This window comes from Paenibacillus tritici (assembly GCF_018207515.1).
Lineage (GTDB): Bacteria > Bacillota > Bacilli > Paenibacillales > Paenibacillaceae > Paenibacillus_AQ > Paenibacillus_AQ tritici.
Genome location: NZ_CP073365.1, coordinates 5,357,584 through 5,472,926 on the forward strand (window position 1 = coordinate 5,357,584; position 115,343 = coordinate 5,472,926).

The 115,343-nt window shown below is 52.5% G+C and carries 77 protein-coding genes, 1 pseudogene and 1 riboswitch (2 of these 79 only partly in view); of the genes and pseudogenes, 20 read left to right on the top strand and 58 right to left on the bottom strand.

Annotated elements, in window-relative coordinates:
- The 3 genes from KDC22_RS23095 to KDC22_RS23105 form a co-directional block, all read left to right on the top strand.
- Positions 1–1,698, top strand: partial view of a collagen-like protein gene (locus KDC22_RS23095; protein WP_211720463.1) — the 3' portion only. 453 nt of this gene lie to the left of the window's left edge; only the last 1,698 of its 2,151 coding nucleotides appear in the window; its start codon lies beyond the left edge, outside the window; the stop codon is at positions 1,696–1,698.
- A 134-nt stretch (positions 1,699–1,832) separates the two neighbouring features.
- Positions 1,833–3,974, top strand: coding sequence for a collagen-like protein (locus tag KDC22_RS33545; RefSeq protein ID WP_281424933.1), 2,142 nt, complete (start codon positions 1,833–1,835; stop codon positions 3,972–3,974).
- 112 nt (positions 3,975–4,086) lie between these two features.
- Complete coding sequence (locus KDC22_RS23105; protein ID WP_246552895.1) at positions 4,087–6,225, top strand: collagen-like triple helix repeat-containing protein; 2,139 nt, start codon at positions 4,087–4,089, stop codon at positions 6,223–6,225.
- A 64-nt stretch (positions 6,226–6,289) separates the two neighbouring features.
- Here the strand turns inward: KDC22_RS23105 and KDC22_RS23110 are convergent, their stop codons facing one another.
- Positions 6,290–6,718, bottom strand: a complete 429-nt coding sequence (locus tag KDC22_RS23110; protein WP_211720464.1) for a MerR family transcriptional regulator — start codon at positions 6,716–6,718, stop codon at positions 6,290–6,292.
- 521 nt (positions 6,719–7,239) lie between these two features.
- Here KDC22_RS23110 and KDC22_RS23115 point away from each other — a divergent pair.
- Positions 7,240–10,365: a hybrid sensor histidine kinase/response regulator gene (locus KDC22_RS23115; RefSeq protein WP_211720465.1), complete on the top strand. Its 3,126-nt coding sequence runs from the start codon at positions 7,240–7,242 to the stop codon at positions 10,363–10,365.
- Positions 10,366–10,408: 43 nt separating this feature from the next.
- Positions 10,409–11,542 (top strand): response regulator, encoded by a 1,134-nt coding sequence (locus KDC22_RS23120; RefSeq protein ID WP_211720466.1) that lies wholly within the window; start codon positions 10,409–10,411, stop codon positions 11,540–11,542.
- A 564-nt stretch (positions 11,543–12,106) separates the two neighbouring features.
- Here KDC22_RS23120 and KDC22_RS23125 read toward each other — a convergent pair.
- Positions 12,107–13,285, bottom strand: a complete 1,179-nt coding sequence (locus KDC22_RS23125; RefSeq protein WP_211720467.1) for a hypothetical protein — start codon at positions 13,283–13,285, stop codon at positions 12,107–12,109.
- Positions 13,286–14,163: 878 nt separating this feature from the next.
- Between KDC22_RS23125 and KDC22_RS23130 the strand changes: the two genes are divergently transcribed.
- From KDC22_RS23130 to KDC22_RS23155, 6 genes are all read left to right on the top strand, one after another.
- Positions 14,164–14,664 (top strand): cupin domain-containing protein, encoded by a 501-nt coding sequence (locus KDC22_RS23130; protein ID WP_211720468.1) that lies wholly within the window; start codon positions 14,164–14,166, stop codon positions 14,662–14,664.
- A 282-nt stretch (positions 14,665–14,946) separates the two neighbouring features.
- On the top strand, positions 14,947–15,702 hold the full coding sequence (locus KDC22_RS23135; RefSeq protein WP_211720469.1) for a LytR/AlgR family response regulator transcription factor: 756 nt from the start codon (positions 14,947–14,949) through the stop codon (positions 15,700–15,702).
- Positions 15,689–16,993: an ATP-binding protein gene (locus KDC22_RS23140; RefSeq protein WP_211720470.1), complete on the top strand. Its 1,305-nt coding sequence runs from the start codon at positions 15,689–15,691 to the stop codon at positions 16,991–16,993. The genes KDC22_RS23135 and KDC22_RS23140 overlap by 14 nt, the downstream gene beginning before the upstream one ends.
- Positions 16,994–17,321: 328 nt before the next feature.
- Positions 17,322–19,361: a serine hydrolase domain-containing protein gene (locus tag KDC22_RS23145; RefSeq protein ID WP_211720471.1), complete on the top strand. Its 2,040-nt coding sequence runs from the start codon at positions 17,322–17,324 to the stop codon at positions 19,359–19,361.
- Between the two features lie 82 nt (positions 19,362–19,443).
- Positions 19,444–19,558: riboswitch (SAM riboswitch) on the top strand.
- 73 nt (positions 19,559–19,631) lie between these two features.
- Positions 19,632–20,225 (top strand): DedA family protein, encoded by a 594-nt coding sequence (locus KDC22_RS23150; protein WP_173127767.1) that lies wholly within the window; start codon positions 19,632–19,634, stop codon positions 20,223–20,225.
- Between the two features lie 37 nt (positions 20,226–20,262).
- Positions 20,263–21,075, top strand: a complete 813-nt coding sequence (locus KDC22_RS23155) for an undecaprenyl-diphosphate phosphatase (RefSeq protein WP_211720472.1) — start codon at positions 20,263–20,265, stop codon at positions 21,073–21,075.
- 386 nt (positions 21,076–21,461) lie between these two features.
- On the opposite strand, the gene hflC is transcribed toward KDC22_RS23155, so the two are convergent.
- The 3 genes from hflC to KDC22_RS23170 form a co-directional block, all read right to left on the bottom strand.
- Complete coding sequence (hflC, locus tag KDC22_RS23160) at positions 21,462–22,328, bottom strand: protease modulator HflC (protein ID WP_246552899.1); 867 nt, start codon at positions 22,326–22,328, stop codon at positions 21,462–21,464.
- On the bottom strand, positions 22,325–23,371 hold the full coding sequence (gene hflK, locus KDC22_RS23165; protein WP_211724156.1) for an FtsH protease activity modulator HflK: 1,047 nt from the start codon (positions 23,369–23,371) through the stop codon (positions 22,325–22,327). The genes hflC and hflK overlap by 4 nt, the downstream gene beginning before the upstream one ends.
- 534 nt (positions 23,372–23,905) lie before the next feature.
- On the bottom strand, positions 23,906–24,361 hold the full coding sequence (locus tag KDC22_RS23170; RefSeq protein ID WP_211720473.1) for a MerR family transcriptional regulator: 456 nt from the start codon (positions 24,359–24,361) through the stop codon (positions 23,906–23,908).
- 174 nt (positions 24,362–24,535) lie between these two features.
- On the opposite strand from KDC22_RS23170, the gene KDC22_RS23175 reads away from it, so the two are divergent.
- Positions 24,536–25,387 carry an aldo/keto reductase gene (locus KDC22_RS23175; RefSeq protein ID WP_173127776.1) on the top strand — a complete coding sequence of 284 codons (852 nt, stop codon included), beginning with the start codon at positions 24,536–24,538 and terminating at the stop codon, positions 25,385–25,387.
- A gap of 136 nt (positions 25,388–25,523) precedes the next feature.
- On the opposite strand, the gene KDC22_RS23180 is transcribed toward KDC22_RS23175, so the two are convergent.
- From KDC22_RS23180 to KDC22_RS23225, 10 genes are all read right to left on the bottom strand, one after another.
- Positions 25,524–28,277, bottom strand: a complete 2,754-nt coding sequence (locus KDC22_RS23180; protein ID WP_246553771.1) for a polysaccharide lyase family 8 super-sandwich domain-containing protein — start codon at positions 28,275–28,277, stop codon at positions 25,524–25,526.
- A gap of 933 nt (positions 28,278–29,210) precedes the next feature.
- Positions 29,211–30,377, bottom strand: coding sequence for a leucine-rich repeat domain-containing protein (locus KDC22_RS23185; RefSeq protein ID WP_216857129.1), 1,167 nt, complete (start codon positions 30,375–30,377; stop codon positions 29,211–29,213).
- A gap of 84 nt (positions 30,378–30,461) precedes the next feature.
- A complete protein-coding gene (locus KDC22_RS23190) occupies positions 30,462–32,732 on the bottom strand; it encodes a polysaccharide lyase 8 family protein (protein WP_211720475.1) in 2,271 nt (756 codons plus the stop codon).
- Between the two features lie 27 nt (positions 32,733–32,759).
- Positions 32,760–34,931 carry a GH92 family glycosyl hydrolase gene (locus KDC22_RS23195; protein WP_211720476.1) on the bottom strand — a complete coding sequence of 724 codons (2,172 nt, stop codon included), beginning with the start codon at positions 34,929–34,931 and terminating at the stop codon, positions 32,760–32,762.
- A 33-nt stretch (positions 34,932–34,964) separates the two neighbouring features.
- Positions 34,965–36,068 carry a glycoside hydrolase family 88 protein gene (locus tag KDC22_RS23200; RefSeq protein ID WP_211720477.1) on the bottom strand — a complete coding sequence of 368 codons (1,104 nt, stop codon included), beginning with the start codon at positions 36,066–36,068 and terminating at the stop codon, positions 34,965–34,967.
- An 87-nt stretch (positions 36,069–36,155) separates the two neighbouring features.
- Complete coding sequence (locus tag KDC22_RS23205; RefSeq protein WP_211720478.1) at positions 36,156–37,745, bottom strand: ABC transporter substrate-binding protein; 1,590 nt, start codon at positions 37,743–37,745, stop codon at positions 36,156–36,158.
- Positions 37,746–37,818: 73 nt separating this feature from the next.
- Complete coding sequence (locus tag KDC22_RS23210; RefSeq protein ID WP_211720479.1) at positions 37,819–38,730, bottom strand: carbohydrate ABC transporter permease; 912 nt, start codon at positions 38,728–38,730, stop codon at positions 37,819–37,821.
- Between the two features lie 16 nt (positions 38,731–38,746).
- Complete coding sequence (locus KDC22_RS23215; RefSeq protein ID WP_211720480.1) at positions 38,747–39,682, bottom strand: ABC transporter permease; 936 nt, start codon at positions 39,680–39,682, stop codon at positions 38,747–38,749.
- A gap of 88 nt (positions 39,683–39,770) precedes the next feature.
- Complete coding sequence (locus tag KDC22_RS23220; protein ID WP_211720481.1) at positions 39,771–41,480, bottom strand: sensor histidine kinase; 1,710 nt, start codon at positions 41,478–41,480, stop codon at positions 39,771–39,773.
- A 52-nt stretch (positions 41,481–41,532) separates the two neighbouring features.
- Positions 41,533–42,903 (bottom strand): response regulator transcription factor, encoded by a 1,371-nt coding sequence (locus KDC22_RS23225; RefSeq protein WP_211720482.1) that lies wholly within the window; start codon positions 42,901–42,903, stop codon positions 41,533–41,535.
- A 320-nt stretch (positions 42,904–43,223) separates the two neighbouring features.
- On the opposite strand from KDC22_RS23225, the gene KDC22_RS23230 reads away from it, so the two are divergent.
- Both KDC22_RS23230 and KDC22_RS23235 read left to right on the top strand, forming a co-directional pair.
- Positions 43,224–46,943 carry a glycoside hydrolase family 9 protein gene (locus KDC22_RS23230; RefSeq protein WP_211720483.1) on the top strand — a complete coding sequence of 1,240 codons (3,720 nt, stop codon included), beginning with the start codon at positions 43,224–43,226 and terminating at the stop codon, positions 46,941–46,943.
- Positions 46,944–47,312: 369 nt separating this feature from the next.
- A complete protein-coding gene (locus KDC22_RS23235) occupies positions 47,313–48,188 on the top strand; it encodes an ankyrin repeat domain-containing protein (protein ID WP_246552902.1) in 876 nt (291 codons plus the stop codon).
- Between the two features lie 1,229 nt (positions 48,189–49,417).
- Here the strand turns inward: KDC22_RS23235 and KDC22_RS23240 are convergent.
- From KDC22_RS23240 to KDC22_RS23260, 5 genes are all read right to left on the bottom strand, one after another.
- Positions 49,418–51,535, bottom strand: coding sequence for a serine hydrolase domain-containing protein (locus KDC22_RS23240; protein WP_246552905.1), 2,118 nt, complete (start codon positions 51,533–51,535; stop codon positions 49,418–49,420).
- Positions 51,536–51,605: 70 nt separating this feature from the next.
- Entirely contained in the window at positions 51,606–52,988 is a 1,383-nt protein-coding gene (locus KDC22_RS23245) for a sigma-54 interaction domain-containing protein (RefSeq protein ID WP_173127810.1), read from the bottom strand.
- A gap of 93 nt (positions 52,989–53,081) precedes the next feature.
- On the bottom strand, positions 53,082–54,035 hold the full coding sequence (locus KDC22_RS23250) for a DUF561 domain-containing protein (protein WP_211720484.1): 954 nt from the start codon (positions 54,033–54,035) through the stop codon (positions 53,082–53,084).
- A gap of 149 nt (positions 54,036–54,184) precedes the next feature.
- Positions 54,185–55,420, bottom strand: coding sequence for an L-lactate MFS transporter (locus KDC22_RS23255; protein ID WP_211720485.1), 1,236 nt, complete (start codon positions 55,418–55,420; stop codon positions 54,185–54,187).
- A 46-nt stretch (positions 55,421–55,466) separates the two neighbouring features.
- Positions 55,467–57,050: an acyl CoA:acetate/3-ketoacid CoA transferase gene (locus KDC22_RS23260; protein WP_173127819.1), complete on the bottom strand. Its 1,584-nt coding sequence runs from the start codon at positions 57,048–57,050 to the stop codon at positions 55,467–55,469.
- A gap of 538 nt (positions 57,051–57,588) precedes the next feature.
- Between KDC22_RS23260 and KDC22_RS23265 the strand changes: the two genes are divergently transcribed.
- A complete protein-coding gene (locus KDC22_RS23265; protein ID WP_425516965.1) occupies positions 57,589–59,211 on the top strand; it encodes a xylulokinase in 1,623 nt (540 codons plus the stop codon).
- A 270-nt stretch (positions 59,212–59,481) separates the two neighbouring features.
- On the opposite strand, the gene KDC22_RS23270 is transcribed toward KDC22_RS23265, so the two are convergent.
- From KDC22_RS23270 to KDC22_RS23340, 15 genes are all read right to left on the bottom strand, one after another.
- Positions 59,482–60,288 (bottom strand): Nif3-like dinuclear metal center hexameric protein, encoded by an 807-nt coding sequence (locus tag KDC22_RS23270; RefSeq protein WP_211720486.1) that lies wholly within the window; start codon positions 60,286–60,288, stop codon positions 59,482–59,484.
- Between the two features lie 45 nt (positions 60,289–60,333).
- Positions 60,334–61,227, bottom strand: a complete 894-nt coding sequence (locus KDC22_RS23275; protein ID WP_211720487.1) for a carbohydrate ABC transporter permease — start codon at positions 61,225–61,227, stop codon at positions 60,334–60,336.
- A 12-nt stretch (positions 61,228–61,239) separates the two neighbouring features.
- Positions 61,240–62,163 (bottom strand): ABC transporter permease, encoded by a 924-nt coding sequence (locus tag KDC22_RS23280; RefSeq protein WP_209994627.1) that lies wholly within the window; start codon positions 62,161–62,163, stop codon positions 61,240–61,242.
- A gap of 73 nt (positions 62,164–62,236) precedes the next feature.
- On the bottom strand, positions 62,237–63,778 hold the full coding sequence (locus tag KDC22_RS23285; RefSeq protein WP_211720488.1) for an ABC transporter substrate-binding protein: 1,542 nt from the start codon (positions 63,776–63,778) through the stop codon (positions 62,237–62,239).
- A 386-nt stretch (positions 63,779–64,164) separates the two neighbouring features.
- On the bottom strand, positions 64,165–65,760 hold the full coding sequence (locus tag KDC22_RS23290; RefSeq protein ID WP_211720489.1) for a helix-turn-helix domain-containing protein: 1,596 nt from the start codon (positions 65,758–65,760) through the stop codon (positions 64,165–64,167).
- 2 nt (positions 65,761–65,762) lie between these two features.
- On the bottom strand, positions 65,763–67,475 hold the full coding sequence (locus KDC22_RS23295; protein WP_211720490.1) for a sensor histidine kinase: 1,713 nt from the start codon (positions 67,473–67,475) through the stop codon (positions 65,763–65,765).
- 94 nt (positions 67,476–67,569) lie between these two features.
- On the bottom strand, positions 67,570–68,361 hold the full coding sequence (locus KDC22_RS23300) for an alpha/beta hydrolase (RefSeq protein WP_211720491.1): 792 nt from the start codon (positions 68,359–68,361) through the stop codon (positions 67,570–67,572).
- Positions 68,362–68,388: 27 nt separating this feature from the next.
- Positions 68,389–69,855: a sucrose phosphorylase gene (gene gtfA / locus KDC22_RS23305; protein ID WP_211720492.1), complete on the bottom strand. Its 1,467-nt coding sequence runs from the start codon at positions 69,853–69,855 to the stop codon at positions 68,389–68,391.
- 10 nt (positions 69,856–69,865) lie between these two features.
- On the bottom strand, positions 69,866–70,822 hold the full coding sequence (locus tag KDC22_RS23310; protein ID WP_211720493.1) for a carbohydrate kinase family protein: 957 nt from the start codon (positions 70,820–70,822) through the stop codon (positions 69,866–69,868).
- 178 nt (positions 70,823–71,000) lie between these two features.
- Positions 71,001–71,939 carry an alpha/beta hydrolase gene (locus tag KDC22_RS23315; protein ID WP_211720494.1) on the bottom strand — a complete coding sequence of 313 codons (939 nt, stop codon included), beginning with the start codon at positions 71,937–71,939 and terminating at the stop codon, positions 71,001–71,003.
- Between the two features lie 53 nt (positions 71,940–71,992).
- Positions 71,993–72,967, bottom strand: coding sequence for a LacI family DNA-binding transcriptional regulator (locus tag KDC22_RS23320; RefSeq protein WP_211720495.1), 975 nt, complete (start codon positions 72,965–72,967; stop codon positions 71,993–71,995).
- A 142-nt stretch (positions 72,968–73,109) separates the two neighbouring features.
- Positions 73,110–74,099, bottom strand: coding sequence for a LacI family DNA-binding transcriptional regulator (locus KDC22_RS23325; RefSeq protein ID WP_211720496.1), 990 nt, complete (start codon positions 74,097–74,099; stop codon positions 73,110–73,112).
- 283 nt (positions 74,100–74,382) lie between these two features.
- Positions 74,383–75,210 (bottom strand): carbohydrate ABC transporter permease, encoded by an 828-nt coding sequence (locus KDC22_RS23330; RefSeq protein ID WP_211720497.1) that lies wholly within the window; start codon positions 75,208–75,210, stop codon positions 74,383–74,385.
- Positions 75,210–76,091, bottom strand: a complete 882-nt coding sequence (locus tag KDC22_RS23335) for a carbohydrate ABC transporter permease (RefSeq protein ID WP_042238420.1) — start codon at positions 76,089–76,091, stop codon at positions 75,210–75,212. Before KDC22_RS23335 ends, KDC22_RS23330 begins: the two co-directional genes overlap by 1 nt.
- 85 nt (positions 76,092–76,176) lie before the next feature.
- A complete protein-coding gene (locus KDC22_RS23340; protein WP_211720498.1) occupies positions 76,177–77,511 on the bottom strand; it encodes an ABC transporter substrate-binding protein in 1,335 nt (444 codons plus the stop codon).
- 861 nt (positions 77,512–78,372) lie between these two features.
- On the opposite strand from KDC22_RS23340, the gene KDC22_RS23345 reads away from it, so the two are divergent.
- On the top strand, positions 78,373–78,948 hold the full coding sequence (locus KDC22_RS23345) for a hypothetical protein (RefSeq protein ID WP_211720499.1): 576 nt from the start codon (positions 78,373–78,375) through the stop codon (positions 78,946–78,948).
- A gap of 547 nt (positions 78,949–79,495) precedes the next feature.
- Here KDC22_RS23345 and KDC22_RS23350 read toward each other — a convergent pair.
- The 13 genes from KDC22_RS23350 to KDC22_RS23410 form a co-directional block, all read right to left on the bottom strand.
- Positions 79,496–81,124 (bottom strand): response regulator, encoded by a 1,629-nt coding sequence (locus tag KDC22_RS23350; RefSeq protein ID WP_211720500.1) that lies wholly within the window; start codon positions 81,122–81,124, stop codon positions 79,496–79,498.
- A complete protein-coding gene (locus tag KDC22_RS23355) occupies positions 81,078–82,790 on the bottom strand; it encodes a sensor histidine kinase (RefSeq protein WP_173127870.1) in 1,713 nt (570 codons plus the stop codon). Before KDC22_RS23355 ends, KDC22_RS23350 begins: the two co-directional genes overlap by 47 nt.
- A gap of 56 nt (positions 82,791–82,846) precedes the next feature.
- The gene (locus tag KDC22_RS23360; protein WP_211720501.1) at positions 82,847–84,553 is read right to left on the bottom strand and encodes an extracellular solute-binding protein; all 1,707 of its coding nucleotides are present in this window, start codon (positions 84,551–84,553) and stop codon (positions 82,847–82,849) included.
- A gap of 94 nt (positions 84,554–84,647) precedes the next feature.
- The gene (locus KDC22_RS23365) at positions 84,648–85,526 is read right to left on the bottom strand and encodes a carbohydrate ABC transporter permease (protein WP_173127876.1); all 879 of its coding nucleotides are present in this window, start codon (positions 85,524–85,526) and stop codon (positions 84,648–84,650) included.
- An 18-nt stretch (positions 85,527–85,544) separates the two neighbouring features.
- The gene (locus KDC22_RS23370) at positions 85,545–86,513 is read right to left on the bottom strand and encodes an ABC transporter permease (protein WP_173127879.1); all 969 of its coding nucleotides are present in this window, start codon (positions 86,511–86,513) and stop codon (positions 85,545–85,547) included.
- A gap of 1,170 nt (positions 86,514–87,683) precedes the next feature.
- The gene (locus tag KDC22_RS23375) at positions 87,684–92,012 is read right to left on the bottom strand and encodes an endo-1,4-beta-xylanase (RefSeq protein ID WP_211720502.1); all 4,329 of its coding nucleotides are present in this window, start codon (positions 92,010–92,012) and stop codon (positions 87,684–87,686) included.
- 527 nt (positions 92,013–92,539) lie between these two features.
- Complete coding sequence (locus KDC22_RS23380) at positions 92,540–94,912, bottom strand: glycoside hydrolase family 95 protein (RefSeq protein ID WP_211720503.1); 2,373 nt, start codon at positions 94,910–94,912, stop codon at positions 92,540–92,542.
- Between the two features lie 49 nt (positions 94,913–94,961).
- The gene (locus KDC22_RS23385; protein WP_211720504.1) at positions 94,962–95,945 is read right to left on the bottom strand and encodes an ROK family protein; all 984 of its coding nucleotides are present in this window, start codon (positions 95,943–95,945) and stop codon (positions 94,962–94,964) included.
- Between the two features lie 26 nt (positions 95,946–95,971).
- Positions 95,972–97,165, bottom strand: coding sequence for an ROK family transcriptional regulator (locus tag KDC22_RS23390; RefSeq protein ID WP_211720505.1), 1,194 nt, complete (start codon positions 97,163–97,165; stop codon positions 95,972–95,974).
- Positions 97,166–97,694: 529 nt separating this feature from the next.
- On the bottom strand, positions 97,695–98,306 hold the full coding sequence (locus KDC22_RS23395; protein ID WP_211720506.1) for a GNAT family N-acetyltransferase: 612 nt from the start codon (positions 98,304–98,306) through the stop codon (positions 97,695–97,697).
- Between the two features lie 23 nt (positions 98,307–98,329).
- A complete protein-coding gene (locus KDC22_RS23400) occupies positions 98,330–98,902 on the bottom strand; it encodes a TetR/AcrR family transcriptional regulator (RefSeq protein ID WP_211720507.1) in 573 nt (190 codons plus the stop codon).
- A gap of 282 nt (positions 98,903–99,184) precedes the next feature.
- The gene (locus KDC22_RS23405; protein ID WP_211720508.1) at positions 99,185–101,128 is read right to left on the bottom strand and encodes an alpha-L-arabinofuranosidase C-terminal domain-containing protein; all 1,944 of its coding nucleotides are present in this window, start codon (positions 101,126–101,128) and stop codon (positions 99,185–99,187) included.
- A 48-nt stretch (positions 101,129–101,176) separates the two neighbouring features.
- Positions 101,177–102,190 carry a glycoside hydrolase family 5 protein gene (locus KDC22_RS23410; protein ID WP_211720509.1) on the bottom strand — a complete coding sequence of 338 codons (1,014 nt, stop codon included), beginning with the start codon at positions 102,188–102,190 and terminating at the stop codon, positions 101,177–101,179.
- 187 nt (positions 102,191–102,377) lie between these two features.
- On the opposite strand from KDC22_RS23410, the gene KDC22_RS23415 reads away from it, so the two are divergent.
- Entirely contained in the window at positions 102,378–103,175 is a 798-nt protein-coding gene (locus KDC22_RS23415; protein WP_211720510.1) for a helix-turn-helix transcriptional regulator, read from the top strand.
- Positions 103,176–103,192: 17 nt separating this feature from the next.
- On the opposite strand, the gene KDC22_RS33550 is transcribed toward KDC22_RS23415, so the two are convergent.
- The 6 genes from KDC22_RS33550 to KDC22_RS23440 form a co-directional block, all read right to left on the bottom strand.
- On the bottom strand, positions 103,193–103,567 hold the full coding sequence (locus tag KDC22_RS33550) for a VOC family protein (RefSeq protein WP_246553773.1): 375 nt from the start codon (positions 103,565–103,567) through the stop codon (positions 103,193–103,195).
- A 5-nt stretch (positions 103,568–103,572) separates the two neighbouring features.
- On the bottom strand, positions 103,573–104,022 hold the full coding sequence (locus KDC22_RS23420; protein ID WP_211720511.1) for a macro domain-containing protein: 450 nt from the start codon (positions 104,020–104,022) through the stop codon (positions 103,573–103,575).
- Between the two features lie 42 nt (positions 104,023–104,064).
- Entirely contained in the window at positions 104,065–104,712 is a 648-nt protein-coding gene (locus KDC22_RS23425) for a hypothetical protein (RefSeq protein WP_211720512.1), read from the bottom strand.
- 48 nt (positions 104,713–104,760) lie between these two features.
- Positions 104,761–106,452 (bottom strand): ABC transporter ATP-binding protein, encoded by a 1,692-nt coding sequence (locus KDC22_RS23430; RefSeq protein WP_211720513.1) that lies wholly within the window; start codon positions 106,450–106,452, stop codon positions 104,761–104,763.
- A gap of 70 nt (positions 106,453–106,522) precedes the next feature.
- Positions 106,523–108,334 (bottom strand): ABC transporter ATP-binding protein, encoded by a 1,812-nt coding sequence (locus KDC22_RS23435; protein WP_211720514.1) that lies wholly within the window; start codon positions 108,332–108,334, stop codon positions 106,523–106,525.
- 169 nt (positions 108,335–108,503) lie between these two features.
- The gene (locus KDC22_RS23440; protein ID WP_211720515.1) at positions 108,504–109,187 is read right to left on the bottom strand and encodes a CPBP family intramembrane glutamic endopeptidase; all 684 of its coding nucleotides are present in this window, start codon (positions 109,185–109,187) and stop codon (positions 108,504–108,506) included.
- 207 nt (positions 109,188–109,394) lie between these two features.
- Between KDC22_RS23440 and KDC22_RS23445 the strand changes: the two genes are divergently transcribed.
- Positions 109,395–110,129: a response regulator transcription factor gene (locus tag KDC22_RS23445; protein WP_211720516.1), complete on the top strand. Its 735-nt coding sequence runs from the start codon at positions 109,395–109,397 to the stop codon at positions 110,127–110,129.
- Positions 110,126–111,865, top strand: a complete 1,740-nt coding sequence (locus KDC22_RS23450) for a sensor histidine kinase (protein WP_211720517.1) — start codon at positions 110,126–110,128, stop codon at positions 111,863–111,865. Before KDC22_RS23445 ends, KDC22_RS23450 begins: the two co-directional genes overlap by 4 nt.
- 45 nt (positions 111,866–111,910) lie before the next feature.
- Here KDC22_RS23450 and KDC22_RS23455 read toward each other — a convergent pair whose 3' ends face one another.
- Both KDC22_RS23455 and KDC22_RS23460 read right to left on the bottom strand, forming a co-directional pair.
- Positions 111,911–112,294, bottom strand: a complete 384-nt coding sequence (locus KDC22_RS23455; RefSeq protein WP_211720518.1) for a hypothetical protein — start codon at positions 112,292–112,294, stop codon at positions 111,911–111,913.
- 99 nt (positions 112,295–112,393) lie between these two features.
- On the bottom strand, positions 112,394–112,627 hold the full coding sequence (locus KDC22_RS23460) for a helix-turn-helix domain-containing protein (RefSeq protein WP_211720519.1): 234 nt from the start codon (positions 112,625–112,627) through the stop codon (positions 112,394–112,396).
- Positions 112,628–112,813: 186 nt separating this feature from the next.
- Here KDC22_RS23460 and KDC22_RS23465 point away from each other — a divergent pair, with 186 nt between their 5' ends.
- On the top strand, positions 112,814–113,128 hold the full coding sequence (locus KDC22_RS23465) for a DUF6809 family protein (protein WP_211720520.1): 315 nt from the start codon (positions 112,814–112,816) through the stop codon (positions 113,126–113,128).
- 361 nt (positions 113,129–113,489) lie between these two features.
- Here KDC22_RS23465 and KDC22_RS23470 read toward each other — a convergent pair.
- A pseudogene (locus KDC22_RS23470) lies at positions 113,490–114,671 on the bottom strand (transposase).
- A 407-nt stretch (positions 114,672–115,078) separates the two neighbouring features.
- Positions 115,079–115,343, bottom strand: partial view of a hypothetical protein gene (locus KDC22_RS23475; protein WP_211720521.1) — the 3' portion only. It continues 581 nt past the right edge of the window; the window shows 265 of its 846 coding nt (coding positions 582–846); its start codon lies beyond the right edge, outside the window — the gene reads right to left on this strand; the stop codon is at positions 115,079–115,081.

Genomic DNA, 115,343 nt, shown 5'->3' on the forward strand with positions numbered 1-115,343 from the left:
GCCGCCGGAGTCTATAGCTCTACGAATGAGAATGGTTCCCCGCCCCCAGACAGTCCGCCTTCCGTTCATCCCTCGGTCTGGACTCTATATGTCTCCCGGGTTGGAGCCTATGTCCAGCAGATTTATATCTCGAATCCTTCCCTCTTCTACCGCAGCAGCCCGAACAGCGGAGCCGCTTGGACTCCCTGGATAGACATTGAACAACGCGGTGAAACCGGACCCACCGGGCCGACAGGAGCAGGTGTGACGGGGCCGGATGGGGCTACCGGACAGTCAGGTGCTCCTGGAACCCCCGGTATAACAGGTCCCAGCGGCCCCACCGGTTCTAGGGGCATGACGGGAGTGCTTGGCCCCACCGGTCTAGACGGAATCACTGGAGGCAGAGGGATCGCAGGACCGGTTGGCGTCACCGGACCCCGGGGAGCCACCGGATCAATTGGGCTTCAAGGCATTACGGGATCAAGGGGGTTCCGGGGCGGTAACGGAGACAAGGGAGCCATAGGAATGCAAGGAGGGGCCGGGCCGATCGGACACACCGGTGTGAAGGGTTCCAGCGGACCAACAGGACCCGCAGGCAACAGGGGAAGCACCGGGCCCAGAGGATTGACAGGGAATCCAGGCAGATCAGGAACAACAGGGCCAACTGGAATACAAGGCATTACCGGTCCGGGGGCGCGCGGCGCCACCGGACTCGCAGGCATTCAGGGCACTACAGGCCCCACCGGTGTTCCGGGAGCAACAGGGGCTACAGGCCATGCCGGTGTAACTGGGCTGGATGGCCATCGGGGCGCTACCGGACCACAAGGAGACAAAGGTATTACCGGCCCAACAGGAATGGGCAGGAGAGGAATTACAGGATCAGAAGGGCCAACCGGGAATCGGGGAATCCCGGGAAGACAAGGTGTTACGGGGATTAGGGGCCTAAGAGGATTACGCGGGCTTCAAGGCAGCCGGGGAAATACGGGGATGGGTGGGATACAAGGCCCTAGCGGACCAAGGAAGCCCGGAGTTCGCGGACCATCAGGTCTGAGAGGAGCCAGCGGCGCAGCCGGACCGGCAGGAGTTCGGGGGACTATCGGGCCAGGGCTTAGGGGTAGTACGGGTCCAACTGGGATGCGTGGAACTACCGGGTCGGCAGGCCTAACCGGTGTGCGGGGACTCGCTGGACAGACGGGTCCGACGGGGGCTCGGGGAGCCGCCGGGTTAGCCGGACACCGAGGCTCCACCGGCGCTACAGGACCCCATCTCCTATTTGTCAACAATGCATTGTTCCAGCCAGGTGCAGAGATACCGAGAAATACAACAACTATAATTACATTTACTGAAATATTCAGCGACGGCAGCATTTACCTTGATAATACCCAACAGAAGATCGTTCTGGAGCCGGACAGCGTCTACTACATCTCTATATCCTTTCTGATTAATATCTTCTCTCCAGGGGACAATTTCGACATCCGGCTGCTGGAAATTATTACTTTCCTAAATGATACTCAGACCTATGTGTCGCTTGTTGACTCTGCATTATTCGGTCCCGGCAATGCGCCTGCGAACTATACGGCTCTGGCTGGCGGATTAATCCTGACCGGTGCAGACCCCGTTCAAACGATGCAAGTGCAAATCTCGATTTCGCTGGACGGTCAGGCGACTCCTGCATTCACTACTGACCTGTCGGGATTAACCATTTATCAAATCGAATGAGTTCCTAAAACCCAAATATCTCCATAAAAATCAAGCCCTATTTTTATGGGTGTTTCATATAGGCACTTATCCATACCGGATAAGAACGTGCAGGAATACGTTATAACATCCCACCCAATAAGGAGGTTTTTATTTTGTCTACACCTAATATCCCCAATATTTCCCCGACGATTACATTAACACGGGATGATGTGGTGAACCTCTTGTTCTCTTCCATTGCCATGGAAGAGCTGGGTTTAGCACATATTATTAACGCGGAAGGAGAGAAAATTCAGTTCGCCCTCGGTACGCTGCCGGGAATAACCGGACCAGGCGCAACACTGCAACAGATTCTGGATGTAAACAGCAGTACACAAGGTATGCTGGAGACCATCTTCCGGCAGGAAATGATGCTCGACTCGAAGCTGAAGACGGCTGCCGGTGTCCCAACCCTGCTGGGACCCACCGGGCCCACCGGACCCACTGGTGCTGCCGGTGCCGTAACCACAGTCAACGGCCAGGCTGGCACTGTCGTATTGGACGCTGAAGACGTAGGTGCATTTCCCGAGAACGTGGAGCCTTCTGGTTCTAATCTCAACACCTTCATAGAAGCCGGTGTCTATAGCTCCAACAATCCTGCTGGCCCGGCGCCTCTGAACGGACCTCCCGGCGTCACCCATCCCGCGGTCTGGACCTTGTATGTCTCGCAGGTTGGAACTTATGTGCAACAGATCTATATCTCGAATCCTGTCCTCTTCTACCGCAGCAGTCAGAATAGCGGGGCCACCTGGACCCCGTGGATAGAAATTGGACAACGGGGAGCAACAGGGTCCATAGGCCCCACAGGAGCAGGCCCTACCGGACCTACAGGCATCACTGGACCAACAGGTGCTACCGGACCGAGAGGTCTTACCGGAGCTACCGGGATTACGGGTGCTACCGGGTTTACGGGTGCTACCGGGGTAACAGGAGCTACGGGTGCTACGGGTGCTACGGGCGCTACGGGCATTACCGGCGCTACCGGCGCTACCGGAGCCACCGGCGCTACCGGCGCTACCGGCACGACCGGCGCTACCGGCGCTACCGGAGCCACCGGCGTGACTGGCGTTACCGGCGCTACTGGCGCTACCGGCGTTACCGGCGCTACCGGCGCTACCGGCGCTACCGGTGCTACTGGAACCACCGGTGTTACCGGAGCCACCGGCACTACCGGCGCTACCGGGGCCACCGGCGCTACCGGCTCTACGGGAGCCACTGGCGCTACCGGCGCTACCGGTGCTACCGGCGTTACCGGCGCTACTGGCGCTACTGGCGTTACCGGCGCTACTGGCGCTACCGGCGTTACCGGCGCTACCGGCGCTACCGGCGCTACCGGTGCTACTGGAACCACCGGGGTTACCGGAGCCACCGGGGTTACCGGAGTCACCGGCGCTACCGGCGCTACTGGCGCTACTGGGGCTACCGGCATTACTGGCGTTACCGGCGCTACCGGTGCTACCGGCATTACCGGCGCTACTGGTGTTACCGGAGCAACCGGTGCTACCGGCATTACTGGCGTTACCGGCGTTACCGGGGCCACCGGCGCTACCGGTGCTACTGGTGCTACTGGCGCTACTGGCGCTACTGGCGCTACCGGCGTTACCGGCGTTACCGGCGTTACCGGCGTTACCGGCGTTACCGGCATTACTGGCGTTACCGGAGCCACTGGCGCTACCGGAGCCACTGGTGCTACTGGCGCCACTGGCGCTACCGGAGCCACCGGAGCCACCGGAGCCACTGGCGCTACCGGGGCCACTGGCGTCACCGGCGCTACCGGCGCTACCGGCGCTACCGGCGCTACCGGGCCTACGGGCGCTACCGGCGTGAACTACAATGCCATGTTCGCACCAACAGGAACTTTAAGTACTACACCAATTACGGTAGTACTGGATCAGCAATTTAATAACAGTGACGGAACAATTACAGTCTCCGGTGGAAATAGCCTTGGTCTACAGCCTAACACCACTTATTACCTGTCCTTTTCATTGAGATTTAGGATAGTTCCAGGTACTGCAGTTGTATCTCAAGGGGTAGTACAGTCCTTCCTGAACACCAACCCTCTTCATATCACCAATGTTGGAAGCAAAGGTGCTGGTAGCGGAACTGCATCAGCCATGACACTGGAATCAAGCGGTATATTCCGGACGGGTACCACCGGACCACAGGCCCTCACTCTGCAGGCAAGCATTACTTTTACCGGAACAGCCGCTACGATTTATCAACCGTGGTCCAATGTGAGCATCTTCCAGATAGAGTAAGCTTCTCAGGCTAGGGATTCCCCTCTTTCGCAAGCTTTTTCTACCGCAGAGAGGGGAGCTTTGTTTAAAGAAACGATGTGAAATCTAATGCACTAGTGAAGGAGGGTTTTCATTGTCTACACCAAATATCCCCAATATTACACCGTCCATTTCATTAACACGGGATGATGTCGTTAATCTGATCTTCTCTTCCATCGCGATGGAAGAGCTGGGTTTGGCACACATTCTTAACGCAGAAGGCGAGAAAATTCAGTATGCCTTGGGCACCCTGCCGGGACTAAGCGGTCCCCCCGCGACACTGGCACAGGTTCTGCAGGTCAACAATAATGTACAATCCATGCTGGACACGATCTTCAAGCAGGAAATGATCCTGGATTCTAAACTTAAGACCGCCGCGAATCTGCCCGTTGTCATCGGACCAAGCGGTCCTTCAGGCCCTACGGGGGCTCCCGGTGGCGCGGTTACCGTCAACGGCCAGGCCGGGGTGGTTATCCTCGATGCTGCAGACGTAGGCGCAGTGCCGCTTAACGAGGAGCCTTCCAATTCGACACTGGGTTCCTTCAATCAACCAGGCGTCTACAGCTCTGATGATCCCAATGGCCAGCCCCCTCCAGACAGTCCGCCGGTCGTTCATCCAGCGGTCTGGACCTTGTATGTCTCTCGGGTAGGGGCATACGTCCAGCAGCTCTATATCTCGAACCCTGCCCTGTATTACCGTAGCAGTCAGAACGGAGGGGGCACCTGGACAGCATGGGAGGAGATCGGGCAGACCGGGGCTACAGGACCTACCGGCCCGACTGGGTTCGGTCCGACTGGAGTTGACGGAAGCATTGGATCAACAGGCATCACTGGAATCACCGGGGCCACGGGGATCAGAGGGGCCACGGGCACTGAAGTGACTGGAATCACCGGAGCCACGGGAATCACTGGCGTTACGGGAGCCACAGGTGCTACGGGGGCTACGGGGGTTACGGGGGTTACCGGCGCTACCGGCGCTACTGGCGCTACCGGATCCACCGGAGCCACTGGCGCGACTGGCGCCACGGGTACTACAGGGGCTACCGGCGTTACTGGCGCTACCGGCGTTACCGGCGCTACCGGCGCTACCGGGGCCACGGGCGCTACCGGCTCTACCGGCGCTACCGGCTCTACCGGCGCGACTGGCGCTACTGGCGCTACTGGCGCTACTGGCGCTACTGGCGCTACCGGCGCTACCGGCGCTACCGGCTCTACCGGCGTTACCGGCAGTACTGGATTTATCGTTCATGGGGTCACTGGGGCTACTGGGGCCACGGGGGCTACTGGCACTACTGGCACTACCGGTGCTACCGGAGCCACTGGCGCTACTGGCGCGACTGGGATCACGGGCGCGACGGGTGTTACTGGCGCTACTGGGGCCACCGGAGCCACGGGAGCTACTGGCGCTACTGGTGCGACTGGTGCGACTGGCGCTACTGGCGCTACTGGTGCAACTGGTGCGACTGGCGTTGGTATAATAGGTGCGACAGGTGCTACCGGAGCCACGGGTGCTACTGGCGCTACTGGTGCTACCGGCATTACCGGGGTTACCGGGGTTACCGGAGCTACAGGTGCGACTGGCATTGGCTTAACGGGCGCTACTGGCGCTACTGGTGCGACTGGCGTTACCGGCGCTACCGGCGCTACTGGCGCTACTGGCGCTACTGGTGCTACCGGCGCGACTGGCGCGACCGGCGCGACTGGTGCTACCGGCGCTACCGGGGCCACTGGCGTTACCGGGGCCACTGGCGCTACCGGCTCTACCGGCTCTATGGGTATAATTCCAATTATCAGGTATGCCATGTTCCAACCCACCGCTCAAAACTTGACTACATCACTTGCAGCGATAACATTTACGTTATTGAATAGTGACGGCGGCGGAAGTATAGCGCTTGCTGCCAATAACCAAACTATTAATTTGACCGTGGGTCGCATCTATCATGTTTCCTATACTATGCGCGTAACGGTGCCCGCGAATCGAGATGTAACAGGCTCTGAAGTTTTTGTATATCTCAATACTACTAGCAACAATGCACGTATAACCTATTTTGGCTCTGAAACAGGCTCCACAACCAGTTCGTGGGATTATACACTTCAATCCTCCGGTTTGGTCAGCGCGACTACCGGGTCAAATGCTCTTAATTTCCAGATAAACGCTACATTAACCGGAACAGGAGCTGCTGCCGCCTTAGATATAAACCTGTCCAACGTAAGCATATACGAAGTAGGATAGTCCCCGCATCAATACAGCGACCCCCTCCCGGCAGAACAGCAATTTCTGCCGGGAGGGGGTGCTGTTATTTATGTCCCAGCTCATCCAGATGTCCGGCCAGCCGGTACAATTCATCTGCGATCAGCAGGATGGAAGACACAATACGCCGCTGTTGCTCCCTGCTCTTCAGCTCTTCTGAATCTGCTGAACTGCCTGGCTTGTCCATATGGGGTCCTGACATTTCTCTTGGAGTGCTGTACATAGGGAAGCCTTCTTCAACCAGAATGCGTACAATGGTACCCAGATGATACCGGTCCTGCCGGAGTTCGCTCACACGCGTCAGAACTTTGAGAGATTCATATTCAAAGAATTTGCTGTCCCCCCTCTGAACCACAGGGATGAAATGTGTGAAGTATTCGAGCCAGCGCTTGATGGTAGTAGGGGGTAGCTTCAATAACTCGATCACTTCCAATTGAGTATACAGTTTTTTGGTCACCATCATACTACCTCCCATAGTCTTTCAATGTTATACATTAGATATATTCATCCTCCTATCAATAAATGAGTAAAATTACCTATTTATTCAATATACGATCTAACCCTATCGTCGGGGCCGTTTCAAAAGGCTCCGGGCAGAGAAAGCAGTCCCTGCTTGAACCTCTCCACGTTGCTAGCCGGACACCACAGCCCACTGAGATTTATTGGAATTTAAATTCCAATTTTGTTCAGTTCTTGTCTATGAGGTCTCTCTATAATGGGCTTGACTTGAAACGAAACCATCATGGAGGGATACACAATGGGGAGACTCAGGGCGATTAATGAAAGAAAATGCACGATCGAAAACTGCGATAGAAGGCATTATGCGAAAGGGTTGTGCAAGCAGCACTACTGGCCGGCCTGGAAAGCAGGACAAAAGACCGAATCTGACACGAATCCAAGTTCACATGACCATTCGCAGCAATCTCTCCAGATTGTTCAAGAATTTATTTAATGGCGTAGAAGGTTAAGCCTTTCCTTTGTCGAACTCATTACACTATGATGAATACAAATTCCAGATATTACTTCAAACATTCGATTTTAATCATGTTATATATGTCTTTGCTCCTGGGAATGCACACGGGTTGGCAGCAGATTTTTGCTGCTCCGCAGCAGCCAGAGGCGTCCGGAGGCGAGCTTGATTTGCGCGGCTGGAATCTCAAGAACGCCCACTCGCTGGTTCTCGACGGTGAATGGGCCTTTTATCCGAACCGATTGGTCACAGAGAGCGATATCCGCTCGGGGATTGCCGGAGCTCCGCTCATGATTAACGTTCCCGGTAACTGGAAGTCCTCCCTGTCCGGTTCTTCCCTCGGCTTCGGAACCTATGCTCTGCGTGTTCTCGTGGATCACCCCCTGGATGAACCCTATTCCTTCTGGGCACAGCAGATCCAGGCCTCTTCCCGGATCGAAGTCAACGGCCAGATGTTCCCGTCAATGGGACAGCCTGCTGCGCACAAGGAGTTATACCGGCCGATGGCTATATCCTATAATGTTGACTACCCCCTGCCTGCGGGTAAGCAGGAGATGCTTGTCCTGATCCAGGCAGCCAATTACGAGCATGGGGAGAAGGGCGGAATCTCTTACTCCATCCGCTTCGGCGCCCAGTCCTCCATTCAGAAGGAGCGCTGGTATTCCACGGCTTTTCAGCTAACCACTATCATCATCCTTCTGCTCCACGCCCTGTATGTCTGCATTCTGTATGTGCTTGCCAAGAAACAGCGGACCTTGCTGCTGTTTGCTCTTATGCTGATTACGACAGCTCTCTCCATTGCGGCGGACAACGATGTCCTGCTGCTAATTGTGCTGCCGCTGAACTATACGTGGATGTTCAAGATCAGGCTACTGTCTTATGTGTGGATGGTCTTTTTCATGCTGCTGCTGACCTACAAGTTCTACAGCGCTCAACCCGTAGGCCGGACCTTCAAGATCTACAGCTTCCTCCTTGTTCTGTACACTCTCTGCATAGGTGTGCTGCCGATTCACATCGTATTGTCCCATGCCACTATTTATTTCAGCCTTTTGTATATGATTCCCCCCTGCTGGATGTTTGTAATATTCGGAATAATGGTATATAAACGGAAAAGGGACGTCAGCTTTCTTACCTTCATTGCTTCCTGTATTGTGTCAGGGGTCATATGGGGGAACACGCTGAACGGTGACCGGCAGAACCTACCGTTCTACTCTATTGACATTCTGGCTGCTATTGTCGGGTTCTCCGCCTACGGCCTGAAGCAATATATCCGGCGCTCCGATGAGAACAGAGTGCTCTATGAACAGCTGCTGCACACGGACAAGCAGAAGGAGCGGTTCCTGATCAGCACCTCCCATGAGCTGCGGACGCCGCTGCATGGAATGATCAGCATTGCTGAGACCGAGTACGACAAGAGGCGGGCAGCCTACCCGGAGGAAGAATCGGGCGATCTGGAGCTGCTTGTCCGCATCGGACGCCAAATGTCACAGCTGCTGGATGATCTTATGGATCTGACCCTGCTGCGGGAGAACCGGATGATTCTTCACCCAGTGCCGTTATCAATCTCTACGATTGCGGCAGGAGTTGCGGACATGCTCCGTTATTTAACGGAAGGCCGAAACCTTACACTTCATGTAAGCGCATCCGAAGCGCTTCCGCCTGTATGGGCCGATGAGAAACGGCTTATACAGATTCTGTTCAACCTGATCCATAATGCTGTGAAATTCACAGCATCCGGCAGTATACGCATATCTGCAGAGGAAACGGACGGCCAGCTGCTGATCAGCGTTGCCGATACCGGTGAAGGGATCGGTGAAGAAGAACTCAGCCGTATCTTCCAACCCTATGAACAAGCTGGCGGGCAGGACAGGGGCGGCCTGGGTCTGGGCCTGAGCATTACCCGGCACCTCGTGGAGCTGCACGGGGGCAGGCTTACGGTGGAGTCCAGGCCGGGAGAAGGCTCCATCTTCCACTTCAACCTGCCGCTGGCAGACAGGGCTTTCTTCACGGACGGAAGATCCGGCGAGAACGAAGCAGAGGAATGGCCGGACATTACGCTGAACGCCCAGTCACCCTATTTCCAAGGCAGAGGCGAAGACCCGCTCCCTGCCGCTGCTCCTCTGTTCGCAGCGGCTAAGGAGGAGCAGGATGAAGCTGTACTCCACATCTTAGTGGTTGACGATGATCCGGTGAATCTTCGGGTGCTCTCCACCATTTTGCATGAGGATATGTACCGGCTGACGCCGGTGCTGAGCGGTGAAGAGGCACTGAAACGCCTGAGAGAGGAATCCTGGGACCTGTTAATTACGGATGTGATGATGCCGCAGATGTCCGGGTATGAGCTAACCCAGAGAGTCAGGGAGCGCTATTCGGCATCCGAATTGCCAGTGCTGCTGCTGACGGCGCGTTCGCGGCGTGAGGAGATCTATTATGGGTTCCAGCTGGGGGCCAATGATTATGTGACCAAGCCGGTCGATAGCCTGGAATTGAAGTACCGGGTTACGGGGCTGGCGAGGATGAAGCAGAGCATCCAGCACAACCTGCGGCTGGAGATCGCCTACCTCCAGGCGCAGATCCGTCCTCACTTCCTGTTCAATGCGCTGAATTCGATCTCAACGCTCAGTCAGATTGATATCGTCCAGATGCAGGAGCTGATTGATGCCTTCTCCTCCTTCCTGCGCGCCAGCTTCGATCTGATGAATACCGGGAAGCTGGTTCACTTGCATCAGGAGCTGTCGCTGGTCGAAGCCTATTTGTATATCGAGCAGGTCCGGTTCGGGGAACGGCTGGAGGTCGTGTGGGAACGGAATTACAGCGGGTTGCTGCTAGTCCCCCCGCTGATCCTGCAGCCGCTGGTGGAGAATGCCGTCCGTCACGGGCTGCTTAGTCTTATCGAGGGAGGCACCCTCATAATCCGCATTGAAGAGCAGGAGGATCATATCCGCTTCGAGATCCAGGACAACGGCAAAGGCATGGATCAGACTGTCATCGAACGCTTGCTGAAGAAGAACAAAGACACGGACTCCGGGATCGGTATTTGGAATACCAACCGGCGGCTGATCGAACGTTACGGGCAGGGCTTGTCTATCCAGAGCCGTCCCGGCCATGGAACCACCGTCTCCTTTATTGTTCCCGTCCGGTGGATGGAGTGAACCCTTCCTCCACCGGCTATATCCTGTATGAGGAGGTGAGCCAATGCTTCGGGTAGTGCTGATTGATGATGAACGACTTGCTCTGATCCAGTTGGAATCAACACTCAGGGCGCTGGGATCGGCCATTGTAACGGCAACCTATACCAATCCGCTGCTGGCTCTGAACGAAGCATCCGGCTGGGATGCAGATATTATTTTCCTGGATATTGATATGCCCGGAATGAACGGCATGGAGGCTGCGAAAAGGCTGGAACAGATCTGCCCCGGTTCTGCCCTTGTCTTCGTAACCGCCCATAACAGCTTCGCGCTGGAGGCGTTCGAGGCCAGTGCCCAGGATTACCTGCTCAAGCCGGTCCCCAGGGAACGGCTCAGCAGAACCATCCAGAGAATCAGGAACCGCAAAACCGCCATGCACCAAGAAGTCAAAAAAGATTCGCTGCTGATCCGCGGCTTCAATTCCATCCAGTTCGAGCGGGATGGGGTACCGGTCAGGGATTTCCGCTGGCGGACCTCCAAGTCTCAGGAATTATTCGCTTACCTGCTCTATTACCACGACCGGATCGTCGTCAAGGACAAGCTGGTAGAGCTGCTGTGGCCCGAAATCTCGCTCAAGCGGGCGTCCACCCATCTGTATACGGCGATCTATCAGCTCCGGCAATCGCTGAAGCGGGCGGATATCGGCCTCGTCATCAGCAATGCAAGTGTGGGTGAAGGTTATATGCTGGAGAGCGGGGACGCGCAGATTGATTTTGTCCTCTGGGAAGAAGGCATTGTCTCGCTGGACCCGGTCGGTGATCATAACGCCTCGGTGCATGAAGAGCTGCTGAAGCTCTATACCGGCGATTTCCTGGGCGATTACGATTACCTCTGGGCCGAGAGTGATCGCCAGCGGCTGAGGAACCTCTCCCTGCAGCATGCCACAGAGCTGGCCGATTATTATACTGCCAAGGAGAATATCACCAAGGCCGTCAACACCTATCAGCGGATTGTGGAGCTTCATCCCTATCATGAGCCGGGCTACCTGGCGCTGATGGAATTCTACAACCGGCTGGGGGAGCTCAGCTTCGTCCAGGAACAATATGAGAAGCTCCGCAGACTTCTGTGGCGGGACCTGCGGCTCACCCCGTCCGCCAAGGTGGAGCGCTGGTATGGGAACTGGAAGCGGCTATACACCTGACATTGTGGAACTCCCCGGGTGGGCAGCCGACGTTATCATGTGATGGTTGCCGACTTAAGAATCCTGCCCATAATACAACATTCCCCTGTTTATTTCGGCTCAATTTCTAGATTGTTGCACAAAAGGATGTATTCCTCTTCCTCCAAGTGAGTGAGCGGGATGATTGCTGCAATTTGTGCAACAAGCCTTTTGAACACTGGTTATTCTGGGATTCAAGTTGCAAAAAGTACAATATTTCCACGGATGCAGAGTGTATTTAACCAATCAGAAACGGCTGCGCTGTCCTTCTAAAGGACGGCATAAACGAAACAATACAAAACGGTATGCCTCTCCCCCAACTTGCGGGTTAACGGCATACCGTCTCTTGTTGCTCCCGTATCTCCATCCTAACGGCAGGACCTGCACATGGCGCTGTCCCTTCCTTTCAGTGACAAGCTACGGGGATTGTGAGTCCGCTGACACACCGGTGTACACCGTTTTTGTGCAATAGCTACCCATGCCAGACGAAGCGTCACACTTTTGTAGTACCCATTCCTGTAAACTATAAACGCTCTGCGCCAGGCATCAGCGGCTCATGTAAGCTACGTCGTAATCAGGGAAATCCTCCATCCATTTGGTAATGGTCGCGGGCAGCATGTTGGTACCCGGTACGTTCGTGTAGAACTTGACATAAGGATCACCGCTGCCTTCCACTTCATCGCCTTCCTCCGAGTCAAGTACGGCTGCCCAGTAGCGGCCCTGCTTATCATGCATGATGATGGCTTCGCTCAGGGTATACAACCCCCGCACGCCGCCCTGTACCACTCTCGCATTCAGACCATCCGAGTCCTTCGCCTCATCCAGCTGCTGCATACTGTACAGGAACAGATCGTAGTCCTCCCCTACCACCTTACGGAAGGCCTTGTCCTCCGCAGCCGTCTTGAATACGCCCGTATCCTTCAGGGTGTAGACCACCTCATCGGCAGGCTCTCTGGTGTACTCTCCGGTGTAGGTTACGTCTGCTCCGGCAGAATACACCGGCGAAGGACTGGTTACGTACAGCCTGCCGTTAAGCAGATAGAAAAAGACTACCGAGCCGTCCTCTTCCTTATATACGGCCATCCGTTTGCGGACCACCGCCGATTCGTCATACAGCTGGCCGGAATGACCGCCATCGAAGGCATCCAGGGAGAAGACCAGCTTATCGCTCTTCACATTGCTGAATTCAACATACGCGCCATAGAAAGGTGATTTGCTCGCCATGTACCATTCCCCGCTCCAATCGGCCGCCTTGGGCACCTTGAGACTGGCTGCCGCTGTACTCGTCAGCGCCTCTACTGGCAGCTGCCGGGTACCGTCCGGGTTGCTCCATACCCCGGCGAATCCGGTGCCGGGAATCCACCAGCCCTGGAAATGGCCGGTCTCCTTGCCTTTGGCATCGTATTCATACATATGGGCGATTTTGCCGTTGACATTGCCGGTGAGCCGGATCGTTTGTTTGTATTTGTCATAATAATAACTGCCGGTCAGCTTGCCGCCGCTCTCCACCTTAATGGACATATGGATCGGCAGATTGCCATTGATGGCTCCCGTCAGCGGCACCAGGCCGTTCGTAGCAGGCCTTGGAGTTGCCGATGCCGCTCCCACCTGAACCGGCGCAGCCTTCTGTTGCACGGCAGATGCCTCCGCCGCAGGCAGCGCAATAAGTGCTGGCAGCAGCAGGGCAGCCGCCAGCAGTGCACCTATTTTACCTTTGAATTTCACAATGAACCCTCCCTTTCACAACCATCTACAACAGGAATATTATTATATTACACTGTATGCCGTAAATTACCCGAATATTGTCTGGTTGAGCCGCTGGTTGGGGTAAATAATATCAAGTAAATACTATATTTAAGACGCACTTAAGATTTGAACTTGAAGCTTCATCGTCACTGCGGTGAACATTTGGACTTCCGGCCGCTGTTGTCACCAGATTTCCTGATTCAAACCGCTGTTCGCGGGTGAAATCCGGTGACTGCTGATGCTTCCGAAGCGAGCTTTCCTGCGGAAAGCTTTCAGGCGGTCGCTTCCGCTCCTACAGTTCCAAATTCCCCCTCCGCTCCTTTTGCTTTTTGTTAATTTCTTTAGTGCCTCTTATATAGAATGAACTTGAAAGTCTAACTATTCTTCATGCGCCTACTTCTGGCGGTAGTCGGCATAATGAGGTGCATTAATGCTCCTTATTAGATCAATTAGCACGCGGCTGGTGAATTCAGGTGCACTATTGCTCCTCATTGGCTCATTTAGCCTGCTTCCGGTGAATTCAGGTGTACTAATGCTCCTCATTGGCTCACTTGGCCCGCGCCCAGTGAATTCAGGTGCACTAATGCTCCTCATTGGCTCATTTAGCACGCGGCTGGTGAATTCAGGTGCACTAATGCTCCTTATTGGCTCACTTGGTCTGCGTCCACTGAATTCAGGTGCACTATTGCACCCCATTGGCTCATTTAGCTCGCGCCTCGTGAATTCAGGTGCACTAATGCTCCTTATTACTCTACTTCAGCCACACTTGATAGTATCAGAGGAGTTGACTCTTTGTTCCTCACTATGTGTAATTTCTTTAGCGCTGTACCATTCCCACACAATGGAGATGATGAGTTATGCCAGACGAATCTATAGTTACCTTCCGCTTCCAGGCGGACAAGCTACTGCCGAATAATCCTGAGCTTCCGGCAGTGCTGTATAAGGGTGCTCTTCAGGATCAGCCGGACACGGCGGAACAGGTCTTCAATAACAATGGCTGGAAGAACAGCTGGGTGAACGGTGTCTTCAGCTACCACCACTATCACAGCAACGTGCATGAGGTGCTCGGTGTAATGTCGGGCAGCGCTCGCTTGCAGCTTGGCGGCGATGCCGGAAGCACCGTCCAGGTTATGGCCGGGGATGTGCTGGTGCTGCCTGCCGGCACGGCGCACAAGCGGCTCTCGGCTACGGAGGACTTCCGTGTCGCCGGCGCTTATCCCGGCGGAGCGGACTACAACACCCGCCGGGCCACTCCCGCGGACTTCGCCGCGGCCCTGCCAGAGATCCGCGAGGTCCCGCATCCGGACAGTGATCCAGTCTACGGCAAGGAAGGGCCGCTGCTCCGGCTGTGGACATAGCATCAGGTAGCCGGACGGGAATCTCCTACTCCGGCCGCTCACCTGTACATTCCTGGAGTCCACCCGTTCCCGGCCGCCCACCTGTGCATTCCTGGAGGCGACCGTTCCTTGCCGCTCACCTGTGCATTCCTGGAGTCCACCCGTTCCTTGCCGTCCACCTATGCATTCCAGGGATTTCATTTTGCATTTGACCCCATCAAGGGCTTGCCCTCATCAAGAATGAGATATACTATTCTGTAATACGATTTCACTTCACTTACGCCGTAATGGAGGAGGGCATTCATGTATAGAGTAGCGGTATGCGATGATGAGGAGCAGCACAGAGAGCTGGTTAAGAGGACACTGATAGCCTTATCCATCAAGACTAATATAGAATTCGAGCTAGAGTTATATCACTCAGGGGAGCAGCTGACCGCTCACTATGAACAGGATGGAGCGCCCTTCCATATTCTGATTCTGGATGTGGAGATGGGCGGGATGAACGGGATTATGGCGGCGCGGAGAATACGGGAGCTGAAGCATTTTGACGAACAGATTATCTTCCTGACCAGCTACCCGGAGTATATGGTGGAGAGCTTCGATGTCATCACGTTCCAGTACCTCATTAAGCCGATGGCCCCTGACCTCCTGGAAGAGAAGATCACCAAGCTGCTCCATTACTTCCAGGCCCAAGAGAAGAAGTTCATGGTCATCAAGTCCGGTTATGAGGAGGTAGTCTTGAGATATGATGATATCATTGCGATTGAGGCGGCCAAGAGCCTGACGGTCAAAAGCAAGCTCCATGTAATCACCGCCACACAGGTCTATGACAGCAAAGGCCTGATCGCCGATTATGCCGCAGCGTTAAAAGACAGCAATTTCCTGCACATCCACCGTTCGATTATTATCAACCTGCTGCATGTGAAGAAATTCTCCGGCGGTTCGGTGCTCATGTCGGGCGGGATGGAGTTCCCGATCGGCCGCTCCAAGATCAAAGAGGTCAAAGATTTCTATACCAAATTCATGATTATGAAGGGTCATTCGTATGATTCCATATAACCTGCCTATTATCCTCTGTGTGCTGCTGGTGATGGGCTTCCAGACTAATTTTTACTTCGGCTCCGTATTCGGCAAGTCCGCCCAGAAGCCCAACCGGACCGTGTATTTCATCCTTTATGGATTGCTGTGTTTTGTCTATCTGGTCTTTGAAATGTCCTCCGTATTCTCATCGGCTGTCGCCCTGCTGATGATATTCGCTATGGCCGGGTCCTATCAGGTGGAGATTAAGACCAAGGTGATTTTCTCCATCCTGTATGCGGTGCTGATGACGCTGGTCAGCTTCATCTCGCTGTTTATTTTCTCGGCGATTGATTCGGTGGACTATACCAGCCTGGAGTCGGGTAACGGGTTCGACCGGCCGGGCTTCATGAAGGGAATCATCCTTAGCTGCATTATTATGTTCGCGGTGATTCAGGTCATCCGGCTCATCTCCAAACGCAGAAGCTTCGCTCTGCCTTACCCTTACTATATCTTTTTCCTGATCGTGCCTTTCATCAGTATCTATCAGATCAATGTGCTCACTACAGTCAGCAGCAACAAAGATATCTATTATTTCATGGCGATTCTCGGCTTTCTGTTCCTGAATGTGATGGTCGTCTATATCTTTGATACGATTATTGATAAATTTCAATTCATGCATGAGAATGCCCAATTGCAGCACCAGATGAATTATCAGGATGCGAACTATGAGAAGACGGTGCACAGCTTCAAGTCCATTAAGCGGATTATCCACGACACCCACCAGCAGTTCCTGTACATTGAAGAGTGTATCCGGCGCAATGATTCAGCGGCAGCCCTGGAGCATATCAAAGTGACGCTCAATAAAGTCGAGGATGCCTATCAGCGGGTGAACACAGGCCATCTCGTCATTGATGCGCTGGTCACGAATACCCTGAATATCGCACAGGCCAACGGCATCCGAGTCGATACCCGGCTTCGTCTCCATTCACAGGCGGTTCATATTGACCGTTATGACTTATGTGTGGTGCTTGGCAATATGCTGGACAACGCTATTGAAGCTTCGAAAAAGGTCAAGGTAGCCGAGGACCGGTATATCCTGATCCAGATTCATTCGAGTGAATCCGCGCTGTTCATCCGCATCCTCAACCGGATCGCCCAAGAGACCGCCTCGCTGCACAGCGAGAAGCCGGACCCGGAATATCACGGCATCGGCCTGACCAATATTTCCAGAATATGCGATAAATATGGCGGGAATATGACGATAGAATCGGGGCATAAGGAATTTAATAATATGGTGGTTCTCCCCTTCTCGCCCGAATCTTCTATATGAGTCGCACTAAAAATTTGAACTTCAAGCTTCGTTGGCACTGCGGTGAAATTTGGACTTCCGGCCGCTGTTGTCAACAGATTTCCTGAATTATTCCGCTATATGCGGTTGAAATCCGTTGACAAAGGCGGTCGCTACCGCTCCTACAGTTCCAAATTCCCCCTCCGCTTCTTTCGCTTTTCGTTATCTTCTTTAATACTACTCATTCGTAAGCTTCTACGTTTAGGGATCGTTATCAGCGTTTCAGGGGCATTCGGGCCTATCCCCTCCCTCCAGCCTGTATGATACATTCAGGAAGTATACCGATGAGGAACAAGAGGAGGCAATCCGAATGAACAAATTAACTTCAGTAGTACTCGCCGCAATGCTGGTGATCCCCGCAGCCCAGGCTTCGGCGGCGCAGGAGAAGCAGAATCCCGTGCAGGCCAAGGCCCGCGAGCTGGCGTCGAAGATCGTAGCCGATTATGGGGTAAGCGGCATGCAGTATGCCATTATGGATAAGGGCAACATCACATTGTCAGGAGGCGCCGGGTTCTACGATACGGTGACTAAGGCACCGATCACGAAAGACACGATGTTTGGCATTGGCTCGGTCAGCAAAATGTATGTGTCTGCGGCAACGATGATTTTGGCGGAGGATAAGGTCATTGATATTGATAAACCGCTCATAACATATCTGCCGCAGTTCAAAATGGCCGATGAGCGCTACAAGGAGATTACGCCGCGCATGTTAATGAATCATTCCTCGGGCCTCTACGGCAGCCACTATGGAAACAGCATCTTGCTGGATGACAACGATACACAGAATCATGATGAGATGTTATCCCGGATGGCGTCCGAACGGCTGAAGTCTGATCCGGGCGAATATTCCGTCTATTGCAACGATGGCTTTCAGCTGCTGGAGCTGATGATTGAGCAGGTGAGCGGGATCAGCTATTCCGAATTCCTGGACCGGCACTTCAGCAGCCCGATGAAGGTAAGTTCAACGAAGACCCCGCTTGACAGCTTCGACAGACAGCAACTGGCCAAGACTTATTTCCCGAGCCTTAAGCCGGCCTTGCCTGCCGAGAACGCCAACATCCTTGGAGCCGGTGGCCTCTATTCTACTGCCGAGGATCTAACGAAGTTCGCAGAAGTGCTGAACGGCAACTACCCGGATATCTTGTCGAAAGCCTCCGCCGAAGCAATGCGGCAGCCGGAATATAAGAACGGAATCTGGGTGCCCGAAGAGCGTAACAGCTTCAACTACGGGCTCGGCTGGGATGCGGTGGATCTGGCTCCCTTTGGCGATTACGGCATCAAGGCCTTAACCAAAGGCGGGGATACGATCATGTATCACGCAGCACTCACCACTCTGCCCGAATCGGATATTTCAATCGCGGTGCTCTCCTCCGGCGGAAGCTCGGTCTATAACACCGTATTTGCCTCACAGGTGCTGCTGGAGTACCTCAAGGACACCGGGAAGATTCAGAAGATTCAGCCGGACCAGACCTTCACCCCTCCGGTAAAAGCAGCTATGCCTGCTGAGATGCAGTCCTATTCGGGATTGTACGGAACCGTGGGAGCGACACTCCCCATTACGGTTAAGGGTGGAGAGCTCACACTGCCGGTTCTTGCCGGACTGATCCCTGCTCAGAAATATGTATACACAGGCAAAGGACAATTCAAGAACAGCGATGGCAGTGCAGCCGTAAGCTTCGAAAAGCAGAAGAACGGCATCACCTATCTGAAGCTGGACGCCCATTTGAATATTCCCGGAATAGGCCAGATGCCGATGGTTACCTATGAATACCAGAAGCTGGAGGCCAATCCCCTGAATGCCTCTACGAAGCAGGCCTGGGAGAAGAGAAACGGGAAGCATTACTACGCCGTGGATGAAAAAATCAGCTCATTATTCTATCTGTCCCCCTCCATCTTGACGAAGACTATCGCGGTAGAGCAAGGGTACGCCACCGGAACGAAGATTGTGGACGGGAACACCGCCGTTAATGCCGCTGAAATCCCGGTGATGAACGGCAGAGATGCCTTTGATCTGAACTTCTCCACCAAGAACGGCCAGGAATATCTGACCATTGACGGAAATGACTATATCAGTGAAGATGCAGTGAAGCCTCTCTACGGAGGCCGTGCTTCCATCAGTACAGTACCTGCGAGCGGTCAGGCGGTATGGATGAAGCTGGATAAAAAGTCCGCCGGGCGAACAATGACTGTTACGGCACCGTCAACCGGCGGCTATGCTGTCTATGATGCCGATGGAGTGATCGTCAGCCACTCCATGGTGGGTAAAGACCCTTCCGTTGTATTACCGCAGGGCGGAATGGCGGTATTCGGCGGGAAGGCCGGAGATGTGTTCAAGATTCATCTTCAATAAATCTCTCGAACCGTCTCTCCAAATCTCGCAAACTTGCTTTAACGTGTTCGAGTATGTTTTAATGTAATCTAACTGAATAATACTCTTATCCAGAGTTCGGTGGAGGGCCTGGCCCGATGAAACCGCTGCAGCCGGTATACGCAAGTATGTACGGTGCGGCAACTAGAGGTATCCAAGATACCTTGCAAAGATGAGAGGGAGCTGACAGTTTATATGAACTGCCCCCTTTAATTAGGGGGCTTTTTTTATGCAGAGAGAGGAGAGAAACCTATGACACAATGGATTACAGAATTCATCCTTTTTTTCAAAGATTTGTCGTATGCCGGTATCGTCCTCGCCCTGTCGTTTGAATTCGTCCCTGCCGAGCTCGTTCTTCCGCTTGCCGGGTATTGGGTGTACCTGGGGGACATGAAGCTTATTCTTACGATCCTTGCCGGTACGCTCGGAGGTACCTTTGGTCCGCTCACGTTATATGCCCTGGGCCGGTATGGCGGCAGGCCTGCGATTGATAAGTACGGGAAGTACTTTTTCATCCGTCCGCATCATTTGGAGGCTTCCGACCGTTTTTTTGAGAAATACGGCAACGGTGTGGCTTTTTACGGGCGCTTCATCCCTGGAGTGAGAACCCTGATCTCTATCCCTTGCGGAATTGCCAAAATGAATGTGTTCGCCTTCAGTCTCTACACCTTCCTGGCCATGCTTCCGATTACCTCAATCTATGTCTATCTGGGCTTCAAATTAGGGGCGCAATGGGAGCATGTGGACCAGATTCTCAAGCCTTATATTATTCCGGCGGGTACGCTGTTCCTTGTAGGCTTCGGGCTGTATGTCCTATCCAAACGGATGAGAAGAAGACAAGCTTAATCCAATTGCAGTTGCAGTTCAGATTCAGGAGGAAATTATGGAAACTTGGTTTACTTGGCTAAAATATTTGCTGCTGGGGATCGTACAGGGAGTGACGGAACCTATTCCCGTCTCTTCCAGCGGGCATCTGATCATCGTACAACGTCTGCTCGGGATGGAGCAGAATGGGCTATCCTTTGAAATATTAACGAATACGGCCTCTTTAATCGCTATCTGTTTTATTTTTCGTAAGGATATCCTAGATTTGATTACAGGTGCCTTCCGTTACCTGCGCACGCGCAATTCGAAGTACCGGGCGGAGTTCATGTTCTGCCTCTACATCATCATCGGGACGATTCCCGCAGCCGTTGCTGCCGTCTTCTTCAAAGATACGATCGAACGTATCTTCACTTCCGTACATACCGTTGGCATCAGTCTACTCGTTACCGGAGTGGCCCTCTGGCTGATCCGCAATCTTCGCGGGCAGAAAAGAGACGGCAATCTTACCGTGCGGGATGCCATCATTGTCGGACTGGCTCAGGCGGTAGCCCTGATTCCGGGCATCAGCCGTTCCGGTTCTACCGTAATTGCCTCCATTGCGGTTGGGATGAAGCAGGAGACGGCCTTGAAGTTCTCCTTCATGCTGTACATTCCCATCAGTATTGGCGGGCTGATTATGGGCGCGTCCGACATCGCACATGATCCTAACCGCTCCGCGCTGGCGGTTCCCTACCTGATCGCCTTCCTCACCACACTTGTCGCAACCTACTATGCCATGAGATGGTTCATCGGCATTATGGCCAAGGGCAATCTGATTTACTTTTCCTATTATTGCTTCGTGGTAGGAACGTTACTGCTGATCTTGCTGTAAGTAGCCTAAGGGATCTTGTGGGGCGGGGAGCTTGGGGGAACTGAGGAACTTTGGGAACGCCATTGAGAGTAACTTCTCCTGCTGCGCCAAGCAAGTGGACAAACGTATCTTAATTCCTCGATTTATGCGGGATGAACGACAGCAAGTGGATAAACAGCATCTAAATTTGCTGGTTTTGGCTATAGTTGGTGAATTGGGCGGATTTAAGTGTTGTTTTTCCAACTGTTGTTCCAGCATCCCCCATTCGATCATCAGTAAGTGTAGAAAATCCAACTGTTTTCGGTCCTCTTCATACGTAACTATCCCTAGCTATGTGCTCAACAAAAACACCCCTTAGAAATGTTTCCTTTTCTAAGGGGTGTTGTCATCATAAGTAGCTGATCAGCCTATTGTCCCATCAATATCTTGGCATACGGCGAATCAATCGGCATCATGATCACCGGCTCATTCTTCAGCGTGGTCACGTAACTCTCCAGCGTACGATAGAAGCTGTAGAACTCAGGAGATTTTCCATAGGCCTGGTTATAGATCTTGGCAGCTTGCCCTTCGCCTTCGGCAATGATCTTCTTGGAGTCGGCTTCAGCCTGGGCCATCAGCTCTCTGGAGGTACGGTCAGCCTTGGACGTTATTTTCTTGGATTCCTCGTCCCCCTCAGACAGATAACGCGCGGCAATGGATTGACGGTCCGAGATCATGCGGTTATACACACTTTGCTTATTCTCTTCCGGCAGGTCGGTACGCTTGATCCGTACGTCGATCACTTCGATCCCGTAATTATCACGGGTTAAGGCCGCTACTACGTCTTTGGTGATCTCATCGTTAATATTGCCCCGTCCGGTGTCCTCACTAATAATATTCTCATAATTGACCTCCGAGAGCTTGCGGCGTACCGAGTTATATACCGCTTCATCAATACGCTGCACCCCGCCGCTTACCGATTGTACAGTTCTCAGGAACTGTGAGGCGTTGGTAATTCTCCAGACGGTATAATTATCAACGACAATCGGCTTCTGGTCCTTGGTCAGAATGCTGGTTGGCGAGCTCTCGTACGTCATCTGGTATTTGGGAAGCTCCGAGACATTCTCGATAAAAGGAAGCTTGAACTTTAGCCCCGGCTCATCAACGGTACGCATGGCTTCACCGAAACGCAGGACTACCTTGTATTCCCCTTCCTTCACGATATACATAGATCCGGCTAGCAGAATAATCAGAACTACAGCAGATATCATTGCGATAATAGGGTTCTTCTTCACTGGGCATCTCCTCCTTGCGGCGCTGCTGGAGCAGGCGGATTCACTGTGGCCGGGGCAGTCTTGCTGTCCGTCGTACTGCGCATAAGCTCATTCAGCGGCAGATAGTTCACAGTATCGCTATTCGAGTTGGTGATGAAAATCTTAGCGCTAGGCAGAATCGTCTCCAGCGTCTCCAGAATCAGCCGGCTTTCGGTTACGCTCTTATTGTTGCTGTATTCGGCATAAATGGCATTGAACTGGGCGACATCACCCTGCGCGTTCAGGATACGCGACTTCTTCTCGCCTTCGGCCCGCTCCAGCAGCGCCTGGGCTTCACCGCGCGCCTTAGGAATGATATCGTTCTCATACTTCTTGGCGTTGTTGATCTTCGTGTTCTTCTCTTCACGGGCGTTGGTTACCTCGCGGAATGCTTCCTCTACCTGGCCGCTCGGCGGCTCAATATCCTGGAATTTGATATCAATGATCTGAATGCCGGTGTTGTATTTCTTCTGCAGATCCACCAGCAGCACCCGCACCTTATCCTGAATCACTGTCTTCCCGTCCGTAATCGCATAATCCAGCTTCTCCGAACCAATCACTGCGCGGATCGACGAGCTGGCCGAGTTACGCAGGAATTTGTCCGGGTCATCAATGTTATACAGATAATCATGGATATTGCTAATCTTCCACTGGACTACAGCATCGGCAGAGACAATATTCTCATCACCCGTAATCATCATGGCTTCATCATCAACGGCTACTGCTCCTTCACCCTCCTGGCGGTACCCGATATGTATCCGCTGAGTCAGCTCCGCAGGCACTGTAATCACTTCCTGAATAGGATAAGGCCATTTGAAATGCAGCCCCGCCGAGGACTCGTTCGTATACTTGCCGAAGGTCAGAATAGCTGCACGTTCCTGCTCCTGCACGGTATAAAAGGAAGTGGAGCCTACATAAATCAATACAGCCGCTGCGGCTACCCCCACCCAAATCTTCTTGTACATTCCCGGCTTCAGCTTCGGCAGCCTGAGTCCCGGCATCTGATTATCGCCGTTCTGGTTCATGAAATTCAAGATGCATCGCTCCTTTTGGCGTGTTTTAGTCTTAATAAAGGTATATATACGTGAATAAAACAAATAAGTCGCAACTTTTACGACTTTGTTCAAGCTTGCTGAATTTTACTGCGTTTCTCTCTGGCTATTGCCTTGCCGCTATTTCACAGGATGGAGCTTCAAGTTCAAACCTTAAGTGGGTTTTACCCAAATGTTAATTCAAACAACGGGCCACGGCACGGGTGGAGGCTGAACCTCCATACACAGCAGTTGGAAAAATGTATCTTAATTCGTCGCTTTCTGAGGAATGTGCCTGAACAAGTGGATAAACAGCATCTACTGGGGTCCGTTTTGGCTACTTTGGGTGAAAGGGCAACATTTAAGTGTTGTTTATCCATCTGCTGTTCTGGCAGCGATCGTTCGTCCATCAGCAAGTGTAGAGAATCCAACTACTTCCGATTCCATTCACCACAAAACCCCGGGAAAGCGTAAGCTCGCGCGCTCTCCGGGGTTTTTGTTGTGAGCTAAATCTCATGAACTTCAGTTCTAAGACAGCTGCGGCTCTCTCTTCCTGCGTGCAGGTACCTGGCCCCCGTCCTCCAGCACCTTTCCCCAGTTGGCGGGATTGGTCAGGTCGGGGATACGCTGCTCCAGAATGGCCTGATATTGCAGCGCTTTTTGTTCCAGATGGGCAACGCGCTGCTTGGCTTCTTCGAGCTGAATGAGCGCTGCTTCCTTATATTCCATCATCAGCGCACAGCGCTGGGCAACGGTCGAATCGCCCTCCAGGCAGAGATCGACATAGGTTTTGATGCTTTCAATCGGCATCCCTGTCTGCTTAAGACACTTGATGCCATACAGCCAGTTGATCGAGTCGGCGTCGAACAGCCGGATATTATTTTTATTGCGCTGAACGGTCGGCACCAGGCCCTTATCTGTATAATAACGCACCGCATGTTCGGTGAGCCCTGTCATTTCGGCAGCTTCCTTAACAGTATGCATAATAACCCTCCTCGATAAAAAAAATACTACCCCCGCTTGACTTCGTGTTACACGAAGACGGTAGGCTTATTGTATAGCAAATCGGCCGCAACTGGAATCCCCGCTGCGATGCCTGCTGCCGGGGATGCGCTGCCGATTGCCATTATTAAGAGATGAACCACAGGAGGAATGATCATGCAGACTGTAACCTTGAACAATGGAGTGACCATGCCGATTCTCGGCTTCGGGGTCTACCAGATTTCGGATAGCGGGGAATGCGAGAACGCAGTGTACGAAGCCATAACCGCCGGGTACCGCTTAATTGATACGGCTGCCGGTTATCTGAATGAAGAGGCTGTCGGACGCGCGATCAAGCGCAGCGGTGTCCCGCGCGAAGAGCTGTTCATCACGACCAAGCTGTGGATTCAGGATGCCGGGTATGAGAGTGCCAAGCTGGCTTTTGCCAAATCGTTGAAGAAGCTGCAACTGGACTACCTGGATCTGTACTTGATTCATCAGCCGTTCGGGGATTATTACGGGGCATGGCGTGCGATGGAAGAGTTGTACCGCGAAGGCTCCATCAGAGCCATCGGGGTCAGCAACTTCCTCCCTGACCGTCTGATGGACCTTATCGTGCACAATGACATTGTGCCCGCCGTCAATCAGGTCGAGACGCATCCGTTCCACCAGCAGATTGATAACGCCGCTTTTATGAAGGAACAGGGTGTGCAGATTCAGTCGTGGGGACCGTTCGCCGAAGGACGCAACAACCTGTTCAGCAATGAAATGCTGTCCGCAATTGCGGTCAAACACAACAAATCTGTCGCCCAGGTTGTGCTGCGCTGGCTGGTTCAGCGCGATATTGTTGTGATTCCGAAGTCGGTGCGTAAAGAGCGGATCGTGGAGAACTTCGATATTTTTGATTTTGAGCTGAGTCCGGCGGACCTCGATCAGATTACTGCGCTGGATACCGGCGAGAGCCTCTTCTTCTCCCACCAGGACCCGGAAATCGCCAAGCGGCTGGGCAACTGGAAGGTTGATCTGTAAGCTCGACTCTTGACAAGGCTAATCCCTCAGCAGCACAGGCCCATGCACAAGTTGCATGGGCCTGTCTCTTTTTCAAATATACAGGTTATCCTCTTCAGCTCCTTGCCCTTCTCCTAACCTGCGCCCTAAGCTCACCTTACGGATTACGTACAAATTTGACTGCATCGGCGGCTACATACCCGCTTGTTCCGTTGTTACGAATAGTCACGCTACCCAAGGAACCGGCTGTGAAGGGATATGTGCCGATGAAATTCCATACCCCGCCGTTTGAGGTCTGGTCTATACTGTGCGTAGCCGTCCCTGCGGAATGAACGATGTCTAAGGGAATCGCAGTGGAGCGGTTGATATGCTGCGGCCACATCATATAGACGCTGTAGGTAGCTGTGACGGGTAAGTCTGGCGTGAAGGTCACACTTTTACTGCCTTTGCCGCTGTTGTCATCATGCAGATAGTTGGCGCCGTACCGGTCAGTCTGCACCGCAGCAGTCTTCCAGCCTCCAGTCTTCAGCACTCCTGTAGTGTCATTATTGTCTACAATAACCTCTTCACCAGGAAGGGTCGGCGGTGTGCCGTTGCCCAGATCAAAAGAAGCCTTGAACGTCTTGCCCTTGGCTGCGCTGACATTCACTGTTAATTTAATGGTCGGGCTGAGCTGCGTTACAGTAACCCCGGAATCTGCTGTGTACCCGCTTGCCGAACGGTCCAGCTCCACCTCAATGACGCCGGTGCCCGCTTGGGTCGGATCGCTGACGGACAGCTCCAATGTATCCCCGGCTTCCCGGGTCATCACCGCCGCTTTTTTGTTGACAGTGATCAGATCGGCGGAGCTTGCCCCATCCTCCCAGAAATTCGCTCCGGTGATGCCGAGCTTTGTTTCTTTTACCGCTTGGACACTGGATGAATTCGCAAGCACTTGAATGTCTGGAGTAGCAGCATAGTTGGCCACTTGGGCAGAGGATTTACCCGGAAGCAGCACATATTGATATTCCCCGCCCCCCGGATTAACCCCGTGCTCCAGCCATAAGGTCATATAATTGCGGGTGACCGGCGTGGAAGGTGTGACCGGACGGGGGTTGATCTGCTTCCAGTTGCCAGTTCTGGCTTCTCTCTTAGCAGCAAGCGATACCGTCTGCGGAAAATAATATCCAGTATCCGCACCGGCGGTGCTTCCCGACAAATGAGCCCACTCCACCTGATCCAGGGTCGATGCCCCGCCCAAAATGGCAGGCTCCACTTCACCGTTCACAGTTAGCGTATTGCTGCCCGCCGTGTTCAGCTTCCGGTTCTCAACGATCGTCTCCACAGCAATATTATCCGTGCTGCTGATGCCCGCACCGAGCGCAACCACTTCGTCATCGAACATAAACCAAGATTTCTTGGCTCCAAGCGTACGGCCCGCGTACTGCAAATCCATACCCGAGCTTCCATATAGATTCTGGATATCGGTGCCGCCGGTCCACGGCTTGGTGCTGGTGTGGCTGCTTGAAGCGGTCTGCGACAGCACCGTTGTTCCCGGCAGACGGTAACTATCGACAGTTGGCCAGTAATCCTCACTGTATTGTTCAAGGTCACTGTTATATAAGCTGGTCATACCCGCCGAGGTATACCAGGCTTTGGCGTTCTCGCTGTTGATCGCTTCGTAGCTGCTGATGCGGCTGGAATACATTGCAAGCCCGAAGCTATAGCCCGGCCGGTGCTGAACGGCCCGATCCATCGCCGAGAACTGCTTATAACCTATAAGCTCTGCCGCCGGTTCAATCAACGGGTCCCCGGTTATCGTCTTGGCCTGAGCGATAGCGGGTACGGGGGCATCAGCATAGAAGGATTTGAATGTATCCGATAGAATCCAGCCTTTAAGCATCTTCTCAAAATCGGCTGATGGAGCGGGCGGCGCAATTGCAGACAGCAGCAGAATCCCTTGCATCACCCGATGCCCTGCTTCATGGTCCTGACTGTAATGCCTGGAGATTTCCCGGCCCCGGACCATATCCATGATCGCCCCCTTGTACATCACCGGCTGATAGGAGTTATACACCCATTCCCACACATTGGACTGCTTGGGATCAGCGACCTGCCAGGAAGAGCCGTGAAGAATCACCATCAGATCACTTACAGCCAGCAGCAGATCAATTCCATAACCTCCGGTATAGGGGATATTATTATGCTGAATGAATGAACCATCCCGGTAGAAGCCGTCTCCGCTAAGCGTATAATTGAAAATAGAGGACAGGCCATCGCGCGCCGCGGCGATTTTGGCCCCGTCTTTGACGAGAATTCCCCGCTCGCCTACAACTATCGCTTTCCAGGCACGGTTGGCTCCAGTCAAGGTAACTGCGGGCGAGAAGCGTTCCACCGCTGTCATATAATTAGTGACTTGAGCCGGGCTCAAAACGTCATACATCAGCACCGCCGTATCATTAAGCTGCATGGGAATGCCGATTTGCCAATCCCACCAGTTACTCGTTCCGCTGGCCGTCGGCGTTACCGCCTCGTGATATCGGGTGGTGTACATATAATCGAGTGCAGCCACGATATCGCTCCCGAGCTGACTATCCCCATGCAGCGCCGTGCCGGCCGTGGCATACGCGAGCGCCATCGTCTTCAGCCGTTCATAGGTTACCCGGATCTGAATCGAGTTCCCGATGCCCGGGTTATCGCTCCACAGATAGGTACGGCTGGGCGAGGTATTCATCGTCTGCCAGTAACCGTCCGCTTCGTTCGCCAGCTTGGTGAGGGCTACGGCAATATCAGCATCCGCTGTATTCAGGGAGGGACCTCCTGTAAGCATCACCTTCCGGTTCTCCCGCATCCCGTCGAATTCATCCGCCGCACGGGCACGTTCCGTTACTCCCCCCAATCCGCTGATCGACAGCAGCAGCACTAACGCCACCAAGCCGCTTTTTATGAGTAACCTTCTCGTTAACGTTCCTCTCATTCCCCACCTTCTCATCCATATTCCCCCTTTTCATTGGATTAAACATTTTCACGGCTTCCCTTCACACAAACATGCTTTGCCTGCTCATAGTTCGGCTTTACTCACACAAACATGCTTCAGCATTCCTCACACAAACTTGCTTTCTGCACCCTTGCTTCAGTATTCCCCACTCATAAAGATACTCGTTGTAAAGCGCTTACATTTAATAGTATAGATAGGGTCTGGTAGTAAAAGAAACTGCCTGCATTCGAGAAAAGGTATGAGATTTCGAGTGTTACGGTGAAGATGTGCCTTATTTACGCCTGCTGCCCACTTTCTGCGGATTGAGGTGCACATTTACTCCTCATTCACGCCCACCGCCCACTTTCTGCGGATTGGAGTGCACTTTTACACCTCACTCCCGCCTGCCGCCCACTTTTGACAGATTGAGGTGCACTTTTGCTCCTCACTCACGCCTGCCGTCCACTTTTGACGGAACGAGGTGCACTTTTGCTCCTCATTCACGCCTGCTGCCCACTTTCGGTCTACTCAAAGGGATTTGTACCTCTCCTTTCCTCCTCTAGCCCACTTCCAGCCCATTCAAAGGGATTAATCCCTCTTCTTTCCTCCTCTAGCCCACTTCCAGCCCATTCAAAGGGATTTATACCTTTCATTTCCTCCTCTAGCCCACTTCCAGCTTAATCAAAGGGATATATCCCTCTCATTTCCTCATCGAACCTACTTCCAGCTTAATCAGAGGGATTTATACCTCTCATTTCCTCATCGAACCTACTTCCAGCAAATTCAGAGGGATTAATCCCTCTGAATCTTCCAGAAAAAAGCCGCAAACCCTTGCAGTGCTCGGCGTGCGGCGTTCAGCTTGCGACTTACCACCCACAGCTCACCAGCTCAGTACACTTCATAACTAAGCTGATCCGCCAGCTCATCCTCATGGTCAAACACTGCATAGATGCAGAGCTGACCAGCCGGTGTATCCCCGGCATCGTAGCCGATACGGAAGGAGTGGTCTTCGGCAAACGTCAAGTCGGCCAGCGCCAGTTCATTCACATCTTCATCAGGATGAGCGTCCGCAATTAGCTGCAATACCCGGTCAAGCCGCCCCTCCAGCTCTCCCCATACCTTCTGAATCCGGGAAGTCAATCCGCTCATGGCTGCCTTGGTGGGAACTTCCGCTGTAACGGTAAGCCCGCTCCCTTTGATGTGTAGCTCCGCCTTATAACAGGTGAAGGTATTATCATATTGAAAAATCCCTACTCCCTCTACCCTATGATCCGGCTGAGTGATGAGGTTATTGGCAACATCCAATTGTACAAGCTGCGAATGCAGGCTCGTATCGAGTACGGTAAGCTTGTTCTGAGAACAATAGATTTCGGTCAACTGGCTATTGTGACTGAGGTCCAGACTCGTAATATGATTATTGAAGCATCGCAGACTCGTAAGAGACGGATTGCCACTGGTGTCGAGACCCGTTAAGTGATTATGATTACAGCGGACTTCCGTCAGCTCTCTACAGCTTGCTATATCCAGGTCAATTAGATAATTGCTGCCGCAATCGAGCCGCTCCAGTGCCGTATTGTCTTGAAGCCGCAATCCATGCAGCGAGTTATAACTGCAATTCAGTACCTTGAGCCGGGGATTGCTGCTTAACTCCAGTTTGGACAACATATTCTCATGACACTCCAGCTTCTCTAGCGCAAGATTCTGGCTGAGGTCCAGCTTACGGATATGGTTCCTGCTACAGTCCAGTTCCTTCAACAGCCGATTCGGCTGAGTATTCAGCTCAATCAGCCGGTTACTCCGGCAGTTCACAGTAACCAGTTCCTCATTCTGGCTAAGGTTAAGCACGGTTAACTCATTATACGAACAATCCAGCTCCTGAAGCGCCGTAAAGTGTTCGGTCCCCTGTAGACTTGAGAACTTGCAGCCCTCAAGCTTCAGCGTAGCCACAGTGTCAAGATCGCTCCTGAAGATGGATTCACGGCCACCGCAGAAGTGGTCCCTTACGAACTGCCGGAAACGTTCATCTACGATATCATCGGTAATTGAAATCTGCATGGTACTCCCCCTCTAAAATCATTGGGATTATTCTACCATACTCCGCAGAGTCATTCACTTGAAGTGCATTTTCATAGATTCGCCTCAGGTCCCAAGCTCCACATGGAACGAGGCGCCCCCGGCACCGTCAGGGTCGAACACCAGTCTAACCTTTCCGGGGGTTCCGGTGTCTCCAGCTTCACTCAGGTCAACCGTGATCCGCTCAGACCTGCGGATCACCCTGGTAACAGGCCGATCGAGTTCAAGCTCCACTTCGATGGGACGGCGCTGCAGTTGAGTCGGATCGGCTATAGCCAGACTCCAGCCTGCCGGACTCTTTTGCAGAACAATAGAGGCCTCACTGCTGCAAGCAATCCCCCCGCTCCTATACCAGCCCGGCTGCCAGAAATGCACAGCTAACAGCCCTGCTTCCGAATCTTCCACCGCGTGCACCCGGTCATTCAATTCCACAATCCGTATACTTGAAGTCCCGGCGAACCCGGCCGTTGCTTCTTCACTCCAGCCGGGCAGCAGCACATAGGCATAGGTATCCCCCTGCGGTGCTGCTCCATGATCGAACCAGAGCGTCTGATAGGATCGCTCGATTTCCGCAGAGGGACCGGCATCGTTGATGGCCTTCCAGCTCCCTTGCCGGGCCTCGCGTAAGGCATGGACGCAGCAGCGTTCAGGCAAATAAATCCCCACCTCCGCGCCCCCGGTACTCCCCGTCATATGAATCCACTTAGGATAAATCGTATCTGCGAGACCCGGCGTCCGGCAAATCTCTGTTCCGTCTGCGGAAATCTTATGGTCACCGAACGGAGTCACTCTCCGGTTGTCTATAATCGTCTCCACTCTGGCGGAATTCCGGCTCCGAATGCCCGAACCTAAGGCCACGATGCGGTTCCCGCATAACAACCAGCTTTTGAGCGCAGTCAGTCCATCCGCTTCGTTAACGACATCCTGAAGCTCCATCGCAATGGCGCCGTATTGCTTATGAAGCACAGCCCCGCCAACGTAGGCCTTAGTGCTTAAGCGGCCTTGCCCGGCTCCATCCTCCTGCAATGTTTTCGTTACCGTGGTTCCAGGCAGGCGGTAAGGATCAACGGTCGGCCAGTAGGCATCGGCATATTGCCCCAAGTCACTATTGTACAGATGGCTCATGCCATACGCTGTATACCAGCCCTTTAGATGCTCCCTGTTGATAGATTCATAGGTGAAGATCCGGCTGGAGAACATACTGATCGAGTAGGCAAAACCCGGACCTTGCAGCACCGCCCGGTCCATATGGGCAAACAGCTTGCAGAAGCTCTCTTCCCGGTTAGGCGGCACAAGTTCATCTTCCAGCAGCGCACCAGCCCCAGCAGCGGCATCCGGCGGCGCTTCGGCGATATAGGGTTTGTAGGTGTCGGCAACAATCCATGCTTTCACTCTGGAGAGCAGCCGTGCCTGATCCGCCACATCCAGCATACGCGAGAAGCGCAAACAGGAGGTAATCACGGAATGTCCGCTCTCATGATTCTGCGAATCCTCCCGCGAGATCTCCCTGCCGCTGGCCATATCCAGCATGGACCCCCTGAACATAAGCGGGACAAAAGAATCCTCAATCCACCGGGCTGTCAAATCCCGGGCTTCACCCGGCAATTCCCAGGAGGTATCGTGCAGCCACACCATCAGGCGGACCACATCATGTAGCAGCGAGACCCCATATCCGCCAGTATAGGCATATCTGTCATGCTGAATGAAGGAGCCGTCCTCGTAAAAGCCATCCCCTTCACTGACATTCCTGAATAGCGGAAGCAGTGCATTCCGGGCGGCGGACAGCTTCTGCCCGTCGCCCCGGATAACGGCATCCAGGGCAGCCGCCGTAGATTTCCAGACCAGATTCGCTCCCGTTGCAGGCAGAGCCTTCGCTGCGAACCACTGGGCATGAAAGGCCGGATCACCCACATATTTGTCTACGGGGAGGAGCAGATGCTCTATAAGCTCTGTATCCAGCAGTTCCTCCATGAGCAGCAGAGTCTCCAGCAGCGCAATCGGCACGCCAATCTCCCAATACCACCAGTTGCCATAAGGAGAGCCGGTTTCGTTGTATCTCTGCGCATACAGCCATTCCAATCCATAGCCAACCTGCTGCCTTAATGAATAGTCCATATAATAGGAACATTTGGGAGACTTCAGCGCGATGGCCATCTCCTTCAAACGGAGGATGATCTGAAATACATCCGCAGCATTCTCCTGAACCGGGATGTCCGCCCACAGCAGCTCCTGATGATGAAGCATCTTGTCCCGGGCATCGCGGACCCGCTTCAGCGATTCCGGACGAAGCGTATCTCCAGAGAGATATTGCAGCCATTTGTTTTTTAAGTTCTGCATGGACTTTCTCTCCTTGAGCCTACTGCCCTACCTTGACAGTTGTTGTTTGCCTTGTTCCCATTCCGCGAGCGGAGAAGGTGGAATTAGGCTTCCCCACTCCCCGGGTTCAGCCCCCAGCTCCAGAAGAAGCGTGCCTCCTCCGGCAATTTCTTCATGGCGGACCCAAGCCCGGTTCAGCTCCTTACCGTTGAGGGTAGCAGACAGGATGTACCGGTTCCCGGACCCGCTGCATTCACCCTGAGTCTCAATCGTCAGGGAAGTCGGATTTTCCTTTGCTCCGAGCAGCAGCATCACCTTGTCGAACAACGGAGGAACGAGGAAATAGAGGTCTTGGCCCATCAACGGATACAAGCCCATGGCTGAACAGATGTAGAAGGCACTCTGGCAGCCCATATCCTCGTTATCCCCCAACCCGTCACGTTCAGCGCGGAAGTAAGTCTCCAGACATTCCCGGACCCGGTCCGCCGCCTTATCCGGTCTTCCTGCATAAATGTATAGATAAGGAATGTGCAGCATAGTTTCTTTGGAGTTATAGAATCCCCCGTCAAAAAAACGGTCCAAATGGCTGATGAATTCTTCCGCTCCCCCATGCCGTTCAACAAGTCCATGAAAATCGTGATGTGTGCTGAACGACCATTGCAGACTGGTGCCTTCGTAGAAATACGGATCATTCCACGAATCCGGCAAACAGGATTCCGGGTCAAAGGACGTTACCCATTCGCCGCCGGGCCGCCGGGGCGCAAAACACTTCAGATCCTCGCACCATAGATTCCACAGCTTCTCCGAGCTCTCATAATAGTCTGCTGCCTCCTCCGCCTGCCCAAGCTCCTCGGCTAGACGGCCGATACACCAGTCCTGATAGGCGTATTCCATATGGCGGGATACACAGTTCTTCTTCACATCTGTGGACAGATACCCCAGAGTATGATAATCCTTAAGATGACGGCCGTAGAGCCAGGTATCCGGTGACGGAACCTCATTATTCTTGCGCATCTGCTTCAGGGCCTTGCCATAGTCGATGCCCTCCAGCTTCTTCAGCGCCGCTTCACAGAACAGAATATCTGCGGAGCTTCCCCCTTGAATCATCGCGCTATGCCCCATAATCCAGGCGTCCGGCAGCCAGCCGGTATGGTCCGCGATGTCCAGCAGACAATTCAGGATATCCACTTCAAGCTGCGGGTCGAGCAGTGTAATCAACGAATTGGCATTCCGTACACTGTCCCAGAGCGCGTACAGGTCGGTATAATGCCGTACTCCTGATTCCCAGGCGAAGTTCTCGTCGTCTACTCCAAGGTCACTCGGCATACAGAACAGACGGGTCATCAGGGTATAGAACAGCCGGGTATGCTCCCTGCTCCCCCCTTCCACCGTGACTCTGCTGAGCTTATCCTCCCAGATGTTACTGGCCGCCTCGCGGATGTCATCGAATCCGGCGGAGGCTTCCCGGTCCACACTGGCTCTGGCTTTGCCGGTACTTACATAAGAAATACCCGTCTTAGCCACCAGGACTCCGCAGTCGCCGAAGCTAAGGGAGGCCTTGCAATTCGCGCCATCCACAGACGGCCCTTGGCGTACTCCGCCCGCATCCATCAGCATATAGCTCTGCATCGGCTGATCGAAGCGGATATAGAAGTAGACGGAATAAGGGAATTCATGCCCCCAGCCTCCACGCAGGTCGCTGCGGCCTGCCAGCTCATATTCGGACAGCACTTCAATATAGCCCCCGGTCGATACTCCGGTGGTCTTGCCGGGTTCATCCCCGCCAACCTGAATCACCGCACCACCATCAATCAGAAGACCCGCCAATTCATCAGCCGGATAGGTATAACGGTGGACTCCGGCCCGCATCGTGCTGGTCAGTTCAGCCTGGATGGCGGCAGGCAGCAGTTTTACGCTATAATAGCCTGCCTCGGCATGTTCTTCCCCCTTCTCATAGGGGTCCAACTGAAACCGCGGCATTCCGGTATAGGGGGTGAAGCCGACATTGCCATAACGCCCGCCGCCCCCGGTTCCGCTGACATGCGTATGACTGAACCGGATAATCGGCCGCGAGCTGTCGTACCCGTGGGACAGGTGCGGCGGCAGGGTATCCGGTCCCAGCCTTACAATGCTGTTCGGCAGATAAGGCCCGCACAGGCAGTTATTCTCCCCGTCCACCCCGATGAACGGATCTACATCTTCCACTCTTCTTCTCTCCAACTGTGCTCCTCCTTCCCCATGAATCCATTCCCTCTACCAAAAGATTTCGCTCTCTCCCTTAAGCTTCAGCAAAGCCTCCAGGAAAAAATAGTCGCCGTAAATGATCGGCACCTCGACTTCGGCACCAGCCGGGAAGCTGCCGGTTCCCTTGGTAATGAGCGCTTCTTCCGCCGGGTCTTCCGGCGCGTAATGGCGGAAGAGCGATTCCGTGATGGCTGCTCCGAGCTTCCGGTACCGTTCAGCTTCTTCGCCCTCCAGCAGATAGGCCATTTCCAGCATTCCGCTGGCCGCGCAAGCAGCAGCGGTTGAATCTTTGGCCCATAGCTGATCGGCAGGCGCCCGGAAATCCCAGGGCGGCACAAGATCCTCCGGCAGCTCAGCCGCGAAGTAATCCGCTGCCGCTCTGGCGGCATTCATGAACCGGATGTCACCCGTATACCGGTATCCGATCGCGAATCCGTAGATCGCCCAGGCCGATCCGCGTGACCAGGCGGAATCCGGACTATACCCTTGTCCGCCCAGCGCTTCGATCCGCTCTCCCGTCTCAGGATCGAACCGGACGATATGATGCACCGAGCCGTCCTCGCGGATGAATTCCCGCAGCGCCATTTCCGAATGGGCGACGGCGATATGACGGTACCTCGGGTCCTGCAGTTCTCCGCTGGCCCAGTACAGCAGGCCAAGATTCATCATGCAGTCGATGATCGCCAGACCTTCACTGCCTTCATGCAGCCAGGCACGGATGAAATTCCCCTTGAGATTGAACCGGCTGGCCAGATGGCTGGCAGCGATCAGCCCTCTTCTCCGGGACAGCCTGTTACCGGTGAGCTTGTAATCGGCAACCGCTGACAGACTCCAGAGGAAGCCGTTATCGTGATGGAGCTGTTCGTATTCCTGAAGAGGTCCGTCCAATTGCTCCTCGCAGCTCTCGGCAATGCGCCGGTATTCCTCATCCCCTGTGGCCCGGTAAGCCAGCCAGAGAATGCCCGGCCAGAATCCGTTGGTCCAGCAATCCGGGTCACGCGCATCATATTGTCCGCCGTAAGTGGCATTCGGGAAGGTTGCTCCGATCCGGCTCCGTGTACGGCTTAATTTGTTCCGGGCATAGTCCCAGGCTTCGTTGATCCAAGTCTCCATAGTCTCTAGTTCTTCCTTTCTTATCTACAAATTAGAGGGCAGGACGCCCGGAAACAACGGACCTCCTGCCATCCCTTCCACTGTCAGTTATTGCGCTGCTTTCCAGGCATCAATCTGGGTCTGAAGTTCAGTCTTGACCTTCTCAATGCCGGCCTTCTTCAACTTCTCATTGCGTTCCGCAAGCATCTTGGCAGGGTCAGGAATCGCCCCCGTGCTTGCCGCCCGGTATTCACCGATGACCGAGGTAAGCTGGGTAATCTCGTTCTTCACTGGCGATTCGTCGAAGACGAAGCCTAACAGCGGCGAACGTTTGGCCTCATCATTGAATTTCTTCCAGCTTGTATACAGATCGTCAGGCTGGCCCGGCTTCAGATAATTGATCAGCTGATTGCCGACCACCCAGAACAGGGCAGAGCTGCCATACCCGGAATCGGCAATCGGCTCAATCCGGTTCTCGCTGATCTTCTTGTAATGGGTTCCTTCGATCCCGTTCACGAACAGGTTCACGGCATACGGATCGGTGTGCAGCGCATTCAGAACCATCATCGCCCGCTCCGGGTCCTTGGAGGTGCGGGAGATGGAGAACATGGAACCGGCGGCAAGGTCCGTGGTTACGATAGGCTCTTCAATGACCTTGGACACAAAATCATATTTATTGTCCGAAGCGATTTTCAGCTCAATATCTGCGCCCGGCTTCCACACAGCCTGCTGCATCCAGATCTTGCCCTGCTTGCGCAGGTCACCGATCTCCGTCGTTGTGGTAGCAGCATCGCTGTTGATGTAGCCCTTCTCGTAATAGCTGCGGTTTAGCTCATACTCTGCTTGGGCAATGGATGAAATCTCCGGATCAATTACTGACTTAATCTGGATGTTATCTGTATTTGTGTAGTCATAGAGGAATAAAGGAATCTTGTTCGGCGTCGGTCCGATGGCGCGGAAGTTCGAACGGGTCTCATACATCATCCCTTCTCCCGATTCCTTAATGAAGTCCAGGATCAGTCCCGGTTCCTTCTCCTTCAGCAGCTTGAACCAGGGTTCAAAGTCTGACATCGTCTTAATATCCTCAATCGGAATACTATATTTGTCGATGATATCTTTGCGGTACGTATAGGCCTTGCCTTGGGTAATCTCTTTGTTGGTTGGAATGCCGTACAGCTTGCCTTTGTAGCGCGGAGCCTCCAGATAGATCGGATTCAGGTTCTCCGTAATCCCCTGCCCGTATTTGGCCAGCAGGTCATCCAGATCCAGGAAGGCGCCCTTGGCCACGTTGCCGAAGAAATTAAGCCAGGACGCGGTGAATACTAGGTCCATCGGCTCTCCGGCATTGAGCATCAGCTCGGTCTTCTGCTTGTATTCACTGGAGGCAATCGGCTGCAGATCCACGGTGGCATTGAATTTCTCTTTGAAATATTCACTGAGCTTGGCTTCGACCAGCGCGTCATCCCGCTGCGGTGCCCCGAAGTAGATGATGGATACCTCGTAGGGCTTGAGTGCTTCCGCACCTCCAGCAGGCTCTGGACTGCCAGTACTGCTCGTGCTGTTCGTACCCGCTGCGCCGCTTGAAGCCGACGGTTCGGCAGAACCCCCGTTATTACCGCCTGAGCATGCTTGCAAGGATAATGCCAGAATTAGAGCCATCGCCGTGAATAGCGTTCTGCGCCCTTTTAACTTTGTCATATGAACCCTCCCTGTATGATGTTGCTTATATAGAACGGCAGCCAGATGTGCTGAGTGCCGGTTCCACCACGCTTTACCCTTTTACTGCCCCGACCGTCAGGCCTTTGACAAAATACTTCTGAAAGAACGGATACGCAATCAGAATCGGTCCCATCCCGATCACCGCCATCGCCATCTGCAGGGATTCGTTCGGAAGATTCTTCATCATATTGGGATTCTGCGCGGCCAGCTCCACATTATTGCGCAGGTACTGCACATCGTTGAGGACGCGCATCATCAGATACTGCAGCGGATATTTATCCTCGCTGGTGATATACAGCAGCGCATTGAACCAGTCGTTCCAATAACCGATGGTACTGAACAAGGCCATGGTCGCCAGGACCGGCAACGAGAGCGGCAGAACGATCCGCAGGAAGATTCTCAGCTCCCCCGCACCGTCAATTCTGGCCGATTCGATCACCGCAGGATGAATGGTCGTCTGGAAGAAGGTCCGCATAATAATGACGTTGAACGGCACAATCAGCATGGGCAGAATCAGCGCCATATACGAATCCTTGATATGCAGCGCTTGTGTGTAGATCAGGTATCTGCTGACCATCCCGCCATTGAACAGCATCGTGAAGAACAGGAAGAAGGTGAACACATTACGGAACGGATAATCCGCCCGCGAGATGGGATAAGCATACATCGCCATAAGAAGCACGCTGAGCGCTGTACCTACAATAGTGATGGTGAAACTCACGCGATATCCCGACACAATGGTCATCCAGTCCTTGAAGATCGACTCATAGGCAATGAAGGACCATTTATTCGGAAGGAAGCTGTACCCCTCAGTCAGAATGGACTGCCCGTCGGTGAAGGAGACGATAATGACAAGCAGAACAGGCATGAAGCAAAGGAGTGAGAGGATCACAAAGGCCAGATTTAAAAGTACATTTGACAATGCGGAATTTCCGCCGATCGAGCTGCTGGTGTCATTCGCCATGAGGATTCTCCTTTGATTAGAATAGTGCCTGTTCCCGGTCAATTCGTCTGACCATACTGTTCGTGGCAATAACCATAACGAAGCCTACCACAGATTGGACCAGCGCCGTTGCCGAGGACATCCCGATATCATTCAATTGCATCAGGGCGCGGTAGACATACGTATCAACGGTATCTGTTACCGGATACAGCGCTCCTGAATTCATGGGCACCTGGAAGAACAGTCCGAAGTCAGAGCTGAAGATGCTGCCCATGGACAGAATCGTCATAATAATGATGACCGGCCGGATAAAAGGGAGCGTGATATGCGTAATCTGCTTCCACTTGGAAGCCCCGTCGATCAGCGCCGCCTCGTAATATTCCGGATCAATGCCGGCAATCGCCGCGATATAGATCACTGCGCCGAAGCCTGCATGCTTCCAGGCGTTGACGAACACCAGGATGTAAGGCCAATATTCCTTCTCCGAGTACCAGAAGACCGGGTCTTGCCCGAAGGCCTTAAGCACTGTGGCATTGATGAAGCCGTGATCCGGCTGGAGGAAAGCGTATACGAGATAACTCACTACTACCATGGACAGGAAGTGCGGCAGGATGATGAAGCTCTGGTACACCTTCGCCAGCAGCCGCCGCCGGATCTCATTGATGGCTACCGCAATGGATACCGACAGCACCAGGTTCATAATCATGAAGGTCAAGCTGTACAAAAGCGTGTTTCTTACAATTCTCCACATATCCCCCGAGGAGAACAGGAACTGGAAATTATCGAAGCCTACCCAGGGGCTGCCCCAAATCCCGTCCAGATAATTCACATTCTTGAAGGCAATAAAGATGCCGAACATCGGCAGATAGCTGTGCGCCAGCAGGACAAGCACCGCTGGCAGCAGCATTAGTGTCAGCGCCTTGTACTTCCACATGGCATGGATGAATCTTGAGAATCCGGTGGTTCTGCTCATGTCCATTACTCCTTTCATGGACTAATTATAGAACCATCCTGCCACCGCTTCGATGATGGATTCCCGTAAAAACGTGATCTTTTATCACTCAGTTACCGGCAGGTTCGGTCTTCGTCCGGCGCAGCGGCAAGGTGATGATGGCCCGTGTCCACCCCTCCACGCTTCGCTCATAGCTCAACCCGTAGGCCTCCCCGTAATGGAGCTGGATTCGCTGGTGCACGTTGCGGATGCCGTAACCTCTTGCACTATGCTCTTCCCGCAGAATGGCGGCAAGCTCCTCCAGATCTACCGGCAGATGCCCGTTATCCTCTACGATGAAGCGGAGCGTTCCTTCTGCTTGAACCGCAGATACCCGGATCTCTCCTTCGCCGTCCATCCCGCGTACGCCGTGAAGAATGGCATTCTCGATCAGCGGCTGGATGATGACCTTGGGCGTCTCATAGTCCCTCAAGGAATCATCAATCTGCCACCAGACCTCAAAGGTACCCGGATAACGTTTGGTTTGCAGCCGGGTATACGCTTGGGCATGTTCGAGTTCTTCCCCGGCAGTAATCATCGTCCGGCCCCGGCTAAGCCCGATGCGCAGCAGCATGGACAAGTCCCTGACCATCTCGCCCACCTCGCTATTTCCGCTATCCAGCGCATACCAGTAGATCGAGTCCAGGGTATTGTACAGATAATGGGGGGTAATCTGGGATTGGAGCATCAGCAGCTCATATTCCTTCTGCTTCAGCTTCATCCCGTAATTTTCTTCAATCGAATGATCCAGCCTGCGGGTCATTTTCACGAATGATCCCTGGAGAATGCCGAATTCATCATGCCGGAGCGGCTCCTCGGACAACGGCAGCTTGATGCCGGGCTCATAAATTTTCATCACAGAGACGAGCTTCACGACCGGTTTGACGACAAGTCTGACCAGATAGAGAACAAACATCAGGACAAAAGCCAGAAACATAAAGGAGATCAGCACCAGCAGCTTTTGAAACCAGACTTGCTTGCCGGTAATGGATGCCAGCGGGATTTTGTACAATAACCGGGTGTGGAATCTGGAGCTGTCCGAATACGCATAGAGCCACTCCTCCCCGCCTTCCTGGGCGAAGGTATAACCGTAAGCGGCGTCCGGGTCGATGTTCTTGCCGATCTCAGCCGCAGAAATACTGCCTGACCCGGTGGACATCAGCAGCTCCCCGTTATCATTGAATAAGAAGGCTCCGGCCGCCGCAGGCAGCTCCACCGAGACCATATCCCGGGTCAGCATCACCTCTACCTTATGGACGACCAGCAGCCCGATTACCTCGTTATAATTCCGGGGGTTCAGAATACTACGCATGAAGGAGACCGTCCGCTCGCCCGTCCCTGAAGGAATGACGCGCAGCGCCCCTGCCCCGCTGACATCCATCTGCTTGACCATGACATCCGGCAATCCGCTGTTCACCTGGTCCAGATATTTGAACCCTTTGGTCTTGTGGGACAGATCGAACGGCGTATCCCTGCGCTCAATGTTCTTCATATATATCGCATATTCCGTGCCGCCGGTAGACCAGCTCTCCAGAATATTGTCGGCCTGCTGGATCTCATTCAGGGTATCAATTCCGGTCCAGAAGCTGTACCCCGCCGGATTGCTGAAAAAATGATTATCCAGCAGCGTAATCGTCCGGTCATTGATCGCCGATATCGTTTTGTCCAGCGTCACATGATTCTGCTTCACCAGCTGCAGGGTGGTACTGCCGACCTCTTCCTTGATCGTGTGAAGCGCTACATACGCTGAAATCCAGCCCACCACCAGGAAAGGGAGCACGATGCAGAGCAGGAAGGCGAGGATGACCTTATGTTTGAGCTTGAGTTTAAGTTTAAGTTTCGGCTTCAGCCCGGTCCCCTCCTCTGGCCTGTTTGCGGAATTCTGCCGGAGTGAGGCCCAGCACCCGCTTGAACATCCGGCTGAAGTGCTCCGGCGATTCATACCCTACCGCATAGGCAACTTCATACCGCTTCTTGTCCGTAGCCATCATAAGACGCTTGGCCTCCTCCATCCGCAGGGTGGTCACGTAGTCCCAGAGGTTGGTCTTCATCTCGCGCTTGAAAATATAACCCAGATGAGCCGCGCTGAAGTGGACCTCCTCGGAAATATCCTGGATCTTCAGCGCCGGATTCCGGTAATGGTTCTGGATGTAGCTTGTAATCCGTGAGATTACACTCGGGTCTCCGTCCGGGTCCTGCAGTGGTTGCTGTTGCGCCGAATCCGGCTCCTGCTTCCCTCTGCTCAGCTGCTCCTGCATGGCGATATCGCCATAATAGAACACCTTTTGCCCGGGATGAACAGTGCTCCGCCCGGCAGCCGTATCCGCCTCTTCCAGTAGTCCGGGAAGTGTGGAGATACCCCCGCCAAGTGTGCTGAGTCCGATAATGGCCTCCGCATTCAAATGCTGCTTCAGGTTCATGGCGATCATCTGCCCGATCATCTGGATCTGCGAGTGCACTCTAACCTGGGGATCACCCATATCCTCAGCGGATAACTGGATGATGCTGATGATCGAATGGCCGAAGCCGTTGAAGGTGATGCCATCCCATTCGGATAACGTCTCGTTCATAATGTTGAGGGCGGCATATTTCAGCAGCTTGCGGTCATGCAGGGTAACCTGCTGGCGGCTGAATCCGGCCTGGCTGTAATCTATACGGATGGTGATCACTCCGAAATAGGGTCCTTGCAGCAGGCCGCCCAATTCGCCGGTGATCTCTTCAATATCCTGCGGCGTCAGATTGCGCTCGGTGACCAGCTCCATCAGCCACTCCTCGCGCCGGGAATGCTCCCGGATGTGATGGTGCTCCGCCTGCGGGCTTGTCACCGGAAGCTCCTTCTGGGTTAACGCTTTGCGCACCACCCGCAGCAGCTCCGTCCGCTCCACCGGCTTCACCAGATAATCCTTGGCTCCCAGCCGGAGCGATTTTTTGGCGAAATCAAACTTCTCATGGGCCGAAATGACAATTACCGGAACATTCCACTGCTCCATATAGATATTCTCCATTAATTCAATCCCACTCATCCGGCCCATCTGGATATCGGTCAGCACCAGATCGAAATGGTCCATCCGTAAGTAGTCAATCGCCTCAAAGCCATTGATGGCCGTCTCCACCTCCGTGATGTTCATATCCGAAGTGAGCAGGAAATTCCGGATCCCTGCACTCACTCTCGGCTCATCATCCACAACGAGAATTTTATACATGATGTCCCCCTCTTTCGATTGCCAATTCATCGCCAGGCAGCTTCAGGTTCTTCTGTGTACCACAGTACACTTGCAATAAATAAGCGTAGATGATCTATTTCCGCTTTTCTGTGATCTATTTCCGCATGTTGTGCCGCCAGCCTCCATTCGTCCCCCGATCCGTAGGTACCGCACCTTTACACCCCTAGTATAGATCACATATTTCCTGTAATTCATCATGGATTAGTGATAGTAACTCTTTTATGCTACTTTTGCAAGCGTTTTCATATAAAAGAAAGGAGAGCCGGGTTAACGATATTCCATTATGAGGAGGTTCTACAATGTTCATCCGAAGTCCATTCCCCAAGAGATTCAACAAGTTCGTATCTGTAAGCCTCAGTCTGTTGTTAATTCTGTGCAGTGTTGCTCTGTCCCCCCGGCCTGCCGCCGCTGCTGTGGCCCCCTTGCCGGGTCCCGCTCACCCTCTCTTGTATGATAATTTCGCCGGCGGAGGCGTCTTCAAGCAGAACTGGACCAACTGGTTCAATCAGAGCGGCGGGAGCGGAACCTTCACCAAGACCACCCAAGGCACCCGCACCATTGGCAAATTCACGCAAACCCCAAGCTCTTCCTCCTCCTGGGCCAAGTTTCAGCCGATGAACGAGACCTTCGACCTCTCCGGCTACCGTTATATGAATCTGTCCCTGAACAATGCAGGGTATGCCCAGTCTCTCATTCGTGTCGTAATCAGCGACGGGATTACCAATTACAATCTGACCGGAGGTTATGTCCCGGCCACGGCGGCCTGGACTGATCTGCAGTTCGATCTGGACGCCTTGTCGCCCAAAATTCAGAAGAAGAAGGTCAAGCTGGAAATCTGGCTGAGACAAGCCGGCGGAACTTACGGGGAGATGCTGGTCGATGATATTGTGTTCACTACCGCATCCAGCGGGTCTGCTCCCCAGCTAAGCCCGGCAGGGATGACAGCCAATACGGACGGCAGCTACAACCAGAATACTAATTTCACCTTCGAAGCCACATATACCGACCCGGATAATGAGGCACCTTTTGCCGTCCAGGTCATCATTGATGACACAGCCTATGCTATGCGTGAGTCCGATCCGGCAGATGTAACTTATACGGATGGAAAAAAATACAGCTTCATGACGAAGCTCCCGGCAGGCGCTCATACCTACTATTTCCGCACCACCGATACGACCTCGGATGAAGTCTCCACCGGGGTGCACAATCTGAGCGTAGTCCAGGCTGCTTCGGTGATAGACATTGTTGTGAGCCAGGCCGGTTACAGCGCAGACGATGTCAAGAACGCCAAATTCATCTCCGACACCACCGTTACAGACGCCACTTATGAAATACTCGACGGGACGAATGTGGTCTATTCAGGCACTATGACCTACGAGGGACTGCATTGGAACAAGCATGTCTACTCCATCGGCTTCACACCCGTCACTGATCCGGGGAACCACTATCGAGTGCGGAGTAATCAGGTGTATTCCTACTCTTTTGAGATCGCTCCGAATCTGTGGGATCAATATAAGGATGAAATGACAGCCTTCTACCGGCTTCAACGGGCCTCCGTTGCGACCAGTGATGCTTATCCGGCAGGCTACAGCAGCGTCGCTCCTTCCGCCAAGCTCTACCATGCCGCCGGTCATCTGGATGATGCCCAGTCTGCGGACGGCCTTACCCATTATGATCTGACGGGAAGCTGGTATGATGCCGGAGACTACGGCAAATACGGCGGCAACCAATGGGTCGGCGCGGAGATCGCTCTGGCCTATATCCGTTATGCTGACAAAGACAGCGTGAAGTACGATAACGACAGCAACGGTATCCCGGATCTGGTCGATGAGGCGGTATTCGGCAGCGAGTACCTCATTAAGTTCGCCGATCAGCTCGGCGGGGAAATGTATAATCTGCGGAATAACGCTTCTTTCGTTCATCCCGAGAAATCTACCGACAACATCTCCGGCACCGCCGATGACCGCAAGCTGACGGAACTGAGTGTCGGCGGCTCCGCCAAGTCCGCAGGGACGCTGGCCGCCACCGCACGGGCCATCCGCACCGCCATAAGCGAAGGCGATATCGCTTCCGCTCAGATTGCAACGCTGACGGATTTCGCTAATCAATGCGAGAGCGCTGCGGTCACCTTTTATGAATATGTGGTTGCCAACCCTGACGGTCCGATCGGATCTTATTCCACCCGGGGGGGCCTCCCCAATTCCAAGCTGCTGGCAGATGTGGAGCTATACCTGCTGACCGGTGATACCCGGTATAAGAATGCCGCCACAAGTACGATTAACACCTTAACCCTGGGCGACATCTCCTCCACGAACTACTGGGATATGAGCCCGTTGTCCATGGCTGAATTCTATCCGGTTGCCGATACTGCAACGCAGTCTCATATTCACAGCCTGCTCAAGGGGCAAGCCGATTACTTCATCTCCATGACCGATGATACCCCGTATGGGGTCCTGAACCAGTTCAAGAACTTCGGGGTCAACGAACCTCATGCTTCTTATCTGGGGGACCTGCTGCGGTATTATGAATTATTCGGTGATCCGGCAGCGCTTCAGCCAGTGGTGAAGGGAATGTACTGGGTGTTCGGAGAGAATCCGTGGAATATCAGCTGGGTATCGGGTATTGGCACCCATCATGTGATGTTCCCGCATACCCGCTACAATGAGGAATCCAATACAGCGGGTGACACCGGGATCATCCTTCCGGGGGCGATGGTCAGCGGACCTAATATGAAGGACCCCAAGAATAAAAGCAGTGTAAGTCCGTGGTATGAGGACCGTTCCCTCTATCTGGATGATACCAATCAGTGGCGGTACAACGAATTCAGTATTAGCATTCAAGCCGGACTGCTCTATACGGTCATGGGATTAAGCGCCACTCCGGGGACAGGGGCAGATCATGATGAGGTACCGCCTGCCTTGCCGGTCCTCTCTCCGGTGATTGGAGAATGGGTGCGCGGAGAGGTTACTGTTTTTGCCGAAGCGGGGGATGGGCTGAGCGATGTGGAATATGCGGCAACCGGGTTGCCGTATCAGCCGATGACTGTATCCGGGAATGTGTATTCTACTGTAAGCGGTGCAGTGTATACTGCGGTCATTGATGAGAGCCAGTCCTTGCCTTATACCAACCGGAGAGTGGATGTCCGCGCCAAGGCTCCTTCCGGCGGGTACACCTACAGTTCCACCCATTACACCGTAGCTCCACCGTTGCCGGACCCTTCTACTCCGCTGTTATATGATGATTTCGGCGGGGCCGGGTTCTGGGGCGGTTCTGCGGCCAACACCACCTGGGTCAACTGGTATAATCAGAATGGCGGCACGGGAACGTTCACCAAGCTTACCGCCGATGGACGCTCTGCGGGCCAATTCGCCCAGACGCCGGCCAGTGTGAATTCAGCAGCCAAATTCCAGCCGTGGAACGATGTGGTCGATCTGAGCGGCTATCAATATCTGAATCTTACGCTGAAGAATCCTGCCTCTCCTGATCTCAGGACCCGGATTGAGCTCAGTGACGGCAAACGAACCTACAATCTTACCGGCGGATGGACCCTGGTTCCTTCCTCTTGGAGTGATCTGCAATTCGATCTGAACGCCCTAACCCCGGCCATCGACAAGAAGACCGTGAAGATGTCGATATGGCTGAAGCAAAATACCGTCACTCCGGGGCAAATGCTGCTGGATGAGATCAAGGCGACCAATCAGGTCAGCGGAAGTGCGCCGACCTTAACCGCAGGAGGCGTGGATCTTACCGCAGGCACTCCGCAGACCGAATTCACCTTCAATGTAACCTATACCGATGCAGACAATCAGCCTCCCTTTGTAATGGAGCTTGTTCTGGACGGCGTGATCCGGAAGATGCAGCCTGTGAATCCGGCAGACACGAATTACGCCGACGGCCGAATCTATCAATACAAGACCAAGCTGCCTCCCGGCCAGCATTCCTACTCCTTCCACACCACCGATACCTTCACCGATGCGGTAAGTACCGGGGTGCTGGGCGGGCCTGAGGTTAGTGAATAGGTACAGTTGCGGTAAATACCGGAGTTCCGAACGGGCCTGTAGTCAGTGAAGAACCGCAGCCGCAGGGATGCTTCGGGCAGAGCGAGTGTGAAGTTGAAGGCGTGCGCAGGTGAGGGAATAGCGTAATTGAATGCGAAGCGTAAGTGAAATTGAATCCGAAGCACAATTGAACGCGAAGCGTACATGAAATTGAATGCGAAGCTTAATTGAACGCAAAGCGTACGTGAAATTGAATGCGAAGCTTAATTGAACGCAAAGCGTACGTGAAATTGAATACGAAGCGTAAGGAGGTTATACTACAGTCAATATACGGATAAGCCGATACTATTGCAGGCTGCACCCAGAATTGTTGCCTGGTGGCCGGGTCCGATGGTGATATACGGAGGGATTGATCTCATGAGCGACAAGAATATCATTTGGATGGCTAGTGAGGACCCGCTGGTGATTTCTGTTGTTGAAGCGATTCATACGGGCGACGTCTCTTCGCTAAAGCGGTTGCTTGCCGGGAATCCCGGGCTGGTTACAGCAAGGATTACCGAAACCGGCGAGGAGAGTGCGGGCAGCGAAGGGACAAGCGGCGCTGGTACTAGCAACGCTTATAACAGCGAGGGAACATCCAGCGGAGGGTCCCGCACCCTGCTGCATATTGCCACCGATTGGCCGGGGCATTTCCCCAACAACGCAGCGGTTGTAACCGCGCTGATTGAGGCCGGGGCCGAGTTGAATGCCCGGTTCAACGGGCATCACAACGAGACGCCGCTGCACTGGGCGGCGAGCTGCGATGATGTCGAGGTGCTCGACCTCCTGCTCGATGCCGGGGCCGACATCGAGGCCTCCGGCGCAGTCATCGCCGGTGGCACACCGCTGGACGACGCGGTGGCGTTCGCCCAGTGGAAGGCGGCGCATCGGCTGATTGAGCGCGGGGCTAAGCCCGCGCTCTGGCATGCTGCTGCCCTTGGTCTCATTGGTCTGATGGAGGCCCATTTCGCCGGTGACTTGCTCTCCCGGAGTTATCCTTGGGGAGCAAGCGCAGCTTCATCCCCGGACGAGCTGACCGTCGCTTTCTGGTGCGCCTGCCATGGCGGACAACGAAGTGCGGCCGAATACCTGCTCAGCCGCGGGGCGGAGCTGAACTGGATCTCCGGGTGGGACGGCCTTACTCCCCTGGACGCCGCGAGGCGCAGCAACGCCACTGAACTGGTAGAGTGGCTGCACTGCCTGGGGGCCGAATCGGCACAGCGCTAGGTAACCTGAAATGAACTGATGGCCCCGGACTTGTCTGAGAAGACAGGGCCGGGGCCATTTTGGTGCACTTTTTGCTCCTCCTTGCTCTTCCTTTACGCTCACCGCCCACTTTCAGCCGATTCAGGTGCACTAGTGCTCCTCATTTCCGCTCGCCACCCACTTTCAGCCGATTCAGGTGCACTTTTGCTCTTCCTTTCCGCTCACTGCCCACTTTCAGCCTATTCAGGTGCACTAGTGCTCCTCCTTCACGCTTGCCGCCCACTTTCAGCCGATTCAGGTGCACTAGTGCTCCTCATTTCCTCTTGCCGCCCACCTTAGACTAATTCAAGTGCACTAGTGCTCCTCATTTCTGCTTACCGCCCACTTTCGGCCGATTCAGGTGCACTAGTGCTCCTCATTTCCGCTCACTGCCCACCTTAGACTAATTCAAGTGCACTTCTGCACCAACTTTCGGCGGAATGAGAGGGATTTATCCCTCTCATTTTCACGTACCGCCCACTTCCGGCGGAATCAGAGGGATTTATCCCTCTCATCCTTCCGTACCGCCTACTTCCGGCGGGATCAGAGGGATTTATCCCTCTCATCCTTCCGTACCGCATACTTCCGGCGGGATCAGAGGGATTTATCCCTCTCATTCTCACGTACCGCCTACTTTCGGCGAGATCAGAGGGATTTATCCCTCTCATTCTCACGTACCGCCTACTTTCGGCGAGATCAGAGGGATTTATCCCTCTCATCCTTCCGTACCGCCTACTTCCGGCGGGATCAGAGGGATTTCTCCCTCTCATTTTCACGTACCGCCTACTTCCGGCGGGATCAGAGGGATTTCTCCCTCTCATTTTCACGTACCGCCTACTTCCGGCGGGATCAGAGGGATTTCTCCCTCTCATTTTCGCGTACCGCCCACTTCCGGCGGAATCAGAGGGGTTTATCCCTCTCATTTTCACGTACCGCCCACTTCCGGCGGGATCAGAGGGATTTATCCCTCTCATTCACCCATACCGCCTACTTCCAGCGGAATCAGAGGGATTTATCCCTCTCATTGCCCCGAACTGCCCGTACCGCCGACTTCCGCAGGATCAGAGGGATTCGTGGATATTACAATCTCTTTAACAACGAAACAGGACCGGCCCATTGGCCGGTCCCATTAATATGCAAGCTTCCCGCAGGTAAGCTTCATTCCAAGACTCCAGCCTACTAATGCTGGAGCCTGCTGCTATCCACAGCGATTATTTGCCCGCTTCCGCAGGCTTCTCCGTCAACCCGGCGACGATCTGGTTGAGCGGGTTGGTGAAGAGCGCATACAGAATGGCAGCATTCTCCTTCTTGCTCAGTGCTTCTCTGGACTTGTAATCCACAGCGCCTTTGGCATCCGGCTTGAAGTCGGGTCCGTACAGGCCCAGGGCCACGGACATCTTCACGGCCGGAACCGCCCATTTATCGGTGTTCCCGGCCAGCTTGACCTTCTGGAACAGCTTATCCGGGTACTGCGCGGTAAGCAGTCTCCATACCATTACCGCCGCCTCCTGGCGGGTAATGACACGGTCGGGCTGGAACTTACCGTCTGCGGTGCCGAGCACCATTCCAAGCTCTACGGCCATCTGCACATAACCGGCAGCAGGATGCCCCTGCAGATCTGCGAACGCCAGCTTAGCGGTCTCGCTCTCTTTGACCCCGCTGCTCTCCAGCATCAGCCGCACATACTCCGCGCGGGTGATTCCCGCATCCGGCTCGAAGCTTAGCGTCGCATCATTCGGCAGATAACCGAGCGATTGCAGCATCATAACCGGAGTGGCATATGGATGGCTTGCAGGAACGTCGGCATAACCGACACCGTCCGGTCCTTTTTGCTCATAGCTGTAAGGATTGAGGTATGGCTCCTTCAGATAAGTGCTTTGTCCGTCTGCGTTCAGTTCAAAGCCGGTAAATTTCTTGGTAAGCTCATCGACGAACAGATTATCGTCCACCTGACGCAGCTTGCGGCTGCCCAGCAGGGCGTCACTTATAGTTAGCAAACCATCTTGTACCGCAACGGTGGACACCAGACTTTTGAGACGAAGATCCATATAATAGCCTGCGAATCCATCCAGAGCTGCTGCGCTCAGCGGCTTGAAGCTGTCCAGCTTCGCCGGTGCGGCGTATTGCGGGAAGAAGGTCTGGATAAACGCCGGGTAGAACAGCTCGCGCAGGGCACTTTGCTGATTATAGCCAATGAACACCCCGGTGTTCTGCTCTGGAATCAGGAACATATACGAGCTGAAGCCGATCAGGTCCCCGGCCTTGGTAATAATCTTGGAGCTGCTGCCAGCGCCCGGAAGCTGAATCGGTGCTTCAAATCCGTAGGTCGTGTTCGGCAGCAAAGGGTGAATGGACGACCGGTATTCCTTCATAGCGTCTACTGAACTTGCAGCAAGAATGCGGTTGTCGCCCAGCGTCCCCCCGTTCAGAAAAGCGGTCATAAACTTGCCGACATCACCAGCGGTAGACAACATACCTCCATGCGGCATGACGGTTGGAGTGACTGTATACAGATCAAGCGCCTTGCCGGTCGCATCATAGGCTGTAGCAAGTTTATCCTTCAGCTTGCCTTCCAGCAGGTAGCCGCTTGAATTCATATTCAGCGGGGCGAACACGTTCTTCGCCATATAATCCTCAAAGGCCATCCCGCTGGCCTTCTCCACCACCAGACCAAGCAGCAGCGAAGCGAAGTTGTCATACATGTACGAAGTACCCGGCTCACGCACAACCGGCGGCATATGCTTCACCACATAATCCTCAATCGACACCTTGGCGGTGAAATTATCATTGATATCCTCCGGCTGAGGGTCCTGAATGCGGAAGCCGGTAGTGTGGGTCAGCAGGTTCTCCACCGTTACCGGAATACCGAAGGGATTATCGAAGGACATCGGCCCGGTATAGGTCTGGAAATCCGCCTTCAAATCCAGTTTGCCCTGCTCAACTAATTGCATGGCAGCGGCGGCGGTGAAGGTTTTGGATACCGAGGCCAGGCGGAAGACGGTTTGGTCAGGGTCCACCTTGCTTTTGGCAGCCTTATCCGCGAATCCGAAGCCTTCTTCGATTACTGTCTTGCCATCCTTGACCACCACGACAACCGCACCGGCGAGCTGTGCTTTCACTTCCTCCGAACTGAAGAATTGCTTGAGGAAGGCCGCAGCATTCTCTGTAGTCAGCGGCTTGACCGCTGCAGCGGTGGCTGCGGGAGGGGTAGAAGCAGCAGGAACAGCGGCCGCCTGTACGGCCGGGGCTGTAAGCGTCAGAACCAGGGCAGCCGTCAGCACAGTCTTCGTCCACAAGGCGGAACGGCGGCGCAACATTGACAATTTCATTCACTTCACTCCATTTCCATAGATTAATAGGCATAGTAGGTAATACGCCTTAACCTGGAAAATGGTTCATTTAATTGCGCAGCACCTCGTCCATCTTCTTCAGCTTTCTGTAAATCACCGACCGGTCCACACTTAATTTCTTGGCCGCCTCTGTACCGTTCCCGGAACAATCCTTCAGCACTTTTTTGATATAATGCCCCTCTGCAACTGCCGTGAAATCCTTCAGTGAGGATAACTGCTGGATATTCTTCTCAATGAAATGGTCGAGGGAGAACCAGTCGCCAATCGGGTCCTCTTCCGGCTGGCTGGGGCCCACCTGCTCTGTAACAACCAGTCTCTCGATATAATTCCTTAACTCTCTCACATTCCCGTGCCAAGGCTGATTCAGCATCTGATCGAACTCTTCGGCACTTAAGACATATTTCTTACCGTACATCTGATTGAAGCTGGCGATGAAGCTGGAGATTAACCCTACAAGGTCCAGCTTCCGGTTGCGCAGCGGCGGAATATGAATCGGGATCACATTAATCCGGTAGTAGAGGTCTTCGCGGAACAGCCCTTTCTTCACCAGACTCCACAGATCCCGGTTGGTAGCGGAGATGATCCGGCAATTGACCGGAATATTCGTGATGCCGCCGACGCGTCTCACTTCATTATTCTCCAGCACCCGCAATAATTTGGCCTGCATCTCAAGAGGCAAATCTGCGATTTCATCGAGGAAGAGAACCCCGCCATTCGCGATCTCAATCATGCCTGTCTTGACTTCGGTCTGCCCCTCCAGGACCCCCTTCTCATAGCCAAACAATTCATATTCGAACAAAGCCGGGGCAATCGCTGCACAGTTAATCGCAATGAAGGGCCCCTTCCACTTCTCGCTTTTGAGATGAATATATTTGGCGATCACCTCTTTGCCTGTGCCGGATTCACCATAGATTAACACCTTGCTGTCATAGGAGGCGATCTGGTTGCAGACCTTGATAATCTGCTTCATGGCCAGGCTCTCCGCGACAATTCCTTTCTTCTTCTCCGCTGCGGGATCGCCCAATTGCTTACGCGTCTGCCGGGCTACCGGCCCGCTCGCTTCAGCATAGGTATGATCCTGGCTGAATTCATTGGAGGTGGTAACTACCAGCTGCACTTCGCCATCCTTATCCAGAATGGGAATCGCGGACGAGAAGACATGGAATCCTCTAGAGGTATTGACGGTCCTTGAGACCTTCTGCTTCGTCTCAATCGCCTCCATCGTAATCGAATGGCCGTAATAGCCTGCTTTTACCAGATCCTGGACATTAGCCTTCAACAGCTCTTCCAGATGAATGCCTATGGTCAACGCGGTAAATTCATTGGAGATTAAGATATTGCCGCTCGGATCGGTGACAAATAACGTGGAAGGATATTCTTCAATGAATTCGTCTATGGAAGGTTTACCTGCATTTTTGTTTTTTTTGGTCAATTTCACCCGTCCTATCCCTTGATATTAAAACAAAAAGCCAAACAGCATCATTATTAAATGATACCACTTGGCTAATGCAGATCAAAACCTTAATTAGGCATGAACCACGGCTTCAAAGGTTACTTTGCCCATCTTGTCCATGACTTCCTGCGCCTCTGCGAACATGGTGGTGATCATCTCTTCAACGGTCGTGATCTTGTTGACCATCCCGCAGATCTGACCAGCCATGACGGAGCCGGTATCGGTATCTCCTTCAAATACAGCTCTGCGCAGCGAGCCCAGGCTTAAGGTCTCTAACTCTTCCCGGGAGGCTTTCTCATTCTCCAGTCTGAGGAATTCGGTAATCATACTGTTCTTAATGCTTCGTACTGGGCCTCCCAGGCTGCGGCCGGTAACGGTTGTGCTTGTATCATCCGCAGAAATGACGGCCAGCTTGAAGTTCTCGTGAGTAGGACATTCCACAGTAGCCAGGAATCTGGTTCCCACCTGCACCCCTTGAGCGCCCAGAGCGAAGGCTGCGGCAACCCCACGGCCATCCGCAATCCCCCCGGCACCAATCACCGGAATAGACACGGCACTGGCTACTTGCGGCAGCAGAGCCATCGTCGTAGTTTCGCCCACATGTCCGCCTGCTTCGGTTCCCTCGGCCACAATCGCATCCACACCCAGCGCTTCCATTTTCTTGGCGATTTTGACGGAAGGGACTACCGGAATGACGATAATTCCATTTTCTTTCAGAACTTGCATATATGGAGCAGGTGTACCTGCGCCTGTAGTTACAATTTTCACGCCTTCTTCGATGATAACCTGGATCAGTTCAGGAATGTTGTTCATCATGAGCATCAGGTTGACGGCAAAAGGCTTAGTGGTGCTTGCTTTGACCTTGCGAATCTCGTCACGGAGACGGTCGGCGGTAAATCCGCCTGAACCGATGATGCCCAGCCCGCCTGCATTGGATACCGCGCCTACCAGCGGGGAAACCGCGATTTGAGCCATACCGCCCTGGAAAATTGGATATTTAATACCTAATAGTTGTGTAATCGACATTCTATATTACCTCCATGTATTAAAAAATTTGGTCTTGAAGCCTATTTGTCGCTGCGGTAAAATTTGAACTTCCGGCCGCTGTTGTCAACAGATTTCTTTAATTTAATCCGCTTTTCGTATAAATCTTAAATGCTCTTTAGACAACTATCTTAAGCAGCCTTAGCCACTTCCGGCTCGGGCTTCTGCTTCTCCATAGCCTTGTAGACAAAGGTTAAGGCGAAGCCCACCAGGGAAATGACCAGTGCGATGTAAAAAGCATTCGTGAACACGCCGTCATTGGCTGCTGCCACGCTACCAGCAATTCTTGGTCCGAAGAAGGCGGCTCCCGAATAACCGATAAAAGTTACCCCATAGTTCACGCCGTAATATTTCATTCCGAATTTCTCCCCTACTATAGAAGGGAAAATTCCCATCGTTCCGCCGAAGCATAAGCCGATTCCTGCGATGGCTACTGCAAATCCGGCGACTGAGTTCGTCAAGGCTATAGTCAACATCATACTAGCAATAACTAGATAAATCACAAGCAGACAGTTCACCCGGCCGATTTTGTCAGACACAGCCCCCCAGAATACACGGCCGATACAGTTACTAAGAGAGTATAAGCTGACATAGAGCGCTGCGGCTGCGGCTGACAGCCCGAACATATTCTGTCCGATGACCGAAGCATTGGCGGTGACCATCATTCCTGACAGGGCACCGATCAGGAACAGGCAGGCGATGACGTAAAATAAAGGCTTCTTGATCATTTCATTCCATGGTATATTCACTCCGCCCTTGCCTGTGCCAGCCGCCGGAGGCGTCCAGCCTGGAGGAGCATAACCGACCGGGGACGGCTTAACCAGCAGGCCAAGACTTAGAATGATGACCAGGAAGGCAGCACCAAGCATGATGAGTGCGGACTGGACACCGTTCCCGCTGATTAAGGCGTTGGCAATGGGGGCGATAACGATGGTTCCGCCGCCGTATCCGGCTGTAACAATCCCTGCGGCCATCCCTCTTTTGTCCGGAAAGAGCTTGACGCTGTTCCCGATGGTGGAGGAGTATACAATGCCTTGGCCTATGCCGGTAATGATACCGTAGGTGATATACAGCATCCAGGGTGCGGTGGCGAGCCCGGAGAGAATGAATCCAATCCCGAACATGGCCCCTCCGATAAATACGGCCTTCCTCGCTCCGCCTTTATCGACCAGCTTCCCGCCCAGAATCATTGGAATCGGGGAGATCGCTGCATTAATGGTGAAGGCAATCATAATATCCGGCATCGACACACTGAACACCTTGGTTAACGGCAGAGCGAAGATACTAAAAGCGTAAATGGCTCCCACACAGATATTAATAATCGTTGAGGCAATCAGTATCCTCCAGCGGTTCAACTGTACATTCATGATATCATCCCTTTTTTGTATGGTTTATTCAATCAAGTATTACGGACTACACTTCCACTAGAACCCGGTGCTTATCTGCGATAATGGACTTCAGTTGCCCCCAGTTCTCCCGGAACATGGCCTGGTCCATGACCTTAAGATCGGGTGAGATCACCGGTTCAAATTCCATCTGATCCAGAATCTCCGTCTGCAGGTCAATGCCTGGAGCGATTTCGGTTAACGTCATTTTGCCCTTCAGAAGCTCAAAGACTGCGCGCTCTGTCACATAGACAACCGGTTGCTCCACCTTGGCGGCATACGAACCGCTGAACGTAATCTGCTGTACCTTTTTGATGAACTTTTTGGCTTTGCCCTCTTGAATGATGTGCAGCTTCCCGTCCTCGACTCTGATCTGCAGCCCGCCGGCGGTAAAGGTACCTGCGAACACCAGTTTTTTGGCAGCCTGAGAAATATTGATGAACCCGCCGCAGCCCGCTACACGAGTGCCGAATTTGCTGACATTCACATTCCCGGACTCATCGGTTTGAGCCAAGCCCAGTACCGACAGGTCAATGCCGCCGCCGTCATAGAAATCGAACTGTGCGTCATGATCGACAATCGCCTCAGAGTTGTAAGCATGGCCGAAGTCCTTCAGTCCTGCGGGAACCCCGCCGATGGAACCTGCTTCAGTGGTCAAAATCAGCTGTTCGCTAACTCCCTCCTCTGCGGCAATGTTCGCCACATTCACCGGAATACCCACGCCCAGATTCAAAATGGTATTGGGCTGAAGCTCTACAGCGGTGCGGCGGGAGATGATCTTACGCTCATCCAGCGGCAGGATTTCAATCGAGCCTACAGGGACCTTGACATGACCGGAGAAGGCCGGATTGTACTGCGTGTTCTCGGTCTGGTAATGATTCTCCGGTGTAGAAACCACGATGTAATCTACGAGAATTCCTGGAACCTTAACATCCTTTGGATTAAGGGTGCCATTCTTGGCGACCGTCTCCACCTGGGCGATGACAATCCCTCCCGAGTTGCGGACCGCCTGGGCGATCGGCAGCACCTCCATGTGCAGGCCTTCTTTTTCAAGCGTCAGATTGCCGTTCTCATCCGCCACGGTTCCACGGATCAAGCCGACTTGTATGGGGAAGGACTTATAGAACAGCCACTCTTCGCCTTCCAGTTCAATCACCTTCACAATGTCTTCCTTCGTTGACGGAGACATCTTGCCGCCTTCCACCCGGGGATCCACGAAGGTCTCCATGCCTACCTTGGTGATCACACCCGGACGCTTGGCTGCAATCTCCCGGTAGAGCTGGGTAATTACACCCTGGGGCAGGTTGTACGCTTCGCATTTGTCTTCTTCAATGAGCTTGGCCATCCCCGGGGAAGCAATGGCAATCCCGCCGATCCAGCGTTTGATCAAGCCTTCATGGCCCAAGTGGCTCATTCCCTTGTCGCGGCGGTTGCCGACGGCACTGGCGTGCATGACGGTCAGATTCTTCGGTTGTCCAGTCTGCACGAAGCGGTCTTCAATGGCAATCCCCATCTCTTCCGCCCAGCAGGATAATCCAAATCCGCTGGCTGCTACTGTATCCCCATCCTTGATAAGTTCCGCTGCTGCTGAGGCTGATATTACCTTTGTCATTTCATCTGCTCCTCTTTATGTGAATATTTTCACTACGTTATCTAAAAAAAATATAATCGCTGTTCCGCATGTCTTCATTGTCTTGTGAAATATTTCGCAATGTCATCGTATTACAGAAAAAAGAACGGGTCAATAGCTCCAAAACGCCTTGAATTCAAGGTTTTTTTCTGTTGCTTTTTTGCGACTGGCTGGTCTGAATATCCTGATTCCAGGCGCAATTATTCACTAAAGCTTCGGAGGTATGCTGGAATACTGGCTCTGTCCGGGAGTCGCAAAATAACCACACTATTTCCACCTGCTTAGCTTGGCCGCATCAAAAACAATCCGGGAATGACCTTGCCTCTGCGGTGAATCCTGCAAACGTAAGCAGAATGCAACTTAGGGAATTGTATGAATAGTAAAAAAAATAAAATATTTTTGTTTCGGGGCGAGAATTGCAGATTTGCAACAGCGGATTAGTGAAAAGAAGTCCGGTATCACTGTACAACTTCGTTCTCTCATGTTATATTCTGGATAATTTTATTCTGGGAGGGGAAGCGTGATCTTGGAGCATCCTGTTACACTGGCCATAGCCCGGGGAGAAACCTCGCTTGGCATTGAACTCGGGTCCACTCGAATCAAGGCTGTACTGATTGATCATCATTGTGCGACCCTCGCTTCCAGCAGCTATGAATGGGAGAATCAATTGATAGACGGGTATTGGACCTACTCTATCCCTAACATGATTCACGGGCTGCAAGCAACCTATCGACAATTGAAGCAAGAGGTGGAGCGCAATTATGGCGTAACCCTGCAGACCATCGGCTCCATTGGCTGTTCTGCTATGATGCAGGGTTATATTGCACTGGATCAGGCCGATGAGCTGCTGGTTCCGTTCCGTACCTGGCGCAATGCCACTACAGGCAGGGCTGCCTCCGAGTTAACGGAGCAATTCAGCTTCAAAATTCCGCAGCGCTGGAGCATCGCCCACCTGTATCAGGCGATTCTGGACGAGGAGGAGCATGTCACCGGCATAGATTATATGACAACTCTGTCGGGTTATGTTCACTTCCTGCTGACTGGCAGCAGGGCTATTGGCATCGGAGATGCCTCGGGAATGTTCCCGATAGATGAAGCTGCGCAGCAATATAATGAAGATATGGTGAAGCAGTTCACCGGCTTGGCAGCCGTGAAGCGCTACCCCTGGAAGCTCACAGATATCCTGCCTACAGTGTATACAGCAGGTGAACAGGCCGGTTCTCTGAGTGAAGCCGGAGCCTTGTTATTAGATCCATCCGGCAGCCTGCAGCCGGGTATTCCGCTCTGTCCCCCTGAAGGCGATGCCGGAACAGGCATGGTGGCTACGAATAGTGTCAGCAAACGTACCGGTAATCTTTCCGTAGGGACGTCGGTTTTTGCCATGTTCGTGCTGGAGAAGGATTTAACCAAGGTGTACCCTGAGATTGATATCGTGACTACACCTGACGGCAGCCCTGTCGCCATGGTGCTTGCGAACAACTGCTCCAGCGATATCAACGCCTGGCTCGGCTTGTTCCGTGAATTCCATGAAGCCATGGGGCTGAAGCCTGATATGAACCAGTTATTCAGCGTCCTGTTCAACCAAGCGCTGGAAGCGGACGCGGATGGCGGCGGCTTGCTGAGCTACGGCTATTATTCGGGTGAGAACATTACCGGGTTCGCCCAAGGCCGTCCGCTGTTCGTCCGTTCCCCGCAAAGCCGCTTCACGCTGCCTAACTTCATGCGAGTGCATCTGTTCAGCGCGTTCGCTGCGTTAAGGCTCGGGATGGATATGCTGACCCAGCAGGAGCAGGTAACGATTGAACGGATCTCGGCGCATGGCGGATTGTTCAAAACCCCGCGGGTCGGTCAACAGCTCTGTGCCGCCGCTCTGAACACTCCAGTCTCGGTCCTGTCTACGGCCGGTGAGGGCGGCGCCTGGGGGATGGCGATTCTGGCCTCTTATATGCTGCATAAGGAGCCGCAAGAGAGCTTGGCGGATTACCTGACTGCCAAGGTGTTCCAGGATGCCAGAGGACAGGAGGTAGCTCCTGTCAGCGCAGATGTGGAGGGTTTTGCCTTGTATATGGAGCGTTACACCGAGGGGCTGGCGATTGAGCGGGCTGCGGTGGAGCATTTGGTGGAGAATGGGAAGAAGAATTGAGACATAGAAGAAGAGGACACCTATGGATATGAAAAAGAACCTGTGCAAAAAGCAGCAATTCTCCCGTTAACGGTGAATGACTGCTTTGCGTTTTGGGTCAGCGGGTCGTCCGGCTCTGTGTAACGGACTGAGGATCCGTTATTGCGGACAAAAGTCACTTTAAACACAAGTAACCTAGTCGCACCACAGCCCTTATAGGTGGATATTCCACCGATAAACATTGGTTAGTGATCCAATAAGCGCATCTCAGTCCGTTAGAAGCAGGGCCGCTCACAAATACACAAACGGCTCCTTCGCATCCACGAATGTGACCGGAAGCCCGTCCACCAGCGGCGTCAGCCACTCCGCCATATACTTCATGCCCCACTCCTCGGAACGCTCATGGCCGATTACGATCATCGCTTTGTTCATGCCCAGCATGGCGGCATCATTCACGTAAGCGCATAAGGTCCACTCCGTAATATCGCCGCAGATCATCACATCCAGCTTCTTCTCCTGCATCAGCTCCATCGGCATTTGCTCTCTGCCCAGCCCAAGGCTTCCGCCTCCCACCAGGATGCCTATACGGGCACAGGCTGCTTCCGGGTTGCCGACAATCTGAATCACCTTCATGCCCAGCCGCTGCTTCAGGAAGCCGGCCAGCTCACCGACGGTGGTCTCCTCAATCTGATACCCCCAGGCATCCTTATCGTCCAGCTTCTTGTCCTCCCACTCCAGCTCCTTGAGCAGACCGTCATAGATCCGGTCCGTATCTGCCAGGTGCATGTGGTCATGGAACCGCCAGATCGTGATTCCGTGTTCATCAATCAGCTGCTTCTTGGCCAGATATACCGGGTCCTGCTGAAGCCAGTCCAGCGAATCCATCCCGGTAAAATAGGTGGGCTCATGGGTGATAATCAGGTTCGCTCCAAGCGCAATGGCTTCCTTGATCACATCCACAGTCGCCATGAACGTTGTGACAATCCCTGTGACCTCCATGTCTTCCTTGCCGCTGGCAAGCACATCACAGGTCTGTTCCAGCTTGCGTCCTCCGCAGCAGTCGAGCAGAATCCGGTCAATAACCTCCTGCACATTCATCGCGCATTCTCCTTTTCATCTATTTATTGTCAGCCTGTCAGCCTGTCAGCCTTTGACAGCACCAATAATCACGCCGCGGGTCAGGTATTTCTGCATGAACGGCAGGACGAACAGCACCGGCACAATGCCCAGTACCGCCATTGCCATCCGCACGGCTGTACTTGGCAGCGATACGGACTCTGCCCCGAGCACGTTGCCGGCCTGGCCGGAATTGAGGAATTGAATGTTGCTCATCAGCTGCATCAGCAGATTCTGAATGCCGTATAATTGCGGCTTCGATACAAAATATAGCGCATTGATCCAGTCATTCCAATAAGCCAGGCCCATGAACATCCCCACGGTAGCCATCACCGGCATGGACAGGGGAAGCATAATGCGGAAGAAGGTCCGCAGCTCCGAGGCCCCGTCGATCTGGGCAGCTTCGATAATCTCCAGCGGCACATTATTCTTGAAATAGTTGCGGACCAGCAGGACGTTGAAGCCGTTCGCCAGCAGATTGGGCAGAATCAGCGCCCACAGCGTATTTTTGATATGGAAATATTGGGTCCACATGATGTACGAAGGCACGATTCCCCCGCTGAACAGCATGGTGAAGAAGACGACGAACGCCAGCAGATTATGATATTTGAAATCGGACCGGGACATCGGATAAGCAAGCATACTTGTTATCAGCAGTCCGATAGCGGTTCCCAGGATCGTAACCAGAAACGAGACGCCATAGGCTCTGATAAAAATGTACGCCGAGGACTTAATGTACCGGTAGGCATCAAAGCTTAGATGCTCCGGGAAAAAGCTGTACCCGTTGCGGATCAGAGTCGTCTCATTCGTGAACGAGGCAATGACAATCAGAAGGAAAGGTAAAAAAGCAAAAACTGTCAGCAGGAACATCACGACCGCAGAAAACACAGTAAACGTCCGTTCTCCTCTTGTTTGGATCATCTGTATTTCCTCCTAGAACAATGCGTTTTCTGGATTAACCTTCTTGACGATGGCATTGACCGTAAGCACCAGGGCAAAGCCGACCAGCGACTGATACAGACCGGCTGCCGCCGACATTCCAATATCATTGAGCTGCATCAAGGCGCGGTAGACATACGTATCAATCGTCTGAGTTGTACTGTACAGCGCACCAGAGTTCATGGGTACCTGATAGAACAGGCCGAAGTCGGAGTTGAAAATCCGTCCCATGGACATCAGCACCAGCACGATGATCGTCGGCTTCAGCAGCGGCAAGGTAATCATGCGGATCTGCTTCAGCTTCCCGGCCCCGTCAATTTTGGCAGACTCGTAGATGCTCTTGTCGATGCCCGCAATAGAGGCGAAATAGATAATGGAACCGTAGCCTGCCGTCTTCCAGATCTGAATAAGCACCAGCAGATAAGGCCAATATTTCGCCTCCGAATACCAGTTAATCTCCGGAATCCCCAGCGGCCGCAGAATGGAATGATTCACGAAGCCGCTGTCGGCGTTCAGAAAGGCGAAGACGAGCAGCGAAAGCACGACCATCGAGATCAGATTCGGAAGAATCAGTCCGGTCATGAACAGCTTCGAGTAAAGCTTGTTCAGCAGCTCCGACATCAGAATGGCGATGATAATTGAAACTATGGTACCAAGTGCGATAAAGGCCAGATTGTACAAGAGCGTATTCCGGGTCATAATCCAGGCATCGCTGGTCTGGAACAGAAAGGTGAAGTTCTTGAAGCCGATCCAGTCACTGCCGAAGATGCCCTTCGCATAGTTGACATCCTTGAACGCGATGAACACCCCGAACATGGGGAAGTAGCTGTTGATGAGAAAGTACAGCAGACCCGGACCCGCCAGAATCAATAAAGGAAGTGTTTTTTTGAGCGGTTTAGATTTAGGTTTGGCTGTCATGCCGGATTCACCTCCATTGCCGAAGGCAGAGCTTCCATAGCGGCTCTACCTTCAGCAGGCTTATTTAAGATTACTATTTTTGCGCGGCAAGCCATTGATCCAGTTGTTGCTGCTTGCTGTCTATAATGTCCTGCGCACCCGCATCCTTCAGCGCACTGTTGAACTTAGCAATAATGGTATCGGGATCTACCGATCCGCTGACCAGTGCCGGCAGGAATTGGCTCACTACGTTGGTCACTGCACTCATCTGTGTCTTCACCTGGCCCTGGTCAAAGATAAATCCGAAGTACGGGGATCTGGCGGTATCCTTGTTCTCCTGGAGCTTCAGTTCCACATCTGACCAGTTGATTCCCTCCATCTGATACTGGAGTGACTCGGAGCCTACGATCCCGGAGCTGAGCATGGAGGTATAAGGAACCGTATTGGCGTCCATGCCCTCAGGGAATTTCACATGATGCTCATCCACCTTGAGGTAATCCTCCCCTTCGATTCCGAAAAGAATGGTGTTAATCAGCTCTTTGTCGGTGTACAGCAGGTTCAGGAACTTGACGGCAGCCTCCGTCTCCTTGGAGGTGCTGGAGACCATCCAGGTTACAGAGTTCACGGCACTGGTATCGAAGTAGAACGGGGCGATCCGCTTGGTCTGAATGTTTTTCCCCACTTGCGCACTCAGCTGCTTGCCAACCTCCATACCGCTGTACCCTCCCAGGAAAGAGAAGCCGCGCCCGGAGGAGACCATCTCCATCGCTGTAATCGTCGTGGTCGCGGTATCCTTCTGCAAGTAGCCCGCATTGAACCACTCCCGCATCATCTGAATCCCATTCTTGAACACATCGGATTCGTAGAAGTTCACGACCTTGCCATTGTCGCCGATGACCACACCGACTCCGGTGGTATCGGTCAGGTAATCTACCTTGCTGGCACCCTTCATCCAGTTCACAAGTCCCGTATCTGTCGGGTTCACATTAATCGGGCCAAACGGAACTACATCCGGTGACTTCTTCTTCACAGCTGCGAAGACCGCAGGCAGATCCTCCACGGATTGGATCGAGTCAGCCGACACTCCTGCCTCTGTCAGCATATCGGCGTTGAAGATAATATTGGTCGGCAGCGCCATGCCTTTATTCACGGGAATCCCGTAGATATGTCCATCCATCGTGGTCGTTTTGAGAATATCCGGACCGAAATCCTTGTCCAGAATGGCGGTTAGCTCCTTACCATGCTCGGGAAGCAGCTCTTCGAGCGGAGCTACCTGACTCTTGGACACATAGTTGGAGAATTGTCCGAGCGTGGTGAAGACGTCCATTTTCTCCCCGCTCTGGAGCGCCAGATTGACCTTCTGGGCATAATCCGCCGGACCGAAGAGCCGGAAATCTACTTTGACACCGATCTTCTCGGTTGTAATAGCATTGATCGCATTCGTCACCTTGCTCAGATCATCGGGAATCCGGTTGAAGGACGGCAAGGCAAACACAATCTCAGCCACCTTGGCCTTAGCTTCTGTATTCCCGGAACCCTCGGATGCTGTATTGGAATTACCGCCGCAGGCGGAGAGCAGAGAACCGCAGATTACCATAGACAACAGCAGTGAACCTAACCCCTTTTTATTCTTCATGATCATGCCTCCTGTTCTATATTTACATTCTCATTGTACTGGTCCTGGAGGGGGGCGGGCTTTCAATAATACGGGCTGTTTTTATAAAAAAACGTACTACAGTGTGATTCTCTGGCGGGCGGCGAGACCGCCCTGCTTCGGCCAAGCAAACAAGTGGAAAAAGGTAGCTTAGTTTCTCCATTTCTACGGATGATGCCCAAGCAAGTGGAAAAACAGCAACTATGATTAGCATTTTTTCAACTTTGCAGGAAATGCCGTGAATGAAGTGTTGTTAATCCAACTCTTCCTCCGCCAGCGGCCATCCGTTCTGCAACAACTGTATAAAATCCAACTAAAACCTGTACAGCAAGAAGCTCCGCTTCTCTTGGAAAAAGCGGAGCTTCTTGCTATAGAGCGGCCTTGTGCTTGGCACGATAGGCTGCCGGTGTTTCGCCGGTCCATTTTTTGAATACTGTCGAGAAATAAGAAATGGTATCAAACCCGGTATCCATCGCGATCTCCCCTATACTGGCCGTACTCTCCAGGAGCATCTGCTTCGCCGCCCGGATGCGGCAGTCGTTCAAATACTCCTTGACCGTCTGCCCGGTCCCGTTCTTGAAGACCTTCGCCAGATAGTCTGCGGTCAGATAGACGCTTGCGGCAACATCCTCACGGCTGAGGTCTTGAGTATAGTGGTCCTGGATGAACCGTTTGGCCCGCTCGACTACGCCTTCCGACTGCAGCACTTCCCTGATGGAATCCACCGTCTTCTCCGTAAGCGCCTGCGCCCACTTCATGAAATCGAACACACTGCTCTCAGCATCCTGGGCCAATTGCTGGCTGGGTTCATCGGCAAAGAGCCGGTGTGCCTGAATATGGTGGCGGGAGAGCAGCGAATAGACTACCTGAAGCAGATCTTCCCGGATGGCATGGAGGGTGGCCGAATCCAGCTTGTTCCGGCTGGTCAGCAGCTCCAGCTCCTTCTTCAGCCGGTTCACAATCTGTGCCTTCTCCTTCTGGACGAACAACAGGGTGAACAGCTCAGTATCCAGGGTGTAGCGCTCGGTAAGATCCACATGGAAGGGCTCGTTCGGCAAGTGCACCCTTCCCCGGAAAATAAGATTCGACTCATCCGCCTGCTCCAGCTCCGCCTTAAGCTGCGAGAGGCCGGAGATCGCCGCTCCCTCGCTGAAATAGCAGGTGGCGGTACACTTCAGGTAATGTCTGCTGAGCCGAATGATCTCTCCGGCACTCGCCTCCAGCCAGTTCCTGTCTACCTGACTCTCGACAAGAACCGCATTGTAGAACACCTTATCGACCTGGTAGGCGATGATCCGCCCTCCGCTCACCTGGCTGCTGAGAATCTCGGAGACGAGGTTCGAGAGCGCGTAATGGAAGATGCTCTCGTCCCACTCCCGTTCAATCTGGGAGCGGGGAACGCTAATCAGCAGCAGCCTATAATCCGCCTGTACGGAGACAGGCAGCTCGCGCTTCTGCACTTCACTCTGAATAAGCTGGATTCGGGGAGATATCGTCGCTGTCAGGACCTCACTCCAGAAGCTCCGTTCCAGCAGATCCTGATTCTTGAGCCAGGCCTGACCCATTTTGCTGTATTCGCCCATCATGATTTTGTTCTTCAGCGTATCCATGGACTTGCGCAGGGCCGCCTCCAGCTCCTGCTTGTCCAGCGGCTTGACCAGATAAGAGTCTGCGTCATACGAGATGGCCTTGGAGGCGAAGCTGAAGCTCTCATGACAGGTCAGGAAGATGAACCCGCCTTCATATTGGCGGTCTCTCGCCCACTGGATCATATCAATCCCTGAGCCGCGCGGCATCTCGATATCGCAGATGATCAGATCCGGCTCGGCCTGCCCGAATAACTGCTTCGCATCCTGTATATTATGGGCGGCCTGCACTTCCGTAATCCCGAATTCCTCCCAATTGACAATCCTGCGCAAGGCTTCTACGGTTGGAATATCATCATCAATCAACATACAACGCATAATTAACCCCCCTCTGGTATGGACTGGTCCACCCGGTTCACAGGTATCCACAGCTCTACTCTTGCCCCTGTAGACTCGACATTGGACAGCTTCAGCAGATCATCGCGTTTGTAGAGCAGCTTGAGGGTTTTGCGGATATTGGCGATTCCGACCCGGCCGCCATCCTCCGTCACCTGTACGGTCTCCGGCGAATTCAGCCATTCGGCAGTGAAGCCTGCTCCGTTATCCTCAATCACAATACTGACACCCGGGCTTCCGTCCCTGGTCTCTATCCGCACCCGGATGAAGATGGACAGCATCTCCTGAACGAACATCGCGTGCTTGAATGTATTCTCCACAAAGGTCTGAATCATGAATTGCGGAATCGGTACCTGCCGGGCTTCTTCCTGGATCTCGATCATGAAGAAAATTTGGTCCGGGTAACGGATCTCCTGCATCCGGATATAATTCTCAGTGTGGCGGATCTCTTCCTCCATCGTAACTTCCATCAGCCCGCCTCTGAACATATAGCGGAGATGTTCCGACAGACAGTGGATCAGTCGCCGGATTTCTTCATTCTTATTCTGATAGGTTAAGCTGGTGATCGTCGAGATCGCATTCAGGAAGAAATGGGGCCTGATCTGCATCTGCAGGTATTTGATCTCTGCGCGGCTGATCTCGATCTGTTCTTCATAGGACTGAATCTTCAGGTCCTTAATTTCACTGACCATGGATTCCAGCGCATGGAACAGCTTCATGAATTCCAGGGAGTACGGTGTATTCTGGAGAATCTGGTATTCGAGCTGACCCTGCTCGACGGCCTTGGCCGCCTTCACCAGCTCCAGAATCGGCCTCAGCACATCCCGGGTCAAGAATCTCAGCACCAGCGGTACAACGATTGCCGAGAGCACCGCCAGCAAGGCGATCCCCCACTGAATAAGCTGGAGGCCTGAGAACAAGCCGCCCTTGGGAACCATATTGGTCATCCGGCCAAACTCGCCGATCGGTTCGGACACAATCAGGAAGCTGCGCTGATGTTGCTTAGTTAAGCTCTCCAGGGTTGTGTCTGCCTCATTCAGGGAGATATTATTGGCCGCCAGTATAGTCCCCTCAGCATCACTCAGTACATAGCGGTTCTGATCATTGGCCCCTCTGTCTACCATAGATAACAGGTTGTCCGCCTTCACCAGGGTTCCGAAGCTAACGCCTGAATAGGTAATGTACTTGAACATATAATATTCACCCTGGATCTGGAACACCTTCCATTCCCCGCTTTGCGCTGCCGGAGTTGTATCGAACTTGTGTATATTCAGAAAATCAACCAGAGCCAGCTTATCCCCCGACTCCATCCGGCTGTTGAACTGCTCCAGCACCAGTTCTCCCGAGAGTCTGATGAACATGCCATCACTGGAATAGCCGCCGGCCATTTTCGCCTGCAGGTTGGTTTTGAGCTGCTGGACCTTGAAATACCGGCTGCTCTCATCCATACCCGCTGTATTCACTGCGGCATCTATATTATGGTCGAACACCTCGATCAGATCCTTGGAGAAATTATTGAAGTTGTTATGAATATTCGCCTGATAGAGGGCAAGTGTATTCCGCGAGCTGGTCAGCGCATTACTTCGCACCACCTCCAGGGAGTATATATTGCTCAGAACCAGGATGGACAGCAGGATCACAAGAATCACGGTCATCTGCATCGAAAATTTGAATACGATACTGTTCGTTCGGATCATCCCCGCCTCCTCCTTCCCCCCCGGAATTCAGCAAGCCCCTGAAGCCGATTCGTTCTCAATCAGGCCCAGGGGCGTGCAAGTATGTGATTTGTAGTTAATTATCCGCCCACTCCAGCGCAGCTTCAATGTGCTTATCCCAGTACTCCCAGTTGTGGTCTCCCGGGCCTTCCACATAGTGGTGTCCTACTTGCTCCGCTTCCAGGAACTGATGGAACCGGCGGTTCACATCCAACAGCATATCCTCTGTTCCGCAGGCCATATACAGCTCCGGCAGCGCAAGTCCCTTCGTCTTCACATCCAGCACAAGCTGCTCCGGGTCTTTATCACTGCCAAGCAGCCGGCTCAAATCACCGAACACACTTGTATAGTAGGAATAGCTGGCGATGCCATCATTATAGTCCGGGGGAATGCCGGCAATCCGGTAAGGGATCAGCGCCGAGGACAATGCAATAATCCTGCCGAATTGCTCCGCATACTTCAGGCCGTTGCGGATCGCTCCGTAGCCGCCCATGGATAAACCGCCGATCCAAGTATCCTCGCGCGCAGCAGACAGCGGGAACAGCCTGCGCGTGAACTCTACCAGTTCCCTGCCGACGTATTCACCGTAGAATGCGTCTCTGTTCTCATCATCCACATAGAATCCATTCTCACCGGCAGGCATAAATACCGCAATCTGATATCTGTCCGACAGCTCCCTGATCCGGGAGAAGCTCAGCCAATCATTCTGGCTCCCGGAGAAGCCGTGCAGCAGATAGAACGATCTTAAGGGCTGGCCCGACCATACCGGCAGCCCCAGGCCCTCAGGCAGATCCAGCGGCAATAACGCATTGAACGTCACTTCCCGCTTCAGACATTGCGATTGCAGGCTTATTTGCAGTGTAGCCATAATCATTCCCCCTTAACAGGATTCGAATTAGACGCGGTAAACTGCTTCCTGTCCTTGCTCATCCACATATTCAATCACGGTCTGGTAATTCTGCAGGTCAATGAACAGCCGGCAGTAGTCTCCGCCTTGCTCCCACATCAGCCGGATCTCATGGTCTGGCGCCTCCAGCACCCGGAACGTTCCTCCGAAGGCACTGTAGGTATTGCGGAAACGAATCAGCTTCATCAGCCGCTGCACTACCTCCCGCTGAGCTTCTGCTTCAATCTCCTCCAGTGTATAGTTATGGCGGTTGATCTCCCGTCCTTCACCCGTCAAGGCTACCTGCTCCAGATCATTGCTGCCGGCCAGCAGGCCCACATAATAGACCTGCGGGATACCCGGTGCGAAGAATTGAATCGCCCGGGCCGCCAGATAAGCATCGTCATCTTCATTCAGCGCGCTGTAATACGTGCAGCGGATCTGATGGACATCGAAGCCGTCCGGGGCCTTATGCTCCTCCGACAGAATCAGGCTCAGGTTCGCCCCCCGCTCCACGCAGAGATCCACCAGCTTCTGTGCTTCCTTCGTATCAATCAGATCATCCATATCCGGCTTCACCGGAACGCCGTCGTGACAATCCAGCATCGTGAACTGCTTATGCGGACGGGTCTGCAGATAGGAGTACAGCTCCTTATTGGATCTGCCGGTCAGTGCCTCAAGCACCCGGTAGGGCAGAATGAAGTCGTAGATCCAGCAGCCGTATTCCGATAGCTTGTTCTGGATACTGTGATGGGCATGTACCTCAGGCAGCAGCTCTATATCCAGCGAATCCGCCATCGCTTTGATCCAGTCCAGAAATTCGTAAATCTCCGGCTCCACAAAAAAACAGCTGGTGCCCAGCTTCTTGATCACATATCCCACCGCATCCAGCCGGACGATCTTGACATTCTGCGCTTTGAAATTCTCGAAGAACCGCTGCAGCAGCTCCCGGGTAAGCGGTGAATGGATATCGAGATCAATTTGCTCGGAGGGATCGGTTTTGCCAAAGGTTGTCCAGACCTTCTCTTCCCCTCTCCCCGGGGTGGAGTAAGTGGAATAGGGCAGAGGCCGCCGCAGGAACATCTTCTCAATATCCGCCTGGACAGGCTCGCCGTCCGCCCATATTTTGTCCAGGGTGATGAATAAATCGGCATACTCGGAAGCCCGTCCCTTCTCCAGGAAGTCCTGGAAATAAGGCGATTGCCTGGAGATATGATTCACCATCAGGTCCACCAGCACATCGAATTCTTCCCCTATGCTGCGGATATCCTCCCACGTGCCGAACTCCGGCTCTATCTCCAGATAAGTCAGCGGAGCGAACCCGCGGTCCCCGGAGGAAGGAAAGGGCGGCAGAATATGAATTCCGCCTGCAAACAGATCAGCGAACGGCCCGTGCAGCACCTGATGAAGCTGCTTCAGGTCGCCGCCCAGCGAATCGGGATAGGTAATCAATTGGACTTGATTCTTCAGTGTCATCTTCTTCCTCCTACAGGTTATATTCTTGTTGTATGACTTCCAGGGCAGGCAGATTCACTACAGCCCCTGTAAATTTCAATTTGTACGCGCTGACGGCAAACCCCAGCTCCAGCGATTCTCTTAGCGTATACCCTTTAACGACTGCTGCATACAATCCCGACCAGAAAGCATCTCCCGCTCCTGTCGTATCTTCGATCCGGGTAGCTCTGGTAGCGAACGCCAGCGTCTCCCTTCCGTTCGACACCAGCGCGCCGTCCTTGCCCAGCGTCATAATCACCAGCTTGGCTCCAAGCGCCAGGAATCTCCCGACTTGCTCGGCCGGAGTGCCGGGTCCGAACAGGCGCTCAGCATCATCCTCGGAAGGCTTGATGATATCCACCTTCGGGATCATGCTTTTGACATAGGCAACCCCGTCTTCACCCTGCTCCCAGATCAGGGGATGATAATTGGGATCGAAGCCGATGAGCAGCTTATGCTTCCTGGCGACCTCAATCACCCGTTCAACCGTATCACGCGACGGAACTCTTGAGATCGGCCAGCAGGAGAAATGGAGGATTCTGGAGTTAATAACGGCCTGTTCAAGCTCATCATTATATTCCAGCCCGTAATCCGCCCCGCGGTAAAAGATCGGAGTCGGCGTGCTCTGACTCTTCGTAATCACCACCATACTGGTAGACGACTCTACCTGCTGGATTCCGCTGGTATCCATCTCCGCACTTTGCAAGCCCCTGATCAGAAACCCGCCCAGACCATCCTTCCCCACCGCCGAAGCAACATGAGACCGGATGCCGAGCCTATGGACATTAATGGCAATATTGGATGGCGATCCGCCGGAATATCTGGTATATCCGTTACATGCGGTGTCCTCGCCATACTCATTGGCAATCATATCAACGAGCAGCTCCCCCACCGTTAACACATCGTTCGTTTGATCTTCAAAAGGTATTGCCTCACCGAGATTAAACATCCATACTCCCCCTTGCCCTACAATATCCCTTCTTCATATCCATTCTATGGTTTCTGTAGCTGGTTTACTTTCAAAAAACCGTTCTCTTTTTTCAATTTAAGCGGAAACGGCTTTGCCGTCCTTCTATAGAACGCTACCATTTCAGCGGAAAATGATCATGGAGGGTCCGGCCCCTCCCTCACGAATTCAAAGCCCTTGCCAGGGCATGGATATATTCTTCCCTGGCTCTACGGCTGATTCCGGCTGTGGGAACAACATGCTCGAAGCCGTGATAGCCCCCGGGATAGAGATGGAACTCCACTTCTACACCGGCCTGTGCCAGCCGGGTGACATACTCAATCGTCTCATCGCGGAACGGGTCCAGCTGTCCGACGCAAGTATAGGCGGGCGGCAGCCCCGCCAGATGCTCTGCACGGCCGGGCGCAGCATAAGGGGAGGTAGCTTCGCCTCCGGCCGGTCCGCCCAGATACATCTCCCAGGCGATCAGGTTGTTGGCCCGGTTCCACACTGCCGGATGCGTAGTCTCATGACTGGAGGGTGTAAGATTGCGGTCGTCCAGCATCGGGTACAGCGGAAGCTGGAAGCAAAGGGAAGGACCGCCCTTATCCCTGGCCATCAGTGCCAGGGCAGCAGCCAGACCCCCGCCGGCACTCGCTCCGCCGACAGCTATCCGGGAAGCATCAATATGAAGATCATGTGCGGCACCCGCCAGCCACACTAACGCCGCATAGCTGTCTTCTATGGCTGCCGGGAACGGATGCTCGGGGGCGAGACGGTAGTCGGGCGATACAACGACACAGTTGGCCGTCTCTACGAAGCTCTCACATAACGCATCATCCCCGCCGGGATGACCCAGAATGTAGCCTCCGCCATGGGTCCAGAGCAGAGCGGGCAGCGCATGTTGTGCCTTTCTCTGCGCCGGTTCGTAGATTCTGACCTGCATCTGATGGCCACCGGCAACGGTCAGAACCCGTTCTGTAATGCGGACGCGCTCCGACTTCACGGCAGGCACTGGAATGTTATTTCTGGCGGCAGCCAGATCCTCCGGCAAATGAAACGGCGGCAATTCGGCAATTCCCTGTTGTAATTCCGGGGCTACCCGGTGAATGAACTCCATCTATGTTTCCTCCATTATTGTTCGTATGGGAATGAATCTTAGGTTCTTCAAGCTCAAGTAGTTCTCTTCTCCGCTAGCCGGACCGGAAGAATCGTCTCCAGCGGGACCTGCTCCCCGGCAATCTGCTGAAGCAGATACTGCACCGCCAATTCGCCCATCTTCTTGATCGGCTGGACGATGGTCGTCAGATCCTCAGCATCACCGGCCGCAATTCCATCATAGCCTATCACCTTCACTTGCTCAGGTACCGTTCTGCCGAGCCTGCGGCATTGCTTGAGCACCTGCAGCGCCAGCATATCACTGCTCGCAAATACACCGTCGAGCTCAGGACATTCCTGAAATAAGCCGCTTACCAGCTTCTCATACTCCTTATACTTGAACCCGTTCAGATCGGTTTGTTTCACGATGAACTGGACATCTCGTCCGCTGACCTGCTCCAGGAAGGCCTCATGCCTCTGTTTAGCCAGAAGACTTAGCCGCAAATTCCCGCTGAGATAGGCTATATTCCGGCATTTTTTCCGCAGCAGTAAGCGGGTAGCCAGTACGCCTCCCTGATAATTATCAGAGGCAATAAAAGGAATAGACTTCGAGATCTGCCGGTCCAAGGAGACCAGCGGCAGGTTGATCGACTTATAATCGTTCACGCTCATCGTATGGCTGCCCATGATGATTCCATCGACCCGGCTGGCTCTCAGCAGATCAATATATTCTTTCTCCTTCTTCTTGTGGTGCAGGGAATTGCACAGCATGAGCTTGTACCCGTGCTCGTAGGCATAAGCCTCAATATGCTTGGTGACCTCTCCGAAGAACGGATGGGAAATATCCGGGAGGATGAGACCTATAATATTGGATTTTTTGCGCAGCAGGGAGCGTGCCACCTCACTCGGATGGTAGTTCAGCTCCTCCATGGCCTCGTTCACTTTTTGCTTCAGGCTGTCACTCAGATATCCACGGTTGTTGAGCACACGGGAAACGGTTGTGACGGAGACGCCCACCTTCTCTGCAATATCTTTGATCGTTACAGCCATCCGTACCCTCCTCCCCGGGGAATCAGCTCTCCTCCTTCATTCAGGGAACGGGAGAGACCTTATATCAACCGGTTAATATATAAGTGTAAAACGGGTTCGCCGTCCTTATGAGGACGGTATCCGTTTCGGCCGAAGCTGTGTTCTATGTCGTACCCCGTTCCACCACTGTCACGGGGAACGTGTTCACCATCGTAACGGTTTCGCCTTCTATCTGCTGAACCGCCAGCTTAATAATAGCTTCGCTCATCTCCTGAACCGGCTGCCGGATCGTGCTTAGACGCGGTGAGATCAGCGAGGCGATCTGTACATCATCGTAACCTACGATTCGGACCTGCGAGGGAATATGCTTGCCCAGCAGGTTGCAGGCATGAATCACATCGGTGGCAATCACATCACTGCTGGCAAAAACACCGTCGATCTCAGGATGCTCCTGCAAATAGGCGGTAATGCCGGTATTGCTTCCGGTGTAATTGCCCCCTTCAGCATCAAGCTGCAAATGCAGCGGCTGCAGTCCTGATCGCTCCATCTCCGCTTCATACCCTTCCCTTCTCTGGACCGCCAGCATCAGATGATGCTGAGGACCGTCAATTCCCCGGTAAATATAGACCGGATGAAGGCAGCCCTTGCCGATTAATAACCGGGCAGCAAGTCTGCCGCCCTCCAGATTATTGGAGGTGACCACAGGAATCTCCTTGGAGATGATACGGTCGAAGGAGACCACCGGCAGATCCAGGTTCAGATAATGCTGGACATCCAGCACCGCACTGCCCATGATGATGGCATCGACCTGATTTTTTTTGAGCATCTCGATATATTCCACTTCCTTGGCTACGTTACGGTTGGAATTGCACAGCAATAGCTTGTAGCCCTTAAGATCCGCGTAATATTCCAGATAGGAGGTTAGCTCGGCAAAAAAAGGATGCGAAATCGTCGGAATGATCAACCCGATCATATTGGATTTTTTGCGGAACAGGGCCCGGGCCATTTCATTCGGCTGATAATTCATTTCCTTCATCACCCGGTAGACCTTCTCCTTCGTCTTCTCACTGATATACCCTCTATTATTAAGCACTCTGGAGACGGTATTGACAGACAGGCCTGCTTGCTTGGCTACGTCTCTTAGATTCGGCATAGAAACCACCTTGTTTTTTAGTTTCAATTATAGATGAATTCTGCCTGCATTACAGCTACATCGTTCTATCAGATTCACTAAAGATTTGAACTTGAAGCCTGGCCGTCACTGCGGTGAACATTTGGACTTCCGGCCGCTGTTGTCCCCAGATTTCTTGATTTATTCCGCTCTTCGCGGTGGAAATCCGGTGACAAAGGCGGTCGCTACCGCTCCTACAGTTCCAAATTTCCCCTCCGTTTCTTTTTGCTTTTGGTTAATTTCTTTAGTGCTTCTTGTATATCTCTTATTTCAGCGCACCTTCCGTAATCCCCTTGATGATCTGCTTCTGCAGGAACAGGTAGATGACCAGCACGGGAATAATCGTCATGATCAGCCCGGCCATCAGCGGGGCATAGTCCACCGAATAGGAGGAGAAGAACGTGTATGTCGAGAGCGGAAGCGTCTTCTGGTCCGGCGACAGCAGCACGAGGCTGGGCAGAAGATAGTCATTCCAAATCCAGAGCACATCGAGCACCAGCAGCGTTACGAATACCGGCTTCAGCAAGGGGAGCACAATGCTGAAAAAGGTCCGCAGTGTGCTGCTGCCTTCGATAAAGGCCGATTCCTCCAGCTCATAAGGTATTCCTTTGATAAAACCATGGAAGGTGAAGACGCCAAATGGAACCCCGAAGCCCAAATACATAAACAGCAGCGTCAGCTTGGTATTGAGCAGCCCCATATTCCCGTACAGCATAACCATTGGAATCATGAGCACCTGAAAAGGAAGCGCCATGGAGGCCAGCATGAGGAAGAACAGGATGGCGTTCACCTTCCATTTGTAACGTACGAATAAATACCCGGTCATGGCCGAGAAGATAATAATGACAAATACCGAAATTCCTGTAATGATCAATGAATTCATGAAGCCCTGCATAAAGTCCATATTCTCAAAGGCGCTGGCATAGTTCTTGAAATTCAACGTTGTCGGCAGGGACAAAGGACTCTCGAAGAATTGCTGGGTGGTCTTGAAGGAGTTCATAATAATCAACAGGAACGGTGTTAAAAAGGCGAGCAGCAACAGGTACAAAAATCCTGTCTTGAGCCCGGATAGGATACGCTGGTTACCCTTCATTAAGATTCCACCTCCAGTTTCTTGAGCAGGTAGGACTGAGTCAAGGCTATGATCGCTACGACGGCAAACAAGACCACGGCTTCTGCCTGGCCGACGCCGTATTGATTGGACAGAAAGGCTTTTTGCACGATATGGTAGGTGGCAAGCTCGGTCGAATTGAACGGCCCGCCTTTGGTCAAGGCAAGGTTGATATCATACGTAAGGAACGAACGGGACAGTGAAATGAAGATACAGATGACGATTGCAGGAACCGTAAGCGGCAGAATGATTCTGCGGATTACCGCATACCGGCCTGCGCCGTCGATGCTGGCGGCCTCCAGAACATCACCCGGCACGCCCGTGAATCCGGCAATGTAAATGATCATCAGATATCCGACGAGCTGCCAGGCTGTCGCAATGATCAGGGCCCAGAAGGCGGTCCCTGTGTCTGTAAGCCATGAGGTCTGGAACAGATCCCACCCGTACTTATTGCCCAGGTAAGGCAACACCTGTGAGAACAAGGTCTGCCATAGATATCCGAGGACGATCCCGCCGACCAGATTGGGCGTGAAGAAGCCGGTGCGCAGCCACTGCTCCCCCTTCCCTCCCCGGGTCAGTGCCAGCGCAATGAAGAAGGCAAACACATTGGCAATCACCACGGTAAAGAATACATACTTAAGCGTGAACCACAATTGGCTGAGGAAGACTTTATCGCGGAACACTTCCAGATAGTTCCCGAAGCCGATTAGGCTGCTGTCGCCTGTACGGACATCCCAATTCGTAAAGGTCAAATATAAGCCGACGATGAACGGTATGATCACAACGGCGGTAAAAGCAAAGATCGAAGGACCTCCGAAGACTAAGAAGGTTCCCGTGTTCTTCAGTGATAACTTTTTGTTCATAGTGCTGCCCCCTTTCCTCCATAAAAGATGGGCTGGGGCGCCGCCCCAGTCCCATCCAGTCTTTTATCCTAAACCAGCAGCCTCTTTATTTCCCCGCATACGATTTCCAGTAATCCTGAACCTCCTGCGCCAGTCCCTGGCGGTCAATATTACCTACCAGATACTTCTGCATCGCAGCGCCGGTCTTGGCCCAGTAATCCTGCGGCAAGTAATTAATCACACCGATATTGATGATGTTCCCTTGCTCTACGTATTTGCTTACGGCATTAGACATGATGTTGGTGCTCTGTGCCTTAAGATCCTTGTATGGCATGGACAGCCCCATATCGGTAATAATGGCCTTTTGCCCGTCCTCGCTGGTTACCATCCATTCAATGAACGCTTTGGCCGCTTCCTGCTGCTCCGGTGTGGACTTCGAGTCATCAATGGCGAATAGCTTAGGTTCGCTGTAAGCTACTTGAGCGTTGCCGAAGTCATCCGGGTTATTGCTGATTGGCAGCGGAAGGATACCGAAGTCTTCGTCGCGTCCTTCAAGCGGTCCAATGACCGCCCAGCTCCAGTCACCCATGAAGTAGAAGGCCGCATCCCCTTTGGCAAAATCCGCGCTGTCCCGGTTATAATCGGATACCAGCGGATCGCTCTTACGGGCGTTGTACGTCTTCAGCAAGTCGAAGGTATCCATCAGACCGGTAAATTGCGGATTCTCGGTCAGATTGACCTGCCCGTTCTTCAGCTCTTCCACGAATTTACGGTTGTCCTCCACCTTCTGCGATTGCAAGGAATAGGTCAATCCCAGATAGTGTGCACCCAGCGACCAGTCTGCCCCGTGGACCATCACCGGTGCCTTGCCTGTCGCTTCGATCTTCTTGAAGACCGCTTCCAGATCATCGCGGGTCTTCACGGATGCAGGATCAAAGGCACCGCCAATGCCTTCCTCTACCGCACGTTTGTTGTACAGCAGGCCGTAGCCCTGGGCCGTCCATGGAACACCCAGGAATTGTCCGTCCAGCAACGCTCCATCAATGGCTCCCGGATTCGTCAGCGCTTCATACTTCGCCTTATCCGGCTCCAAATTCAGAAAATCGTCCTTATATTGAAGTATCGTTCCGGCATCAAGGTTCACAATCGTTGCCGGATTACCGGAAGCCAGCAGGGATTGGAACTTCTCAAGCTGTGCCCCTCCGATCGGCGTAGGAATCAATTCAATGGTTACCTTCGGATTCAGCTCGTGATACTTCTTAAACAGCTCCTCGAACACTGTGTTTACTTCTGCAGAGGTATTGAAGAATGTGAGCTTAACGTCTTTGGCGGCTGGCTGTGTCTGTGTCTGTGTTCCGCCCTCTTCCCCTTTGACGGCGCTGGTTGCTGAATTCCCCTTGGAACAACCGGCGAGTAGCCCTAGTACCACTGTTAGACTCATAACGCAGCTTGCAATCTTTCTCAATTTCAAATGAATTCCCCCTTACCAAGAATGGTTTGAATGCGCATTCATTTCGGATGCATTTTTATGATAACCGGTTAACATATTTATGTCAATCGGTTATCATATTTAAATTTAATCTATTGAACAGGATCACAAATATGGAGCGGGCTGTGGTTTTTAAAAGAAAAAATCACCCCGCAGGGTGATTGATGTCAGGATTGGAACCGGGTTAGAGGCAGAGCGCGTACCTCCCCTGTAACAAATTAGGTTTAACAAGTAAGGGCTAACAAGTAAGGTTTAACAAGTAAGTCGAAAAACGTATCTTAATTCTCCCTTTTCTGATGAATAGACGGAAACAAGTGGAAAAACAGCATCTACCACTGTACGTTTTGGCTACTTGGGGGGAAATGGGAGAATTTAAGTGCTGTTTATCCACCTGTTGTTTTGACAACGTTCCATCGCTCATCAGTAAGTGACGTTTATCCAACTGCTATTTGCGATTACTTTAGAATCCATTTATTCACATTGTTCTCTAGCTCGTTCTGCCCGACTTTGGTCGCCAAATTTTGACCCATCCCGCTAGAAGTAGAACCGGCACCCGGTGAATTCAGGGGCATCAATACAATCACAGCTTCCCCGGTAATCCTAGGGAAGCTGTGAGGTATGCTAATCTATAGAGCCGTGATCAGAAGGGACTCACGTTCTAGCAATCACTTATTACCTAAACTAATAGGAAGAGAGTAAACCGAAAAGTAATGACTTAAAGCACGGTTTCTTCTAAATATGTAAAAATTATAAATAAAAAGTGATATTTCGGTAGTATGAATGGGTAATTTATGTTGGAGAAGGTGACTAAAGATGAATAGAAAACATCTAATGGCGGTCTTCATAGGTTTGTTCATGCTTCTTGTGAGTGCTTGTCAAAAAGACAATCCTTACGATTCCCTGTTTCACCATGTGGAGGAGCACCGTACTGTGTTTGCCATGACAAAGGATGAAGGGATTGCCGCTCTGGACTTGGTCGATTACGAGGATAAGAATAACACGATTACTCTGAATGAAGAACTCACGGCAGAAGATCAAAAGTACAGACAACGAATACGACTCGACAATAATCAATTGATTGAAGGTTATGAATTGGTGACACGATTGCCGAGATCGGAGATTGGATACCAGCATGCCGGGAGAATTTTGGAGGCCTTCCTGGGACACTATAGCCCTTCTGAGGAAGAAAAAGAGAAGGTGCTTGATTCTATCCATGCTTTCCATGACAAGACTTTTCCTGTCAAGCCGGAGGTTAAGCTTGTGACTGAATCGTGGGAGAGTAATGATCAGGGTGTGAGCATGAGTATTCATTATAGATTGACCAACAGTCTGGCGAACGCCGAGGAGATATCTTTGGTATTACAATTTCTCCGCACAGCTTCTCCCTAAATGATTATGCGTCGTCCCCAGATCAAAGGTTTCGGCTCATTCAAGCTGAAGCCTTTTTTGTTATACAGGATATTATAATATCTGTCTAGTGTGGGTAAGGGGGTGGTGACCATACGGGTTGTCTGGACCGGAACCGAGTTAGAGGCAGAGCGCGTACCTCCCCTGTAACAAATTAGGTTTAACAAGTAAGGTCTAACAAGTAAGGTCTAACAAGTAAGATTTAACAAGTAAGTCGAAAAACGTATCTTAATTCCCCCTTTTCTGATGAATAGACGGAAACAAGTGGACAAACAGCATCTACTATTGTGCGTTTTGGCTACTTGGGGTGAAATGGGAGAATTTAAGTGCTGTTTATCCACCTGTTGTTTTGACAACGTTCCATCGCTCATCAGTAAGTGCTGTTTATCCAACTGCTATTTACGATTACTTTATAATCCATTTATTCAGATTGTTCTCTAGCTCATTCTGCCCGACTTTGGTCGCCAAATTTTGACCTATCCCGCTAGAAGCAGAACCGGCACCCGGTGAATTCAGGGGCATCCATACCTCACAGCTTCCCCCGGTAATCCTGGGGCGTCATGCCGAATTGTTCTTTGAACACTTTAATGAAATACTGGCTGTTGGCATAGCCGAGCTGCTCGGAGATCTCATAGATTCTCATATCGGAATTGCGCAGACAGGCTACGGCCTGCTCCATCTTCATGTTCAGAATGTACTCGCTGATGCTGATTCCGCTGACCTGCTTGAACAGTCTGGAGACATAAGCCGGATGAAGCGAGACGGCGTCCGCTACGAATTGCTGGCTGGCTTCTGCCAGATTGGCGGCAATGCAGCTCTGCATCTCTTTGATGATGCCCAGCCGGTTATTCTGGGTATCCCGTTCCAGCTTGACCTGCAGGGTATCCACCAGCGTTTCGCCCCAGCTGATCAGTTGGGAGACGGAACGGAAGAGTGTTTTATCCAGCAGCTCCCGTCCAACCAGGTCTGACAGCAGGGAATGATTCTTATGGGCAATATAGTGAAAAGAGCCCAGGATCATACTGCGGATCTCCTCAATATACTCTTCATTATAGGCCGGCAGATTGTTGCTGAAGTCCTTCATCTGCTGCAGTCTTTCTTTGTAACCCTGCCACTGGCCGGTCTCCAGCAGATGCATCAGCGTCGGAGAAGCATACAAGTCCTTAAGCGGCTGGACCGGCGAGCTCTTCTGCTTATCCGTCAAGGAGATGAAATACCCCTTGTCATTCCCCACCTGCTGTCTAAGCGCCGACTGGGAATCCTCGTACATGGAACGAATATCCAGCGGAAATTCCCCCGGATACGACAGAATAACCGAGATCCCGCCGTTCAGATATTCGTTCACACTGCTATGCAGCTGATGGGTGTTATGGGTGAGCTGCTTCAGTATGTTGTCCGCGTCCATAACCTCCTCATCATTGCTCTTCACAAGAAACACCAGGTTCTCGTACGTATCGCGGCAATGCCACACCTCAAAGCCTGCACCCAGCAGCTCACAGGCGATATTGGTAACCGCATATTCAAAGAGCAGCTGGCTATCCAGCCCGAAGTTCGTGAAATGCTCCTCCAGGCGGATCAGAATCAGGAAGACCCTGTCTTTTCGCTGAAAATTCAATTGATATCCGTCCAGCTTCTCCTTCAGCCGGGCCTCTGAATAAGCTTTGCCCTGAATCAGCTCCACCAGCAGCTTGTCCCGCAGTGCCGGAAGATGCTCCCGGAAGGCCAGCATCGCCTGCTCATAGGACGCTGTTGTATCAATCTCCTTCTGAATAGTCTTAATCGTGCTCTCCAGTGCAGCACGCAGCTTATGATGATCGAGCGGCTTGACCAGGTACTCCACCACCCCGTATTGAAGGGCTTCCCGGGCATATTCGAACTCGGCATAGCCGGTAAGCAGAATACACTTCACTCTCCGGTTGGTCTTCCGCATCTTCTTCACCAGCTCAAGCCCGCTCATTCCGGGCATTGCAATGTCGGTAATAATAATATCAATCGGGTATTGCAGAGCGATCTGCATGGCCTGGGCGCCTGAGTAGGCTTTGTATACTTTATCAATCCCGAAGTCCTGCCATGGAAAAGCAAGCTCCAGGTCATCTACGACATATTGTTCATCATCTACCAGCAGAATTTGCAGAATGTGCTTCTCCCTCCTTATCAATGCGTATCCGGTAACTGGTGCCTTCGGACAGAGCAGAGTCCACGGACAACCCTGATTCCTTACCAAAATATAAGCGCAGCCGCTGATTCACATTCCTCAGTCCGGTGCCCAGCATTGTATTGTTCATCAGATTGTCGTCGATATGGCGGCGGACCGCGCTGAGCCGCTCCTCGCTCATGCCGATTCCGTTATCCTTCACGGTAATCAGAAGATACGAATCCACTTCTTCCGCTGTGATCGAGATAATTCCGGGCCGTAAGTTCGGTTCAATTCCATGCTTAATACAATTCTCAACGAGCGGCTGCAGAATCATCCGGGGCAGACGGTATTTCCCCGCTTCTGCCGTAACGTCGATCTCGAAGGCAATCTCTTTTTTGCGCAGATGAACTATATGAAGATAATGCTCTACAAATTCCAGCTCATCCTGAAGGGAAGACTCCAGCTGTTCGATCTTGTGAATATACCGGCAGTACGAGGCCAGATGAAGCGTCATCGCGGTCACCGCCTGATAGTCTTCAATGCTGGCTTTGCTCTGGATGAAATTCAGGCAATTATAGAGAAAATGCGGATTGATCTGCGCCTGATATTGCTTCAGCTTCGCTTCCTTGACTTCAATCTCCCCTACCAGGACCTGCTCAATCAGAATCTGGGTATTCTCCGCCATCCGGTTGAACGAATTGCCGAGCACCCTGAACTCGTTGACCTGCAGATCAACGGCACGGCTGGAGAAGTCGCCCCGGTCGAATCGGTCAATGGCCTTGCGCAGCGTAATCACGGGCTTCTGCACCTGCCTGCGGAGCAGGAGCGTGTAGAACATAATACCCACCAGCACAATCAGCACCGCATAGAGGAACAGCCGGTTATTGCGGTTGATCGGCTCAATATACTGGCGTTTGGGATAGGCGTCAATGAAATATAAATCCAGCATGTCCGCCTTCCTGTAATTAATCAAATACTCTGCATGGTTCTCATCCGCCGATATCGTGCCGCTGTCCCCGCTGATCCGGGGGATCATAGCCTGCAGTAACTCTTCGGGAAATGCTGCCCCGGTCTGAATGAATGCCTGCTGAGAAGCATCATATAGGATCGGCATTCCCGACACGTATTGCTCCATCATTTTCACCAGATTATCCAGAGAGATCCGCACTTCAATTAACAGCGAGCTGATATGACTGCGCATGATGTTAGAGTAATACCCCTTACCCTCCTGATCCATATGCAGAGTCCAGCGGTTGTAGGCTTGCGTCGGAGGAGCAAAGGAGCTGAAGGAGAACGACGAGTCCGAGGATACCGTCTCTTGCTCATCTTCATAATACAGGATCACCGTGTTCTTCCAGGTGGTGGAAGCCGTGTTCAGCGCCAGCTTATCAATGATCGTCAGCTTCATCTCATATTTGGAATACTGATCCCCGAACTTCAGAATATACGGATAACCCCGCACGGACTGATCCTGTGACAAAGTAATGGTGTTGGCCAGTACCTGTTCAAACTGCGTAGATAACTGGGAGGTCATGAATTCAACCTCATACATTTTATTCTTCCTCAGCTCACTCTGAATGTCCTTAACGTTCAACCTGTATATGATCCAAAAAGCCCCAACGATGATCAAGAGCATCAGCATCAGAACAAACGATAACCACTGAAAGATAGACAGACGATATTTCACCTTGGCTCCTCCGCATGAAAGGACGGCCTTAGGGGCCGCCCTTGTCTACTATTTATTTATTTCTGAATAGACTCATACCATTCATTGACCTCTGTGGTCACTTTATCGCCGCCTGTTGTAGTCCATTTCTCTACAAAGGTATCGAATTCATCCACCGGCGCTTTGTCATAAATAATCTTGTTCAGAATTTCCTTCTCCAGCTTCTCCAGCATATCGCCACGGGACAGCTGGGTTTCAGTAGGCGTACCCGTGAACATCTCCGGCATTACGCTGTCTTTCTGGTCGATGATGATTTTGGCCGCTTTGAGCTGTTCAGGAATCCGTTCAGACAGATTCTTCTCATACTGGTTGGACGGCTCTGCACCTTCTGCCAGCTTAGCCAGCGTATTCATCATCAGGTTCGGAATAATCGCTCCGTCGTAGGTCAAGGTATAGCGGATCGCATCCACCCAGCCGCCCTGAATCTTATCGCTGTCCTGCTCTTTTAGAACTTTTCCGTCTGGAGCGATATCATAGTCATAGCCTTTGGCGAAGCCATTGACGAAGGTCGTGCTGTCCGGATTGGCCCAGTTGTCGAACAGATAATTCTGATAGACGAAGAAGGCATCCTTATGCTCCATATCCTTGTTGATCAGAACGGCCCCGGAGGCAATCTTCGTGCCGTGTCTGCCGATCTTGCCATCCGGTCCTGCCGGAAGCGGATAAGCCTTGAACTCGGCGTCCGGAACGTTCTTTTGCAGATCCGGGAGCGGCCAGCCGGTCATCCAGTAAGGGCCGACAATAATGCCGGACTTGCCTGCTGTGAAGGCTTCCGTTGCTTTGGCTTCATCATACAGGCCGGATTCGGAGGAGATATAGCCTTCCTTCATCCACTTCTGCATCGTCGCCAGCCCCTGCTTCATCTCCGGCTGGACCGAACCGTAAGCGAGCTTGTTATCAGCCGTCTTGTTCCACTGGTTAGGCATAGCACCGAACATTCCGAAGACCCATCCGGCTTCAGACATCCAGGTATTCAGGTTGTTCTTGAACCCTACAGACAGCCCGGTAGTATCCTTCTTGCCGTTGCCGTCCGGATCTTGATTCGTGAAGGCATCCAGCACAGTCTCCAGCTCCGCGAGGGTAGACGGCGCCTTGAGATTCAGCTTCTTCAGCCAATCCTCTCTGATATACATGACAGGATCATTATTATAGGCATTCTCCAGAATCGGAATCCCCATACGTTTGCCGTCTCTAATGTAAGGATTCCATACCGTCGGCTCCTCTGCCATCGCTTGTTTGTAGATATCGGAGGCATATTTGTCGAATAATTCCCCGGCATCCGTGAACTGGCCGCTGTCAATCAGATCGGAGATCAGCGAAGGGCTGCCCCGGAACGAGATGATGTCCGGCATTTTCTCTCCAGAGGTAAGCATCAGGCGAAGCTTGGTTTCATAGGCATTGTTCTGGTCACTAACGGTCCAGAGATACTTGATATCAATGCCCAGCGTATCCTTAGCCCATTTGGTGTGCACGTTATTTTCAATATTTTCGCCATTTTTGAATTTCAGGCTGCTCCCAATGGGAAATACAGTCGTGAGGGTCACAGGAGTTGTATATTTGCCGTTCTCAAAAGGAGCCGAATACATCGCATCCTCACTTGCCGCAGGCTTGTCTTCTCCTTCTGCCTTCTCCTTATTGGTGTTGCCTCCGCATCCGGCCAGCAGACCCGCCAGCATAGCTGTGGATAACACCGCCGTGGCAGAGAATTTCATTTTCTTTATCATTAATCTTGCACCCCTTTAGATCAAATTTTAGCAAAAGTTATGGATGAGTACATCTTTTTTAGCGTTTGCATCACCCCCTTTATAGGAAGGGCAGCTATTCCTTAACCGCCCCGAGGACAATTCCTTTCACAAAAAAGCGCTGGAGGAACGGGTAGACGATGAGAATCGGCGCCATTCCGATGAAGATTTGGGCTGCTTTGACTGTTCTTTGCGAGATATTCTCAAGATCCTCCGGACGTACGGTCACCTTACTGAAGTCCTGCTGGACAATAACCGTCTGCAGGAAGGTAGCCAGCGGATAGTTCCGGTGATTGGTCATATAGAGCAAGCCGTCGAACCAGGAATTCCAGTGCCCCACAATCGTGAACAGCGACAGTGTGGCAATCGCCGGCATGGAGACCGGGAGATACACACTGAACAATGTTCTGAAATGACCGGCCCCGTCGATAAAGGCAGCTTCCTCCATCTCCTTGGGAACCGCTCTGAAGAAGTTAAGCAGCAGGATGATGTTCCATACCGAGACGGCACCGGGCAGAATCAGCACCCACAGGGTATTCATCAAATGCAGCTTCTGCATCAGAATGTACATCGGAACCAGACCGCCGCTGAACAGCATGGTGAACACGAGCAGCCAGATATACAGATTCCGGCGTCTGAACCGGGCGTTCTCTTTGGATAGCGCATAGGCAGCCAGGATAACTACTCCCATGCTGAACACGGTTCCCAGCACCGTCCGCTGCAGCGTCACCCAGATGGACCGGGTGAAATTCTCATTGGCTATGGTCTTGGTATAGGCGTCCACGGTGAAATCTATCGGCCACAGACCTACCAGATTGGCATTGGCCGCCGCCTTCCCGCTGAAGGATACGGCAAGGACATGAATGAGCGGAATCACGCACAAGACCGAAATAGCAATCATCAGGATATAGTTGAACACGGTGAAGATACGGTATGGTTTTGTCTTATGATACATGCCACGTTGGCCTCCATTCTAGAAAATACGGTAGTTAGCAAATTTATACGAAATGCGGTAAGCCGACACGATCAGGACAAAGCTGACAACCGATTTGAACAGTCCGACCGCAGTGGAGAAGCTGAACTTACCGTCGACAATTCCCAGTCTGTAGACAAACGTATCAATGATATCCCCTTTATCAAACACAAGCGCATTATAAAGGTTGAAGATCTGGTCAAACCCGCCGTTGAGAACGTTCCCAAGTGCGAGTGTTCCAACCACAATCGTAATCGGCAGCATGGCCGGCATCGTAATCGAACGTGTCTGCTGCCAGCGCCCTGCTCCGTCCACTTCAGCGGCTTCATAGAGAGCCGGATTAATTCCGGCCAACGAGGCCAGGAAGACGATGGTGTTGAAGCCGAACTCTTTCCATACATCACTCACGACCACGACAAATCTGAACCAATTCCCGTCGCCCAGGAAAAATATCGGTTTGATTCCGAACATACTCACCAGCGCCTGATTGATAAGGCCTCCGTCTCTCGCCAGCAGGTCGGACAGGATACCGCCCAGGATGACCCATGACAGAAAGTGAGGCATATAGACGATGGTCTGCACCATTTTCTTAAAAGCCATTTTTCTAACTTCATTCAGCAGCAGCGCGAACAGGAACGGAACGATCAGGCCGGCAATCATCTTCAGACCGGCAATAATCAGTGTGTTCCAGATGACCTGAACGTTCTCGGGAATGCTGAACAGATACTCGAAATGATCCAGCCCCACCCATTTGGAGGCATTGAACCCTAATCCCGGCTTGTAATTCTTGAAGGCAATCGCAAGACCTGTCATAGGAATATAGGCAAAGATCAGGGTTAAGATCAACGCCGGCATGACCATCAGATCAAGACTGAGGTTCGTTCTCCATTTTGATTTCTTCCGGGGTTTCCCCGTACTCACATCCAATTTCTCGCCTTTTACGCTGGCAGGCGTAACCAAGTTTTTCATGCTTCTGCTCCCCTTTGCTGGTCAACGTGTATCTCTTTACTGTGGTTTATAGATTTATCATAACTAGCAGGGACTTGCAGATATATAATAAATCCAGAGCATAGATAACAAATTGATAACCTTGCTAGTGCAGGTACATGAGACAGAGCGAGGTTACTGCACGATCAGCTACAGCCATGACACAGCGAATCGGGGGCGGATATGTGTCTGGAAGTAGCATGAATGCTGGGATTCGGACGGACGATTCGGGCTGGCTCGGGCTGGGTCGGGCTGGCTCGGGCTGGGTCGGGCTGGCTCGGGCTGACTCTAGCTGCTCGGGCTGATTTGGCTGCTTCGGCCTGCTTCGAGACTTGAACGCTATAGTTGCACTACCCCTGTGGCAGCATTAGTTGGAAAAATGTATCTTAATTTGTCTGATTTGGAGTATTAGAGGAATTTAGTTGGATTTATGTATCTTGTTTTCGTGGAAATCTTCTTTTTTGTGCCAATCCAGGTATAGTAAGTGTTGTTTTTCCAACTACTGTCTGGCCATCGCCGTTCTGCTCGTGAATAAGTGTAGAAAATCCAACTATTTCCTGGCGCCAACGTGACACCAACACCGCAATCTCAATGCAGACACCAACTCAAACTCCAACTCCAATGCCTCCATCTCCATCCCTATGTCAAACCAACGCCTCGGCAGTCGCCACAAGCTCACGCTGCTCCCGCCATCAGTACTGGTCTGCTCGGGTGACACACTCTTCCAACCGGTATCTGCCTGCTCCAGGTGCACACTCCCCCCATCAGTATCTGCCTGCTCCATGTGTCATACTCCCCCTATCGGTACCCGCCTGCTCCAGGTGCACACTCCCCCTATCGGTACCCGCCTGTTCCAGGTGCACACTCCCCCCATCGGTGCCCGCCTGCTCGGGTGACATACTCTACTTCAGGAGTCTCTCTCAGCTCCAGGTGTTCACTCTACTTCAGGAGTCTCTCTCAGCTCCAGGTGTCTCTCTCTACTTCAGATGTCTCTCTCTACTTCAGGCGTCACTCTCGGCTCCAGGTGTACACTCTACTTCAGGCGTCACTCTCATCTCCAGGCGTCACTCTCTCCATCACAAAGAGCAGCGGCCCCCATATCGGGAGACCGCTGCTCTGCTCTATGAATGTTACATGCTCGCTTACACTAATCTATGGATTGAGGCTGATTATCCGGTACACCACCACAGCAGCCTGCTCCTTGGTCATCCGGCCCTTCGGCAAGAAGTAGCCGTTCTGCGCGCCTTGAATCACTCCGGCAGACCGCAGCTTCTCTACAGCAGCCGAAGCCTCCCCGGTCAGCAGGTTCATATCCTTGAAGCCTTGAACAGCAGGGGAATCGCTCTTCAGCCCGATCTGCTGCAACTGGACAACCCGATAGATCATCAGCGCCATTTCCTGACGGCTGAGCGTATCACTCGGACTGTAGAGCCCGTCTGCTCTCCCTTTGACAATACCCAAGGCTCCGGCAATACCAATGGCTTCGGCATAAGGGGAATCCTTGCTGACATCCTTGAAGTCTGGAGCGCCAGCAGCAGTCTGAAGGTCAAAAGCATTGACCAGCAGCTGGGCAAATTCCGCCCGGTTCATCAGTGCACCTGCCTCATAGGAAGCCTCTGCGCCCAGAGGAAGTATTCCTCTTGCAGCCAGTGCTTCAATGCTCTCGGCGGCCCACTTGCTGCCCTTCTGATCCGGCAGCTTCACTGTAGCAACCGCATATCGGCCCAGCACCTTCGCCTGGAAGGAGACATAGCCTGTAGCCGGATCATATTTACGCTCCTTCACAATCACTAGCTTGCTGTTCTCCAAAACCTGGTACACGACAAGCTGGTGCGCCCTCTCTCCTGCCTTAAGCTCATAAGGGAGCCTTACAGTAAGAGCAGTAGCGTCAATCTCAGTCGTCTTGGCTCCATGGATAGCGAGTGCGAAATCCAGCACATCCGCTCCATTCAAGCGGTCCTTAACTGCCGCTGGCCATCCATCCTGCTTCGCACGCTTCACCTCAAGCTGAAGGAAATCTCCGGCTTGTGTATCCTGCAATTTCAGCAGCTGCGTGTTCAGGCGCAGGACTGCCCCGAGACCACTCTCCATTTGAATCTCCTTAATCTTCGGCTGTGCAGCCAGACTCTGCAGCGGAAGCTGGAGCTGCAGCTCCCCTGCTCCTGGAGCAGACTTGACCGCAATCTTCAGGATGCCACTTCCGAGCGACTGAAGTACGGCCTGCTGCACGGCCTCAGGCGACAGCTTCACATGAAGAATGCCATCTTTGTCCGCTACGGGCTGAACAACAATCCGTCCCTCGGTGAAGGTCTCTGCCGGAGCAGGTGCCTGGGACGTTGGAGCAGAGCCTGAAGATGGGGACGGAGACTTTCCTTCAAGCGGAGCTTCCGGTAACGCCGCAGGCGACACAAAGCTTAGAATCCCGAAATTCGAGGTATCCCGCCACGTATCCTCTCCCGTATCATTCCATTTGCTTGTACTGCGCTTCCCGCCACCTTGATCATCATTGATCTGGATATCAAGCCCGATAGAGCTGCCCGGTGTTGCCTTGACCGTTCCGAAATCAATTTTGGCTTCTACGCGATATCCGGTGTCCGTGTGAACCACCGCGCTGGTTAATCTGCTCACCGAGGCCCCTCCTCCAAAGGAAGCCACATTATTGATATTAATCCGGTATTGGCCGTCGTCCCCCTCATAGTACGGAGTTCTGTTGAAATTCTCATCTATGAAGATTTCAACGGAATCCTGATCCCATGGATTCACGGCATCCGCCTTCAGCAGGGTATCCTTCACATCAATGATCAGATAGAGGCTATCCTCTGACCACATAGATCTGGCTTCTGCGGTGGTGCTGTTAGGAGCGGCAGACATTTTCACCTGAAAAGGCTTCGCCTTCTCCCATTCCGGCTCCATCTGGCCGTCGATCTTCACCTGACCCTTCAGAGATTCGGCCGAATTAGGCATTGCAGCCAAGCGGAGAACCCCGTAACGGCTGGTGTCCGTATCCTGGGATCTGCTTCTGTCATTCCAGTAAGCGGGTACAGCATTCGGAACACCGGCATCGCTCACCCGGATATCCAGCCCCATCTCCAAGCCTGCGGAGCCGCTAATAGATACGAGTGGAATCTTCGCTTCAAGCGTATAACCACCCTCACGTTCTGTGCTAGTGAAGCCGACTCCCTCTGTCCCGGAGCCCGAACGCTGGAGTGTAATCTTCCGGTCATCCGGCTCATAAGCAGAGGTCTTGCCATTGTTCTCATCCAGGAAAATCTCAACCTTGTCTTCCCCGTTCACACTTGGGTCGGTAACGTCTACCTTCACATACAGGTTCTGCGGGTCCCACAGGGTATGAATCTTGGCTGTTACGGTACTGCCTTGTTCAAGCGGAACCGCCGCTGTCTTGTTCCACAGTGTTTTCCCGGCTTCGCCTGCCTGAGGCGTACCCTCTAGAGCCACGGCTACATTCTGGATCGCTGGCAGCTTGGAAGGATCAACCGCGCCCCAGTAGGCCGGCTTTGCTTTTAACTGCTCGTCGAATAACATAGCATGGTTATTGTAGCTTTTCTCATCCTGCACTCCCCAGATGGAGACCGAGGAGATGTTGTCCTTATACTTTTTGTAAAGTTCAAACAGATCCTTATACCGTTTCCCTTGCTGTGCAGCGATACTGGCCGGTAGCGGCAAGTCAGGGCTTATGCCCGTATCCACATCCAGCTCGGTGATCTGAATATCCAGTCCCAGCTGCGAATACATTTGAATGGTTTTGTTTATCTCCTGAGTGGTCGGAGAGTACAAGCCGTGATGCGACTGGAGACCCACGCCGTCAATCAGATTCTTCGCCTTGAGCTGCTTGAGCAGCTTATAGATATGCTCACGCTTTTCCGGTACCTCGGTGTAATAGTCGTTGTAATAGAGCTTCGCTTCAGGATTGGCTGCCCGGGCAAATTCAAACGCCTTCTCAATATAGTCCGGACCAATCAGGTTATACCAAGGTGTCAGTCTCATTCCGTCCGGACCGCCGCCATTGTCAGCAATCGCTTCGTTCACTACATCCCAGGCATAGATCTTGCCTTCATACCGCTGCATCACGGTCTCAATATAAGCTTGCAGGCGTTCCAGCAGCAGCTCTCTGCTTGCCGGCTTCCCTCCATCAGTAAACATCCATTCTGCGGCATCCGTGTGCCATAACAGCGCGTGTCCCCGGAGCCCCATTCCGTTCGCCTGGGCAAAATTCACGTATTGATCAGCCCCGCCGAACACATAAGTACCTTCGGCAGGCGCAATGAATTTGGGCTTCATTTCATAGGTTGCCGTAATACTGTTGAAGTGCTTCTTCAGCAGCTCCCCGTAGACCCCTTCCATTTGCCAGGAATACGCAGCGGCTCCGATGGCGAAGTCGTCAGCGTAGACCTCTTTTAACCCGGGAATATCCTGTTCAATACTCATCTCCGGGGCAGGCTCAATTAACACATCATCGACATAGAAGGATAACGTATCTACGGTATCCTCAGTAATATAAGGAGTCTCCACGAAAAGATTCATTTCAGACGGCTGGTCGCTGTACTGGAATTTGCCCTTAAGCAGATGCCATTGTTCCCATTGATCCGCCTTAATACTAACCTTATCAATCGCATTCCAGCTCTCGGAGCCAGCTTTCTTGTACACGGTCATCTGCAGGCTTTTGTCGGCCTCCGGCTTCTCCTTCAGACGCACATACAGCGAGAACTGGTAGCTCGTGCCCGGCCGCATATGGTCCTTCACACTGAGGCTCGGCCCGTAGAAGCTGCGCTCTCTCCCCTCGACCAGCATACTGTGAGCTCCGGTATTAGCGGTATCCTGACTCACCGACAGCGATTCGGGTCCAATCCGGTTTTTCCAGCCCTGGAGCGTCCCGTCTTCAAAATCCGTGCGCAGCCCTTCCTCCCCCTCCGGAACGTCAACCGCTGCGGCAGAAATCTTGATATCGTCCACGTAGAATGCGGTTCCTGCTGCGGCTTCTGCATACATCTCCGTGAAGCCTACTGTACTGCCTGTAACAAAAGTGCCTTCCAGATACGTCCATTCCCCAGACCACTTCGCTCCGCTAAATTCCGCTACCGGCTTCCAGTCCTCGATTTCACCGATTTTGGTATGCACCGTAAACTTGACCGGAGCGGGGGACTTCACCCAGGCTCCTACGGTGTAGGCTGTATGCGGAGCCATGTGATCCGTCAGAACCTGATTGGGCCCTTCCCAATCCTTGGTCCGTCCATCCGCATACAGGCTGTAAGAACCTCTATGATAGACCTCCTTCGTTACGGTAAGCTGTTCATCGCCTTTCCGGGTCCAGCCCTGCGCGGTGCCGTCCTCATAATCAGAAGCAAGAATAACGGCCGGGCCCCCCTCAGCCGCAGCATAGACCGTAGTCCGCATGGGCAGCACTGAAGCAGCGAAGACCACCAGCGCAAGACCCCCTATCATGATTCGTTTACGACCAAACATTCGTATCCTCCTTCAGTTCATCCCTATCCAGCGGATTCCTGATTGAATTATAGCCGTTTGGAAAACGTTTACAAATAACAAAATCGTAGGATAGATAACAAAATGATGAGCGGAGAGAGGAAAAAGAACTCACGAGGGGAAAAGCGGGCGACGGGGAGACCTGTCCTGTATTATAAGTGTGTTTTGTACAACAAAAACCGGCCCGGCCCACTCACTCCAGCACATTGCGATTGTATCTGGTTTTCTGTGAAAATACTTCTGGCACAACCTGCGAGAAACGCACGGCCTACGCGGCGCTCCCTGTCCAATTGTATTCGGTTTTTCGATTACATTCGGCCTACGCGGCGCTCCCAGTCCAATTGTATTCGGTTTTTCGCATACATCCTGGGCTCCTCATTTACCGTTTGGCCTTCTGGTGGAATCCGGGCAATGTCCGGTACAACACAAAAGCAGCACACTCCATCCACCTGAAGTGTGCTGCAATCTGCATAGACTATTATTTACTCTGGCTTATTACTCAGCACTACTTAGTCGGCATACCGCATAACTATGCGTTCTCCCGGCTGTGTCTGAAGCATAATCAGCCCGTCCGAAGAAGGCTCCCAGCGCTGCTGATGTTCCCCGCGCGTAACCTCAACAGAGCGTTCTGCCAGAATAGAGCACTCTCCGCCAAGATGAGCGGTAACCTCCGCTTGCCCGAGAACACCAGCGCTCCAGGTCAGGCTCACTTCAAAGCCGCCGCGGGCCCGCAGTCCCTTCACCCTTCCCTCACCCCAGCTTGCCGGCAAGGCGGGCAGGAACTCCAGATACCCCTGGTGCGATTGCAGCAGCATCTCGGCAATCCCTGCCGTAGCGGCGAAGTTCCCGTCAATCTGGAACGGCGGATGGGCATCGAACAGGTTCGGATAGACGCCGCCGCGTTCATTGTTAATGGCCTCCGGCTGGACCAGCGTGAGCAGATTGGAGAGGAGCTGCTTGGCCCGGTCCCCCTGCTTGAATCTGGCCCACAGTCCGATTTTCCAGCCCAGACTCCAGCCCGTCCCTCCGTCCCCGCGAATCTCAAGCGAGGTTCTGGCGGCTTCATACAGCCCGGGAACCAGCTTCTCTGTAATCGACTTTCCGGGATAGACGCCGACCAGATGGGAGACATGGCGGTGATGCACATCCTCGCCCTCCAGATCAACCGACCACTCCTGAAGCTGGCCTTGCGCACCGATCTGCAGCGGCAGCAGCCGCGCCTTGGCAGCTTGCAGCGTCTGAATGAATCCTTCATCAAGCTGGAGCAATTCCGCAGCCTGGATACAGTTCGTGAACAGCTCCGCAATCAGCGTCAAATCCATTGTCGCCGCTTCACTGACCGCGTACCGCTTGTCTCCGTCTACGATTTTGTGTTCAGGGGAAGTGGACGGCGAAGTAATTAGATACCCTTCCTTGTTCTCAATCAGCCAATCCAGGCAGAACAGGGCCGACTCCTTCATGACAGGGTATGCGGTCTCCCGCAGATAGGACAGATCCCCGCCGAAGGCGTAATGCTCCCACAAATGCTGGGTAAGCCACACTCCGCCCATCGCCCAGGATGCCCATACCGGATCGCCATCGCCGAAGCCGCCCACCGGAGCCGTCTGCGCCCAGAGGTCAGCATTATGATGGGCTACCCAGCCGCGTGCGCCATAGTTCGTGCGGGCCGTCTCACTGCCGTTGGCCGCCAGCCTCCGGGTATAGCCGATCAATGGCTCGTGCAGCTCTGCCATATTGCAGATTTCCGCCGGCCAATAATTCATTTGCGCATTGATATTCAGCGTGTAATTGCTGCTCCAGGGCGCCCGGGTATCCTGATTCCAGATGCCCTGCAGATTCGCCGGCTGTGTTCCCGGACGGGAGCTGGCGATCAGCAGGTAGCGGCCATAATGGAACAGAAGCTCGACCAGACCCGGATCTTCGCTTCCGTAGGCGGCAATTCTCTGGTCCATCGGCATACCTTCAGGGGCCAGACTCTCCCCAAGCTCCAGCTCCACCCGGTCAAAAATCCCGCGATGGTCCTGCACATGGCGCTCCCGTATCCCGGCATACGGCTCTCCGCTGATCCGCTGCACCGTTTGTGCAGTCAGCTCCCGCACATTGCAATCCGCCTGCACCGTTCCCGATTCCGCATCGAAGGAGGTCGCCGCACTGAAGTAGAGCACAGCTTCCGTCGCTCCCGTTACACGGATACCCTCTGCTGTAGCTTCAAGGGTGCCCCCGGTCTGCACAGCGGCCAGGCGGCCATGGAACTCCAGACTTCGGGGAGACTCCCCGCCGTAGCGGACCGGTTCATCCACATCGTAGTAATTCGGTGCCACATATTCCGGGGCATGTCCCGTGATCGTGTAATGCTCCCCCTCTGCTTCCGAACGGAAGCGGAGCGGACTGTCCAGCTTCGCCCGGAAGCTGACCGCATGGTCCTTGCTTGCCGAGAGACGGACAACGATCACCTGATCGGGATGGGAGGCGAAGACCTCACGATTGTACCGGATACCGCCGATCTCATAGGAGACGGTGCCGATCCCCGTGGACAGATCCAGATTCCGGCTATAGTCTCCTTGGATGACCTGTCCATGCTCCATCGTAAGGAGGAGATCCCCGAACGGCAGATATGACTGTACATACGGACCCATCATTTGCTTGCACAGCTCATCCGCTTCCTCATTTCTGCCTTCTGCTATCAGCGCCCTTACTTGCGGGAGAATCTCCCTGGCCCCGGGGTTATTCCAGTCGGTCTTATACCCTGACCACAGGGTATCCTCATTCAGAGCCAGCCGTTCCTTCTCGATACCGCCAAAAATCATCGCTCCCAGCCTTCCGTTCCCGACTGGAAGCGCCTCCACCCAATAAGTGGCAGGCGTATTAAATGAAATATTCATTGCGCTGACTACCTCCTTACACCTATTTTGTCAATGAATTCATATACTCTCAGATCCTGCCTCTGTCCGCAGCCGATCTGCTTCTTGCCGCCGCCGCAGCTCCTATCGCTCCCGCCTGGTTGCCAAGCACAGCCTGCCGGATCGTTAAGGATTGCTGAGGGGTGTAACGGCTGACTCTTGCCGCAATCTCCTGCACATAGCCGGGGTTCTTCTCCACAACTCCGCCGCCCAGAATGACGAGCTCCAGATCCAGGGTGAGGACTATATTCTTCACCGCCGCCGCCATCTGCTCATACGCCTGATCCAGCAGCTTCATTGCCGTATCGTCCTGGCGCTGCGCCGCAGCAAATACATGCTCCGCACGGATCACGCCGCCTTGCGCCAGCTCCCGGATTAGCGAGCTACTGCTGTTCATGTGCAGCTCGGCAGCAGCCTTAGCCCCAATTCCCGTGCCGGATACCTCCATTTCAAAAGGGCCAAACTCACTGTATTCCGGGGCGGCAGCAGCGTTAACAGCCCCAGGCTCAACGATCAGATAGCCGATCTCGCCAGCCGCGAAGCTTGCGCCCCGGTACAGCTGCCCGTTAAGGAACAAGGCACTTCCCACTCCCGTCCCTACAGTAATCATAATGAAATGCTCCGACCCGGCAGCCGATCCGGCAGCATACTCTCCCATTGCAGCCATGTTCACATCATTGTCAAGCGCCACCAGTCCCGGGTAAAACGCCGCTATAACCGGACGGATGTCGGTCGTTGCAGGCCAATTCAAGGCCGGAGAGCTGGTCAGCGTGCCTGTACGCTCATTCATGACTCCCGGGAACCCGATGCCCACTCCCTCTAAGGAGGATAGCGTACTTCCGTTGCGCTTGCAGAGCTGCTCCAATTCACCGAATAACCAGCGGAAGAACACTTCCGGCTCCCGGCTAAGCTGTGTCTCCAGCTTATACTGTTCAAGAAGAGTTCCATCCTCATCCGTTAGGCACAAAAGGGTTTTGGTTCCGCCCACATCAATTCCAGCCGTATACCTGTTCATTAGGATTCCCCCAGCAATTCTGCAGATTATAAGCTTATGTTGTTTCTATGATTACGCATATGCCGGAACGCCGACTGGACCGCGACTTGAACGGCTCCAAGTACAACATCCTTGTCCCGGTGGCCGGAAGCAGACAGCCGCGGCTTGCGGCGCTGCCCGTCCAGCTTGGCTTCCAGCCTGTGCAGCAGTACATCCCCGTGACTGCCAAGCCCGCCGCCAAGAACAACAGTATCGGGGGCCATCACCATGCAAATACTGCCAAGCGCCTCTGCAAGCAGACTGCAATAGGCCTCGATGATCATCAGGGCCAGAGGCTCGCCTCTGCGCACTTCATCCAATATGAACTCCGCCGTGACCCCGGGAGCGCTCAGCACATGCTCCGCGTCTCCGTGATGCTCCCTTACCATCCGTGCGGCCAGCTTCAGGAATCCGTCTACGGACAGCATATCCTCCAGTCTGCCTGCGCTCAGCATCAGGTTGGCTAATTCTCCTGCCCCGCCGCCCAGGCCACGGTATATCTCCCCATGGATAATGAGGCCGCCTCCGGTCCCCTCCCCGATGGAGAAATACAGAAGAGAGCCGCTTGCTGCCAACCCGGATGAGGCATATTCCGCAAGGGCGGCAAGATTGACATCATTCTCCGTCATGACAGGCACAGGGAAGAGCTGCGCCAGATTAGCCATTCTCAGGGCTGCTTCACGCCCCCGCAGCGGTGCAACAAGCTCAGACACCACTCCGTCTGCCGGGTCCACAACACCAGGAATCCCGAAAGCCGCTGCCGAGATCTTCTCCCAGGAGAGTCCCGAGTCAGCAAGAAGCCCTTCAATATTCTGTACCAGACATTCCTGAAATGCCGACTCTGTCAAAGAGTCCTCCGGCATCGGGAGCTGCTTGTAATGGCAGATCTGTCCGTTCATATCTGCGAGCGCCATCCGCAGTCTGCTTCCCCCCAGCTCCGCTCCTATGATATAGAAGCATTTCGGGTTGAATTCAACCAGGGTGGCTTTGCGGCCCTGGACGTTCCCGGCGCTGCCGGTCTCTCTGACCAGTCCTCGTTCAAGCAGATGGGCAATAGCCGAAGATACAGTAGGCTTGCTTAAGCCGGTGTACCGGCTAAGCTCCGCTCTGGATTGCGGTCCGCCGGCAATCATCCGGTCCAGAATCAGAAATTCATTCAGATTGCGCATGACCTTGGGAGTCCCTGCGGTTTGAATTTTCATGATTCATACTCCGTTCTTTATATAGTTAATTAAGTTTACTAACTTAATATCCATAATACATAGTTTCAGACCATTTATCCAGTCACCGGGCTTACCGTTTCTTGTTCATCAGTGCCCTGCTGCCTTCCAGCCCTGTTGTTCTGCCTGGATTCGTTCGGCTATCACGAAGGGCAGGAGTACACGCCCCCTCTTGTACTAAGCAAATGGAAATAGGTAGCTTAATTTGCCCATTTCCGCAGATAATGGGCAAGCAAGTGGATAAACAGCATCTACTGTTGTTGATTTTTGCGACTTTGCAGGAATGGTGAGCATTTAAGTGCTGTTTGTCCAACTGCTGCCCCGACACGATCCCGTCGTTCATCAGCAAGTGCTAAAAATCCAACTGTTGTCTTACCTCTCTCCATATCCTACATGCTTAACTACAACCCAACTATTGCTCCGCCCTTAACCTCCCCGCTTGCTATCACCATCTCCGGTAGAAAAACCAAAAATTCCCGATCCGTATTGAGGATCGGGAAGGGATCACGCGCTAGTCCAGCAGCTTCTCCATATGCAGCACTTTGGCAAAGCCCGCTTGTTCCGTGAACAGCCGGGTATTCTGCACCTTGAAGGTTCTGAAGCCGAGCCGCTCATAGAGCTTCTTCGCTTGCGGATTGGTGTCAACGACCTCCAGCAACATCTTGCTGCGGTTTGCCTGACGGGTTAAAGCAAAGGCCGCTTCCAGCAGCCGGGTTCCGATTCCCAGCCCTCTTGCCTCACTGGAGACGACGAGCGGATCAATATGAATAGAGTCCTTCGGAACGCCGCTGTGAAACATACGGAATATACCATAGGCTGCATAACGCCACGCACCGCCTGCTATGCCGAACGTATGTCTGAGAGCCTCGTAGCCCATCGTTGCGAAGAAGCCGTGTCCTTTTTCCAGACCGATGAATCCCATCACCCTTCCCTCGCGTACCGCATACAGACCGTCGTCATAACGCAGGCTCCGGCACAGCACCTCCACGGCTTGCTGCTCATTGCGGGTAAATAACCACAGGGCATTGAACTTCAAGGTGAATCCCTGATAAAACAGTCTGGCAACCTCGAGTTTCTGCGTTTCGTCCAGGCGGTTAACAATCTCTACCTCTATCGTTGACATACAGCTTCCTCCTTAATGTTGCTTCAGCTGCCGCTTCGTCCCGGGGTGCCGAAGCCTTGAATGACGGTGGATACCAACAATTGCGGAGCATCATTCTTCGCAAGATTGCCATTCTGGATCTCCTGCCAGGCGACGAACAGCAGATTATACATGACGGTGATCATCCAGTGGGCGGGCATCGCGGCATTCAGCAGACCGCGTGTCTGCCAGCCTTCCACCGCTTCCCGCAGCGGTTGCTTGACGCGGGCTTCCTCGGCAAGAATATCAGGATTCTCTTCAACCGATGCCGCGAAGCTGAGAAAAGACATCTTGCTGCCCAAAGGAATCAGCACCTCGAACACCTCTGTCAGGAAGCGGAGCATATCGCTGTCATCATTCAGGATTCCTGCGAGCGCTTCATCCACCAGCCCGATAGCATTCAGCGCCAGCGCATCCAGCAGCAGCTCCCTTGTGGAGAAATAGCGGTGCAGCGTGGCAATCCCGATGTGTGCATGATCCGCGATCTCCTGCAGCGTAGCCGTCGGCTTCAACACCATCAGCTCCGTGGCTGCGTCCAGAATAGCTTTCCGTTTATTGTCCTTAACACTGGGTTTCATGAACATAGGCCTGCCTTTGCTGTAATTTAAGTGATATCTTTGTTAATATAATGATATATATATCTATCATTTATTATCATTTTATACCCGCGGACGGCTGGTGTCAAATTGTTGATGTACACAAGTGGAAACGGCATTGCCGTCCTTTTATAAGGACGGTATTCGTTTCAGCGAGAAATATAAAGATAAGTTATTGTGTACAACATATAAATTCTTATATTTTTAAAAACCCCCTCAAAAAAGCGTCATAACGCTTCCTCAAGGGGGTTAGGTCAGGGGCTATTATGCCCCGCAATACATTTTCAGCACATGGAAGGATTTAGGTCCGATCTCATAGACCATGGAGCCTGCGGTCTCCAGCGGATAGGAATGCGGAGCGATGTTGCGGGGAGTCCCGATCGAGTTCACATCCTCCTCCTGCCCCTGCATGACATACGCCTCACCGAGTCCGGTCAGGGACATCTCAGTCTCCAGCTCCACAGTTACACTACGCTCCAAGGTGTTCACCAGCTTGACATAGAGGACCTGCTGCTGCTCATCATAAGAAACAGTGTAAGGAATCTCCTCCTGATCATGTACGGTCTGCTGCACCTTCGTTCCCATCAACGTACTGTATATCTGCTGCACATAGTAGCTTGGCGTGCCGTAGCTATTCTCCCCGTCGAACCAGATCATGTCAGGCGACCACTGGGCGTAGCCGAGTCTGGCGAACAACGGTGCATAAGAAGCAAGCACCACAATATCGGCGTTGCGCTCAAGACCCGTCAGGAATGCGGCCTCTGCCAGCGCTGCTCCCCAGCTGTTGAAGTGCGGCGCATTCATCCCGTTGCCATAGTGACCCGCATATTCCCCCGCGAACACCTTAATGTCTCTCGGGTACTGATCATAGAAATGTACGTTCTCGCACAGCCATTCCGGCTTCACATAATAATGCTCATCGACAGCATAGACGAAATTAGGGTTAGCCTTGGCCCGCTTACGGTAATACTCCCACGCCCGGGTGTAGTGTTCCGAGCTGACATCCGGCCCTGCGGAGCCGATGAGCTGTACGGACGGGTACTGCGCATGAATCGCCTGCTCGAACAGGTCGTACCGGGTGAAGAAATCCGCATGCTCCGTCTCCCACTGTTCATTGCCTAGCCCAATCAGCTCCAGACCGAACGGCGCAGGATGGCCCATCTGCAAGCGGAGAGCGCCCCACTGCGATTCCACTGGCCCGTTGGCGAATTCCAGCAGATCCAGGGCATCCTGAATATACTTCTGAAAATCCTCATCATGCACGCCCACATGCTCAGTAGACTGGAACTGGCAGGCCAGCCCGACGTTCAGCACCGGAATCGGCCGCGCAACCAGGTATTCGCAGAGCAGAAAATACTCATAGAACCCAATCCCCAGGCTCTGATTATAATGACTATACTCGCTGGTGTAGTGATTCTCTTCATTGTTTCCATGCATCGCCCAGCGGCTGCTATTATTCCTGCGCTGCTCGGCGGCACCCACACTCTGCTTCCATTGGTAGCGGTTCTCCAGGTTATAACCCTCAACAATACATCCTCCCGGGAACCTAAGGAAGCCGGGCTTCATCTCTTGCAGCAGTTCAACCAGATCCCGGCGGAATAAGCCCAGCACTGCATTGGAGGGAATCATGGATACGAAGTCGAAGCAGACCGTACCTGGAGCATCCAGCCGGATGACGAAATCCCCATACGATACAGGTTCACTACAGTTAAGCTGCGCCGTATAGCGTGTCCACTCTTCCCCTACCGCTGTCGCGATGATTGCCTGTGCCATAACCGTGCTATTTTTCTCAACCGAAACTTCAATGCCTCCTGCATACCCCTCTGCTCTGGCATAGAAGGATACCTGATACTGAAGCCCCGGCTTCAGAGAGACTCCATCATAGGCTTTATTGGTAAAAGCGTTCTGACGGTCTGCGGCCGTAAACTCCAGATAATGGGGGTTCACCTCATTCTGGGGTTGCTCCGTTTGAATCTGCAGCGTTGCCCCGCTCGACTCTGCGGGATAAGCCGTCCAGCCATAGAGGCCGTCATAGCTCTCGCTGAAGCGCCCCTTGTCCCCCTTGGCTTCCATGAACTCGAAGGAACGGTTCTCAATCATCTCCGCATGCAGCCCGCCGTCCAGGCCGTAGTTGATATCTTCGAAGAAGAGGCCAATCATCCCCTTGGAAATTGATACTCCTGGTTTATCTGTAATTTGTATTTTCATTTATAGGACCTCGCTTAGAAAAGAGTAATTAAACTTTCTATTTGCCACTTACAAATAAGAAATAATCTCCGTCGTAATGCTGCTGTCGTAGCGGTCAGAGATGCCGAAGGACATGGATTTATAGGTCCACGCTGCCCGGCCGATATGATTGTGTTCAAAAATCCCATGGACATCCTTATACCAGTTCACCACGCTAGGAGAGGGGGCATGTTCAATGACTCCGTATTCCCCGCAATACAGATACACGTTACGCTCTGCTGCAACATCCAGGGCTGTCTGGATCAGGCTGGTGATATACTCAGGCCCCATCTGGCTGAAGCCATCTCCCTGAAGCCCCGATCCAAAAGCGCCGATGGTGGCCGAAGTGCTGCGGTACACCGCCAGCTCACCCGGATAATCCATGCTGCTCTCCGGCATCTGCTCCACCCATTCTGCACGCTGGTGAGTGAACAGGAACGGCTCATAGAAGTGGAAGGTATACACGATATTGTCGTCGTAGGGCTGATCCAGTAGCTTGAGGGTATGCACGCTGTTCCACTGAATGCCGCCGATAATGATTTTGGTCTCCGGCGCATGCTGGCGAATCTCGGTAATCGTCCGGCGGGCCAGTGCATTCCAGCGGCTGCTGTCCTGCTCCACAATCTCATTCAGCAATTCAAAAGCCACAGTATCCTTATAAGCTGCGTAACGGACAGAGATTGCCTTCCACAAATTCAGGAACCGCTCCTGGAGCGCCGGATCATCAAACAGGGAATTCGCAGACACGCTGTCGAAGGAGAACCCGGGCGTCTTATGCAGATCAATAATGAGATTCAGCCCGTTGGCCGCGCACCAGCGAATACAGTTGTCGATATGCTTGAACCCTGCATAAGCCTCAGCGTTCGAGGGGTCTTCAATGACTTCATAATCCACCGGCAGCCGTACATGGTCCAGGCCCCAGGAGGCAATCGTTTGGATATCCTTTTCCGTAATGAAGGTGTCGTAATGTGCCTGCTGAAAAGGACACTGGGACAGCCAGCCTCCGAGATTCACCCCTCTTGAATAACCGGTCCATTCTCTCATACCTATCATCCTCTCCGGCCTCAGCCTTCAACATATGCTTCAGTGACTGCTTGTATTAAGCATAGATACATCCGGGCAGCAGAACAATTACACATCGTGCGTAAGTACTAACTTATTGTGCAATCCTTATTTACAAGTAGTGCTCTTAACTTCTACAATAGACCTAACTGCTGCACTGGAGGTTCATATGAATATACAGAACATCGGCTACAATCATAGCCATGACGCGGATTTCATCATCAACCGGCCCCAGGGGTCCGGAGACTACATGCTGCTGCTGCTGAAGACCCCGGCAATCTTCACCTTCGCAGAGGTGCAGCAGGCTACAGAACCTGATTCTTTCATTCTGTACAGTGAGTACACCCCGCAGTTCTACCGGGCTTACGGGCCGCAGTTCACTAATGACTGGTTCCATTTCCGGCTGGACAAGCCTGGCGACGCTGCACTGCTGGACCGGCTGGCGATCCCCAGGGATGAAGTGATCCCGGTTGGCGATCTGAACGAGCTGTCGATCATCATTAACCATTTGTGCTATGAATCGTATTCCGAGAACCCGCATAAAGACGAGACGATGGAATTATATCTGCAATTATTCTTCATTAAGCTGAGCAACCGGATTCACTCCGCCCAGAAGGAGGTCGGCAACACCCACTACAACAAGATGTCTCTCATCCGCACCAAAATCTATAATCAACCCTTCCTGAACTGGACGATCGGGGGGCTGTCCCATGAGTTGACCATGAGCCGCTCCTGCTTCCAGCACTTGTATAAGGACTTCTTCGGGGTAAGCCCGATGGCGGACGTCATTGCCAGCCGGATCGAACATGCGAAATACCTGCTTACCACTACCGATATCTCTGTCAAAAAAATTGCAGAGATGAGCGGCTACGCAAGCGAGATCCACTTCATGCGGCAGTTCAAGCAGCAGACGGGGCAGACGCCGTCACAGTACAGGGAGCACAAAATAAAGCCAGACCGCTTGTAAGCAGTTTGGCTTTATTTTTAGTGATATTCCAAGAACTCAAGACGATTCCCGAAAGGGTCATTTATATAGAAGCGCCTGACGCCTTCATCCGCCCTTGCTTCATCATCCGTGACTTGAATGTTATTCTGCAACAGATGCTCGCGTAACTTATTCAAGTGCTGCACATGAAATGCCGGATGCGCTTTGGTAGCGGGAACAAAATCCCGTTGTACCCCGATATGTACCTGATGCGTCCCGCATTGGAACCAAACCCCGCCACGCTTTTGCAGCAATTCTGGTTTGGGAATCTCCGGCCAGCCTAACAAGCTATTGAAGAATCTCCGGGCCTCAGCTTCACAGCCTTCCGGGGCTGCCAGTTGTACATGATCTAGTAGCAGAAGTATAGCGTACAGATAATTTAAATCTTATACAAAGTAACTTCATAGTCTGCAAAAACCTTGCCGATCATCTGTTCCACCACACTCCACTCCCCATTTGCCAATCCGCAGCCAATGTTATACGGAAGCGCCACAGACAGACCCTTGGCCTGTGCCTCTGTCTTCAGGATGGTTAACGCTTGCTCCAGCGCAGCATAATCCGTATACCGGGTTTTGCTTTTTCCATAGTTAAGCTGGCCGAACAGATTCGCCGTGTACTTCGCGCCCGTCTGCACCAGCTGGCAGTGTCCGAGCAACTCGTCAGGCGTGTGCTGCTCACAGTATTTTTTATACTCAGGATATAAATTCGGATAACGGTCCCGCAGGATCTTCGCAATCCCCGACCCCATCACCCCCTGACAATTCACCTGATGTCCTAGAATATCTTCACTGGCTTCTAATAAATCGCCATTTACGATTTGGATGGTCATGGTTCTCTCCTTGTTGTTGTGATTTGGGTGTTTGGTTACCTTTTATAATCCCATCATGGCCCGGAGCTTGTCCACTGTCTTCAGCACAAAGTTATCTACTTCCGCTTCCTTCATATAAATTGGTTCATATTCTATCGGCACTTCAGTGTTGCAATAAAAGTGAATGATATTCTGAATCTGCTTAAAGGTCTGGCCTTCAGGAAAGAACGGTAAGTATTCAGGATATTGCTGAATATGTTGCACATCGGTCCAAAACACATGATCCCCATGCAGCTTCAAATATTTGAAGTCCAGCCAGTACCATTCCCGCTTCACCAGCTGATTGTATTCGGGAGTACCTTTTACGGCTTGATGTACCGGCTCCTCCTGCTTAACCCTGGTTAACTTGATCCATTCGACATCCGTTATAAGATGACAGTAATACCCCCAATAATAGGAACCTGCGCTAGAAGTAGGCTCAACATCCTTCAATGCATACTTCTCCCGGAACAGCTCCGGCTGAATGCCGTGTCCATCCTTAAAATGGGTAACACTCTTAGGTATACGCTGAAAGGGAGAAGCGCTCCCCTCATCATCAACGATCCCGCAATCCGGCCCAATATTCCCTACCAGAAAATCAACCTTGGAAACCGGAACTCCCGCCTTCATTAAGGCTTCAGCTATTCTAAAATGAGTAACCCACGTAGCCACTCTGCATTCCTCCTAAGACTAACTATACTCCTGTAGTACACACTTTACCTACACATACCACTTCCGCTGCGCCTCATACATTGTCCGATACTCGCCCGCTGTGCTCATTAACTCCTCATGCGTGCCATCCTGCACGATTCTTCCATCCTTCATCACGAGGATTCGATCGGCCAGCTTCACGGAGCCTAGTCTATGCGAGACCAGGATTGCGGTTTTATCCCGGCACAGGGCGGCGAAGTCGTTATACAGACGGGTCTCCTCCAGGGGATCGATGGCCGCCGTGGGTTCATCCAGAATCATCAGGTCGCTGTCCCGGAACAATCCGCGCGCAATCGCTACACGCTGCCACTGGCCTCCGGATAGATCCGTGCCGCCGAACTCCCGTCCCAGCATCGTATTCAGCCCTTCCTTAACCCCTTCACCGGATAAAAGCACCCCGGCCTCCTCACACGTGGATACTACTGCGGCATCATCTGCCGGTTTGGAATATTGGCTGATCCGCACATTCTCCCATATAGTCTCATTATACTTGCGATAATGTTGAAAAACAGCCGACGTTCGCTCATAGCTAGTCCGCGTGGCCTCCACTTTCCCGTACCACACTTCCCCTTCCGTAGGCGGGTATAACCCCATAATGATGCGGCAGAGCGTAGTCTTCCCGCTTCCGTTCTCGCCTACAATCGCCAGTGTCTGCTTATTCGGGATGAACAGGTCAATCTCCTCCACCGCATTTCGGGTCGCCAGCGAATAGCGGAAGCGGACAGCTTTTAACTCAATATCACTGTCTGCGGGCTTTGGCATGTTGCTGGTCCTCTGAACAGGTTCGTCGATGAAATCCAGAAAATTCTCAGTAGAGCCGATATTCTCCGTAGCCCAGGCGATTCTCTCGGTGATCAGCTTGTTCATGAACCGGTATAGACTGCCAATCGAAGCCAGCACCGCCGCAAAAGCTCCAATCGAAATCTCCTGCTTCATCACAGAGATAAACAGCATGTATACGATCAGGCCGTAGCCCATAACCGTCACTACATTCAGTATGAGCTGAACGAGATGCTTACGTACCTGCGTCCGAAGTACAATAGTGTTCAACCGTTGCAGGGCAGACGTATACAAATTCTCGAAAAATGCAGCCGCCCCCAGCAGTCGGGTCTCCGCGAGATACGCTTTGTCCGTCAAGCACTGTTCATAGTAGTCACTTTCCCGCCGGATCGGGGCAGCTGCCGCCTCCAGATTCTTGAATGCTGACATCAGCACCCACTCAGAGAGCATCACCGGGACGAATACGACGACAATACTTAGGGCAAGCACCGGCTTGAGCGTGAACAGATACCATCCGATAAATATGAAATAAGTCGTATAGTAGAACAGAATGTCCAGTAAGGTCGTCCCGATCCAGATCAGCTTGCCGCTCCCATTCACAGCCTTGTGGATATAATCCAGCCGCTTTGTGTCCTCGAATTCAGAGACCTGTAATGAATCTACTCTCTTAAAAATCATCAGGTTCAGGTGCTTGCCCACGCTTAGTCCGTAAATCTCCTCATAACAGTTCCCGAGTCCGTCCATGACATGATAAAACAGATACATGAGCGCCAGCGCGCCCAAGGACAGGAGAATCATCCTGAAGCCTATTCTACCAGTAGCATATGCAGCAGCCGCATCCAGAAACCTTTGCAACAATAACACCTGCAGCACCCAGGACAACGCCTGGAGCAAGGCAATACCGATGTACGTATAAGACATCCCGGGATTCACCTGGAATAAAAGCCGCAGGCATCTGACCCCGTTGCTCAGGAATCCCTTCCGCTGTATTCTATCCAAGCTGCACCATACTCTCTGCTTCATACCACGACTTCTGGCTGGCGAACATCTTCCCGTATATCCCGTCCGGGTGTTCCAGCAATTGCTCATGAGTGCCCTGCTCCGCAATCCGCCCGTTACGCACCACCAGGATCTCATCCGAGATTCTCGCAGCGCCCAGCCTGTGGGTGATGTATATGGTGAACCGGTCTGCGCGGATGCTGCTGAACATTTCATATAGCCTGCTCTCTTCGAGGGGGTCAAGGGCAGCCGTAGGTTCGTCCATAATATGGATGGCTGAACTGGAGTACAACAGTCTGGCTACCGCCAACCTTTGCCACTGCCCGCCGGAGAGGTCCAGACTGTTCTCTTTGATTTTGCCGACGTAAGTATCGAGACCGGATTCCATCCCCTGGACCATCCCGTCCAGATTCATCTTTTTTATGCTGTGCCGGACACGCTCTTCATCCAGCCTCAGGATATTCCCCAGCCGGACATTATCCTGGATCGACAGCGCGTACCTGGCGTAATTCTGGAAGACCACAGCGATGATGCTTTTCAGCTCCGGGTAGCTGTACTCCCGCAGATTCCTATTATTAATGAAGATTTCTCCCTCGTAGTTATCGTACATCCCGGCAAGCAGTTTGATCAGGGTAGACTTACCGGCCCCGTTCTCACCGACAATGGCATAGCTCTTCCCGCTAACCATGGTGAACGAGCATTGATTCAATATGTATCTTTCCGTATCCGGGTAGCGGAAGCTCACCTGCCTGAATTCCAGCGATTGAAAGACGAAGCCGTCTATCTCCACAGGTAGAGCAGCGGCATCCATCTTCTCACTGAGCCCGGCAAAAGCTGAGAAATCCTTCAGATACTCCTTCATCCGCGCATGCTCCTGCATCGTCTCGGCTAACTGCCAGGACATCCTCTGCACGAGACTGAAGATCGCAGTCACCAGCGAAATGAACAGGCCGATCGATAGCTCGCCCAAGTGCAGCGCAGGCAACAGCAAGGCCACTATAATAATGCCGATCAGCAGGGCGATGATCGAGCCGCTTTTCAGATGAATGAAGCTTCGGATCTGTATCCTCTTCTCAATAGAGGATGTCTGATCATACAGCTTGTCGTACCGATCCCTGAGCGCCGGACTATATCCGAATAACGTGCGTTCCTCCGCATTTTCCCGGCTGGTCAAAATATGTGCCAGATCTGCGCTCCTCCTCCGTATCCGCTGCGCATCCATCCCCAGCACATAATTCGCCTTGCCCGTCTTCATGGCAATATAGAACAAAGGCACCGCAACCAGCACAATCACAATCCCCGTAATGAACGTGGACGACATCACAATCACAAGCAGCGAAGCGGTCCCGATCAGCAGATTCAGTCCACTCATCATATTGTTGAACCCGCCCATGAAATGACCTACCGGATCGCCGCACACCCTATGGATTAACTCTGCGGTCTCCTTATTCTCAATATGCTGGTACTCCAGCCGCGCCCGCTTGAGCACCATCTCCCGCTTCAGCCGCACATTCAGCCGGTTGCGCCCCGTCAGCTCAACCAGCTGCATCAGGCTGGGAAGCAGATGAGTGACGATCACATAACCCATAATCAGCGCAAGCGGCCTGTAGATTAACGAATACTCCGCCCGGCCATTCACAATATGCATCGCCGTATTAATGAAATAAGCCATCACCAGCGTCTGATACGCAGGCATCAGGGCATCCACCAGCATATACCCTACCGCCGCCACCGTCTGCACCGGAATCACCCGCAGCGGAATCCCGATCAGATGGAATACTGTATATTTTCTTGAAGTAAGCATGTAATCTCCTTGTTGGAATGAATTATAAAGCCCGCCTCAATTCATAGTATCATTTCCATCCGGGAGGAATAACCTGTCAGATTATAGGGATCTTCATTTCAAACCAACACAAAGAACTGCCGGGTATCCCCGACAGCTTAAGTACTCTTATATTCACTCGCTCCTCCATCTACAGCGTAGAATAATAGAGAAGATTGAGACCGTTATACACGATATGCACCACGACTCCAGGCCAGATGGAACCTGTCTTGCGGAACAGGTATGCTACCAGAACGCCGACCATGAATGCATCTAACAGGATAACGGTGAATCCATGAACCACGCCGAAGATTGCAGCGCTGCCGACAATGCCCGCCCATGCGCCATAACGGTTCAGGGCATTGGCAATGACACCGCGGAATACAAATTCCTCGCTGAGCGGCGTTAGGATGGCCCCGGTGATAAGCAGAATAAACATTGAGAGCGGGCCGCCTTGCGCTGCCGTCTGGAAATCTGCCTGGGTGTTGATCTCGGTAACAAAGTGATAATAGATCCCTTCGATCACAAAGCATCCCCCGAACGCGGCAATACCGATGACGACCCCCACCAGCAGCCATTTTCGCTCTGTCATCCGAAACCCAAAAGCACAAAAATTGCGAATCCGCAGGGCGTAGGCTGCAAACAAAGCCAGGAAGCCAATCAGACCATTGCCTGCACCTCCGATATTAATCCGTAAGATGGCCTGGTCATCAGGAATTTGAAGCATCCAGACACCAAGGATTACGACGCCGATCATATAGAGGGACAGTGCGGTTAGGATCTCCGGCCAGCCGGGCCGGGTGTGAGGCATCTCAGATATGGATGGGCTGCTCATTGCCAGCCCCCCGATAATGTGGACCATTTTTTACTCATGCTATTTTCCTCCTACTCCTCTCATCGAAGCTCGAATGTGCTGCTCAGACTTATCCTACCAACCTCACCGGAACAGAAGCTAAACGAACCGATGAATTTTTGCTTAATTTTGTCCCAGCTGTTTAGGTTCTGTTAAGATAAATATGCTATTTTGAAAAAGGGTGAAAAAATGCCAAATCTATCCGCTATTAAAATCGCTATCATCGACGACGAACCTTCGATCATCACCATGCTGCAAATGGTGCTTCGCCGGGAAGGTTTTCATCAACTGTACGGGGCTTCTACTTGTACCGAAGCTATCAGCCTGGTACAACGCGTGGTCCCCGATATTATCCTGCTCGACATTATGCTTCCTGACGGCAGCGGACTGGAGCTCTGCTCCAAGATCCGCGAATACGGGAACCCCTATATACTGTTCCTTACTGCCAAGGCATCCGATCTCGATATTCTAAAAGGCTTCGCCATGGGTGGGGATGATTATATCACCAAGCCCTTCAACCCCCTGGAGGTAGCCGCAAGAATTCAGGCGCGCATACGCCGGTTGGAGCCGGAAGCTCTGGCGTCCACTGCTGCGAAGTATCCGGATGCGGGAATTTACCGCTTCAGCCGCTTCACCATCAATGAGGCGGAGGGCGAACTAACCGTAGAGGGACAGACCGTCCCTTGTCCAGCCCAAGTCTTTCAGCTATTACTGCATTTCTGCCGGCATCCCGGAATCGTCTTCTCCAAAACCCAGCTCTACGACAAGGTCTGGGGGATCAACGGACAGGGCGATGATTCGACCGTGATGGTGCATATCCGCCGCATCCGGGAGCGGATCGAACTCGATCCCGGCGACCCGAAGCTGCTGCTTACGGTACGCGGACTCGGCTATAAGCTGGTGAAGGAGCCGGAGGAACGATGAAGATCCAGCAACGTATGGCCTTCCATTTCACGTATCAGTTGATTTTCTATGCTCTGGCGATTGTGACCATTGCCTTGGCTGCCTGCATTATGTTCTTCCAGAACATGACCAGTAATGAGATCCGCCGGAACTTTCCGGTTGGCGTCCTGGAGCAGATTGCCCAAGAAGCCCAGTACAAAGACGGGAAGCTTCAGATTTTCTCCCAGTGGAGCAAGCTTATTGAGGAGAAAAGGATGTGGCTGCAGGTGGTTAGCGCAGATGGAGAAGTAGTCTACAGCATTAATACAACACCATACCCTGCACTGCCTGCCTCCTACTCCACCGCTCAATTGCTCGATATTCAAGAAACACGGAGACAGGGGTCTTATGCTGTGCAGACACAATTGAATTTCTCGTTCCAGGACCCGCTGTTATATGTGCTCGGCTACCCAACCCCTGACCTTGATCAGCTCACGGAGTGGTTCAACGCTTACGGACAGCAGGGCATAGTGAGGAGTGAAGCGGTTCCTCTCCTGGAACAGCAGCTTCGGGAGACTGGCAGTTATCTGCAAGTGATCGATTCTAACAGTAATACCGTACAAGGCATTGGCGATCACAAGTATGTACCAAAGGCATATCGGCCGCTAGACATTCTGGCCATTCAACAGTCTCCAGACAACTATGACGCGGGTATTGTAGCCCACCGGGACGAGCCGAGCAGAATGACCTGGATCTTCTATACGCCCCATGCAGCGGGACTCCCTCTGAAGCATCCTGTATTGGAAAATGTAACGCCGAGACTCATCTGGATTGCAGTGCTGATCCTGATCCTCGCGCTGTCGATCTCCATCTGGCATGGCTACCGCTTCGGGCGGCCCCTGATTCTGTTCGCAGGCTGGTTCGAACGGATGGGCCAAGGCCAGTACGATGAGGTGCTGACCGCCAAGGACAAGCGTAAGGTATTCCGCCGCAATGGCACTATGCGAACCCGCAACAGGCTCTATCAGGAAGTCATTCAAGCCTTTTATCAGATGACTCATCAATTGGCTCAGATCGAGAGGGACCGTAAGAGGCTGGAGAAGGAACAGGCGGAGTGGATGTCAGGAATCTCCCATGATCTGCGCACACCCCTGGCCACGATTCAAGGCTACGGGTATATGCTGGAGAAGCTGCCTGAGCAATGGAGCCAAGAGGAAATGCGGATCATGGGTGCGACCATCCGGGAAAAAGGGGATTATATGCTGGAGCTGATCTCCGACTTCTCTCTGATCCATCAGCTCAAGCAGAGCGATTCCATCATGGTCCGCCGGGAGACAGATCTGGCAGAATTGGTACGCTGCTCCGTGTTGAAATACGTCAATGACGCCACCATGTCTGAGTACCTGTTCCAATACATTGGTGAAGAGGATTCCCTGCTCATACAGGCAGATGTAACCTGGTTACAGCGGCTGATCGACAATTTGCTGTCCAATGCGGTCAAGCATAATCCGCCAGGCACAACCATTACCGTCACTCTTGCCCGAGTCCACGGCCAAGCTTGCATACGGGTACTTGATAATGGAAAAGGGATGGACGAGGAGACACTGCATCATTTGTTCAATCGCTACTACCGCGGAACCAATACCGAGGAATCCACAGACGGTTCCGGCCTCGGCATGAGCATCGCCAAGACCATCGTCGAAGCACACGGCGGCGCAATCAAGGTCCAATCAACAATCGGGCAAGGCACGGAATTCGAGATTCTTTTGCCTTGCTGAGCACACAAGGGCTCCAGCTCTAATGAGCTGGAGCCCTTGTTCCCGTTAAGGTTGAATACTTACCTTTGTCGCGTACCACTTACCAGATTTCAATTTCAGCGTTAGTTGAACAGGTTCTTTGAATGCAAAATTATCATTTTCATATTTCTGAGTTACATATACTTTTGAACCTGCGAAGTAGTGCAGCGGCAATACAATACCGATATGATGAGAGCTTTGATTATATTTAAAGCTATCCGCTGTCATGCCACGTTCGATTGGATTAATACTTTCAAATGCCGAACTATTCATGTACTTCCTATTAGCATCCTGACTCATGGCTTCTTTTAGAATAATTCTAGTATCATGTGCAATCCATGCACCAAATGAGAGATATACAATAACAAATAAAAGAACGGATGAAAGGACTAACTTTCTTTTATTGCTCATTAGTGATTCCTCCTTGATATAGAACTGTTTATACTAACAACAAAAAGAATGACTGCATAAATTCTAGTCATTCTACTTTAGTCCTAGCTATCATTATATTCACTTGGTTTCAGTAATCTCTTCCTCCACAAGCCTTACTAACTCCGATGCCTTCATGTTCAAAGCCTCAGCGAGAGATAGTAAAGAGTTTAGAGTAGGCTGGTGGATACCACGTTCCAGCATGGATATGTACGTTCGGTCAAGGTTACTTTGGAATGCTAATTTCTCTTGGCTCATCTTTTGCTTCTTCCGAATCGTCTTTAATACTTGCCCAAAGATTTCTTCTGATTTCAAGGCGCTACCTCTTTTAGATTCATTATCTAGTTGTCCTAACTCTCAAATCCACGTAGTATACTCTACAAAACAACAATAAAGTATGTTATAATTCATCCAAGATAAGTCTGATGCGCCTAAAATAGTAACTCTCATACAAAATCACTATTGAATACAAAGTAATCCATAGATCAAGGGGATGAAGAAATGAGGAGTCTGTTAGAGAAGCTATATCATGGCAGCTTGCATCCAAATGAAAATGTTATACCAACTGACCCGCAATATACTATTTTAAACAAAAGAATTTCTGAAATCATAGAGACTTGGAAGGGTCAGCTTTCAGAGGAGGAATTCGACGAATTAGAAGCATTCTTAGACCTGTACGCTCAAGCTCATGGCATGGAGTTAGCATCTATTTTCAAGTATGGGTTCCGCCTGGGAGCTGGCATCATGGTAGAGGTCTTGACTGGGGAAGAAGAGCTAGCCAGTAAATTGAGCAGCTATCCTGATAAAACTCAGTAATTAACAGAAAAAACCTGTGTAATTGTTATACATACATTTCCCTTATGAACTATCTTTAGAAATCAGGCAATACTCACTATCACTTCAACAACTGGTCTGGATAAAGAATTCGAACTTCCGATGACTGGGGTAAATAGATCAACTTATGACACTGCATTCGGGTCTACCCGGTTATAGATAAAGACAGGTCCATTCAGTAAAAGAACTGAATATGTAATTCATGATAAGATCCTTACCTTTGAAGTAAGTGAGTACACAACAACCAAATAGAACTTCCCAACAGTTTGTTTTGTTCCGTGAGGTTTTTGAGTGAACAAGATGAAAATGGACAGACGGGCAGAATTTTTGGAGGATTGAAAATTTAAACGACGTTTGTGCCTCGTTGTCTCGAGATAGCTAACGCAGAAGCAAGCAAAACAATGGCATTTAAACATTGGTGAGTCGTGACTTTCTATATGCCCCATACATGCAATTTGTCTGCGGTTAGGTACGACTTCATTCGGAAGTTACATCGTTCGACGCTGGTTCGTTTGTTGTAGAGTTCTTTTCAATTCCGACTTTCTCGGTATGGTAACTCATAGCGGCGTAAATCGTCTCTGCTGCTAGCCTTAACAACCATTCCGTAATTGGACGACGAACAAGCCGTCATGCCTAAAGGACAATCCACTTTCCCCGTAGTATGCGGACAACGAAACTTCAAACGTTCCATTTCCTGCCCCCAATACGTCATCGTAACCCCCATCGAACAGCAAGGTATCCCTTTGCTTGTCATGCCTGCTGGAGGTTCCTTTTCGTTCTGCGGATTCATTGGAATAATCGCTTGGGCCTTGACGCTGCGAGCAGTTTCGTAGTTTTTCATTTGATCATATCCTGCATCTAGCATAAAGAATTTCACTTTGGATTTTGCAGAGACGTACGTCATGAGTGCATGCCCTTCGTCTCCGTCGTTCACATGGGCAGGTGTCACCTGGAGTACCAAGGGAAGCTCACTCTTGGCATCGACGGCCAGATACAGCTTATAGCCATACCACCTCACTTTATTGCCAAACGTATCGAGTTTAACTCCCCAGTTGGCATGGTCGGTGAGTTCGCTTTTTCGCTTGGGTTCTTTTTACTCGTAGGCGTGAATGTCTGCGCTGTCGATAGCGACATGAGTACCGTCTATGATTCCAGCTTCTCGGCACTGAGCTACAAGATCCTCAAACAACTGCTGGGCAATGTGTTTGCGAGTTAACTCGCAAACACCCGGCTTAACGTAGAAATCGAAGGGGCGGGGATATCCAGCCGAAGTCCACATTTGTAACGGAAACGAAGGTCAAACTCCAGTCTGCGCACTAAGCCAGTGAACATCTCAATGTTCTCTAGGGGAGCCGCGAGTAAAGCGCGAAGAATGCCTTGACGACAGTGCCCTCCGCTCCGCGGGGTGAAGGCTTTCTCAATTACCTTGCATACGGTCTCAGGTCCAGTGCACTGAAAAAGAGGGGCTGTCGTTCTTTCGATTCAGCTCTTCAAAGGAAAATAGACATTCTTGGAGAATATACAAAGGGGGCTTCCTCCTCTTGAGTGTTTTGGTGTCGTTACCAAAAAACTTCTCCAAGTTGGGGTGAAGTCCTTTTTTATGCTCAAAAACCTTTGTGTAACAAGGGCTTAGATTAATGCAAAATGCTCACGTGAATATTGATTGCACACAAAAAAGATGAAATACGATCTTAACTCAGATCGTATTTCATCTTTTACTAAAGAACATGAATTATACTCTTCCAGCTTCCAAAGCAATAAACCATGATGGGATAAAAATCATTAAATAAAGTCCAATTGAAGCCAGAATTATGTTTAGGATAGAAATCCCTTTACCTTCGCGGATCTTATTAAACACCAGTACAAAGTTAAAAAGAAATAAAAAGCATGATATTGGAAGAACAATATACAACCAAATAAGCACTGTTTCACCTACTCAATTCTAAATTGGGCATTAACATCTGTCGCTTTGTTCCATGCAGATGAAGGAGTAACATTTAATCCCCCAGGTATAAGACCAAAGCCTGTTGTAAGACTAAGTGTTTTATGCGCGTAATGTCCGTAAGCGTTTGCATAACCCACATAACTATCTGGCGTTGCCTTAACTCGGTAACTCATATATCCTCTATTTTGCACTGTCCCATCACCAAGAATATCTCCAACTAAGTCGAATTGGAATCCATAACCGAATGGTTTT

Coding starts and splice junctions, on each gene's coding strand:
- KDC22_RS23120 (WP_211720466.1), top strand. CDS start 10,409: ATGCTTCGGGTAGTGCTGATTGATGATGAACGACTTGCTCTGATCCAG.
- KDC22_RS23345 (WP_211720499.1), top strand. CDS start 78,373: ATGAATAGAAAACATCTAATGGCGGTCTTCATAGGTTTGTTCATGCTT.
- KDC22_RS23310 (WP_211720493.1), bottom strand. CDS start 70,822: ATGTTTAATCTCGGTGAGGCAATACCTTTTGAAGATCAAACGAACGAT.
- KDC22_RS23365 (WP_173127876.1), bottom strand. CDS start 85,526: ATGTATCATAAGACAAAACCATACCGTATCTTCACCGTGTTCAACTAT.
- KDC22_RS23175 (WP_173127776.1), top strand. CDS start 24,536: ATGCAGACTGTAACCTTGAACAATGGAGTGACCATGCCGATTCTCGGC.
- KDC22_RS23440 (WP_211720515.1), bottom strand. CDS start 109,187: ATGAGCAGCCCATCCATATCTGAGATGCCTCACACCCGGCCCGGCTGG.
- KDC22_RS23340 (WP_211720498.1), bottom strand. CDS start 77,511: ATGAGTCTAACAGTGGTACTAGGGCTACTCGCCGGTTGTTCCAAGGGG.
- KDC22_RS23170 (WP_211720473.1), bottom strand. CDS start 24,361: ATGCATACTGTTAAGGAAGCTGCCGAAATGACAGGGCTCACCGAACAT.
- KDC22_RS23465 (WP_211720520.1), top strand. CDS start 112,814: ATGAGGAGTCTGTTAGAGAAGCTATATCATGGCAGCTTGCATCCAAAT.
- KDC22_RS23325 (WP_211720496.1), bottom strand. CDS start 74,099: ATGCCGAATCTAAGAGACGTAGCCAAGCAAGCAGGCCTGTCTGTCAAT.
- KDC22_RS23235 (WP_246552902.1), top strand. CDS start 47,313: ATGGTGATATACGGAGGGATTGATCTCATGAGCGACAAGAATATCATT.
- KDC22_RS23320 (WP_211720495.1), bottom strand. CDS start 72,967: ATGGCTGTAACGATCAAAGATATTGCAGAGAAGGTGGGCGTCTCCGTC.
- KDC22_RS23420 (WP_211720511.1), bottom strand. CDS start 104,022: ATGACCATCCAAATCGTAAATGGCGATTTATTAGAAGCCAGTGAAGAT.
- KDC22_RS23250 (WP_211720484.1), bottom strand. CDS start 54,035: ATGTCGATTACACAACTATTAGGTATTAAATATCCAATTTTCCAGGGC.
- KDC22_RS23150 (WP_173127767.1), top strand. CDS start 19,632: ATGACACAATGGATTACAGAATTCATCCTTTTTTTCAAAGATTTGTCG.
- KDC22_RS23140 (WP_211720470.1), top strand. CDS start 15,689: ATGATTCCATATAACCTGCCTATTATCCTCTGTGTGCTGCTGGTGATG.
- KDC22_RS23260 (WP_173127819.1), bottom strand. CDS start 57,050: ATGACAAAGGTAATATCAGCCTCAGCAGCAGCGGAACTTATCAAGGAT.
- KDC22_RS23270 (WP_211720486.1), bottom strand. CDS start 60,288: ATGAATGTGCAGGAGGTTATTGACCGGATTCTGCTCGACTGCTGCGGA.
- KDC22_RS23395 (WP_211720506.1), bottom strand. CDS start 98,306: ATGTCAACGATAGAGGTAGAGATTGTTAACCGCCTGGACGAAACGCAG.
- KDC22_RS23255 (WP_211720485.1), bottom strand. CDS start 55,420: ATGAATGTACAGTTGAACCGCTGGAGGATACTGATTGCCTCAACGATT.
- KDC22_RS23275 (WP_211720487.1), bottom strand. CDS start 61,227: ATGATCCAAACAAGAGGAGAACGGACGTTTACTGTGTTTTCTGCGGTC.
- KDC22_RS23405 (WP_211720508.1), bottom strand. CDS start 101,128: ATGAAAATACAAATTACAGATAAACCAGGAGTATCAATTTCCAAGGGG.
- KDC22_RS23435 (WP_211720514.1), bottom strand. CDS start 108,334: ATGCTTACTTCAAGAAAATATACAGTATTCCATCTGATCGGGATTCCG.
- KDC22_RS23230 (WP_211720483.1), top strand. CDS start 43,224: ATGTTCATCCGAAGTCCATTCCCCAAGAGATTCAACAAGTTCGTATCT.
- gtfA (WP_211720492.1), bottom strand. CDS start 69,855: ATGACACTGAAGAATCAAGTCCAATTGATTACCTATCCCGATTCGCTG.
- KDC22_RS23110 (WP_211720464.1), bottom strand. CDS start 6,718: ATGGGAGGTAGTATGATGGTGACCAAAAAACTGTATACTCAATTGGAA.
- KDC22_RS23285 (WP_211720488.1), bottom strand. CDS start 63,778: ATGAAGAATAAAAAGGGGTTAGGTTCACTGCTGTTGTCTATGGTAATC.
- KDC22_RS23115 (WP_211720465.1), top strand. CDS start 7,240: ATGATGAATACAAATTCCAGATATTACTTCAAACATTCGATTTTAATC.
- KDC22_RS23445 (WP_211720516.1), top strand. CDS start 109,395: ATGCCAAATCTATCCGCTATTAAAATCGCTATCATCGACGACGAACCT.
- KDC22_RS23295 (WP_211720490.1), bottom strand. CDS start 67,475: ATGATCCGAACGAACAGTATCGTATTCAAATTTTCGATGCAGATGACC.
- KDC22_RS23300 (WP_211720491.1), bottom strand. CDS start 68,361: ATGGCTACACTGCAAATAAGCCTGCAATCGCAATGTCTGAAGCGGGAA.
- KDC22_RS23240 (WP_246552905.1), bottom strand. CDS start 51,535: ATGAAATTGTCAATGTTGCGCCGCCGTTCCGCCTTGTGGACGAAGACT.
- KDC22_RS23145 (WP_211720471.1), top strand. CDS start 17,322: ATGAACAAATTAACTTCAGTAGTACTCGCCGCAATGCTGGTGATCCCC.
- KDC22_RS23215 (WP_211720480.1), bottom strand. CDS start 39,682: ATGAGCAGAACCACCGGATTCTCAAGATTCATCCATGCCATGTGGAAG.
- hflK (WP_211724156.1), bottom strand. CDS start 23,371: ATGAACCAGAACGGCGATAATCAGATGCCGGGACTCAGGCTGCCGAAG.
- KDC22_RS23380 (WP_211720503.1), bottom strand. CDS start 94,912: ATGAATATTTCATTTAATACGCCTGCCACTTATTGGGTGGAGGCGCTT.
- KDC22_RS23335 (WP_042238420.1), bottom strand. CDS start 76,091: ATGAACAAAAAGTTATCACTGAAGAACACGGGAACCTTCTTAGTCTTC.
- KDC22_RS23385 (WP_211720504.1), bottom strand. CDS start 95,945: ATGAACAGGTATACGGCTGGAATTGATGTGGGCGGAACCAAAACCCTT.
- KDC22_RS23455 (WP_211720518.1), bottom strand. CDS start 112,294: ATGAGCAATAAAAGAAAGTTAGTCCTTTCATCCGTTCTTTTATTTGTT.
- KDC22_RS23330 (WP_211720497.1), bottom strand. CDS start 75,210: ATGAAGGGTAACCAGCGTATCCTATCCGGGCTCAAGACAGGATTTTTG.
- KDC22_RS23375 (WP_211720502.1), bottom strand. CDS start 92,012: ATGTTTGGTCGTAAACGAATCATGATAGGGGGTCTTGCGCTGGTGGTC.
- KDC22_RS23155 (WP_211720472.1), top strand. CDS start 20,263: ATGGAAACTTGGTTTACTTGGCTAAAATATTTGCTGCTGGGGATCGTA.
- KDC22_RS23400 (WP_211720507.1), bottom strand. CDS start 98,902: ATGAAACCCAGTGTTAAGGACAATAAACGGAAAGCTATTCTGGACGCA.
- KDC22_RS23185 (WP_216857129.1), bottom strand. CDS start 30,377: ATGCAGATTTCAATTACCGATGATATCGTAGATGAACGTTTCCGGCAG.
- KDC22_RS23205 (WP_211720478.1), bottom strand. CDS start 37,745: ATGACAAAGTTAAAAGGGCGCAGAACGCTATTCACGGCGATGGCTCTA.
- KDC22_RS23190 (WP_211720475.1), bottom strand. CDS start 32,732: ATGCAGAACTTAAAAAACAAATGGCTGCAATATCTCTCTGGAGATACG.
- KDC22_RS23390 (WP_211720505.1), bottom strand. CDS start 97,165: ATGAAAATTCAAACCGCAGGGACTCCCAAGGTCATGCGCAATCTGAAT.
- KDC22_RS23130 (WP_211720468.1), top strand. CDS start 14,164: ATGCCAGACGAATCTATAGTTACCTTCCGCTTCCAGGCGGACAAGCTA.
- KDC22_RS23450 (WP_211720517.1), top strand. CDS start 110,126: ATGAAGATCCAGCAACGTATGGCCTTCCATTTCACGTATCAGTTGATT.
- KDC22_RS23315 (WP_211720494.1), bottom strand. CDS start 71,939: ATGGAGTTCATTCACCGGGTAGCCCCGGAATTACAACAGGGAATTGCC.
- KDC22_RS23225 (WP_211720482.1), bottom strand. CDS start 42,903: ATGTATAAAATTCTCGTTGTGGATGATGAGCCGAGAGTGAGTGCAGGG.
- KDC22_RS23135 (WP_211720469.1), top strand. CDS start 14,947: ATGTATAGAGTAGCGGTATGCGATGATGAGGAGCAGCACAGAGAGCTG.
- KDC22_RS23280 (WP_209994627.1), bottom strand. CDS start 62,163: ATGACAGCCAAACCTAAATCTAAACCGCTCAAAAAAACACTTCCTTTA.
- KDC22_RS23415 (WP_211720510.1), top strand. CDS start 102,378: ATGAATATACAGAACATCGGCTACAATCATAGCCATGACGCGGATTTC.
- KDC22_RS23200 (WP_211720477.1), bottom strand. CDS start 36,068: ATGGAGACTTGGATCAACGAAGCCTGGGACTATGCCCGGAACAAATTA.
- KDC22_RS23370 (WP_173127879.1), bottom strand. CDS start 86,513: ATGAAAAACTTGGTTACGCCTGCCAGCGTAAAAGGCGAGAAATTGGAT.
- KDC22_RS23290 (WP_211720489.1), bottom strand. CDS start 65,760: ATGCGTTGTATGTTGATTGATGATGATATTCCAACCGTAGAAGCCTTG.
- KDC22_RS23210 (WP_211720479.1), bottom strand. CDS start 38,730: ATGGCGAATGACACCAGCAGCTCGATCGGCGGAAATTCCGCATTGTCA.
- KDC22_RS23430 (WP_211720513.1), bottom strand. CDS start 106,452: ATGTCTTATACGTACATCGGTATTGCCTTGCTCCAGGCGTTGTCCTGG.
- KDC22_RS23410 (WP_211720509.1), bottom strand. CDS start 102,190: ATGAGAGAATGGACCGGTTATTCAAGAGGGGTGAATCTCGGAGGCTGG.
- KDC22_RS23360 (WP_211720501.1), bottom strand. CDS start 84,553: ATGATAAAGAAAATGAAATTCTCTGCCACGGCGGTGTTATCCACAGCT.